The organism is Ruminococcus hominis (assembly GCF_014287355.1).
GTDB lineage: Bacteria > Bacillota > Clostridia > Lachnospirales > Lachnospiraceae > Schaedlerella > Schaedlerella hominis.
The window spans coordinates 1,672,471-1,787,813 of the sequence record NZ_JACOPE010000001.1; the positions used below are offsets into that span (position 1 = coordinate 1,672,471).

General features: G+C 36.4%; 107 protein-coding genes, 1 riboswitch and 1 other annotated feature (2 of these 109 only partly in view). Of the genes, 18 read left to right on the forward strand and 89 right to left on the reverse strand.

What is annotated here, in order from left to right:
• On the forward strand, positions 1-499 hold the end of the coding sequence (locus H8S40_RS07435; RefSeq protein ID WP_118723603.1) for an argininosuccinate synthase. Its footprint begins 728 nt before the window's first position; the window shows 499 of its 1,227 coding nt (coding positions 729-1,227); the start codon falls outside the window, past its left edge; its stop codon occupies positions 497-499.
• A 63-nt stretch (positions 500-562) separates the two neighbouring features.
• On the opposite strand, the gene H8S40_RS07440 is transcribed toward H8S40_RS07435, so the two are convergent.
• Positions 563-1,162, reverse strand: a complete 600-nt coding sequence (locus H8S40_RS07440; RefSeq protein WP_118723602.1) for a gamma-glutamyl-gamma-aminobutyrate hydrolase family protein — start codon at positions 1,160-1,162, stop codon at positions 563-565.
• Between the two features lie 130 nt (positions 1,163-1,292).
• Here H8S40_RS07440 and H8S40_RS07445 point away from each other — a divergent pair, with 130 nt between their 5' ends.
• Positions 1,293-1,475: a hypothetical protein gene (locus tag H8S40_RS07445; protein ID WP_118688000.1), complete on the forward strand. Its 183-nt coding sequence runs from the start codon at positions 1,293-1,295 to the stop codon at positions 1,473-1,475.
• A gap of 19 nt (positions 1,476-1,494) precedes the next feature.
• Positions 1,495-1,755: a spore coat protein gene (locus tag H8S40_RS07450; RefSeq protein ID WP_117989188.1), complete on the forward strand. Its 261-nt coding sequence runs from the start codon at positions 1,495-1,497 to the stop codon at positions 1,753-1,755.
• A 92-nt stretch (positions 1,756-1,847) separates the two neighbouring features.
• Here H8S40_RS07450 and H8S40_RS07455 read toward each other — a convergent pair whose 3' ends face one another.
• A complete protein-coding gene (locus H8S40_RS07455) occupies positions 1,848-3,221 on the reverse strand; it encodes a radical SAM/SPASM domain-containing protein (protein ID WP_186864952.1) in 1,374 nt (457 codons plus the stop codon).
• Positions 3,222-3,279: 58 nt separating this feature from the next.
• Positions 3,280-3,855, reverse strand: a complete 576-nt coding sequence (locus H8S40_RS07460) for a manganese efflux pump MntP (RefSeq protein WP_118723601.1) — start codon at positions 3,853-3,855, stop codon at positions 3,280-3,282.
• A 280-nt stretch (positions 3,856-4,135) separates the two neighbouring features.
• On the opposite strand from H8S40_RS07460, the gene H8S40_RS07465 reads away from it, so the two are divergent.
• Entirely contained in the window at positions 4,136-4,705 is a 570-nt protein-coding gene (locus tag H8S40_RS07465; protein ID WP_118723600.1) for a TetR/AcrR family transcriptional regulator C-terminal domain-containing protein, read from the forward strand.
• Positions 4,706-4,723: 18 nt separating this feature from the next.
• On the opposite strand, the gene H8S40_RS07470 is transcribed toward H8S40_RS07465, so the two are convergent.
• From H8S40_RS07470 to H8S40_RS07495, 5 genes are all read right to left on the reverse strand, one after another.
• The gene (locus tag H8S40_RS07470; protein ID WP_186864953.1) at positions 4,724-6,565 is read right to left on the reverse strand and encodes a DUF975 family protein; all 1,842 of its coding nucleotides are present in this window, start codon (positions 6,563-6,565) and stop codon (positions 4,724-4,726) included.
• Positions 6,566-6,899: 334 nt separating this feature from the next.
• Positions 6,900-8,186 (reverse strand): aspartate aminotransferase type Ic, encoded by a 1,287-nt coding sequence (locus tag H8S40_RS07475; protein ID WP_186864954.1) that lies wholly within the window; start codon positions 8,184-8,186, stop codon positions 6,900-6,902.
• 517 nt (positions 8,187-8,703) lie between these two features.
• Positions 8,704-9,906 carry a site-specific integrase gene (locus tag H8S40_RS07480; RefSeq protein WP_186864955.1) on the reverse strand — a complete coding sequence of 401 codons (1,203 nt, stop codon included), beginning with the start codon at positions 9,904-9,906 and terminating at the stop codon, positions 8,704-8,706.
• A 266-nt stretch (positions 9,907-10,172) separates the two neighbouring features.
• A complete protein-coding gene (locus H8S40_RS07490; protein ID WP_182388439.1) occupies positions 10,173-11,282 on the reverse strand; it encodes a replication initiation factor domain-containing protein in 1,110 nt (369 codons plus the stop codon).
• 58 nt (positions 11,283-11,340) lie between these two features.
• The gene (locus H8S40_RS07495) at positions 11,341-11,670 is read right to left on the reverse strand and encodes a hypothetical protein (protein ID WP_004613680.1); all 330 of its coding nucleotides are present in this window, start codon (positions 11,668-11,670) and stop codon (positions 11,341-11,343) included.
• 252 nt (positions 11,671-11,922) lie between these two features.
• Between H8S40_RS07495 and H8S40_RS07500 the strand changes: the two genes are divergently transcribed.
• Positions 11,923-12,606 (forward strand): helix-turn-helix domain-containing protein, encoded by a 684-nt coding sequence (locus tag H8S40_RS07500; protein ID WP_118358756.1) that lies wholly within the window; start codon positions 11,923-11,925, stop codon positions 12,604-12,606.
• 136 nt (positions 12,607-12,742) lie between these two features.
• Here the strand turns inward: H8S40_RS07500 and H8S40_RS07505 are convergent, their stop codons facing one another.
• From H8S40_RS07505 to H8S40_RS07520, 4 genes are all read right to left on the reverse strand, one after another.
• Positions 12,743-13,330: a zf-HC2 domain-containing protein gene (locus tag H8S40_RS07505; protein WP_117499715.1), complete on the reverse strand. Its 588-nt coding sequence runs from the start codon at positions 13,328-13,330 to the stop codon at positions 12,743-12,745.
• A complete protein-coding gene (locus H8S40_RS07510) occupies positions 13,320-13,805 on the reverse strand; it encodes an RNA polymerase sigma factor (RefSeq protein WP_117499714.1) in 486 nt (161 codons plus the stop codon). The genes H8S40_RS07505 and H8S40_RS07510 overlap by 11 nt, the downstream gene beginning before the upstream one ends.
• Positions 13,806-14,111: 306 nt before the next feature.
• Positions 14,112-16,544, reverse strand: coding sequence for a leucine--tRNA ligase (gene leuS / locus H8S40_RS07515; protein WP_207723254.1), 2,433 nt, complete (start codon positions 16,542-16,544; stop codon positions 14,112-14,114).
• A gap of 48 nt (positions 16,545-16,592) precedes the next feature.
• Positions 16,593-16,828 (reverse strand) — a binding site (T-box leader).
• Positions 16,829-16,879: 51 nt separating this feature from the next.
• Positions 16,880-18,283: an alanine/glycine:cation symporter family protein gene (locus H8S40_RS07520; protein ID WP_118723591.1), complete on the reverse strand. Its 1,404-nt coding sequence runs from the start codon at positions 18,281-18,283 to the stop codon at positions 16,880-16,882.
• A 2-nt stretch (positions 18,284-18,285) separates the two neighbouring features.
• A riboswitch (glycine riboswitch) is annotated at positions 18,286-18,392 on the reverse strand.
• A 167-nt stretch (positions 18,393-18,559) separates the two neighbouring features.
• Between H8S40_RS07520 and H8S40_RS07525 the strand changes: the two genes are divergently transcribed.
• A complete protein-coding gene (locus H8S40_RS07525; protein WP_022075099.1) occupies positions 18,560-18,982 on the forward strand; it encodes a hypothetical protein in 423 nt (140 codons plus the stop codon).
• Positions 18,983-19,079: 97 nt separating this feature from the next.
• On the opposite strand, the gene H8S40_RS07530 is transcribed toward H8S40_RS07525, so the two are convergent.
• From H8S40_RS07530 to H8S40_RS07545, 4 genes are all read right to left on the reverse strand, one after another.
• Positions 19,080-20,678: a CvpA family protein gene (locus tag H8S40_RS07530; RefSeq protein WP_186864956.1), complete on the reverse strand. Its 1,599-nt coding sequence runs from the start codon at positions 20,676-20,678 to the stop codon at positions 19,080-19,082.
• 47 nt (positions 20,679-20,725) lie between these two features.
• Positions 20,726-22,171 (reverse strand): TrkH family potassium uptake protein, encoded by a 1,446-nt coding sequence (locus H8S40_RS07535; RefSeq protein WP_118723589.1) that lies wholly within the window; start codon positions 22,169-22,171, stop codon positions 20,726-20,728.
• Positions 22,172-22,179: 8 nt separating this feature from the next.
• Complete coding sequence (gene trkA, locus H8S40_RS07540; RefSeq protein ID WP_186864957.1) at positions 22,180-23,538, reverse strand: Trk system potassium transporter TrkA; 1,359 nt, start codon at positions 23,536-23,538, stop codon at positions 22,180-22,182.
• Positions 23,539-23,750: 212 nt separating this feature from the next.
• The gene (locus tag H8S40_RS07545) at positions 23,751-25,826 is read right to left on the reverse strand and encodes an elongation factor G (protein ID WP_186864958.1); all 2,076 of its coding nucleotides are present in this window, start codon (positions 25,824-25,826) and stop codon (positions 23,751-23,753) included.
• 229 nt (positions 25,827-26,055) lie between these two features.
• Between H8S40_RS07545 and H8S40_RS07550 the strand changes: the two genes are divergently transcribed.
• Together H8S40_RS07550 and aroA are read left to right on the forward strand one after the other, a co-directional pair.
• The gene (locus tag H8S40_RS07550; RefSeq protein WP_118723586.1) at positions 26,056-27,153 is read left to right on the forward strand and encodes a prephenate dehydrogenase; all 1,098 of its coding nucleotides are present in this window, start codon (positions 26,056-26,058) and stop codon (positions 27,151-27,153) included.
• Between the two features lie 19 nt (positions 27,154-27,172).
• Positions 27,173-28,465, forward strand: a complete 1,293-nt coding sequence (gene aroA, locus H8S40_RS07555) for a 3-phosphoshikimate 1-carboxyvinyltransferase (protein ID WP_118723585.1) — start codon at positions 27,173-27,175, stop codon at positions 28,463-28,465.
• 106 nt (positions 28,466-28,571) lie between these two features.
• On the opposite strand, the gene folK is transcribed toward aroA, so the two are convergent.
• From folK to H8S40_RS07655, 20 genes are all read right to left on the reverse strand, one after another.
• Positions 28,572-29,390 carry a 2-amino-4-hydroxy-6-hydroxymethyldihydropteridine diphosphokinase gene (gene folK / locus H8S40_RS07560; RefSeq protein ID WP_118723798.1) on the reverse strand — a complete coding sequence of 273 codons (819 nt, stop codon included), beginning with the start codon at positions 29,388-29,390 and terminating at the stop codon, positions 28,572-28,574.
• A 45-nt stretch (positions 29,391-29,435) separates the two neighbouring features.
• Positions 29,436-30,254: a dihydropteroate synthase gene (gene folP / locus H8S40_RS07565; RefSeq protein ID WP_186864959.1), complete on the reverse strand. Its 819-nt coding sequence runs from the start codon at positions 30,252-30,254 to the stop codon at positions 29,436-29,438.
• Positions 30,251-30,778, reverse strand: a complete 528-nt coding sequence (locus H8S40_RS07570; protein WP_118723583.1) for an HD domain-containing protein — start codon at positions 30,776-30,778, stop codon at positions 30,251-30,253. The genes folP and H8S40_RS07570 overlap by 4 nt, the downstream gene beginning before the upstream one ends.
• 9 nt (positions 30,779-30,787) lie before the next feature.
• Positions 30,788-31,339 (reverse strand): GTP cyclohydrolase I FolE, encoded by a 552-nt coding sequence (folE, locus tag H8S40_RS07575; protein WP_366482677.1) that lies wholly within the window; start codon positions 31,337-31,339, stop codon positions 30,788-30,790.
• Between the two features lie 13 nt (positions 31,340-31,352).
• Positions 31,353-32,735, reverse strand: coding sequence for a bifunctional folylpolyglutamate synthase/dihydrofolate synthase (locus H8S40_RS07580; RefSeq protein ID WP_118723582.1), 1,383 nt, complete (start codon positions 32,733-32,735; stop codon positions 31,353-31,355).
• Positions 32,736-32,849: 114 nt separating this feature from the next.
• Positions 32,850-33,491 (reverse strand): precorrin-8X methylmutase, encoded by a 642-nt coding sequence (locus H8S40_RS07585; protein ID WP_186865635.1) that lies wholly within the window; start codon positions 33,489-33,491, stop codon positions 32,850-32,852.
• 23 nt (positions 33,492-33,514) lie between these two features.
• Positions 33,515-34,519 (reverse strand): bifunctional adenosylcobinamide kinase/adenosylcobinamide-phosphate guanylyltransferase, encoded by a 1,005-nt coding sequence (locus tag H8S40_RS16140; RefSeq protein WP_243238204.1) that lies wholly within the window; start codon positions 34,517-34,519, stop codon positions 33,515-33,517.
• 37 nt (positions 34,520-34,556) lie between these two features.
• Entirely contained in the window at positions 34,557-36,080 is a 1,524-nt protein-coding gene (locus H8S40_RS07600) for a cobyric acid synthase (protein WP_117989209.1), read from the reverse strand.
• The gene (gene cobD / locus H8S40_RS07605) at positions 36,062-37,132 is read right to left on the reverse strand and encodes a threonine-phosphate decarboxylase CobD (protein WP_186864960.1); all 1,071 of its coding nucleotides are present in this window, start codon (positions 37,130-37,132) and stop codon (positions 36,062-36,064) included. Before cobD ends, H8S40_RS07600 begins: the two co-directional genes overlap by 19 nt.
• 70 nt (positions 37,133-37,202) lie before the next feature.
• Entirely contained in the window at positions 37,203-38,165 is a 963-nt protein-coding gene (gene cbiB, locus H8S40_RS07610) for an adenosylcobinamide-phosphate synthase CbiB (RefSeq protein ID WP_186864961.1), read from the reverse strand.
• Positions 38,162-38,773 (reverse strand): histidine phosphatase family protein, encoded by a 612-nt coding sequence (locus H8S40_RS07615; RefSeq protein ID WP_186864962.1) that lies wholly within the window; start codon positions 38,771-38,773, stop codon positions 38,162-38,164. Before H8S40_RS07615 ends, cbiB begins: the two co-directional genes overlap by 4 nt.
• 11 nt (positions 38,774-38,784) lie before the next feature.
• The gene (locus H8S40_RS07620) at positions 38,785-39,558 is read right to left on the reverse strand and encodes an adenosylcobinamide-GDP ribazoletransferase (protein WP_186864963.1); all 774 of its coding nucleotides are present in this window, start codon (positions 39,556-39,558) and stop codon (positions 38,785-38,787) included.
• 2 nt (positions 39,559-39,560) lie between these two features.
• A complete protein-coding gene (cobT, locus tag H8S40_RS16145; protein WP_121055123.1) occupies positions 39,561-40,628 on the reverse strand; it encodes a nicotinate-nucleotide--dimethylbenzimidazole phosphoribosyltransferase in 1,068 nt (355 codons plus the stop codon).
• A 21-nt stretch (positions 40,629-40,649) separates the two neighbouring features.
• Complete coding sequence (locus H8S40_RS16150) at positions 40,650-42,053, reverse strand: cobyrinic acid a,c-diamide synthase CobB (protein WP_121055121.1); 1,404 nt, start codon at positions 42,051-42,053, stop codon at positions 40,650-40,652.
• Positions 42,054-42,061: 8 nt separating this feature from the next.
• Complete coding sequence (gene cbiT, locus H8S40_RS07630) at positions 42,062-43,297, reverse strand: precorrin-6Y C5,15-methyltransferase (decarboxylating) subunit CbiT (protein WP_186864964.1); 1,236 nt, start codon at positions 43,295-43,297, stop codon at positions 42,062-42,064.
• Positions 43,298-43,308: 11 nt separating this feature from the next.
• On the reverse strand, positions 43,309-44,043 hold the full coding sequence (gene cobJ, locus H8S40_RS07635; protein WP_118688016.1) for a precorrin-3B C(17)-methyltransferase: 735 nt from the start codon (positions 44,041-44,043) through the stop codon (positions 43,309-43,311).
• Positions 44,044-44,046: 3 nt separating this feature from the next.
• Positions 44,047-44,808 carry a precorrin-4 C(11)-methyltransferase gene (gene cobM, locus H8S40_RS07640; RefSeq protein WP_186864965.1) on the reverse strand — a complete coding sequence of 254 codons (762 nt, stop codon included), beginning with the start codon at positions 44,806-44,808 and terminating at the stop codon, positions 44,047-44,049.
• Positions 44,809-44,821: 13 nt separating this feature from the next.
• Positions 44,822-45,571 carry a precorrin-2 C(20)-methyltransferase gene (gene cobI / locus H8S40_RS07645; RefSeq protein WP_186864966.1) on the reverse strand — a complete coding sequence of 250 codons (750 nt, stop codon included), beginning with the start codon at positions 45,569-45,571 and terminating at the stop codon, positions 44,822-44,824.
• Complete coding sequence (gene cbiD, locus H8S40_RS07650) at positions 45,568-46,734, reverse strand: cobalt-precorrin-5B (C(1))-methyltransferase CbiD (protein WP_186864967.1); 1,167 nt, start codon at positions 46,732-46,734, stop codon at positions 45,568-45,570. The genes cobI and cbiD overlap by 4 nt, the downstream gene beginning before the upstream one ends.
• The gene (locus H8S40_RS07655) at positions 46,731-48,020 is read right to left on the reverse strand and encodes an O-antigen ligase family protein (protein ID WP_118737935.1); all 1,290 of its coding nucleotides are present in this window, start codon (positions 48,018-48,020) and stop codon (positions 46,731-46,733) included. Before H8S40_RS07655 ends, cbiD begins: the two co-directional genes overlap by 4 nt.
• Before the next feature lie 165 nt (positions 48,021-48,185).
• Here H8S40_RS07655 and glf point away from each other — a divergent pair, with 165 nt between their 5' ends.
• Positions 48,186-49,292 carry a UDP-galactopyranose mutase gene (glf, locus tag H8S40_RS07660; protein WP_186864968.1) on the forward strand — a complete coding sequence of 369 codons (1,107 nt, stop codon included), beginning with the start codon at positions 48,186-48,188 and terminating at the stop codon, positions 49,290-49,292.
• Positions 49,293-49,352: 60 nt separating this feature from the next.
• On the opposite strand, the gene H8S40_RS07665 is transcribed toward glf, so the two are convergent.
• The 8 genes from H8S40_RS07665 to H8S40_RS07700 form a co-directional block, all read right to left on the reverse strand.
• Entirely contained in the window at positions 49,353-49,946 is a 594-nt protein-coding gene (locus tag H8S40_RS07665; RefSeq protein WP_186864969.1) for a manganese catalase family protein, read from the reverse strand.
• Entirely contained in the window at positions 49,947-50,216 is a 270-nt protein-coding gene (locus H8S40_RS07670) for a spore coat protein CotJB (protein WP_186864970.1), read from the reverse strand.
• Positions 50,213-50,464 carry a spore coat associated protein CotJA gene (locus tag H8S40_RS07675; RefSeq protein WP_243238205.1) on the reverse strand — a complete coding sequence of 84 codons (252 nt, stop codon included), beginning with the start codon at positions 50,462-50,464 and terminating at the stop codon, positions 50,213-50,215. Before H8S40_RS07675 ends, H8S40_RS07670 begins: the two co-directional genes overlap by 4 nt.
• Before the next feature lie 90 nt (positions 50,465-50,554).
• Positions 50,555-51,838 (reverse strand): S1C family serine protease, encoded by a 1,284-nt coding sequence (locus H8S40_RS07680; RefSeq protein ID WP_186864971.1) that lies wholly within the window; start codon positions 51,836-51,838, stop codon positions 50,555-50,557.
• Between the two features lie 182 nt (positions 51,839-52,020).
• Positions 52,021-53,412 (reverse strand): cohesin domain-containing protein, encoded by a 1,392-nt coding sequence (locus tag H8S40_RS07685; RefSeq protein WP_117989223.1) that lies wholly within the window; start codon positions 53,410-53,412, stop codon positions 52,021-52,023.
• 40 nt (positions 53,413-53,452) lie between these two features.
• Positions 53,453-54,778 carry an LCP family protein gene (locus H8S40_RS07690; RefSeq protein WP_243116195.1) on the reverse strand — a complete coding sequence of 442 codons (1,326 nt, stop codon included), beginning with the start codon at positions 54,776-54,778 and terminating at the stop codon, positions 53,453-53,455.
• 79 nt (positions 54,779-54,857) lie between these two features.
• The gene (locus tag H8S40_RS07695) at positions 54,858-55,769 is read right to left on the reverse strand and encodes a glycosyltransferase family 2 protein (protein ID WP_118737932.1); all 912 of its coding nucleotides are present in this window, start codon (positions 55,767-55,769) and stop codon (positions 54,858-54,860) included.
• A gap of 62 nt (positions 55,770-55,831) precedes the next feature.
• Positions 55,832-57,235, reverse strand: a complete 1,404-nt coding sequence (locus H8S40_RS07700) for an undecaprenyl-phosphate glucose phosphotransferase (protein WP_118737931.1) — start codon at positions 57,233-57,235, stop codon at positions 55,832-55,834.
• A gap of 260 nt (positions 57,236-57,495) precedes the next feature.
• Between H8S40_RS07700 and H8S40_RS07705 the strand changes: the two genes are divergently transcribed.
• The gene (locus H8S40_RS07705; RefSeq protein WP_118723793.1) at positions 57,496-58,476 is read left to right on the forward strand and encodes a glycosyltransferase family 2 protein; all 981 of its coding nucleotides are present in this window, start codon (positions 57,496-57,498) and stop codon (positions 58,474-58,476) included.
• An 89-nt stretch (positions 58,477-58,565) separates the two neighbouring features.
• On the opposite strand, the gene H8S40_RS07710 is transcribed toward H8S40_RS07705, so the two are convergent.
• From H8S40_RS07710 to uvrB, 12 genes are all read right to left on the reverse strand, one after another.
• Positions 58,566-59,177 (reverse strand): GerMN domain-containing protein, encoded by a 612-nt coding sequence (locus tag H8S40_RS07710; RefSeq protein WP_118723563.1) that lies wholly within the window; start codon positions 59,175-59,177, stop codon positions 58,566-58,568.
• 23 nt (positions 59,178-59,200) lie between these two features.
• A complete protein-coding gene (locus H8S40_RS07715) occupies positions 59,201-60,109 on the reverse strand; it encodes a nucleotidyltransferase family protein (RefSeq protein ID WP_186864972.1) in 909 nt (302 codons plus the stop codon).
• Positions 60,110-60,158: 49 nt separating this feature from the next.
• Complete coding sequence (locus H8S40_RS07720; RefSeq protein ID WP_118723561.1) at positions 60,159-60,434, reverse strand: HPr family phosphocarrier protein; 276 nt, start codon at positions 60,432-60,434, stop codon at positions 60,159-60,161.
• A 35-nt stretch (positions 60,435-60,469) separates the two neighbouring features.
• A complete protein-coding gene (locus H8S40_RS07725) occupies positions 60,470-61,795 on the reverse strand; it encodes a CdaR family protein (protein ID WP_022075944.1) in 1,326 nt (441 codons plus the stop codon).
• Positions 61,782-62,654, reverse strand: coding sequence for a diadenylate cyclase CdaA (gene cdaA / locus H8S40_RS07730; RefSeq protein WP_118723560.1), 873 nt, complete (start codon positions 62,652-62,654; stop codon positions 61,782-61,784). Before cdaA ends, H8S40_RS07725 begins: the two co-directional genes overlap by 14 nt.
• Before the next feature lie 33 nt (positions 62,655-62,687).
• A complete protein-coding gene (locus tag H8S40_RS07735) occupies positions 62,688-63,767 on the reverse strand; it encodes a hypothetical protein (protein WP_118723559.1) in 1,080 nt (359 codons plus the stop codon).
• On the reverse strand, positions 63,764-64,162 hold the full coding sequence (locus H8S40_RS07740) for a hypothetical protein (RefSeq protein ID WP_118723558.1): 399 nt from the start codon (positions 64,160-64,162) through the stop codon (positions 63,764-63,766). Before H8S40_RS07740 ends, H8S40_RS07735 begins: the two co-directional genes overlap by 4 nt.
• 55 nt (positions 64,163-64,217) lie before the next feature.
• The gene (locus H8S40_RS07745) at positions 64,218-64,982 is read right to left on the reverse strand and encodes a ComF family protein (protein ID WP_366482678.1); all 765 of its coding nucleotides are present in this window, start codon (positions 64,980-64,982) and stop codon (positions 64,218-64,220) included.
• On the reverse strand, positions 64,907-67,117 hold the full coding sequence (recD2, locus tag H8S40_RS07750) for an SF1B family DNA helicase RecD2 (protein ID WP_186865636.1): 2,211 nt from the start codon (positions 67,115-67,117) through the stop codon (positions 64,907-64,909). Before recD2 ends, H8S40_RS07745 begins: the two co-directional genes overlap by 76 nt.
• Before the next feature lie 19 nt (positions 67,118-67,136).
• Complete coding sequence (locus tag H8S40_RS07755) at positions 67,137-68,126, reverse strand: rod shape-determining protein (protein WP_022075950.1); 990 nt, start codon at positions 68,124-68,126, stop codon at positions 67,137-67,139.
• 88 nt (positions 68,127-68,214) lie between these two features.
• Positions 68,215-71,064 carry an excinuclease ABC subunit UvrA gene (gene uvrA, locus H8S40_RS07760; protein ID WP_118723556.1) on the reverse strand — a complete coding sequence of 950 codons (2,850 nt, stop codon included), beginning with the start codon at positions 71,062-71,064 and terminating at the stop codon, positions 68,215-68,217.
• Between the two features lie 19 nt (positions 71,065-71,083).
• Positions 71,084-73,072 (reverse strand): excinuclease ABC subunit UvrB, encoded by a 1,989-nt coding sequence (gene uvrB / locus H8S40_RS07765; protein WP_121055103.1) that lies wholly within the window; start codon positions 73,070-73,072, stop codon positions 71,084-71,086.
• A 225-nt stretch (positions 73,073-73,297) separates the two neighbouring features.
• Between uvrB and H8S40_RS07770 the strand changes: the two genes are divergently transcribed.
• Complete coding sequence (locus H8S40_RS07770) at positions 73,298-73,666, forward strand: BlaI/MecI/CopY family transcriptional regulator (protein WP_005341664.1); 369 nt, start codon at positions 73,298-73,300, stop codon at positions 73,664-73,666.
• Between the two features lie 18 nt (positions 73,667-73,684).
• Positions 73,685-75,484: a BlaR1 family beta-lactam sensor/signal transducer gene (locus tag H8S40_RS07775; protein WP_186864974.1), complete on the forward strand. Its 1,800-nt coding sequence runs from the start codon at positions 73,685-73,687 to the stop codon at positions 75,482-75,484.
• A gap of 64 nt (positions 75,485-75,548) precedes the next feature.
• On the opposite strand, the gene H8S40_RS07780 is transcribed toward H8S40_RS07775, so the two are convergent.
• From H8S40_RS07780 to H8S40_RS07800, 5 genes are all read right to left on the reverse strand, one after another.
• A complete protein-coding gene (locus H8S40_RS07780) occupies positions 75,549-76,781 on the reverse strand; it encodes a DUF6070 family protein (RefSeq protein WP_186864975.1) in 1,233 nt (410 codons plus the stop codon).
• Positions 76,782-76,789: 8 nt separating this feature from the next.
• A complete protein-coding gene (locus H8S40_RS07785; protein WP_243238313.1) occupies positions 76,790-78,028 on the reverse strand; it encodes a DUF6070 family protein in 1,239 nt (412 codons plus the stop codon).
• Positions 77,979-78,344: a hypothetical protein gene (locus tag H8S40_RS16430; RefSeq protein WP_366482355.1), complete on the reverse strand. Its 366-nt coding sequence runs from the start codon at positions 78,342-78,344 to the stop codon at positions 77,979-77,981. The genes H8S40_RS07785 and H8S40_RS16430 overlap by 50 nt, the downstream gene beginning before the upstream one ends.
• 477 nt (positions 78,345-78,821) lie before the next feature.
• The gene (locus H8S40_RS07795; RefSeq protein ID WP_117989245.1) at positions 78,822-79,085 is read right to left on the reverse strand and encodes a type II toxin-antitoxin system prevent-host-death family antitoxin; all 264 of its coding nucleotides are present in this window, start codon (positions 79,083-79,085) and stop codon (positions 78,822-78,824) included.
• A gap of 27 nt (positions 79,086-79,112) precedes the next feature.
• Positions 79,113-79,283, reverse strand: a complete 171-nt coding sequence (locus tag H8S40_RS07800; protein WP_207723255.1) for an alpha-L-rhamnosidase-related protein — start codon at positions 79,281-79,283, stop codon at positions 79,113-79,115.
• Between the two features lie 91 nt (positions 79,284-79,374).
• On the opposite strand from H8S40_RS07800, the gene H8S40_RS16435 reads away from it, so the two are divergent.
• Positions 79,375-79,623 (forward strand): helix-turn-helix domain-containing protein, encoded by a 249-nt coding sequence (locus H8S40_RS16435; RefSeq protein ID WP_186865639.1) that lies wholly within the window; start codon positions 79,375-79,377, stop codon positions 79,621-79,623.
• 63 nt (positions 79,624-79,686) lie between these two features.
• On the opposite strand, the gene H8S40_RS07810 is transcribed toward H8S40_RS16435, so the two are convergent.
• The 19 genes from H8S40_RS07810 to H8S40_RS07900 all read right to left on the reverse strand — a co-directional run bounded on the left by H8S40_RS07810 (position 79,687) and on the right by H8S40_RS07900 (position 99,754).
• Positions 79,687-81,483, reverse strand: coding sequence for an amino acid ABC transporter ATP-binding/permease protein (locus tag H8S40_RS07810; protein WP_186864976.1), 1,797 nt, complete (start codon positions 81,481-81,483; stop codon positions 79,687-79,689).
• Positions 81,483-83,222 carry an ABC transporter ATP-binding protein/permease gene (locus H8S40_RS07815; protein WP_186864977.1) on the reverse strand — a complete coding sequence of 580 codons (1,740 nt, stop codon included), beginning with the start codon at positions 83,220-83,222 and terminating at the stop codon, positions 81,483-81,485. Before H8S40_RS07815 ends, H8S40_RS07810 begins: the two co-directional genes overlap by 1 nt.
• A gap of 47 nt (positions 83,223-83,269) precedes the next feature.
• Positions 83,270-83,611, reverse strand: a complete 342-nt coding sequence (locus H8S40_RS07820) for a nitrous oxide-stimulated promoter family protein (protein WP_186864978.1) — start codon at positions 83,609-83,611, stop codon at positions 83,270-83,272.
• Between the two features lie 11 nt (positions 83,612-83,622).
• On the reverse strand, positions 83,623-84,018 hold the full coding sequence (locus tag H8S40_RS07825) for a YbaN family protein (RefSeq protein WP_186864979.1): 396 nt from the start codon (positions 84,016-84,018) through the stop codon (positions 83,623-83,625).
• A gap of 767 nt (positions 84,019-84,785) precedes the next feature.
• Positions 84,786-85,604 carry a hypothetical protein gene (locus H8S40_RS07830; protein ID WP_186864980.1) on the reverse strand — a complete coding sequence of 273 codons (819 nt, stop codon included), beginning with the start codon at positions 85,602-85,604 and terminating at the stop codon, positions 84,786-84,788.
• Positions 85,605-85,616: 12 nt separating this feature from the next.
• A complete protein-coding gene (locus H8S40_RS07835; protein WP_186864981.1) occupies positions 85,617-86,456 on the reverse strand; it encodes a metal-dependent transcriptional regulator in 840 nt (279 codons plus the stop codon).
• Between the two features lie 85 nt (positions 86,457-86,541).
• A complete protein-coding gene (locus H8S40_RS07840) occupies positions 86,542-88,053 on the reverse strand; it encodes a CoA-transferase (RefSeq protein ID WP_186864982.1) in 1,512 nt (503 codons plus the stop codon).
• A gap of 150 nt (positions 88,054-88,203) precedes the next feature.
• A complete protein-coding gene (locus H8S40_RS07845; RefSeq protein WP_117890074.1) occupies positions 88,204-88,965 on the reverse strand; it encodes an SDR family NAD(P)-dependent oxidoreductase in 762 nt (253 codons plus the stop codon).
• A 222-nt stretch (positions 88,966-89,187) separates the two neighbouring features.
• Complete coding sequence (locus H8S40_RS07850) at positions 89,188-89,880, reverse strand: DNA alkylation repair protein (RefSeq protein ID WP_186864983.1); 693 nt, start codon at positions 89,878-89,880, stop codon at positions 89,188-89,190.
• 82 nt (positions 89,881-89,962) lie between these two features.
• Entirely contained in the window at positions 89,963-90,484 is a 522-nt protein-coding gene (locus H8S40_RS07855) for a EutP/PduV family microcompartment system protein (protein ID WP_022075561.1), read from the reverse strand.
• Between the two features lie 25 nt (positions 90,485-90,509).
• Positions 90,510-90,938 (reverse strand): BMC domain-containing protein, encoded by a 429-nt coding sequence (locus tag H8S40_RS07860; RefSeq protein WP_117989263.1) that lies wholly within the window; start codon positions 90,936-90,938, stop codon positions 90,510-90,512.
• 11 nt (positions 90,939-90,949) lie between these two features.
• Entirely contained in the window at positions 90,950-91,315 is a 366-nt protein-coding gene (locus H8S40_RS07865; protein WP_022075563.1) for a BMC domain-containing protein, read from the reverse strand.
• 72 nt (positions 91,316-91,387) lie between these two features.
• Complete coding sequence (gene ytvI / locus H8S40_RS07870; protein WP_118688482.1) at positions 91,388-92,518, reverse strand: sporulation integral membrane protein YtvI; 1,131 nt, start codon at positions 92,516-92,518, stop codon at positions 91,388-91,390.
• An 80-nt stretch (positions 92,519-92,598) separates the two neighbouring features.
• A complete protein-coding gene (yihA, locus tag H8S40_RS07875; RefSeq protein ID WP_186864984.1) occupies positions 92,599-93,207 on the reverse strand; it encodes a ribosome biogenesis GTP-binding protein YihA/YsxC in 609 nt (202 codons plus the stop codon).
• 27 nt (positions 93,208-93,234) lie between these two features.
• The gene (gene lon / locus H8S40_RS07880; protein ID WP_186864985.1) at positions 93,235-95,547 is read right to left on the reverse strand and encodes an endopeptidase La; all 2,313 of its coding nucleotides are present in this window, start codon (positions 95,545-95,547) and stop codon (positions 93,235-93,237) included.
• 198 nt (positions 95,548-95,745) lie between these two features.
• Entirely contained in the window at positions 95,746-97,017 is a 1,272-nt protein-coding gene (clpX, locus tag H8S40_RS07885; protein ID WP_117989267.1) for an ATP-dependent Clp protease ATP-binding subunit ClpX, read from the reverse strand.
• A 30-nt stretch (positions 97,018-97,047) separates the two neighbouring features.
• The gene (gene clpP, locus H8S40_RS07890; RefSeq protein ID WP_022075568.1) at positions 97,048-97,629 is read right to left on the reverse strand and encodes an ATP-dependent Clp endopeptidase proteolytic subunit ClpP; all 582 of its coding nucleotides are present in this window, start codon (positions 97,627-97,629) and stop codon (positions 97,048-97,050) included.
• 31 nt (positions 97,630-97,660) lie between these two features.
• Entirely contained in the window at positions 97,661-98,947 is a 1,287-nt protein-coding gene (gene tig, locus H8S40_RS07895; protein WP_118737364.1) for a trigger factor, read from the reverse strand.
• Between the two features lie 258 nt (positions 98,948-99,205).
• Entirely contained in the window at positions 99,206-99,754 is a 549-nt protein-coding gene (locus H8S40_RS07900) for a DJ-1 family glyoxalase III (RefSeq protein ID WP_118723539.1), read from the reverse strand.
• Between the two features lie 162 nt (positions 99,755-99,916).
• Here H8S40_RS07900 and H8S40_RS07905 point away from each other — a divergent pair, with 162 nt between their 5' ends.
• Both H8S40_RS07905 and H8S40_RS07910 read left to right on the forward strand, forming a co-directional pair.
• Positions 99,917-100,399, forward strand: a complete 483-nt coding sequence (locus tag H8S40_RS07905; protein ID WP_186864986.1) for a CYTH domain-containing protein — start codon at positions 99,917-99,919, stop codon at positions 100,397-100,399.
• Between the two features lie 106 nt (positions 100,400-100,505).
• A complete protein-coding gene (locus H8S40_RS07910; RefSeq protein ID WP_186864987.1) occupies positions 100,506-100,892 on the forward strand; it encodes a helix-turn-helix domain-containing protein in 387 nt (128 codons plus the stop codon).
• Positions 100,893-100,985: 93 nt separating this feature from the next.
• Here H8S40_RS07910 and H8S40_RS07915 read toward each other — a convergent pair whose 3' ends face one another.
• From H8S40_RS07915 to H8S40_RS07950, 8 genes are all read right to left on the reverse strand, one after another.
• Positions 100,986-102,203 carry a homoserine dehydrogenase gene (locus H8S40_RS07915; RefSeq protein WP_118723537.1) on the reverse strand — a complete coding sequence of 406 codons (1,218 nt, stop codon included), beginning with the start codon at positions 102,201-102,203 and terminating at the stop codon, positions 100,986-100,988.
• 35 nt (positions 102,204-102,238) lie between these two features.
• Positions 102,239-103,337, reverse strand: a protein-coding gene (prfB, locus tag H8S40_RS07920; protein WP_186864988.1) for a peptide chain release factor 2 whose coding sequence is annotated in 2 segments (ribosomal slippage) — positions 102,239-103,273 and positions 103,275-103,337 — 1,098 coding nt in all. Because the reading frame shifts where the segments join, the coding sequence is not laid out codon by codon here.
• Between the two features lie 39 nt (positions 103,338-103,376).
• Positions 103,377-105,953: a preprotein translocase subunit SecA gene (gene secA, locus H8S40_RS07925; protein ID WP_118723535.1), complete on the reverse strand. Its 2,577-nt coding sequence runs from the start codon at positions 105,951-105,953 to the stop codon at positions 103,377-103,379.
• Between the two features lie 70 nt (positions 105,954-106,023).
• The gene (hisA, locus tag H8S40_RS07930) at positions 106,024-106,815 is read right to left on the reverse strand and encodes a phosphoribosylformimino-5-aminoimidazole carboxamide ribotide isomerase (protein WP_118723534.1); all 792 of its coding nucleotides are present in this window, start codon (positions 106,813-106,815) and stop codon (positions 106,024-106,026) included.
• Positions 106,816-106,985: 170 nt separating this feature from the next.
• Positions 106,986-107,249: a hypothetical protein gene (locus H8S40_RS07935; protein ID WP_118723533.1), complete on the reverse strand. Its 264-nt coding sequence runs from the start codon at positions 107,247-107,249 to the stop codon at positions 106,986-106,988.
• A gap of 109 nt (positions 107,250-107,358) precedes the next feature.
• Complete coding sequence (locus H8S40_RS07940) at positions 107,359-109,317, reverse strand: fructose-1,6-bisphosphatase (RefSeq protein WP_186864989.1); 1,959 nt, start codon at positions 109,315-109,317, stop codon at positions 107,359-107,361.
• A gap of 63 nt (positions 109,318-109,380) precedes the next feature.
• A complete protein-coding gene (dapB, locus tag H8S40_RS07945; protein WP_118723531.1) occupies positions 109,381-110,139 on the reverse strand; it encodes a 4-hydroxy-tetrahydrodipicolinate reductase in 759 nt (252 codons plus the stop codon).
• Positions 110,140-110,359: 220 nt separating this feature from the next.
• Positions 110,360-110,986, reverse strand: a complete 627-nt coding sequence (locus H8S40_RS07950) for a single-stranded DNA-binding protein (protein ID WP_022075580.1) — start codon at positions 110,984-110,986, stop codon at positions 110,360-110,362.
• A 228-nt stretch (positions 110,987-111,214) separates the two neighbouring features.
• Here H8S40_RS07950 and typA point away from each other — a divergent pair, with 228 nt between their 5' ends.
• Together typA and hpf are read left to right on the forward strand one after the other, a co-directional pair.
• Entirely contained in the window at positions 111,215-113,041 is a 1,827-nt protein-coding gene (typA, locus tag H8S40_RS07955; RefSeq protein WP_022075581.1) for a translational GTPase TypA, read from the forward strand.
• Between the two features lie 180 nt (positions 113,042-113,221).
• Complete coding sequence (hpf, locus tag H8S40_RS07960) at positions 113,222-113,779, forward strand: ribosome hibernation-promoting factor, HPF/YfiA family (RefSeq protein WP_118723529.1); 558 nt, start codon at positions 113,222-113,224, stop codon at positions 113,777-113,779.
• A 105-nt stretch (positions 113,780-113,884) separates the two neighbouring features.
• Here hpf and H8S40_RS07965 read toward each other — a convergent pair whose 3' ends face one another.
• On the reverse strand, positions 113,885-114,535 hold the full coding sequence (locus H8S40_RS07965; RefSeq protein ID WP_186864990.1) for a YigZ family protein: 651 nt from the start codon (positions 114,533-114,535) through the stop codon (positions 113,885-113,887).
• Between the two features lie 177 nt (positions 114,536-114,712).
• Here H8S40_RS07965 and H8S40_RS07970 point away from each other — a divergent pair, with 177 nt between their 5' ends.
• Positions 114,713-115,343: the beginning of a transglycosylase domain-containing protein gene (locus H8S40_RS07970; RefSeq protein ID WP_186864991.1), read on the forward strand. 1,943 nt of this gene lie beyond the right edge of the window; 631 of the gene's 2,574 nt are visible here — the first part of the coding sequence; its start codon is at positions 114,713-114,715; the stop codon falls past the right edge of the window.

A 115,343-nucleotide genomic window follows, 5' to 3' on the forward strand; every position in this document is an offset into this window, starting at 1 on the left:
TGATATCATCAAAGAACTGAATCGCCTCGGTGGAAAACATGGTATCGGTATCATCGACATCGTAGAGAACCGTGTTGTTGGTATGAAATCTCGTGGTGTATATGAGACACCTGGTGGAACAATTTTAATGGCTGCACATGAACAGCTGGAAGAACTAGTTCTTGATCGTGCTACATATGAAGTAAAGAAAGATCTTGGAAACAAATTTGCACAGATTGTATATGAAGGAAAATGGTTTACTCCACTTCGTGAAGCTATTCAGGCATTTATGGATGTTACACAAGAATATGTAACAGGTGAAGTAAAATTCAAGCTGTATAAAGGTAATATCATCAAAGCCGGTGAGACATCTCCATATTCTCTGTACAGCGAGTCTCTTGCAAGCTTTACAACAGGTGATTTGTATGACCACCATGATGCAGATGGATTCATTACATTGTTCGGACTTCCATTAAAGGTTCGTGCTATGAAAATGCAGGAATTAAAAAAGAATAAATAATTTAGGTTAAAAGGATGACAAATGAGCGTCACATTAGCATATTGTTATAATGTAACGCTCGTTTTATATCATTTCCAGTGCCTCTATCGTTTTGTCTGAAGCTCTTGCACATGCAATCAATCCATTCCCCAAATTTTCAATGGACTGATGGTGATAACTGTTGACATACAATTTCTGTCCGATATAGTTTCTCAATTGGCTGCCTGGCTCTACCATGATCTTATGACTCACTTCACTTCTCTCTTTCGATTGCTGCATATGATCCAAATGTCTTCCCGGCTGCAGAGAGATATCCTGATAAATACTCCCATCGCAAGCTACATTATAGATCTGCATTCCACGACAGATTGCAAGCATGGCTTTCCCTGTTTTCAATATTCGTTTCATTGTACGAATCTGGAATAAATCCAATGTAATATTTGTCTTTCCATTTCCGTTTTTTGGCTCCTGTCCAAATAAAAGTGGTGTGATATCATTGCCACCACAAAATAAAAATCCGTCGCAAAGACTTGCATACTGCTCAATCATGTGGTCGGACCTGACAAGCGGAAGTACAAGCGGAATACCACCGGAATATCGGACAGATTGAATATAATCATTTGAGACAAATTGTTTGTTTCCGTCTGTAAATCCACAAATTACAATTCCTATTTTCGGTTCCATTTCATTCCTCCATGTCTGACATGCTCTAGCATATGTCATTTTCTAATGCAATATACCCTGAAATGTATAAGATCTTTTCAATTGAACATACTACGTTTTTGTAATCACAAGCATAAAGGAGGAGTTATTTATGTCAGAATTATCTATTTTGGATTTACAAAATCTTCGTCATCTGATTGGCGGCTACGAAACAACACATTGTAAAATGACCGACTACGCATCCCAGACAGAAGATGCGAAAGTAAAAAAATTATTTCAGGATGCTGCGGATTCTGCAATGAAGAACAAACAGGATTTGATGAAATTTTTATAAACAAGGAGGGAATGTTTCAATGGACGAAAAAGCAATGGTAAATGATGCCCTTGTTGGGGTAAATGGCGAATTAAAAATGTTTGGGGAGATGATTGCACAGACTGAAAACAAAGAATTAAAACAATGTTTGAAGCAAATTCGCAATCAATGCGAAATGTCACAGGAAAAGCTCTATCAGGTAGCTCGCGAAAAGAGTTACTATGTTCCTGCAGAAAAAGCGACACAGGAAGAAGTAGAACATGTGAAATCAATTTTGACTCAGCCGAAAACGTTCTTCTAAGGAAATAAATGTAGTTTGAAAAGAGCATGAAAATCCGAATCAAATTCATCAGATTTTCATGCTCTTTTTATATTTCATTTTTATTTTTTTAATTACTTTTTGTTATTATTCCAAAGCTCTTCTGCTTTCTCTTTCCACTCTGCTGCATAAGCATCACATTTTGCACATAGATGTTCTACATTTTCAGGAGACTGCATATCTGTCGATTTTGCGCCTGTCTTTTCTACCATTTCTCTTAACTTCTCCGGATTCTCCAGCATTGGACATGGACGAAGATGATTATTATTAAATGGCTGACCCTCGCGATATGCCATAAATAATGGCTGTCTCAATGCATCCAGAAGACTTACTTCTTTAATATTTGCACCTGAATAATGAATAAATACGCATGGTTCAACATCCCCGTTTGGATTGATATGACAGTAGTTACGTCCACCTGCGATACAACCGCCTACAAATTCGCCATCATTTTGGAAATCAAATGCAAATATCTGTTTACCGCCTTCTTTACCTCGAATCTCACGAATCCTATGATACATATATTCTCTCTGTTCTTTTGTTGGAAGCAATTCTACTGCCGCATCATTTCCAACTGGCATATAATGGAAATACCATGCATAACGGCACCCTTTGTCGATAATCATATCAAGAAATTCATCGGATGTAACAGTGTCAATATTTGCTCTTGTATAGCAGATAGAGGTACCAAATATTTGTCCATGTGCTTTCAAAGTATCCATGGCTTTCATAACTTTATCAAACACACCCTGACCACGTCTTCCATCATTTACTTCTTCATATCCTTCCAGACTGATTGATAATGAAAGATTGCCAACTCGGTCCATCTCTTCACAGAATGCATCATCAACTAAGGTACCATTTGTAAATGCATGGAACGCACAATCGTTATGTTTTTCACATAATTTAATAATATCTGCTTTACGTACAAGAGGCTCTCCTCCTGTATACATATAGAGATAAATTCCTAATTCTTTTCCTTGCGTAATAATGCTGTCCAGTTCATCATAAGTTAAAGACATTGTATGACCATATTCAGCTGCCCAACATCCGGTACAATGTAAATTACAAGCACTTGTTGGATCTATTAAAATGAGCCATGGAATATTGCACTGATATTTTTCGCGCATTTCATGCATAATCTTTGTTCCGCTCAACATTGCTTCAAATCCAAGATTCATTGCTGTTTTTTTGATTACATTTGGACTTACTTCGTCAAAAATCCGATTAATATACTGCATCCATTTACTGTCCTTGTCACGAATCATTGCTCTTGCAGCTTCATAAGATTCTGGTTTAAAACGATCTTTTGCAAAATTCTCCGTCAAATCTACAATTTTCAATAAACTCTTTTCACGGTTTTCTGGGTCCTTGTTTAAATATTTTAATGTTACGTCTGCTGCAGCTCCAAATGCAGCTCTTGCTGCCTGATGTTTAATTGTTGCCATTTCTTTCACCTTTCCTTTATCTTTTAGTATAAAACCAATTAAAAATATTACTTTTACATTAATACAGTGTGCGAATAATAAATTCAACAGCACCAAAAAGTAAAATACAGCCCCCGATTGTTACAGCAGTCCTTCTAAACTGACATCCCATCCAATAACCAATATACATACCGATAATGACCATTACTATTGTGGTGATTCCAATAATAAATACCAGTAATAAGAAATCTGTTTCTAGAAAGCCAAACCCAATTCCTGCAATAAAGGCATCTATACTTGTAATACAGGCCCATACAATGATTTGTTTTGCTGAAATTATCTCATCTTTTTTTTCTTCGACTGGTTTTTCTTTAATTGCTTTCACAATCATATAGATTCCAAGACCAAGAAAAATTAAAACGGAAAATGTATTTGAATCATGACCTACATCCATTCCCAATTTTGCTGTGAAAGGAATATTTGTCAACAGATTTCCCAGTATCATACTGATAACCTGCCAAAAAGTAAATATACTGCAGATCTTCAATAAATTCTTTTTTCTGATTTCTGACATCATCGCACCTTTTGATAAAGCATATGCAAAAACATCCATTGTTAATCCATTCGAAATCAGAATAATCTCTAGTAGACTCACAATTTTCGCTCCCTTCTTCTTGATGTGCTTATTGTATCAGAAGATATTATCCACATGTAATATTCAGTCCTTTAAATCTGTAACACAGAAAAGACAATTATCTTAAAACTGTTATAAATCAAGGTACATTTTGAAATATTTGTATCCACATTTTATAATTGATTTTTGAAAAAACAGGATTTTTATTTTAGGAGAGATGTGTTATACTTATGTTTCAGATGAAAACATTAAAGGGCTGAATTATTAGAAATTTGATATTTTTGAAGGAGAGTTATTTGATATGGAAGACAAGAAAGAACTGACTAAAGACCTGCTTACTGCATCCTTCAGAGAGCTGGTTCTTCAGATTCCTTTTGAAAAAATTACAATTAAAATGATCACTGATGGAGCTGGTGTTATCCGTCCTACTTTTTATAAACATTTTCAAGATAAATATGAAGTTTTGGAATGGATATTAAAAACAGAAATTAAAGATAAAATTCAAGTATTGATTGATAATAATATGGAAGCAGATATCTTTCGTTTATTATGCAACTGCCTTGAAAAAGATCATGCCTTTTATCGAAAAGCATACGAAATAACAGGACAGAATTCATTTGAAGAATTAATGAGTGACTATATTTATCATTTATTCTTACTAATTTTATCAAAATATCCATTAAAAGCCCCTGACAAGCTGGCTGTTCTTACTATTGAAGCTATCGCTCGTTTCTATACTTTTGGATTAGCAGATTCTTTGAAATACTGGATTTGTCAGGACACACTTTTTTCAGGTGAAGAGGTTCACGCCGCTTATAATTATATTATTCGTAACTCTGTATTAGATTTATTAGAGTATCCGCTTAGATAAAATGAGCTCAGTCAGTTTTTAACCTCTGACTGAGCTATTCGTTTCTATGTATATTTTACTGATATAATCGGTAATTCCATGACCGGTATTCGGGTTTATAAAAGAATATACTTGATCTATCATAAATAAACTTAAAAGAATAACACATAACGGAACTGCAATTTGTGTTTTCATTTTTCTTAAATAATTATCTAACATTGGAGCTATCAGATATACAAGAATCATTCCCCCTATACCAAAAGTTAAAAGACCCTCTGCACAAATTCTACCATCTAGATTTAAAAAGTATCCTTGATAATCCCACCATTTTTTCCCATTAAACAAGCATTCTGTATAATACGATGTCATATATTCAATTACACCCGAAAGTATTACAATTGCTGTAAACTCCAATATCGGTTTCCTGCGCAAGCGATATAATAATGTAAGGATCAATAAGCTTCCGGCCCCATAGATAGGAATCCATGGTCCGTGCAACATTCCGCGATTTACAAATGTTCCGTCTGCTACCAAATGAAGGCTTACTTCCCACACCCATCCTGTGACACAAAAAACAAAAAATATCAATATCAAAGAGATTGGTGAATATCTTCGCATATAGTTAATATGTCCGGCTTTTACATCTTTTTCCTTTTCAGGAATAGGAAACAATCTTGATGGATATCCTTTTCCTGTCAAAGCGTCCTGCATCAATCGGAATTTTGCATCCTCATATTGCATTTTCTCAAGTTGAAGCTCTTCCTTTCTTGGATAAAGTGTAATTCCAAGATTTCGCGCCATAAATCCCTTAATTCCGTTCAAATGCTCCGTCTTCTTTGGCAAATAATAATCCATAAATAAAACATCTATATACGCCTCATCCAATGTTAATGCATCCGCTTTTTCATATAAATATAAGTCATTAAGTAATTCTATTCCCTTAACACAATTCTTTTTTGCAAAAAGTCTTACTTGGATATAAAACTCTGTATACGTTGCAATCTTATATGCATTTGTATAAAACAAATCCGATATTCCTAATGTCAAAAAACCTACCATATCCCATAATAAGAAAGACATTTCTAATTTAAAGCATTCCCACTTGTATCCACCCATCATTTTTCGAGATAATGTAATTGCTTCTTTCCAACCAATATCTGGATTTTCTGCTACAATATAGGGAACCAGATAATACGAATATCGTTTGATAACGCCTCCGATAATAGTGCATGCCCAAAGAGTCTGAAATAATACTTTCATCGCCAATGTTACCGCTACTTTACACCATTTCTTTACTTTTGCCAGAAATAAAATCCTTTGAAAAGGTACTTTATCGTATAATCTGCATTCCAGAACCATTCTTCTAAGAATTGTCTGAAGTACATTTTTGATAAACATCCATACTAAAAATAGCACAATAGCGGATAATATTATAAAAAGTGCAATTATTATATTTTTTGACAATCCAAGACTTTCTATTGCACTAAGCAATACTACAAGGAAATAACCTGAAGTAATATTATTTACTAAATCAGCCAGTATTCCCCTGCTTCTTCCAAGCACAATTCCTTTTTGAACTGTACTGTTTTGCGTAATTTCTTCTAATTTAAGATTATTTGCCAGTCTATAGGCCTCATCAATATGTCCATCTAATGCATCATTTAATATATCATCTAATGCTAATCTTGAATTATATTGAATAGCGTTTTTAATTTCTTTTGTTTTGCTATCCATTTCTGTTCGTTCTGTTCGAACAAAATTTAATGTAGATGAAAATTCGGTGCCAAACAGTGCCATTCCAAGACAAAGGATAAGTAACAGCCAATAGTGTTTCTTTACAACCTGCTTTGCACGCTTTTTCATTTCTTTTCTCTTAAGCATATTATCGTGCCTCCAATATTCTTATATTATCATATTCTTAACCACTTTTCTTCATTATTTTAAAAGAATATCATAAAATAAAGAAAAAGCAGTTCTGCGACTTAAGAACTGCTTTTCAACAATAAATAAATTTGGCTTACATAATTCAAGTCGAACGTCTGTGAGACTTGGCGCGTGATTCTGGTCAGCGAAGCTGACATATTCCTATCAGAATCACTGCGCATCCTCGCGGAGCGTTTATCTCAGTCGGAGATTGGACTCCCACTGAGACAAATTTGTTATTACTCACCACCTGAAGAGGTGGGAGTCTTCTCGACTGAGATAAAACAATATTTTATAAATTGCCAAGTAATTTATCAACACTGACAATCTTAACACTCAATACAAAGATTTCTGCGGCCACTTTCAAATCTTCAAGTGTTGGGTATGAAGGGGCAATACGGATATTGCTATCTTTTGGATCTTTACCATATGGGAATGTTGCTCCTGCTCCGGTCATAACAAGACCCGCTTCTTTTGCTTTAGCGACAATTGCTTTTGCACATCCCTCCATTGAATCAAAGGAGATAAAATAACCGCCTCGTGGTGCGATCCATGATCCGATTTCTAATCCGCCAAGTTCTCTATCAAGAGTTTCAAGTACTGCATCAAATTTTGGACGAAGTATATCAGCATGTTTTCTCATGTGCTCTACCATCCCATTAATATCTCCGAAGAATCTGGCATGACGAAGCTGATTTACCTTATCGTGACCAATTGTCTGAACCTGCATCTGTTTGCGGATTTCTGCAAGATTTTCATCTGATGAAGCAATTGCAGCAATTCCTGATCCTGGAAAACTGATTTTTGATGTAGATGAGAATTTATATGCAAGGTTTGGATTTCCTGCTTTCTCACACTCTTCCAAAATTTCAATCAGCTGATCCTGTTTATCCTCATATAAATGATGAATACCATACGCATTATCCCAATAAATACGGAAATCCTTTGCTGCTGGTTTTAATCTTGCAAAACGACGTACCGTTTCATCTGAATATGTAATTCCTTGTGGATTAGAATATTTTGGTACACACCAGATTCCCTTGATTGCATCATCTTCTGCAACCAGCTTTTCTACAATGTCCATATCTGGACCAGTAGCAGTCATAGGAACATTAATCATCTCAATTCCGAAATGTTCTGTAATTGCAAAATGTCTGTCATATCCTGGTACAGGGCAAAGGAATTTTACTTTGTCTAATTTTGCCCATGGTGTACTTCCAAGAACTCCGTGAGTCATTGCACGTGCAATCTGATCATACATAACATTCAAGCTAGAATTTCCAAAGATGATAATATTTTGTTTAGGTACTTCCATCATATCAGCAAGAAGCTGTTTAGCTTCTGTGATTCCATCTAATACTCCATAGTTTCTACAATCAACACCTTCCTGACAGATTAAATCGGTATCACTTGTCAGTACATCCATCATTCCCATAGACAGGTTCAACTGTTCTGCAGACGGTTTACCACGAGACATATCCAAATTCAATCCTCTGGCTTTTACCTCTTCAAATTCTGCATCTAACTTTGTTTTTAATTCTTTTAATTCTTCTACGCTTAAATTTTTGTATGCCGCCATCTTTGTATCCTCCAATTTTTCACTAACTAAATAGTAGTGTATACGATTTTTGATTTTTCTTCAACCTTTTCTTGCAAAAAATATTGTTTTTTTTACATTTTTGGTGTATTTGACAAGATTTATGAAGTTTTTAAGATGATTATATTCAATTTTTCGGCTTATGTTACACCTTTGCATTTCTATAGATAAAAACAACTCTCACTTTATACAAGTGAGAGTTGTAGGTATTGTCTGTTTTTATCTCAGTCGAGAAGACTCCCACCTCTTTCAGGTGGTGAGTAACAGCAAATTTGTCTCAGTGGGAGTCCAATCTCGACTGAGATAAACGCTCCGCGAGGATGCGCAGTGATTCTGTAAAGAATGTGTCAGCTTACGCTGACCAGAATCACGCGCCAAGTCTCGCGGCTGCTCGACTTGAATATTTATTTTTTTACAATATTTATATCTACTCGAAAATGTTGATTTTACGCTGTTTTTCGCTATCTATCTTCTGATTTACTCCATTTTTACTCCAATTTTAAGCCAATATTTTCAGTTCGGCTACTTCTTCTTTTTTCTTTTCTTCTGAAACGTGCGTGTATAAATCAGTTGTCATTGCCAATGTGGAATGACCTAAAAGTTTCTGCACTACCTGTTGGTCTACTCCATTTTCATAACACCTTGTAGCGTATGTATGTCGCAAAGTATGGCAGGTAAACAGTTCAAATATCTTCGGCTCTCTCTTTTCTTCCTTTGCTAGTTCAATCTCTATTACATTGATTTTTGCCACATAGTCTTTGATTGCACTATTGACGTTATAATAATAAACTGGCGAACCGTCCGAACAGGTAAATACCAAGTTTTGAAATTCTTTGTGCTGTTTCCATATTGAGCGTTTCCACATCTTCTGTTCTGTCTGCTTTATCTTCTGATTTTGCAAAATCTCATACACTTCATCTGTCATAGGAATTACACGATTACTGGATATGGTTTTTGCAGTCGTATAGAAAAACTTTGAACCCTCTACGGGACTAGAAGCCTTTGAATAATGAATTGTCTTATTGATTGTAATTTCTCTTTTTTCAAAGTCACAATCTTCCCATTTTAGTCCCAGCACTTCTCCAATCCGACAGCCTGTTGTCACAGCAAATTTCAGAACATTGATGTGTATGTAGGAAGAAGCAAATGTAAAAAATTTCTCCTGTTCTTCTCTTGTTAATACACGTCTTTCTTTTTTCACTTCTTTTGGCATTTCCACGCCGATACAGGGATTTTTTCTGATGTATTCACTCAATACTGCTTTATCAAACATATCACTTAACATAAATCTGATATTCGATACTGTTCCATGTGCAAGACCGCTGTCTATCAAGTCATTTAAAAACTTCTGAACGTGATATGTTTTAATGTCCTGCAAATACATCTTTCCGATAGAGTTCTTCACTCTTGAATTGTAGTAACTGTGGTTTTTATATATCGTAGTCATTTTAACTGTTTTCTTCTTATACAACTCTGTCCACGTTACATACCATGCGTTTAAAGTGATACTTTCGCCATTGCCATTCAAACCATGTTCATCTTCATAAACCGCTTCTCGCAACTTCCGTTTTAATTCATTCAGTTTAAAATCATAAAGCGTTTTACGTTTCCCTGTTTTACTTGTAAATCTTGCAATATAGCGTCCGTCTGCTCTCTGTGAAATTCCCTTACCGAGTTCTTTGCCTTTTAAATCTTTACCCATACCAACTTTCCTTTCTTCTACTGAAAGAAATATGGTAAAGTAAATATTTCAATTTTCATTATATCGACACCCCATTTTCTTTTCAAGCCCTTTTGCATTGATATTCTAGCCATTCATCAAGTAATTTCTTATTTGCATACAGCCGATTACCAATGCGTACTGTAAATCTATTTTTCGGATTGTTCAACAGTTCTCTTGCCTTTGTTTTCCCAATCCCCATATACTCACAAAATTCATTTATATTTAGTAATGCTTTATCGATACGATTACCCCCTTTCGCCTAATTTTCTTGCTTTTATGTAATCATCATACAACTGCTTCTGTGTGATATTCATTTCTCCATTTTTTACAAGATTACCGATATAATCTCTCTGCTCTATCTTCCCAACCTCTGCAAACAGTTTCAAAGACGGGGCAACATACTTTTCTAACCACTCCCACACCTTTTGCAAACTTTTCTTCTGTGGCTGTATTGTAAGTTTCACCTTGCCTATATCTTTCATCAGTTCCGCCCATGCTTGATAGGTTGGATAAAGTCTTTTTCGTGTTGTCATGCTGTCCGTCGGCTTTTCTAAAAATCGTATTTTACTGTTCAATACTTCCATTGCCAGTCCTGCCACATCTCTATATCTCAATAATTCCTGTACTACACTTACTGCCATTTCCTGCCGAAATCTCAACTCATATCTATTCCAATTTTCGTCTAATTCTACTCCATATTTTTTATTCTGTTCATATCCCTTTTCATAAAATACCAATCTCAAATTACTGGCTGAACTGCCGAGATAAAGACTTCCACCTTTACTCTGAAACACTTCCTCTTTCAGTTCTCCCGAGTCGTGAAAATCTATCTCCCGTAACTTTGAAGAAAGCAATCCCTCTTTTGTCCGTATAATCAAATCAGGAATACTCAAATACGGTTTTCTGTCGTCTATCGCCAAATCAATCCGAGGAAAATTGATGTGATACTGACAAACTCTGTTTAAGAAATCAAACCATGTTTCCTCATTGAGTTGTAAAAAATTCTCATAGTTGCGACAGCCTTTCCCACTCATCAAAATCTGAAAGCCTTGATACTGTGCATTTCCTGTCGGCTTTAGCACCTTGATATTATCGAAGATTGCCACAACCTCATGCCCTGCAATCCCTTTTTCATAGCCTGTTACCGTCATAAGTTCCAAAGGTATTCTCAGCACATCTTCTATAACTGCTTCTAACGGAACTTCCTTAATGGTTATCTGACACCAGTCTATCAAGGCACTTAATTCTTCTTTCTGCCGTATTACTCCCCTGTTAGTGTAGGGGAGTTCTGGAAGAAAACTTCCGCTTCTTTCTTCCAAATTTATCAAACCTCCAATCTGCAACGGCGTTGCCATTGCCCTGCCCTCAACCTGACGTTTGGTACGTCAGAACGAGGACAGGAACTTTGACTGCCTACATATTTTTATTTGGAACAGGGCGGATACCCTTACAGGTAATCTTCTCTACTAATACAGGGAAGTTTCCTCTCTGCACATAAGGGGCATATACTGGTTCTTCCAGTTCCACCACCGCATAAGGCTCAATCTTCGGAAGTTCCGTTGCTTCCAAGCGAATATCCACGCTGTTCCCAAGTTTCATGCTTCCAAGATGAAGTTTTAAGGCTTCCACTTCCTCTGTTTTCTTCTTACTGTCTTTATCATAGCGGTAACAGTTATCCGCACCCATAAAACGAAGTTCTCCAAAGGCTTCTTTTACCTGTTCTTTTGTCAATGTAATCTGCATACACGTTCCTTTCTCCCCGTTGAACCGATAGGTCAGTTTCTCATATTTTCATTTTCATATTTACGACGTCGATTTTTAGTTCAGTTATTTCTGAACTTTATTGTATATTAGCACAGAGGCATTCGTTTTGCAATACAAAGTTTAGTTTTTTATAAACTTTTTGTTTTCTTTTTTCTGAACTTGTGGTATAGTGTCCTTAGATGATAAGATATGAGCAGTTATAACGAGATATGGAAAGAGAGGTTTTTTCAGATGAATACAGTCGCAGAACGGATTAAATTTGCCATGAAAGCAAAAAATAAAAAACAAGTAGATATAGTCAAAGATACTGGTATCAGCAAAGGGGCGTTCAGTTCCTACCTTTCAGGACAATACAATCCGAAAGCTGATAAACTAGAACTGATTGCTGACTCTTTAGATGTAGATTTGCGTTGGCTTTACGGGGAAAATGTGCCTATGGAAAATACTCAAAGAAATAATACTGCCCTGCAATACGTCTTTTACAACAACTCCTGCTCCGAGTATCTTCTTGATGATTTAGATGATATGTATATCGCAATGAAAACACAGTATTCCGCCCTCATTCCACGCTTTTATGTCCTTGTCAACCGAAGCGAAAATGAAGTACACATACTGCCTTTATTTTTAAGAGAAGATAGTTCCGAGTTCTACGAATGTCCGTCTGATTTTTTCCATGCAGACAGGCACAGCGTTTTTACAAGAGATTTTGACAGTATCAATGTGGAACTTTCAACTGCCACCGTCTATTATTATGGAATTGATACAAAGACTTATGAACCGAAAGTTACCACGCTGTCCTACTCACAAGCTGACGACTGCTTTTATATCGACAATGGAATACAGAGCGGTCACATAAAAGCATTTGAAAAAGAACTGGTAAAAGAAGCACTTTACTTAAAGCATAACGCCCAGTAACAGACAAGAGGACTTGCAAGGTTTCTGACCTTTCAAGTCCTCTGCTGTATCATGGTGCTGTTGGCTGTGTCCGTTCCGTCAAGGACTGCCCTACGGCGTATCGGCTTCGCCTTGATCCTTGACCTCACTACACACCTTATTTTATTTTCTCATCTACCAATTCTCCATTTTCAATCACAATTATTCTGTCTTTAAATTCTAATATCCACTGATGTGGTTCTCCACTTCTATTACTCTCTCCTTCTAAGCGAACCATATTTTTATCATTCCCCCATATATTTCGAGCATACATAACTTTCAAACTAGATTTATTCTCATCCGTTGCCCCCGAAAAATTCAACTCATATCCTGGTTTCCCTTGCAGTGTAAGATAAGCCGTATCCCCTTGCACCCCATAATTTAAAATAACATTTTCATACATTGCTACACCATGTGTCAAGTGGAAACCAACTCCCATAAGAACTCCCGACAAAATAAACGCTCCAACGAATATTCCTAATGCTTTTCTTCTATTTTTTTTCTTGATTTTCTTAATCAAATTTACATCTTCAATTTCTTCATTTGTTATCACTGAAAAATTGTCGATCCCCCCTGTCATTTCCTGATAGTACTTTTGACATTCTTCACAATTTTTCAAGTGTTTTTCAATTTCTTGATTACTTTCTTTGCTTGTCAATCCATCAATATATAGAGGTAACAAATCTCTAATCATTTCACATTTCATGGTTACTCTCCTTTCTTATTCTTTGCTTTCCACGATAAAAAGTCACTCTTGCCCAATTTTCATCTTTACCCATAATTTCTCCAATTTCTTTAAATGTAAAATCGGCATTTAATCTCAAATACATAACTTCTCGCACCGGCTCTTCCAACAAATGAAGCTTTTTATACAACTCTATTACTTCCATTTTCTGTATTGCCGAATTTTCTGTGATTTTCTGACAAGTAGTTTCTTCTACATATTCTGCCACTACTTCTCTATCTTTCTTCTTTAATTCTTTATACCATAAATGCTTTGCAATCGAACATAACCATACATATATCTTACAGTCACCACGAAAACTATCAATAGATTTTAGGGCTTGAAAAAAAGTTTCTTGTGTGAGTTCTTCGCTTAAATGTGCATCATGGCAAAGGCTAAATAAAAATTTATATACTTGTGGCATATATTTTCGATAGATTTCTACCATTTCTTCCATACTCTACCCTCCTTTACCTATATGTACTTTACATATATTTTTCGTTACACAAATTTTTTAATTTTTAAAAATGGCGTAGATAATGTTCCCACTACCTACGCCATTTCTCATTACATCTTTGAAATATTTACTCCATTTTCTTTCAACTTTTACTCCAAATTTACTCCATTTTAAAAATTTGTTACGATATTTTGCGATATGCTACGATACCTTTTCTTTGAAGAAAAATGTCCGTAAACCTTGATTTTAAACGAACTTTTCAATATTTCCAAGCACTTTATTCTGTTGTGAGATTTTCTTCTCAAATTATTTCTTAACAATGTTAATGATTTTCTTAGGAACATAAATTTCTTTTACAATTGTTCCTGTCAATTTATCTGCAACAGCTTCTTTACCAGCTGCAATTGCGTCTTCCTTAGATGCATCTGCCGGAATTGAAATAACCGCTCTTGTTTTTCCATTAATCTGTACAGGAACTTCTATTTCGTCGTCTGCCATTTCTGTTTCATCATATACAGGCCAACCTGCTTTGAAGATTGTTTCTGTATGTCCGAGCTGCTCCCACATTTCTTCTGCAAAATGTGGTGCAAATGGTGAAAGTAATACAGCAATTGTTTCCAATGTTTCTTTGTCAATTCCACCTGTCTTCTTGGCAAGATCGATAAATTTGTTATTATACTCCATAAATCCTGAAATAACAGTATTTAAGCTAAATGTTTCAAGACGAGATGTAATATCATATACAAGTTTGTGACGAAGTTTTACCATCTCTTTTGTAGCTTCAACATTGGCTTCTTTACTATCCATCAATAAATTCCAGAGACGTTTCAAGAAACGGTTTACACCATCGATTCCTCTATCATCCCATTCTGCATCTAACTCAGGTGGTCCTACAAACAGTTCATACATTCTTAATGAGTCACATCCATAATCACGCACAAGATCATCCGGTGATACGACATTACCTTTTGATTTACTCATTTTGATTCCATTCTTACCTGTGATCATTCCCTGGTTAAATAATTTATGGAAAGGTTCATCAAAATCAACGACTCCGATATCATTTAAGAATTTTGTATAGAATCTGGAGTATAACAAGTGTAATACAGCATGCTCTACTCCTCCGATATACATGTCTACCGGAAGCATTTCATCCGCTTTTTCTCTTGAAACCAGTTCTTTATCGTTATGATTATCTACATAACGAAGGAAATACCATGACGAACCTGCCCACTGAGGCATAGTATTTGTTTCACGTTTTGAATCTGCGCCACATACAGGACACTTACAGTTTACCCACTCATCAATTGCTGCCAGTGGTGATTCACCTGTTCCTGTAGGTTCATAAGATTCTACATCAGGCAAACGAAGTGGAAGTTCTTCTTCTGGAACTGGAACGTTACCACATTTTGGACAGTGGATGATCGGAATAGGTTCTCCCCAATAGCGCTGACGTGAGAATACCCAGTCACGTAATTTGAAGTTCACAGTAGCCCGTCCGATACCGCGCTCTTCAATGATATGTGGAGCTTCTTTTTTCAGCACAGCTGATTCCATGCCATTCCATTCTCCAGAGTTGATCATTGTTCCAACAGCCTCTGTATATGCCTCTGTCATATTTTCAATTTCTTGTCCATCTTTTGCAATAACCTGAACAATTGGAATACCAAATTTTGTAGCAAATGCAAAATCACGATCATCATGTGCAGGTACACACATAATTGCACCAGTACCATAATCTGCAAGAACATAATCTGACAACCAAATTGGTGTCTTTGCTCCATTTAATGGATTAATTGCATAGCTTCCTGTAAATACTCCGGTTTTTTCTTTGTCCTGCATACGATCTACATTTGATTTCATAGAAGAGTCATAAATGTATTTCTCTACTGCTTCTTTTGTTTCAGGTGTAGCTAATGATGCAGCTAATTCATGTTCTGGGGCAAGTACCATAAATGTTGCTCCGTGGAGAGTATCTGGTCTTGTTGTATAAACAGTGATTTTCTCGTCTCTTCCATCAATTGGAAAATCAACTTCTGCTCCGTAAGATTTTCCAATCCAGTCAGCCTGCATCTTCTTTACTTTTTCAGGCCAATCGAGTTTATCAAGATCATTCAGAAGACGATCTGCATAAGCTGTAATCTTCAGCATCCACTGACGCAGATTTTTCTTTGTTACCTCTGATCCACAACGCTCACACTTACCATTAACCACTTCTTCATTTGCTAAACCTGTTTTACATGAAGGACACCAGTTGATTGGAAATTCCTTCTCATATGCCAAACCTTTTTTGAACATCTGAACAAAAATCCATTGTGTCCATTTGTAGAAATTAGGATCTGTTGTATTTACTTCCATATCCCAATCATACAATGCAGCAATTTCATTGATCTGACGTTTGATATTTGTAATATTTGCCTCTGTTGATATTGCTGGATGAGTTCCCATTTTAATTGCATAATTTTCTGCCGGGAGACCAAATGCATCCCAACCCATTGGATGAACGATATAATATCCCTGCTGCAGTTTATAACGGCTCCATACATCAGAGATTACATATCCTCTCCAATGTCCTACATGAAGACCATTTCCTGATGGATATGGGAACATATCCAGACAGTAATATTTTTGCTTTTTATTTCCGTTATCATCCATTCTAGGATTTACCGGATTTTCTTCCCATTTTTCACGCCATTTTTTCTCAACGGCTTTGTGATTGTACACAATTTTCTGTGACATTATTATTCCTACCTTTCATATAAAATAAAAGCCTTTTCATCTCCATCATCAAGAGACGAAAAGGCTTACTTCCGTGGTACCACTCTTATTCATCCAACACTCTCTATAATGTCATGTCAGATGCACTCATTATATTCTATAACGGGAATACCCGCTTCTGTCTACTAGGTGATTCAACAGAAGAACTCCAAGATGAGTTCAAAGAATTCCATCTTCTGCCTCGCACCAACCGGCAGTTCTCTGTAAGACTTTCTTCTTCTACTAATTCTTATCTTCGTTTTTGCAATATTCTTCTTTATTATAAGAACTATTTATATAGAAGTCAAGTCATTTATCTAGGCATTCATTCGATTGAAATAGTCTTTTGTTTCCCTCACAACAACTCCACTTAATGTTAAAAGTGCAATTAAGTTTGGAAATGCCATTAATGCATTGAAAATGTCTGCGATATTCCATACCGCTGCAACTGTCATATATGGTCCGAAAAATACACATAAAATATATAACCAGCGATAAGTTTTCACTGCTTTTTGGTTACGGTTAAATAAATACTCCAAACATCTTTCACCGTAATAGTCCCATCCAAGGATTGTTGTAAATGCAAAGAATACAAGACAAAGCATTAATGAAAAGGATGCAAATACAGATGGAAATGGTAAGCCCTGCTGGAATGCAGCCGTTGTAATTTCGACACCTTCAAGACCTGTATTCCAAGTTCCTGTTATTACAATAGAAAGACCTGTCATTGTACAGATTACAATTGTATCAATAAATGTTCCTGTCATGGAAACAAGTCCCTGACGTACAGGTTCTTTTGTTTGTGCTGCAGCTGCTGCGATTGGTGCACTACCAAGACCTGATTCATTTGAAAAGATACCTCTTGCGATTCCTTTCTGCATTGCTACAACCATTGTACCCATTGCTCCACCTGCAAGTGCACTTCCTGTAAATGCTGATTTTACTATTGTCACAAGTGCACCCGGAATAGCTGTAATGTGTGTAACCATAATAATCAAAGCGAGTACCACATATAATACTGCCATAAATGGAACAACAACCTGTGAAACTTTTGAAATACGCTGGATTCCTCCGATTACAACCAAACCTACACAAACTGTAAGCACAAGGCATGAAATAACTGTTGCCCAAGAATATGTTCCACCAAACAAATTGACTGTATGAAGCATATCCGGGTCAAAGAAATTCTTAATTGCGGATGCAATACCATTTACCTGTGTGAAAGTTCCGATTCCGAACAATCCAACACCTGCTCCGAAAAAGGCAAATATCTTACCTAGCCATCTCCACTGTTTTCCCATACCATTTTCGATATAGTAAAATGGCCCCCCCAGGACATGACCATTTTCATCTATCGTACGATATTTAATAGCCAGCAGGCCTTCTGCATACTTTGTAGCCATTCCAAAAAAGGCTGCAACTACCATCCAAAACAATGCTCCGGGTCCTCCGGCTGCAATTGCTGTTGCTACACCGACAATATTACCGGTTCCAATAGTTGCTGACAATGCAGTACACAAAGCTCCAAAACTTGTTACTTCTCCATGTCCGTCTTCTTCATTTTTCACCATGAATTTTAAGGCTTTTCCAAGATGTCGTACTTGCAATAGTCCTAATCGAACTGTTAATAGAAATCCTGTGATCAGGATTAGAATGATTAATGGAAGTCCCCATACGACTCCATCAAACCATGTGATAAAGTTGTTGATTTGCTCAAACATGTTAATATTCCTCCATCCTTTTGCCTGAGAGATTAACAGCAAATTGCTGCGTACACCTTCGGCGCTCTTCCTTTAGATTTTTTTGAAGAGACTCTCCTGAGTTTAGTGCTTTACAACACTGTAGACAAGCATACCACTCGTCGATAAATATTTCAAGATTTTTTTGAACTTTTCTGTTTTTTTGTTGTTCATAATACCCCTTTGGTGTATAATAGTTATAAGAGATTTGAGCAGATTAATACTCAAAAATTTTTCTACATAAAGGAGAGAATTGCCATGGTAAATTTAATCACAGGTCCGAAAGGTAGCGGAAAAACACAGCAGATCATTGAACTTGCAAACGAGAAGGTTAAGACTTCTAACGGTAACGTTGTATTAATCAAAAAAAGTCACAGAGATACATACAGCGTAGACTTTAATGTTCGTGCAATTTGTATGGATGATTACAAAGATATCGAGACACTAGAAGAATTTGTTGGATTCTTATATGGTATGGTTGCAGGTAATCATGATATTGATACGATTTTCATTGATGGAGCATTGAAACAGGCAGATATTACACTTAACAGTCTTCCAGATTTTCTTCAGAAACTGGATAAAATTGCTACTACAAACAACATTGAGTTCTTTGTAAGTGTAAGTGCATCCAAAGAAGACATTCCTAATATTGATGATCCGGCATATAAGGTTTTATGTTAATCCTTTCGGATAAAATGAATTACAATTTATCATGACCAGCTAATCGGTCAAAAAAATCCTGCAAGAATTTTTCCTGCAGGATTTTTCATTGTTATTTTTATTTAATATTGATTACAGTATTTGTTTGCTTTCCTTCTTGATATTCCAATGTAATTTCATCTCCAACGTTATATTTAATCACATCAATATAATCTATAACTGAAATATCAAAAATCTCATCTGATTTTTCCAACATCATATAGTAATGAGAATTTCCATCTACTACGCCTTGTACGATTTTTGTTATTTTCCCAGAAATAACTTCTGTTTCTTTAACGCTTTCATCTTTCACTTTAATACCATTTTCATACATTAATTGAACATATGCTTCTTCACAGGCACTTACTGTATCTCCTATTGCAACAATTTGGTATTTTTGAACATTAACCATCGCATATTTTTTTACAAGTCCGGCGTCATCCTTTAATGCAATAAAATATGTCGGCTCGCTGGAAATGTTTAAAAGCAACGGAAATGTAGCCTTATATTTCAGATTCTGTACCTGCCCTTCAGCAGAAGACATTGCCGAATCTTCTGTTGCGCCTTCCACTTCATAAAATTTTGTTTCCATAGTACGTTGATTCATAAGAACAAAACCAACATTTGATTGATCTCCGCTGACAGATGTTACACCAGTATATACCCAGACATCATCATCAATTGCCAGATAATTATATCCACTTGTTGTCATCAGACAATCTTTCTGTCCTAAAATACTATTAAAATATCCATGCTTTAGAGTTCCATGATAATTATATAATTCCACAAGTAAATCTGCAGAATAAGCACGGTCTATCCATTCTGGTGCATCTTCTATTGCATAATCCTGTGTTTCTCCTGTAATTGCGTTACAAAGCACAACCCTTCCTACTGTTACGCCACCAAACAACCCAATGTTATATTGTTTAACAGGACAGATCCAATATGGAACTCCCTCATCATTTACTTCAAAACTTAATTCATTAAAAATATAAGTCGGATAATTAAAACGCAAATGACGATAAATATTTCTGTTAAAATGGTCACTGGTCGTATACTTCATACCTTCATTTAATTTGACAAGCTCAGTATTTTGTGTTGCCATATCGATACGAATATATGCCGGAATACCTTCTTTTTGATTCGTAAACCATTTAATTAAACTTGCATAACGAAGCGGAGATACTCTAACAGGCTGATCTTTATAGTTAATCTGGCTATAAAGATTATCAACCTCAAACTGTGAAACCATATCCACCATACTTCCCATTTTACGATTTCCAAGAATCGTTGCAGAGTCTTTATCTAACAACGGAATCTGGTCAAATGATAATTCTTCTACATCTGTAGTAAATTTTCCGGTCTCTACGTTCAATAATTTCTGATATTTCTTTGCATTTATAATTGGCGAAGACAACAAACTGCCAATCAAATAAATTGCGATAAGCAAAATCAAAATTCCAGCAATAATCTTAAAGCCTAATAATCTTTTCATTTCAAATTTTGTAGGCTTTTTCTTTGCAAGATAAACTGCTCCTATTAAAACTACTACGATCAGCATGAACATCCATATCTCTGTTGCATGAACATTAATTGCCGGTAATGCTATATAATAATATAATCCTGCCAGAATCAGTACTGCTACTACCGATACCAGCTTCCATTTTCCTTTTTTCATTTCTTCTCTCCTGCCTTTATCCACTTAAGCCTGTCTTTTAATTACTATTAGAATCGTCTTCTCCAAAGTTCTGGCGATAATAACAATAAATATGGGAATATTTCTAATCTTCCCAGTAACATATCCATGCAAAAAACGATTTTAGATAATGCCGAAAACTTGTAGAAATTTTCAACTGGACCGATCTGTGAAATACCCGGACCAACATTATTTAATGTTGTAAGCACAGAACTGAATGTTGTTGCAAAATCAAAATTATTAATAGAGACAAGTAATACTGATACCATCGTTATCATTATATAACATATAAAATAAATATATACACCTTTCATGGTACTTTCATTTATTCTCTTTCCGTTTACTTTTACAATCGTAATTGCTTTTGGATGCAACATGTTTTTTACTTGTTTTTTTATGCTTTTTAACATAATTAATAATCGTGAAACTTTAATTCCACCGCCTGTAGATCCGGCACATGCACCAATAATCATAAGACACAATAATATTGTCTTAGACAGTTCAGGCCACAGATTGTAATTTGCTGTACAAAATCCTGTTGTAGTGATAATTGATGCTACCTGGAATGATGCATATCGGAATGCATGTAAAATATTTCCATACATTCCTACAATATTCAAACTAATAATAGCTATAGAGCCTGCAATAATTCCAAGATATGCATGTAGCTCTTCGTTTTTTAATGCTTCTTTCCAATTTCTTAGGCGAAGGAGAAAATATAAATTAAAATTAACTCCGAATAAAATCATAAACACTGTAATTACACCATCAATATAAGCACTGTCATAATACGCAACACTGCTATTTTTATTGGAAAAACCACCTGTTCCAGCAGTACTAAATGCGTGTAATAATGCATCAAAGAAATTCATTCCTCCGAACATTAAAAATATAACTTCTGCCGCTGTCAATACAAAATACATTGCATATAAAATCCTTGCAGTATATCTTGCCTTTGGCACAAGCTTATCTGCTTCTGGACCTGGAACCTCTGCTCTCATTAAATGCATAGAATCATCATCATCAAGAGATGTCAGTACCATAACAAAGACCAGAACACCCATTCCGCCAATCCAATGTGTCAGACTTCTCCAGAAAGACATTCCCATTGGAAGAACTTCAATATCTGTTAATATCGTAGAACCTGTTGTTGTAAAGCCAGATACTGTTTCAAAAAATGCATCCAGATAATTTGGAATACTTCCGCTTATATAAAATGGAACAGCACCAAAGAGTGACCATAAAATCCATGCCGCACCAACAATTACTAATCCGTCCTTTGCATATATTCTTTTGTTCTTAGGAACTTTTCTTCCCAGTAAAAAATATATCAATATCAACACTGCACTTACTATCAGAAAACAAAAACCACTTTTTTCTCTGTATATTAAAGATACAATTGCTGGGAGCAATAGCACAAGACCTTCTACGCCCACCATTTTTGCTAATATATATATTATCATTTTCTTATTCATATCAACACCTACAACAAAATATCCTCAATATCGCGAATTTGTCTTTCCATTGTAATTACGATTACATTATCTCCCACCTGAATAGAATCATCTCCGTTAGGGATAATAATGTTTCGTTTACGTGCAATACATGCAATTAGGTTATTACTCTTTAATTGTAATTCTTTCAATGGAACATTTGTATAACGAGTTTCTTTCTTAACGATAAACTCCAATGCTTCAACTTTTTCATCAATAAGCCGATACATTGTTTCTACATTCACACTTCCCTGTGAATTCTTTCGTGCCCGAACATAACTTAAAATAACATCTGCAGTCACTGTTTTAGCAGACACAATACTGTCAATTCCATAGTCCTCTACCATCTGTGCACGTTGGTCTTCATTTACTTTTGTAATAATTTTCCCTACATTCTGACTCTTTGCAAATAATGACAAAATGATGTTTTCTTCATCCATACCCGTCAGAGCTACAAATGCGTCTGCATCTTGAACGCCTTCCTCCATAAGCAGATCATGATTTGTTGCATCTCCACAAATAATAGTAGCTTTTGGAAGCATCTCACACAAATCTTCACATCTTTTTTTATTCAATTCAATAATCTTCACCTGCATTCCCAATCCGCATAATTGTAATGCAAGATAATAGCTTACACTTCCGCCGCCACAGATCAGGACTTTTTTAATTTTGGTTCTTCGACTTCCAAACACTTTAAAAAACAGTCCAATTTCCTTATGCGAAGCTGCCACATGAAGACGATCTCCTTCTTGAATTACATATTCTCCGTCTGGAATAAACACATCGTCCCCGCGTTCTACCGCACAGACTAATACTTTAATCTGATACTGATTATTAATCTCTGCAAGAGACATGCCTGCAAGCTTATTTCCTTTACTGATAAGAAATTCAACAAGCTCTACTCTGCCTTTTACAAATGTTTCAACCTTACTGGCATCCGGGAACAAAAGTACACGTGAAACCTCTCCGGCTACTGCAAGTTCTGGATTTACTGCCATACTTAATCGCAAGTCTTCTTTAAGCAAGTCAATTTGTTTATAATAAATTGGATTTCTCACTCGCGCAATCGTATGTTTTGCACCAATCCTTCTTGCAATGAGACAACTAAGCATATTGCACTCATCTGTTGAAGTACAGGCAATCACCAAATCTGCATCCGGCACACCTGCATTTTTTTGCACTTCTGCACTTCCACCTTCACCTGGGATACACATAATATCCAGTCGGTTCATCGCCTCCATTAGTTTTTCTTCATTACTGTCAATCAAAACAACATCATAATCTTCTGCGGAAAGAGCTTTTGCAAGCTTGTATCCAACCTTCCCATCACCAATAATGACAATCTTCATTTTTCTTTTCCTCTACTTTTTTCTTTAGATTTCATCTATTTGAACAGTAGATGAATTATAGCACTTTTATATTGAAAGTACAATGATTTTGTACAGATAAAACGTATTTATAAATGTACAATCTTATTTTATAAATTTTTTTACACTATGGAAGGGAGTGGCTCGCTTCCATAGCGCCACTCCCTTCTACTATTTTATGATTTTCTTTTATATTATGCTTCCTGTGCTCTTGCTGCAATTTCTTTCTCCTGAACATCTGAAGGAGCCTGCTCATATCTAGAAAATGTATATTCGTAATTTCCTCTTCCACCTGTCATGGAACGAAGCACTGTACAATAACCAAACAGCCCTGTCATCGGAATATCTGCTTCGATTACCTGTTTACCTCCTGCAACAGGATTCATACCAAGAACTCTTCCTCTTCGTTTATTCAAATCTCCCATAACATCTCCTGTATAGCTGTCAGGAACTGTTACTTTTAAGGATGCAATTGGCTCAAGAAGAACCGGGCCGGCTTCCATAAATCCTTTCTTAAATGCCTGGATTGTAGCTGTTTTAAAAGCCATCTCTGATGAATCTACAGGATGATAAGATCCATCATATAAAACAGCTTTCACTCCAACTACAGGATATCCTGCCAAAGGTCCTTTTAATACAGATTCCTGCAATCCTTTTTCTACTGCCGGGAAGAAGTTCTTTGGAACAGCTCCTCCTACAACTTCTTCTTCAAATACGAATGGTGTCTCAAGATCTCCAGATGGGCCAAATCTCATCTTTACATGTCCGTATTGACCATGTCCGCCAGATTGTTTTTTGTACTTTGAATCCACATCGGAATTCTTTTTGATTGTCTCTCGGAATGCTACTTTTGGCGTTTCTAATGTAATTTCCACTTTATACCTTGCAGCAATCTTGCTTGCAGCAATTTCCAAATGCTGCTCGCCCATACCATACAACAGAGACTGATGATTTTCACTGTCATTAACAGCTTTTAATGTTACATCCTCTGCCATCATTCTGGATATTGCCTGAGATACTTTGTCTTCATCACCTTTATTTTTTACACGATATCTCATATATGTATAAGGTACAGAATAATCTGTCTTCGGATACAGTACTTGTGTATTTTTTGTAGCAAGTGTATCTCCGGTAGCTGTATTAGAAAGCTTTGCAACCGCTCCTATATCGCCTGCAAACAATTCTGATACTTCAGTTGGTTTATTTCCACACATAACGTAAAGCTTACCAGGTTTTTCTTCTGCGTCTGAATTAGGATTATATAATACATCATCTCCTTTTAATACTCCGGAGCATACTTTAATAAATGAATATTTTCCAATAAATGGATCTACCATAGTTTTAAATACATAAGCTGTTTTTGCTTTTGAAAATTCATAATTAGCCTCAAAAATATCATTCGTTGTACGATTAATACCAACACAAGTTCTTTTATCCGGACTTGGGAAGAAGCGAACAATATCAGACAAAAGATTCGCAACACCCTGAGCCTGTATATTTGATCCCATCGCTACCGGTACAATTGTTCCGTCCATTACTTCTGTACGCATAGCTGCACGAATTTCTTCGATAGAGAACTCTTCTCCATTAAAATAACGATCCATAAATTCTTCACTTGTCTCTGCAACAGCTTCCATCAAGGAATCTCTTAATATCTGAAGGTTTGGCAGACAATAATCTGGAATCTCACATTCCTCTCTCTGACCTATTTCTGTGTAACGTCTTGCTGCATTCTTAATTACATTAATATAACCTACTAATTTTTCATTTTCACGAATCGGCTGGAAATGTGGTGCGATTTTTTTACCATACCGTGATGTAAGATCTTCTACTACTTGTCGAAAACTTGCATCGTCCACATCCATCTCTGTTACATAAATCATTCGTGGAAGATTGTATTTATCGCAAAGTTCCCATGCTTTTTCAGTTCCAACCTGTACGCCCGCTTTACCTGATACAACGATAACTGCTGCGTCTGCTGCACTGACAGCTTCCTCCACTTCACCTACAAAATCAAAATATCCCGGAGTGTCTAAAATATTAATCTTTGCTTTTTCCCACTCGATTGGAATCAAACTTGTTCCGATTGAAAAACCACGCTTCTGTTCTTCTTTATCAAAATCGCTTACTGTATTGGATTCTGAAACCTTTCCCATGCGAGTTGTTGCTCCTGATACATAAAGCATTGCCTCCGCAAGACTTGTCTTTCCACTGCCTCCATGTCCGAGTAATACCACGTTTCTAATCTCGTCTGTTCTGTAAACCTTCATGTTGCTGCCTCCTTGTATGTTTTTATGCATGTCTTTTCTCGTTCTTATTCCGCATACATATGATATGTGAATATTGTACTAAACTTTTTTCAATATTACAACCTTTTTATATATTTTACACAATGTTTTTTCCGTTCTTCTTTTTTTAAGTTCTACTCTTCTTTACTTTTACGCGTTAAAATGATAATATACTTAAATATATGCATACATATAAAGAAGGAGAGCTATTATGAAAGCAAAAAAAATTGGTTTTGTTGGTCTTGGATTGATTGGTGGTTCTATTGCAAAAGCAATTCGCCAATATTATCCTGACTATGAACTTCTTGCCTTTGACAAAAATAAAGAAACACTTGCACTTGCTGTTCAAGAAGAAATTATCCATACTGTTTCTTCTTCTATTGATGATAATTTTAGAGATTGTGATTATATTTTTTTATGTGCACCAATTTCTTTTAACAATGCTTATTTAAGTCAATTAAAGGATTATATCTCACCAAATTGTATTTTAACAGATGTTGGAAGCGTAAAAACATCTATCCACGAAGAAATCATTCGACTTGGATTAGAAGAAAATTTTATCGGAGGACATCCGATGGCAGGTTCTGAAAAAAGTGGTTTTGTAAATTCAAAAGCAATTCTTATTGAGAATGCTTACTATATCCTTACCCCTTCAGCAAATGTTTCAAGAGAAAAAGTGGAAGCCTATAAGACATTTGTCTCTTCATTAAAGGCATTGCCTATTGAACTCGATTATCACCAGCATGATATGCTTACCGGAACTATCAGCCATCTTCCGCATATTATTGCTTCGAATCTTGTAAATTTCGTTAAAAAAACTGACACAGATGATGAGTTAATGAAGATGCTTGCAGCCGGAGGATTTAAAGACATTACAAGAATCGCGTCCTCGTCACCAATTATGTGGCAGCAGATTTGTTTAAAAAACAAAGAACCAATTTCGAAAATCCTCGGTGGTTTTATTGATTCTTTATCTGAAACGAAAAAATTAATTGACCAGTCTTCTGAACGGGAATTATATTGTATGTTTGAAAGTTCCAGAGATTATCGCAATTCGATGCCTAATAGTTCAGCGGGACCTATCAAGCGTCAATTTTTATTGTATTGTGATATTGTGGATGAAGCCGGTGGAATTGCAACAATTGCAACGATTTTAGCGACGAATCACATCAGTATTAAAAATATTGGTATTATTCATAACCGAGAATTTGAAGAAGGTGTTTTATTAATTGAATTTTATGATCAGGATTCTTCTGTGCAAGCTGCGGCACTACTGAAGAAATATCATTATATCGTATATGAAGTTTAGCCAAGGGAGGTATTACAATATGGAGTTAGCTAAAATCACGGGACTTCGAGGAGAAGTAAATATTCCTGGGGATAAATCTATTTCTCACAGATGCATTATGTTTGGTTCTATTGCCAGTGGGACTACAGAAATTTCGAACTTCTTGCAAGGAGCAGATTGTCTTGCAACGATTAATTGTTTTCGTAGAATGGGAATCGAAATTGAAAATCAAGAAGAAAAGATCATTGTACATGGAAAGGGACTTCATGGATTAACTGCACCAACGGAAATTCTGGATGTCGGAAACAGCGGAACTACAACTCGTCTTATCTCTGGAATTTTGGTTGGACAACCTTTTGAATCCAAACTCTCTGGTGATAATTCATTGAATTCCAGACCTATGAAACGTATTATTGAGCCTTTAACAAAAATGGGAGGGCATATTTCAAGCATCTTAAGAAATGGTTGCGCTCCCCTCTATATTGCTCCCGGAAAACTTCACGGAATACATTATGATTCTCCTGTTGCTTCTGCCCAGGTAAAATCAAGCATCTTATTAGCTGGATTGTATGCTGACGGAGAAACTTCTGTCACTGAGCCTTCTCTTTCTCGCAATCATACAGAATTAATGCTTAAAGAATTTGGTGCAGATATTCGTTCTCAATTTGATTTAAACACAAGTAAAGCAACTGCATTTATTCGGCCTTGCAGTGAACTTTATGGACAAAAAATTATGGTCCCGGGAGATATTTCTTCCGCTGCTTACTTTATTGCAGCCGGGCTTCTTGTACCAGATTCAGAAATTCTGATAAAAAACACAGGAATCAATGCAACCCGGGCGGGCATTTTAAAAGTATGTGAAAATATGGGCGCAAATATTACTTTGTTAAATGAGCGTACAGAAGGTGGTGAAGCAATTGCAGATATCCTGGTTCGGACAAGCAAGCTTCATGGTACTACTATTTCAGGGGATATTATCCCAACACTAATTGATGAAATTCCGATTATTGCCATAATGGCAGCTGCTGCAGAAGGTACAACTATAATAAAAGATGCAGCCGAGTTAAAAGTAAAAGAGACAAATCGTATCGAAACTGTTGTTGACAATTTAAAAGCTATGGGATGCGATATTATTGCCACAGATGATGGAATGATCATTCATGGGGGGAAAACACTTCATGGCACAACCATTCATACCTTACTGGATCATCGTATTGCAATGGCATTTAGCATTGCAGCATTAATTGCAGAAGATACCACTCGAATTCTTGACAGCAAATGTGTCGATGTCTCTTATCCTACTTTTTATGATTCATTCGAAAATTTATTATAATTTCTTATTTTATAGCCTTTCGATATAAAATAGCACATAAAAAGAGAATCATTTTTTGCCAGGCAAATTATGATTCTCTTTTTTAGCCGTAGTTTAAATCAAACTATTATTTTAAAGATAGTTTTGATAGCATTTCACTTACTGTCCATCCATATACAGGATGTCTCTTGTACGGAGCAATCTCACATAATGGTTTTAAGACAAAATCTCTGTTTTGCATATCAACATGTGGAACGCAAAAATCAGATTCCTGTATCACGCAATCATCATAAAATAAAATATCCAGATCTAAAGTACGAGGACCCCAATGTATTTTCCGCTCGCGACCGGCATTTTGTTCAATTCGATGCAATTCATCTAATAATTCATGTGGAGTAAGCAAAGTACGCATCTTTAAACAGCCATTTAAAAATTCATCCTGATCTGTGACCCCATATGGTTCTGTAACGAGATACTCTGAAACCCTTGTCACCTTGCAGTTTTCCAGCAGATCTAATGCAGTAACTGCGTCATCAAGAAATTGCCGTTTATTTCCAATATTAGACCCCAACGCAATATATACTGTGTGCCAGCTTCTGTCAATCTCTACAGACACTGTTTCAAGAGGCAGTCCAATCGGTGCCCACGGTTTCTTTATTTCAATTTTTACCCTTTCGAGATGAGTCACTTGAAGAAGTAATTGTTCTGCTAAACTTTCTGCCAATCGTTCTAACAATTGAAATGTATGCTCTTTTACATATTTATCAATAAACTGACTTACTTCGCCATAATGAATAGACGCTGTCAGTTCGTCTGTTTTCCCTGCTTCGCGTGTATCTGTATATAGAACTACTGATACAAGAAATTTCTGTCCTAACTTATTTTCCTCTGGAAACACTCCATGATTTGCAAATATTTCCAAATTTTCAATTTTTATTTTGTCCATTATGTTTAAATAATCTCCGTTAATTTTATAATTAATCTTTTATTTTTAATTAACTTCATGTTTTCTCATGATTGCTTCTGTCATTTTGATTGCACGATAATTTGCCTTTACGTCATGGACTCTTACAAAGGAGCATCCCTTCATCATTCCAATAACGGTTGTCGCAAGAGTGCCCTCTTCTCTTTGATCTGCCGGAAGATCCAGTGTCAGACCAATCATAGACTTTCGAGACGTCCCAAGAAGAACAGGATATCCTAATGTTTGAATGGAATCTACATGCTTCATCATCTCCAGATTCATCTCATATGTTTTTCCAAAGCCGATACCCGGATCTAACATAATCTTATCGTCTTCTATCCCTGCCTGTTTTGCAAGTCGAATGGTTTCTTTCAAATCATCCAGAACATCTTCAATAAAATTGCTATACTCTGTATTATCGCGATTATGCATCAGGCAACAAGCAGTCTGATTTTTAGCAATCACTCCTGCCATTTTCTCGTCGTATTTTAGTCCCCAGATATCATTAACTAAATCTGCTCCTGCCTGAATTGCTGCCTCAGCCACATTGCTTTTATAAGTATCTATTGATATCGGAATATCAAATTCAGTCTTTAATTTTACAATTATCGGTACAACACGTTCGATTTCTTCTTCATCTGATATCTGTATATGTCCCGGTCTTGTAGACTCTCCTCCGATATCAAAAATATCTACACCATTTTCTGCCATTTCCTTGGCATGATATAGTGCCGAATCTAACGAATTATATTTTCCACCATCTGAAAATGAATCTGGTGTTACATTTAAAATTCCCATGATATATGTATGATGCTCTGTATCAAATATTTTTTGACCTATAATCATATTTCAATCTCCATATTCTTTTTTTCTATTGTCCAATTACATTCTTTTTCTGCAAGACAGCTATAACATGCTCTTGATTTTTTATCCGCAGTATATAACAGCCAACTTAATATATCGGATAGATTTGTATTTTTTGCCTGGTCTATACACACGTTTTGTTGAACTCTGTGATTTTGGATTGCTGTGAGAATTCCTTGTTTCTCTTCTTCTGTAAAACTTAATTCTGGAAGATCACGGAATATGATTTTCGCAATTTCTACGGATGCTTTTTCGTGTGGATATCCTTCTTCATACTGTCTGTATTTCCCAATATCATGCAATAAAGCCATTCCATAAATAACCGGTTTACGAATTCTAAAATCTTGCTCTAAATTCAATATCCACGCAATGCGAGCAACATCAATAAAATGTTCCATTGTGTGTCGGCAAAATTTTCTTCCTTCTTCCGCTTTTTGCAGACGTATGTAACACTCTTGGTATAATGAATGCTTTCGAATGTATTCTATTTCTATTAATTTTTTCATTTTCAAAGCCTACCGTAACATTCTAAAAAATGTATCTTCTAATTCTTGGTTATTTTCAAAAATTCCTCTTTTAACAATTGTTACCGTCTGACTTCCCGGTTTTTTAATTCCACGCATTGTCATACACATATGCTCAGCCTCAATCATCACCATAACACCTTTTGGATTCAATTCCTTTTCCAGTGCATCCGCGATTTGCCCTGTCAATTGTTCTTGCAACTGAAGTCTTCTTGCAAAAACTTCCACTGTTCGGGCTAGCTTGCTCAACCCTACAACTTCACCGTTTGGAATATATGCGATGTGTGCTTTTCCATAAAATGGAAGTAAATGGTGCTCACAAGTAGAATAAAATGTAATATCTTTTTCTAATACCATTGCATCATTATCTACATGAAAACGTTTTTTTAAATGTTCTGAAGCATCTTCTTCCATACCACCATATATTTCTTCGTACATTCTTGCAATACGATCTGGTGTTTCCACTAATCCTTCACGAGTCACGTCTTCTCCGATTCCTTCCAGTAATAGACGAACTCCTTCTTTTACCTTTTCGTGATCTATCATTTACTCATCCTCATTTTTCAATCTTTTCTTCTTTTCCAACAAGTCTCATTACATCTCCAAGATACGATAATGATCCAAATGCAACAATAATATCATCTTCTTTTGTCTGACACATGACAGTATCAATTGTATCTTTCAATGACGGCATACTGCAAACTTCATATGATTCGTCTGATTTTTTTAAAGATTCTTCTTTTGTGGCAGTTGCCTCCCAATTTTTTTCAATTACCTGTTTTAATAAGTCTGCATCCAATGTTCTATCCTTATTCGGAAGATTAATTGTATATACCCTTTTTGCTAACGGCAACATAATTTGTACAATTTTTTCATATTCTTTATCTTTGAAAACTCCCATTATAAAGATAAACTGTTTTTGAGGAAAATATCTTTCTAATGTTTTTTTCAATTGCTTTGCAGCATCTTCATTATGTGCCCCATCAACAATAAACACCGGATTTTCATGTATGCAAGTAAATCTACCCTTCCACTTCGTTTTCAGAAAGCCATTTCTAATAGCTTCCATCGAATATACACTTTTTTTCGATGTTTTCTCACATTTATTTTCTGTCTGCTCAATTCTTTGTAATGCCAGTAGAACCTCACATGCAGTTGCAGCATTTTGAATCTGATACAATCCCGCCAGCGGAATATGAATATTTTCAAATTGTTTATAAGAAAATGTCTGTCCATGATAAGATTCATCTAAAACTTGTACTTTATCAGGCTCTGCGAATTGTATCGGTACATGATTTTTATCTGCTGCTTTTTTTAATACTTTTCTTACTGCTTCTTCTTGTGCTGCTGAAACAACAACACATCCAGGCTTTATGATTCCCGCTTTATTTTCTGTGATTTCTTCTAATGTATTTCCCAAAAATCCCATATGATCTCTGCTTATATTGGTAAACACAGCCACTTTTGTATTGGAAATAATATTTGTTGCATCTAAAATGCCGCCCAGACCAGTTTCCAATACTACATAATCACAATGCTCTCTCTGAAAATATAAAAAAGCTATTGCGGTCTCAACTTCAAATACGGTCGGACTAGCCTTTCCGTTTGTCTCCATACGCACAATAGCTCTCTGAACTTCTTCAACTAATTCTGTAAATACTTTTTCCGAGATCCAATTTCCATTTATCTGGATTTTTTCCAGATATCCAATTACTGTTGGTGAAACATATCTGCCAACACGAAATCCGGTCTCACTTAATATTGTAGAAATATATGCAAGCACAGACCCTTTTCCATTGGTTCCCGCAATATGTATGAACCTCAAATCATTCTGTGGATTTCCCAGTTCATACAACAGCTCTCGAATCGTATCCAAGCCAAGTACACTTCCGTATTTCGACACTTCGTCCAAATATACCCTTGCTTCTTCGTAGGTCACGTTTCTTGTTTCCTTTCAATTTATGATTGCTTTCGCTGTTGTTCATCATATCACTTATACCATATTCTAACAAGTAGAATTTTTCAACTAATCTTATCTGTTTTTTGCTTTATCTCACAAATCCTCATCTAACATATAAATAAGTGCATTACAAATACATGCTGCAATATTACTTCCACCTTTTCTTCCTCTGGCAATAATATAAGGCGTATCTTCTAATTTTAAGATTAACTCTTTCGATTGAACTACATTTACAAAACCAACCGGAACACCAATAATCAGTTCGGGATCAACGATTCCTTTTTCGACCTGTTCATACAAATGTATCAGTGCTGTAGGTGCATTCCCAATCGCATATATCAACTTTTTATTAAGCTTTGCTGCCTTTTCCATACTTGCAACAGCTCTCGTAGTACCGTTCGTTTTTGCCTGTATTGCAACGTCTTCATCCGACATAAAGCAAAATACTTCTCCACCATATTTTGCAAGTCGTTTTTTATTGATCCCCGATTTTCCCATCTGTGTATCTGTTACTATGGATGCGCCCTGTCGGATTGCATCTAACGCTTTTTGAACAGCATCCTTTGAAAAAACTAAATTTTTCGCATAATCAAAATCCGCACTTGTGTGAATGCATCGTTTCACGATTGGTTCTGTTCCAGGAATCAATTGTGTATCTCCAAGTTCTTCTGTGATAATCTCAAAACTTCTTCTTTCAATATCTTTTGGTAGTACCTGTTCTAGTTCTATAGCCATTTTTTCACCTGTTTTCTTTCTGATCATTTCAGCTTTTCGCCAATACCACAAACTACTCGCGTTACTTTGTCTGCCTGTTTTGCAAGAGTGGTACAGATTCTTCCAACCTGTTCTCTATAATAACGTTCAAACGAATCCACCGGCACAAGCCCATATCCAACTTCGTCACAAATTATTACTTTTTGTATATCTTTCGCAAAAATTTGTTCTATTATTTCTTTGATATCTAATTTCTCATTCTTTAAAATTCGTTTTATATAAATTTCAAAGTGATAAATTCCAATTGCGTTTTGAATTTTTTCAAAAGAATCTATTTCTCCGTCTGCCCATTGTATTTGAGGATAAAGTTTTCTTGCATATTCTAGTTTTCCTTGATATGCACCACCAATAATTAAATGCAATCCTGCTTTTTTGTTCATACACTTCACCTTTTCATTTTTATATAAAACTGCCTGTCCATATATTACTTCTTCTACTTCTACTGCTGCTTTAGCCAGTTCGCAATTTACTTTTCCTAAAACCTGCTTATACATCAGCATTTCATTTGAATAAACTGTTGATTCCGAAAAGACTTCATTTGTTACAATAACAATATTTTCGTAAATATCGTTTAACTTTTCCACGCCATTTAAAATGTAATCCGTGAGTTTTTCGACTACTTCGTTATTGGATAATGCGGGATACTGTTTTTTTAAAATTGTATTTATACCCGTTTCATCAAACAACTCATTTGCAACAAGATTTGACATACATTCTAATAGTACAATTTCTTTTTTATCCGAGTTTTTTTGAAATTTCATATTCTCAACAAATTCTGACAAATTTGTAAAACATTCTTTCGTCTGAAAATTTTTCTTTGCTCTCATTTGTCTATGTCTGTTTATTTTTTCTTCGGTTTCCCTTCCATATGGAATCATTGTAGCAAGATAAACTTTCGAACTGTTTGTTTTTTTACTTAATTCACAGAGTTTGTTTTCTGCATATTCCGATTTTCCGCTTCCACTTCCTCCTGTTATAAGGTATAACATAACATTTTGCTCCTGATTTATTTGATAATTCTATCTATTAGCACGATTTCACTATTTTCATAATATTTAAAATCTTATATATTGCACTCATATCCAGATTTTCACGAATAATGGCTGCAAGCTTATCATACTGTTCTTCTTTATATGCAGACATATCCACAGCCTCTACTTCATTGATATTTAATCCTTTTTGTTTCAATAATGCAATTATAAGTTGCCTTGCAACTTCTGGTTTGTCAAAAATCCCATGTACATAGCTTCCATATACAGTTCCTTTTGCAGCCCCATCGATTGTTAAAGTATTCTGCACGATATCATTTAATTTCAAAATACCTTGTGTATCATTCAAATAACTCGTTTTTCCCATATGAATTTCATATCCTTCAATTTCAATTCCTTTTAATTCCGAAAGCATTCCGGGAACTTCTTGAAATGTTCCTTTCACACGAGTTCTTTTCTTTTCTTTTTGAAATACTGTTTTTATTGGAAGCAATTCAAGTCCTCGGATTTTTCCTGCTCTCTCAACCCCATTTGGATCTTCTATCTCTGCTCCAAGCATCTGGTAGCCTCCACAAATACCAAATACCAGTTTGTTATGCTTTGCATGTTTCTGGATTTTCATCTCAAGACCATTTTGCCGCATCCACAAAATATCTTCCATTGTATTTTTACTTCCAGGGAGAATTACTGCATCAGGATTTCCAAATTCTTCAGCACTAGTTACATAACGGACAGAAACCATATCCATACATTCTAACGCCATCATATCTGTGAAATTTGATAACCTTGGAAAACGGATTACTGCAATGTCAATTAACGACACCTCTTTTTTATTCTGGATTCTTTCCGACAGACTGTCTTCTTCATCAATGTCTAGATGAAAATACGGAATTACCCCGAGTACCGGTTTATTTGTTCTGTCTTCTAACATTTTTAATCCTGGATCTAATATTTTTTTATCTCCGCGGAATTTATTGATAACAGTCCCTACAATTCGGTCTTGCTCTTCTTTTTCCAAAAGTTCTATAGTTCCAACAATCTGTGCAAAAACGCCTCCACGGTCAATGTCTCCAACTAATATTACCGGTGCATCCGCAAGTTTTGCCATTCCCATATTTACAATATCTTCTTGTTTTAGGTTTATTTCTGCCGGACTTCCTGCCCCCTCAATGACGATAATATCATATTCTTTATTAAGTTGCTCATAGGCCTGCATAATTGCAGGAACATATTCTTTTTTATGGCGATAATATTCCATAGCAGACATATTCCCCATCACTTCTCCATTTATGATAACTTGCGAGCCTGTATCACTGGAAGGTTTCAATAAAATCGGATTCATCAAAACAGAGGGCTTAATCCCTGCCGCTTCAGCCTGCATCACCTGTGCCCTTCCCATTTCAAGACCTTCTTCTGTAATATACGAGTTCAACGCCATATTTTGTGATTTAAACGGAGCCACTTTATATCCATCCTGTGCAAACACTCTGCATAATCCTCCCGCAAGAATACTTTTTCCTGCATTCGACATTGTTCCTTGTATCATAATAGATTTTGCCATTTTCTTACCTCTTCTCTTAAAGCTGTTAGTAATCGATTATTTTCTTCTTCTCTTTTTATTGCTATTCGATAATACCCTTTTTTTAATCCGATATAATTCTGACAGTCACGGATCAAAATATTTTTTTTAAGTAATTTTTCGTACAAAGACACTTTTTCTTCATAATATATTAAAATGTAATTTGCATCCGATTTGATATAGGATATTCCGATGGATTCTAACTCTAATTCCATTCTTTTACGTTCTTTTGTAATATATTGTCTGGTTTTTTCAACACGTTCTTCATCCTCAATTGCTGCAAGTCCTGCCGCTTGAGCTACTGTCGATACACTCCAAGGTTGACGTACCCTCTGCATTCTTTCCAGTAAAGAATTATCACTGCACAATATGTATCCCAGTCTTAATCCGGGTATTGCATGCATTTTAGTAAATGCACGTAAAATAACTAATTGAGAACAATTTTTTACCTCTGTTTGCATAGTTGATTCTTTGGGATTTTCTAAGAATTCATAAAAACATTCATCTAATATCAAACGAATCTGGTATTTTACGCATTTTTCTAATATCTGCATTAGTAAATTTTTAGGGATTTTTTTTCCGGTCGGATTATTGGGAGAGCATAAAAATACAACATCTAAATCTGAAGTCAAATTCAAAAGAATGTTCTCGTTTACTTCAAAATCATCTTTTGTATACAAGTATGCATGCCGCACATCACACTCAACTGTTCGTAGTGCCTGCTCATATTCTGAAAATGTTGGTGCTGTAACTAATGCCTTTTTTGGTTTTTCTGCGAGGACATAGGAAAAGATCAAATCTGCAGCCCCATTTCCACACAGTATATATGGCTCTGGCAATTCCAAATAATCTGCTATCTTTCTAACCAATGCACGGCACTTGTTGTCCGGATAATGATGAATCTCTTTTAAAGCACTTTGTGCAGCTGCGATTACATTTTCACTAGCACCAAATGGATTAATATTCGTTGAAAAATCCAATATTTTATCATATTCTTTATAGTTATAAATGTCTCCTCCATGTACATATTGCATTTTTATTCCCTCTTAGCTCGCCTTTTTCATTTGTATAATTGTATACAATCACCTTGTATGCAATTATACTCTATATTATATAAAATAATAGTTTAAATGTTCCGAATATTATCATTGTAACAATTGCTGTAACATACATCAAACGATTTGTTTGACAAATATCCTCAATACGTATTGAACGAATCGGTTCTCCAATATACGGTTTCTTATATAACTTTCCAAAATACCACGCATCACCGGCCAATTGTATATCCAATGCTCCCGCACATACTGCTTCTGTTTGCGCCGAATTTGGACTACTGTGATTGTAACGATCTCTTAAAAAGATTTTCCAAGCGTTTTTCCAATCTAGTCCACATAAAAATGATGCCAAAACCATCACAATTGCCGAAATTCTAGCCGGAATATAATTTACAAGATCATCCATTTTTGCTGCTATTCTCCCTATATATAAATATTTTTCATCTTTATAGCCCAACATAGAATCCATTGTATTAATTGCTTTATATAACATTCCAAGAGGAGCACCACCTATTAACATATAAAAGAGGGGAGCGATCACGCCATCCGATGTGTTTTCTGCTATTGTTTCAACAGTTGCTTTTGTTATTCCTTCACAATCTAAATTTGCTGTATCTCGTCCAACAATCATTGATACCGCTTTTCTTGCTCCCTCTAAATCACTATCTTTCAATTTCATATATACTTTCATGCTTTCTGTTTTCAACGATTTAGCTGCAAGCAATTGATAACACCAGAACATCTCCAGCAAAAATGCCGCAATTTCATTTTTGCTTTTCAAAATTTCTAACACTCCATATGGGATTCCCGTAAATAAAATTACAACTATTCCCCATAACACTGCCCCACCTATCAATAATCCGGATTTTGAATTTCGGCTTATTTTACGGACAGCTTTTTCTAGTAATGAAATAACATTACCCATAATACGAACCGGATGGTACAACCATACCGGGTCTCCAAACAGAAAATCTAAACAAAACCCTCCAATACAAGCTACCAATGAAATCATAGCTTTTTAATCCCCCTCAACACTTTCTTTTGCCCCTCTTTCCATTCTTTTTCATCCAAATACATCTGATAACCTTCTCCATTTTTTAATAACCAATCGTAAAACTCAGAAGCTTGTTCCGAAAATTGCGAAAGAACAGCCATAATAGAACCTCCATGAATAACAAAACAGACACATTTTTTATGTTGTTCTATCGCCTGAAATATGGATTCTTCAAATCCGTCTCTGCATCGCTTTAAAAAGCTTTCACGACTTTCTCCTTTTGGAAAAGGTAAAGTCCCATTTGATTCCAGCCATGCCTGATATTCCGGAAATGCTTGTAATTCTTCATGATTTTTGTTTTCAAATAACCCAAAATCACTTTCTTTAAGCTTAGGCTGTAATTGTAATGCAATATCCGAAAAATATATTTTTGCGGTTTCTACACATCTTTTTAATGGACTTGAAATAAGCATATCCGGTAACTGACATTTTTTTAATTTATTTTGCATTTGCTCAATTATAACAAGCTGTGTTTCTTTTTTTATCAAAGACTCATCGGTTGTTCCGATATATCTATGCTCTACATTTCCTTTTGTTTTCAAATGACGAATCAAATAAATTTCCATTTTTTCTCCTGTCATACTAAAGCGTACAATCTTGTTCCTAATACAATTACTCCCAACATGAGCAATTCAAAGACTTGTAAAAAATACCCTGCCAGATCTCCCGTAATGCCTCCAAATTGTTTCTTACATAAGATTTTATAATATTGAAAGAAAAGCGTTCCTGCCACGAACAGAGTTATAGCATTTCGGGGATTGTATACTAGCATACAACCAGTACTTATCACTATCCAGCAATACATTATCATTTTAACACGATTTTTTTGTGCAGCATCTTGAAAGGTTTTGGCTAAACCGCTATTTTTTGCAGTTTGAAATGTTACAACAGAATAACCGCTCAATGCTCTAGATAGAACATAACTCCAAGAAATCAATGGCAGCATTTCAACACTTACTTCGCTCCACAATGCAATATTGCACAATAGATAACATCCCATCCCAATAATTGCAAATGCACCTGAATTCGAGTCTTTCAATATTTGTAGTTTCTTTTCTTTATCACCCCAGGAACTGAGTGCATCCATTGTATCCAAAAAGCCATCAAGATGTATTCCTCCGGTTATCATTATTGACAGTAAAGTCATGATTACAGAAAAAAACAAACTGCCAAACGTACTTTTTATAAGTAATGTACCGATTATCTGCACACATACACCAATCACAATTCCAATCACCGGGAAAAAGCACATTGTATATTTCATATTTTTATCATTCCATTCCACCTTCGGCATCGGAATTTTAGAATACATGGAAAATGCAATGATTATTGATTCAAACAAATTTTTCATAACTATTCCAAAACCTCATATTGTTCTACTTTAATATCTGCAAATGTTCCCATTTGTCGATATACCTGCAAACCCATATCTAATAAAGGCATTGCTGCTACTGCACCGCTTCCTTCTCCCAAACACATATTACAATCTAAAAACGCAGATAGTTTTAACTCCTCAAGAAGCATTCGCCCGGCAGGTTCATTTGAAACATGTGACGCAATTATATAGTCTCTGGTTTCTGGAATCATTTTCACTGCACATAAAGCAGCTGTTGTAGAGATAAAGCCATCTAAAACAATTGGTACATGGTACATTGCACCTCCAAGACATACCCCTGTCAATCCGGCGATATCAAGGCCACCTACACAAGCTAATACCTCTATTATGTTTTGTGGATCAGGTTTATATTTATTAATTGCCGTTTCAATCGTAGTAATCTTTCGTTGCAATCCCTCAGATGAAAGACCGGCTCCTTTTCCCGTTACTTCTTCCACTGATTTTTGCAATAATATTGCCGTAACAGCACTGCTTGTAGTTGTATTTCCTATTCCCATTTCGCCAGTTGCCAGAATATCATAGCCTTTTTGCTTACATTCTCTGACTGTATCAATACCAATCTGAATTGCTTTCCATACTTCTTCTCTGTTCATAGCAGGTTCTACTGCAAAGTTTTTGGTCCCATAGCTGACCTTTTTTTCCTGAACAGTTATAGAACTTACATCTGTGATCATTCCGATATCAACCGGTATTAAATCAACGCCCGCTATATCGGCCATAATATTTGTACTTGCCGCATGATGCATAAAATTATCCGCTACAATTGCTGTCACTTCCTGCCCGATCTGGGTTACACCCTCTGCAACCACCCCGTTATCAGCACACATAATGATCAATCCCTTTTTATCCAACTGATACTCTGCTGTCTTTTTCATTCCAGCCATGCGTACCACTACATCTTCCAGTTTACCAAGACTGAACAATGGTTTTGCAACTGACATCCATCTCGCTTTTGCAGCTTCCATACTTACTTTATCTGCTTTATCTATTTGTTTTCTTAATTTTTCTATTGTTAGCGTTGTCATTTTTTATCTTACTTCCTCTATCTAGTTCGTCTGATTCACTGTAATATCCCATTCTTTACAGGCATCTATAAAACGCTCTACAAAGTTTGGATTAGACCGAAAATAAAGGTGTGGAAATCCTGCAAATAAATTATCTCTCATATGAATACAATTCCAACTTCTTTTTTTATCCGGCTTTACCGCAAGACAATCTGTTCCATTCTGTGTACTGTCCCAATAATGAAACTCATGAGCTTTCATTATTTCATCCTTTTTTAAAAATTTTCCGTTTTTCTCTGCCTTTAAAGTAATATATCCAAATCTCCCTAATCTGTCCGTTTTAAATGCTTCGGCTTTTATTACATTCGTCATCTTAATTTTCATTCTCTCTGGATTTTCCAGTGTTTCATGCAAATATAAAAACCCTCCACATTCTGCAATTGTTGGCATACCCGCATCTATTTTGCTTTGAATATCTTTTCTCATAGATATATTTGCTGATAATTTTTCTGCATACAATTCCGGATATCCCCCGCCTATAATCAATCCTTTTATATTTTCAGGCAGTTTTTTTTCTACCAATGGACTAAATTCTACCAATTCGCATCCTTTTTCGCGAAGCATTCGTAAATTTTCTTCATAATAAAAGCAAAATGCCTCATCTCTGGCTATTCCGATTCGAACTCTATTTTTTACAATACTCTTTTCATCCAACGAATTTTTTATTACTGTTTCTATCTGTGGTGCCTGACATGCTATTTGTAAAATCTGTTCCAAATCTACAGTACTTTTAATAAGCTCACCAGCTTCATGTAGCTTTTTCTGAATATGGATTATATGTTCTGGCAGCTTCAATCCTAAATGACGGCTTTCCAATTGAAAAGCTTCATGTTCCGGAACATATCCCACTATGGGTATATCATAACCACATTTCAACAATTCGGTTTCAATGAGTTGCTTCATACGTGGATATATCATTCCTGATATACGATTTAAAATAATTCCCCTTATCTGCTGATCTTTTCGAAACTCTAACATTCCCAGAATAATAGGAACAACGGATAATGCCATTCCCTTACATGGGACAACTAAAATAGCCGGTATAGATAAGCTTCTCGAAACATCATAGGAACTTGCCTGATCGGACTCTAGTGCAAGGCCGTCATAATACCCCATAACCCCTTCCGTTATAACAATGTCTCTATTTTTTCCATGGTTCACAAATAACTCTTGCAGAGAGTCTTTCGTACTGAAAAAAAGATCCAGATTCTCGGAAGGTACTTGAAGTACCTCCCTATGAAACATTGGATCTATGTAATCCGGTCCACATTTACATGCGGCCACATCTATATTTTTCTGCTTCAGTGCGGATAAAATTGCACATGTAATTGCCGTTTTACCACTTCCACTGGAGCTACCGGTTATCATTATTCTCGGTATTTGCATAAGCTATTTTAGCCTTCCTTTCTATCCGTCACAATATAAATCGGATTCTGTCCAAGCATCATATGATATTGTCCGAGTGTCTTCGCTTTTGATACGCAGACCTGTATAATTTCAGGATTTTGTAGTAGCCGTTCTTTTGTTGCCTCCATTATTTCTTTAATTGTTTCTAATGAAATTGCATTCAATACGATGGTTACTTCGGGATTTTTATCTCTCACAGCTTTTAATATAGCTTTTAAATTTCCTGATGTTCCTCCAATAAAGACATGGGTTGGTTTTTCTAATTTGCTCAGTACATCCGGCGCTACTCCCTCAATAGCTGTAACCCAATCTGTACAAAACTTTTTCTTGTTTTCTTCTATTAACGATATTCCTTCCGGATTCTTTTCTATTGCATACACCCGGATTTTTTCTGAACATAACGCTGCCTCAATTGAAACTGAACCTGTTCCTGCCCCAATATCATACAATACAGCTTCCTCAGTCAACCCTAATTTACGAAGACTAATCTCTCGTATCTCCTCTTTCGTCATAGGAACTTTTCCACGTACCCAGTCTTCCTCTGGAATCCCCTTATACTTCCAACTTTGTGGTCTTGTGTTTTTTACCATTACAGTACATAGGCCTGATAAATCTTCTATTGTTAGTTCAGAACCCTTCCGAATTACTATTAATTCATTTTCATAAGACAAATTTTTACCTATATAAAATAGAGTATCGTCCAAATGATATTTTTTTACTTTTTTACAAACTTCTTCTGCAATATCATTTCCACCAAGAAGTAAGAAGGTTTTATTATGATTTGCAATAGTCTGGATGTAATTTTGCTTTTCACCATGCGCACTTATAATTTTGGCATCATCCCATGATGTATGCAACTTTGCTGCCAGATATACAACAGACGAAATACCAGGAATCTGATATACCTGTATACACTGCTCATCATTTCCCAATTTTGTTTTAATTACATTTTCCAGTTTCTTTGCTCCGCTATAAAATCCTGTATCTCCAGATAAAACAATCCCTATATTCTGATATTGTAAATGTGTATCCAGCCACTGACAAATTTCATCTGGTTTATAAGAGCAAAATTGAGGTTTATTATATTCTTGAACGGATTCCAGCATTCTGGATGCTCCTATAATGCAATCACACTGTTCTAAAATGCTCTCTGTTAATAATGTTCGTGTATTTCTCGAACCCATTCCTATCCCAATCAAATAAATCTGTCTTGTTATATTCATTTTTATAATCCTTATCTTGTTACATTATATCCTCTAGGTGTGACCATTTTATGATTTAAACACATTGTTTGGGCATTTCCTATAAACACCGTTGTAAACATATCCGTCTCCGTATGTTCTAACTCTTCCAGTGTAAGAATCTGTCTTGTTTCTTCTTTTCTTCCTATATTGCGGACTAAACCACAAATAGTCTCTGGTTTCTTAAACTCTTTCATAATTTTGCAAGCTTTTTCCAGATAATCGCTACGTTTTTTGCTGGAAGGATTATAAAGGCAAATAACAAAATCAGCCATTGCAGCTGCCCTTAATCGTATTTCAATTTTATCCCATGGGGTCATCAAATCACTCAAGCTGATTACGGCAAAATCATGCATCAGCGGTGCTCCTAAAACCGCTGCCCCTCCAATTGCCGCAGTGATTCCCGGAATAATCTCTACCTCAACTTCTGGAAATTTTGAACTAATCTGAAGCATTAATCCGGCCATTCCGTATACTCCTGCATCACCACTACATACCATGGCTGTTGTTTTTTCTTGCATTGCTTCCATAAATGCCATATGACATCGTTCTACTTCTTGTTTCATTGGAGTACTTTTATATATTTTATCCGGAAATGTGTCCCGAATCAAATCTAAATACACTGGATAGCCAACAATTACTTCACTTTGTTCTAAAGCGGTATACGCTTCCCCTGTCATCTGCTTTCCAGCCCCTGGTCCAAGACCAACCACGTAAATTTTCTTCATATATCAAGGCTCCTTTCTTCCCTTTCTAAATTCAGTTGTAAAATCAGGATGGTATAACTCAGAGCGTTGATATTCACTGTTTAATACACGGCCAACAACGATAAGTGCTATTTTTTTGATGTCATTTTCTTTTGCTGTTCTTGCTAATGAGTCTATTGTACAATGATACACTTTCTCTTCCGGCCATGTTGCTTTATAAACAATTGCCGCAGGAGTATCCGGTGAATAGCCGCCCGCTATTAGTTCTTTTTGCAACTCCAAAAGCATGCCCGTACTTAAAAAGATTGTCATCGTTGCCTGGTGTGATGCAAAGGAACGAATTGATTCTCTTTCCGGAACAGGTGTACGCCCTGCCATTCTTGTAATAATCACAGACTGTGAAATACCGGGCAGTGTATATTCCGCATTTAATGCCGCTGCTGCTCCGCAGAAAGAACTTACTCCGGGACATACTTCGTATTTAATTTGTTCCCTCATAAGCCAATCCATTTGCTCTTTAATCGCACCATAAAGGCATGGATCTCCTGTATGTAAACGCACAATTTCTTTTCCTTCGTGATCTCCATTAACCATAACATCCATAACTTCTTCTAATGTCATTTCTGCACTATTATAGACAATACAATTTTCTTTTTTGTTATTCAACAGCTCTGGATTGACAAGTGAGCCCGCATATACAATAATATCTGCTGTTTGAAGAAGTTTCAATCCTCTAACTGTAATCAAATCTTCCGCTCCCGGACCTGCTCCTACAAATGTTATCACGTATTTTCCTCCTTTATTCTTTCGCTTCTTTTATAATCATCAATGAATAATACCCTGTCGTTTCTGGTATATCGTCTATGGTTCGATATATTTTTTCATTTTTCATACCACAATTTTCTACCATTTCAACCTGATAATTTTCATTCTTTAATAACTGTTTTACTTTTGCTAACTGTTTTCCGGTTTTCATCAATATTTTTGTTCCTGGTAATCGTAGTTCTTGCTCAATTTCATAGGATGCCGGAAGAATATGAAGCTCCTCTCTATTTTCAACCAAGCCTATGTTCAACCTTGCTGCAGCACTGCAAAATGAAGGGACCCCAGGAATTAAATGTGTTTCATAATTTTTATCCTGAAGATGTTTGTGAACATATAAAACCGTTGAATAAACAGTAGGATCTCCTAATGTAATAAAAGCGACAGATTTTCCTTTTTTTAGATTTTCTATAACTTTTATTGCATCTGCTTCATGTATCAATTTTAATTTCTGCATATCTTTAATCATCGGCATCGGAAGCAACAATAATTCTTTTTCTTTTAACTCAGGTATGGCTTCCAAAGCTATTTGGTAGGCTACACAATCTTGTAAAGCCGCCTCATATTCCGCTTGTTCATCGAAATTAATGATTATAGGTTTTTCTATATATTCCTTTGACGAAGCAATCGCAATTACTTCGCATTCTTTCATTACACGAAGTGCTTTTATTGTCAATAATTCTGGATCACCTGAACCAACACCTACTCCATAAAATTTTCCTTTCATTCTAGTTTATACCCCTGTCGTTTCTGATCTTGTATATGTTTAAGAAGTTCTGACACCTGTGTTGTCTCTCCTAAAACCCCCTCTTCCTTAGAAAAGAGGATTGCACCAATTTTCAACTCTTCTCCGGCTCGATTTTGCAAATAAAATTCAACCCGTTTCATAACCGATTCCATAACTGTCTCTAATAAGTTTTCTCTTTTTAATATCTCAATCGCTTCCGTTGTTGTAATACAATTCATTAATTCCTGTATAACCGCTCTATCGGCACCACATAATGCTGCATGTACAGATAAAACTTCCATTCTGCAATCAGCCTGTCTAGAATGGGTGTTCATTACTCCTGCTGCAACTTTTATCAATTTACCGATATGTCCGACAAACAACAGTCCTTTCATATCCAAATTTACTGCATCATCAATAACATCTCCTACATAATTACTGTATTTCACTGCTATATCCGCATCAAATCCTAATGAATCATTTAAAAAGTCAATTCCATAATTCCCTGGTACTGCATAACACCAATCGAAACCATTTTCCTTTAACATTTTCATTTCAAGGAAAATCGTATCTGTTAATGCCTTTTCGCTCATAGGCTGCACAATTCCCGTTGTCCCTAATATGGAAATTCCTCCTTCTATCCCCAATCTTGGATTAAATGTTTTTTTTGCAAGTTCAACACCCTCTGGTACAGAAATAACGATGGACAAGCCTTGATGATAATCGTATTTTGCGCATTGTTCTTTTGCTTCTTTAATTATCATTTCACGAGGAACTTTATTAATTGCTGCCTGACCAATACTTTGTTCCAGACCTTTCCTTGTCACACGCCCTACACCTATACCACCATCAATGATAATTTCTGTTCCGAATCGTTTTTCAACTCTTGCATACACACAAATGCCATTCGTCACATCCGGATCATCACCACTATCTTTTTGTATACCACAACTCACCCAGTCTCTCGCTATTGAAATATCTTTTACTTCTAAATAGAGCTCTATTTGATTTGGTGTGAGCAAAGAAATATTTTGTATTTCATTTCCGGACAATAACATTTCCAAAGCTGCCTTCGTAGCTGCTGCTGCACAACTTCCAGTTGTATATCCAGTTTTTAATTTTTTTTGTTCATACCATATTTCTGTGCTATTTTGTCCTGTCATCTAATTTGTGCTCCTAGATTATCCTGAACCTGTACCATTTTGGAATTATTATTCTCTATATTAAAGTAAGCATTTATTAAAAGTAATCCTATTACATAGAAACCATTTTGTATACCATAAAAAGACGGATTAAATATCGGTCTTGCCAACATCCACGCTAAGCACAATAAAGTAAATAATTTTATTTGAATATTATTATATTTTACATACTGCCAAATCTCCTTGATATACACGCTAATAATCCCTAAAATTATCATAACAAATCCAATTAAGCCGAACTGATAAAGAAAAGAAAGGTATTCTGCTTCATAGGAAAAAGGAGCTGTCGTACTTCTAATCAAATTTGGAAGATAACTTCCCATACCATGACCAAAAAGAGGGGCTTCTGAAATTCCTTTGGTCAATTCTTGTATTTGAATCTGCCGAACCGAATCTGACTCAACTACTTTTGCAGAGAAAAAACGATATTGCACTATTTTAAATATAGGTTTAAACCAAATAAAAGAAGTTAAAACTGCTCCCCCTATTCCAATATATCGCACTTTTTTGGAAATATATTTCCATTCGAAAAGCAATAATAACACCATAAAGCTGGCAAATTCTACCATATACAATCTTGAATATACAATCATTGTATAGATTGCTAATAATACCGTAAGCCAAAACTTTTTACTTCGTCTTATTTCTGGAAGTAATAAAAAAAATGGCAATAATCCAATAACAAGAATATCTGAAGTACTTTGAACTCTAACAAATGTCAGACTTCCTAACTTCATTGTCATCATAATTGCTTCTACATTAAAAATTTGTATATATAACTGATACAAAACTTCATATTGAATTAACTTGCATAAAAAGATAACTTCTAATATTATTTTTGCAATTATTTTTGCCAGCATCATCCAAAATAAGCATCTCATTATCTTGTGTAAATCCAGTAAATTTTCTTTTATTAAATGCAAGATGATCAAAAACATAATAAAAGAAAGATATAAAAGCGAAGCACACTCCACACTATATTCACAACCTTGCAACCAACTAACCACACACCATAATGCCCCGCTTATTAAAACCACAATCTCCAATTTTGAAGTCCTAATTATGCTTTTCCAATCATTCAATTTAATAAATATATAGCCACTTACAGCCAAAAATAAACAGATACATATTTTTTGAACCGGAATGTTAAAAATTTTACCTATCGGTAATACATAACTCAATATATAAAGGCAAAATATTGTATTTAGCCAGTTCTTTTCTATTGTATTTATATTTTTATTATCCATATTACATCCTTCAACATTTCTATTTTATATAATCAACATGAGTTTATCATGATTTTTATTAAGTTTCAACTTATATTCCTTGACATTTTTTCTCCCACACTATGCAGTTTCCTAATTACATGATACAATATTATAGTATTACTCAAGAAAGACGAGGATTTAAAATTGAATCAGACAACATATGACTATTTAATTGTTGGAGCCGGTTTATATGGTTCTGTTGCAGCTAATGAATTGAAGAAAAAAGGCAAAAAATGTCTAGTTATAGATAAACGTGAGCATATTGCCGGAAATATATATACCGAGAATATCGAGGCAATAAACGTACATAAATATGGCGCTCATATTTTTCATACCTCAGACAAAAAAATATGGAATTATATAAACCAATTTGCTGAATTTAATAACTATATTAATTCACCTGTTGCTATTTATAAGGATGAACTGTATAATCTTCCTTTCAATATGAATACTTTCAGTAAAATGTGGGGAATACGTACTCCTCAAGAGGCAAAAGAAATGATTGCCAAACAAGTTTCTGAATCAGGTATTAAAGAGCCTAAAAATTTAGAAGAACAAGGATTATCTCTTGTTGGTCGTGATGTATTTGAAAAGCTTGTAAAAGGTTACACTGAAAAACAGTGGGGTCGCGATTGTAAAGATCTTCCATCATTTATTATAAAACGCCTCCCAGTTCGTTTCACATATGATAATAATTATTTTAATGACAGATATCAAGGTATTCCTATTGGTGGTTATACAGCAATTATTGAAAAAATGTTAGAAGGTATAGATGTACAACTCAATACTGATTTTTTTGAATTTCATAAATCTCATCCCGATATCGCTACTACCATCATTTATACCGGCATGATTGATGAATATTATAATTATCAATTTGGCGCACTTGAATACCGCTCTGTTAGATTTGAAACAGAAACTTTAGATTGTGATAATTATCAAGGAAATGCTGTTGTAAATTATACAGATCGAGAAGTCCCTTATACAAGAATCATTGAACACAAACATTTTGAATTTGGAACGCAGGAGAAAACTGTAATTTCCAAAGAATATTCTTCCGAATGGACTGTTGGCATGGAACCTTATTATCCGGTAAACGATGAAAGAAACAGTGCTCTTTACCAAAAATATAAAGAACTGGCAGATAAAGAAGAACACATTATATTTGGCGGTCGCTTAGGACATTACAAATATTATGATATGGATAAAGTAATAGCTGCTGCGCTGGATGATGTGAGTAAATTGATATAATTTTAAGTAGCACTTACTTATACTACAAGAATAAGTGAGTGCTACTTTTTTGTTTATAATTTAATCAAATTCAGGATTAATTGCATAGAAATTTTTACTATCTAAATTATCCTGCACAATTCTTAAGCTTTCACCAAAACGTTGATAATGAACAATTTCTCGCTCTCTTAAGAAGCGTATAGGGTCACATACTTCAGGGTCTTTCACAAGGCGTAAAATATTATCATAAGTAGTACGGGCTTTTTGCTCAGCTGCCATATCTTCGTGCAAATCGGTTATCGGATCTCCTTTAGATTGAAAATAGGTAGCGGTCCAAGGAGCTCCGCTGGCAGCTTGAGGCCAAAGAGCTAATGTGTGATCAACATAATACTTATCAAATCCCGATTCTTTTAACTGTTCTGGAGTTAAATCTCTGGTTAATTGATACACTATAGCACACACGATTTCCATATGGGCCAGTTCTTCCGTTCCAATATCAGTTAATGTGCCTGTTACTTCCTTATACGGCATTGTATATCTTTGAGACAAATATCTCATAGATGCAGCCAGCTCTCCATCTGGACCACCAAATTGCGATATAATGACTTGTGCAATCTTTGGGTTAGTTTGAGTGATTTTAACAGGATACTGCAATCTTTTTTCATAATTCCACATTTAGCATCCTCCTTCTTGCCATGGCCAAGGTTCATTTATCCAATTCCATTTTTCACAATCAGATTGTACGGCAGTATCAATTGTTAGTGGGCCATAATATCTGGCATACTCTTTTAAAGCTTCGTTACGCATATGACTATATTCTCTGAAATAAGACAAAGCTTCTTCATCCCAGGGATGTGTATCTAAATATAACTTTACATCATCAACTGCAAAACTGACTTCATAAATTTTATTTAACAAATCTCTTCTACATGGACAGGTTGTCATCTATTACATCCCCCTTTTCCATGAAATGGTTTGTCTAATTTTTCAAATATTGTTCCTCGTTGAAATCCTTTTTGGATATCATATATTTTTTCCCATTTTTGCCAAGGGACATACGCCATCGCAATTGGTAAATCAAATAAAACATCTTGTTCTCTTTGACAAGGACACGCCTGATTTACACAAGAAGTGTAATTTGAATTAAAATATCCTTGACGTTGATAACGCATATTATTGGAAGTATTTATCAATTTAATTCTCCCTTCAACATTTTCCAATATTAAGATATGAGAATAATGAAAAAAGGTTACGAAAGCAAACTACTTTCGTAACCCTATCCTTTATTTAGAAGATTTTCCAAGTTTTACATCTACTGTCTTTTCAGTCCATTCTCCATTGTTTTCAGGAACTTGAATAGTTACAGATACCGTTTTACCACTCTCATAGTATCCCAACTCTTTCTCTAGTTCCTCCATACTATTAACTGTTGTTCCGTTCAGTGCTGTAATAACATTGCCTTTTGTAATACCAGCTTCTTCTGCCCCGCCGCCTTTGACTATTTCAGCGACATAAACACCTGTAGGCATATTATATTTTTCAGCACTTTCTTCTGTTACATCATATCCTTTTACACCAAGGTATCCTTTTTTCTCTTCAGAAACCTTGTGTTTTGTTTCTTGATTCATCAGATTATCAATAATGTCAGAAACATCACTAATTGGTATTGCATACCCCATTCCTTCAACTGTTGTACTTGCTAACTTAGAAGAATTAATACCAATCACTTCGCCATTTGCATTTACAAGAGGACCGCCACTATTTCCTGGATTGATTGCAGCATCTGTCTGAATTAATTTTACGCCGGTTTCTTCAGTTTCACCTGTTTGCTCATCAGTTGTAGTACTTTCTCTATTTACTGCACTGATAACACCTGTTGTAACTGACTGGCCATATCCCATAGCATTTCCAATTGCAATAGCTGGCTCACCAACCTGGAGAGCTGTCGAATCTCCTAATGTTGCAACCGCAATTTTTTCCATTGTTTTCGAAGAAATCTGATCCAATGGAACAGCAATTACAGCAAGATCATGTTCTGAATCAGTTCCTTTTACATCTGCATCCACACTTGTATCATCATCAAATGTAACCGTTAAAGATTCATTATCTGCAATTACATGATTGTTTGTTACCATAAGAAGCTCATTATCTGTTTTCGCAATAATGATTCCAGTTCCGCAACTTTCACTCTGGTATTGGGATGTTTGACCCCAAAAATTCTGTACTTCCTGAACGCTCATATTCGTAATTGCAACGACTGATGGCATTACATCATTGACAATTGAAGAAACATCTGAAGTTACAACACTGGACGATTTTGTAACAGCTGTTGTCGTTGCTTTTACATCACTATTCGAGTTCTTATTTAATCCTAATATATTTGTTCCAATATAACTTGTTGATAAGAATACACCTGAAGAAACAATTCCAAAGATAATTGCTAATCCAATCACTGCTATAACTTTTGTTATTTTTTTCGGATTTTTTTGGTGATTAGGTTCTCCCTGTGAATAATTATTTTGAAACTGGTTATCATCCGGATTATAATAATTATATTGATTTTCCATATCAGTTCCCTCTTTCTCTTGTATTTTATAATGATATAATAATCATTCTTTGTGATGATTTTGTGTTCAATGTATAAAAAAACTTTGTTTAACTAAATGACTCCTTTTCCAACAACAAGAAACAACCCTATATTGTACTCTTGTTATTAGAAAAGGAGTTTTTATATACTTTCTTATTTTTTCTACAAGTCAATAAACTCTATATCATATTTTTTCTTAGAAGATTTTTTACTAGCTGATTTTTTATTTTTCGTTTGTGGTAATGGTTTTGTTTCATATGATTCATCATCATAATCATCGAATTCATCATAATCGTCATACTCATCATCCATAAAAGCATCATGGTCTTCTTCCATGTAATCATCATATTCTATTTCATAGTCGTCGTCTTTGCGTATAAATTGTTCGCGCGTTTTCTTCTTTGGCAAATCATTTTTTTCATCGTAATCATCATATAATTGATTAAGTTCGTCCGTTACATTTCTTAATTTGGATGCTATAACAATAATTATGATCAACATAATTATAATAATTGCCACAATTATAATTGCAATTTTTAATAGATTGTCTGACACTTCATTCTTAATCTGGTCTAGTAGCTGTCCTTTTTCTTTTGTCTCCCCTACTTTCTCAGAAGTACGCTCTACATACCTTTGGTATGTTTTATCAGTTGTATCGTATTGATAAAAAGCAATCTGTCCAGAAGGTCCTAATGCATTTACTAGATAAAATTCTTTATTTTCGCTATCCTGCCAAACTGGAAAAACAAGTCCGTTCATATCTAATGTTGTTTCTCCAAATGTTTTAGGCAATTTATCTGTATTAGAAGCTTCTCCTAAAACATAAATATACTGATCATTTATTAACTGTACCTGTTTAGCCAGTACAAAATGATTATCTGATTCATTATACATTGCATAAATCGGATCACTGTCACCAGATTTCACAAAGACAAATTTAACTCCTGATGCATCCTGCACAACTGCATTATAATCTGCGCCATTATAATTCACAGTCGTTCTAGAAAATCCTACAGGGATTAAAGCATCTGTAAAATCATTATAAATTGTATACTGCACTCCTGAGATTTCAAGTAGTCCATCTCCACCGCTTGCCAGTACTTGTTCCGATGTTCCTGCAGCTGCAATTGTAATATTAGTTGAAACATCCGGTAAATATAACGTCTCATCTGAAAATAGATATGCCGTAGATCCAGTACTTTGAAGCACGGTATTTCCTTCACCTATACATTTAAATACTATTGTGTAATTTAAACTTGTTTCTGTACCTGTTCCTGATGCGTTTAAAGAAACCACTCCATCTCCACCGCTTGCATTATCGCCACCGACAAACTCTAACATAGCACTATCATAATTCAATGTCAGACTTCCATCTCCTATCGGTTCTCCCGCTGTGCTAATAGAAACCGGAATTGTAATTTCCTCTCCAACCTTACCAGTAGTATCTGTAATTTGTACTTTTCCTTCAGCAGCAAAACTTATAATCCCATATGCAAGAAATACAACAAGTGCTGTCACTAAAGCCATGTACCCTCGGCTAATACATTTTTTCATTAACTTTTCATCCTCTCATTAAGTATTTTAAACAGTTTATTTAATATCCTGCACCTGTATCACTTTGACTTGAATCAGAACCATAATTATAGTCACCACTATAGTCGTTTGAATCATTATAATCTGTTTGCCCCGGATCATATGTTGTACTATCATCATAATTAATTCCATCATCATAACCTTGGTTACTATAATCAGTATATCCGTCATTATAATAAGAATCCGAACTGTCTGTCGTACCCGTACTGCCATTTTGACTTATACTTTCAAGTTCACTGTTAATAGCCGATAACGTAGATGACGGTGTATATCCATCTTCACCAAATAAATATTGATGCAAAGTTCTAACATTACTTTCTAATGTTAGAGGAACGACAACATTTCCTGCATCTTCATAATCCATAGTATCTTTTACTTCCGGAAAACCAGTAGTATCTGCCAGCTGATACTTCATGGCATCTTTTGCATAAGCCAAAATCTCTTTTAAAGTGAAGTTTGTTTCTATTTTAGGAAATACTTTATCAATAATCTTATTTATTGTTGCTAAATCTGCATGCTGAGCTTTTTCTGCTATTTTAGCCAATACTAATCTTTGACGCTCTGCACGCTTAAAGTCATCCCCTGCTGTATAACGGATTCTAGCATACGCTGTAGCCTGTACTCCACTTAAAGTCTGAAGACCTGAATGTTCTACTGCAACTGTATTAACACCAGTATTCTCAATTATTTCCATTATATAACCATTTAAATATTCAACTTCTTCATCTGTTACATCAATATCAATTCCACCCAGCGCATCAATCACATCCACCAATGCAGCAAAATCAACTGTAACATAATGTTGTATATCTAAATCCAAATTTTTATTCAACATAGCGATAGCCTGTTCTGCCCCACCAAATGAATATGCTGAATTTGCCTTATTGTATGTTCCATCTTTTTGTTGTAGTAAAGTGTCTCGATATACAGATGAAATCTTTACTTCTTTTGTTTCTCTATTTAAACTGGCAACCATGATCGTATCACTTCGTTCACCCATCTCGTCATTATTTGCTCTTTTATCCAGACCAAACAGTGCAACATTTAAATATCCGGATTCATCATAAGACAATTCATCTGAAATACTAAGGGCATCAACATCTAATTTTCCAACATTAAGTTTTCCCATTTTGCTTCCAACATAAGCCACACCAACAATTGCAGCAATAACAAAAATTAAAAGCACAATGCAAATCCCAACCAAAACTTTTTTACCCGTTGTCATGCCTCTTCTCTTTTGAGCTCTTTTTACATTTTGAGATTTTTTTCTATTCGCTTGTTTTCTCATTTTCTGATTTGACACAGAACGATTATTTCGCTTTGACATACTATTTCCTTTCCTCTTACCGTTTGTACTCCGCTGATTGATATCATACATGATTTTATTTAAAACATCAATCCATTTTCTACCAATATCTCTGATTCATTGTACATTTTTTAATCAACCACATCGGTAACTGACTATATTTTCTTCCAAGACAGTAACCCATATATTTAAATCCGCTCTGCGAAATCAATTTAATAATAAGCCACGGCTTTTTAATTTTAATTAAATAAATCATTGTATTTTTAACCAGACGCATTCCTTCTGACTCGGATTTAATGTTTTGAAATACTTCCGGATGTTCAACCTGCGAAACAGCAAGATCGAAATTTCTCTGGAATTGTTGTTTACAATTATAATTATGTGAATGAATCACTTTCGCTTCTGCAACATATTTTACTAGTCCACCGGATTGAATAATTTTTGCAGCCATAATCATATCTTCATTGAATATTGTTTTTTCTTCAAAGCCTCCCAATGACTCATAAACCGATTTCCTGTATGCTGCGCATACATCTGAACAAAAATATGTCTTAATCCCTAATGTTTCTAAATCTTCCATTGATTTTATTCTACTCTGTTCTGGATAGTTAAATGCTCTTGTATATCGCTCAATCACATTACATTTACTATTCGGTAATTGTCTCGCATAAGCAGCTGCAATCTTTTCATTATCAAATGCTTTTACTAATTCTTCAATTAAATATTCATTTACCGGCATAGCATCCTGGGTCATATAAACAATAATATCTGCATGGGATTGCATTGCACCTTCATGTCTGGTTCCCCCATGATCAAACTGTTCCGGCTTTATTTTTGAAATTCGGATTTTATCACTTAAATTTTTTAATTCTTTAGGAAATATACCTGTTTCTGTATCAATAATATGAATTTCATGAATCGGATAAGTTTGCTTTAATAATTTTTTTATCAAATAGACAACTGTTTCGTCTGGTCGATATGTCGGAATAATTATATCTACACTTTTATTCATTTTGCACCTTTTCACAATATCTTACATTATAATATTACTTATGTGTAATTGATTTTTGTTTATCAATATGCATTCTTATTAATAAATCCTTTAAGAAACGTTAACAGAATAATCTTTATATCAAATCCTAATGTCCAATTTTCAATATAATATAAATCATGTTCTATACGTTTACGGATAGATGTATCTCCACGATATCCATTCACCTGTGCCCAGCCTGTCAATCCTGGTCTGACTTGATGTTTTATCATGTATCGTGGAATCTCTTCTTTAAATTTTTCTACAAATAGTGGTCTTTCCGGACGAGGTCCGACAAGACTCATATCACCTTTTAATATATTGAACAATTGTGGTAGTTCATCAATACTTGTTTTTCGAATAAATTTTCCTATAGGTGTCACACGCGGATCATTTTTAACAGTCCATCCTTTTTTCTCATCTTTTTCTTTTTGTACAACCATAGAACGGAATTTATACATATAAAACGGTTTATTCTTCAATCCAATACGTTCTTGTTTAAATATCAACGGACCCGGATCGGTTACTTTAATTATAATTGATACAACTAACATAATCGGAGAGAACAAAATAATTGCAACTAACGCTCCGAATATATCCATCGACCGTTTCATAAAACGATTGATCCAGTTATTTAAAGGCACATGTCTTATATTAATAACCGGAAGTCCTTGAATATCTTCTGTATAAGGTTTTGTAGGAATAATATTATTATAATCGGGAATAAACTTTGTATGAACTCCCGATTTTTCACACATATTGACAATTTTTCTTAATTTGTTATACTCGTCCAACCCTAATGTAATTACAATCTCATCAAGTTTATTTTCAGGAAGGATAATTTGTAAATCGTCTGTGCAGCCAATTACATTAATCCCTTTATATTCTGAACCTATTTCAATGCTGTCATCCAAAATTCCTCTTATTTGATATCCCCATTCAGGATTTGCTTTGATTCGATCTATATATTCTTCTGCTGCATTACTATATCCAACTAAGATAATGTGCTTTAGATTATATCCGTTTTTTCGTATCTTACGCAATATCATACGTACTAGATTTCTTTCCAGAACTTCTCCAAACACATCAACTACACCGAACACAAAAAGCATTGTTCGAGATATATTAGGCTGTTTTATAACGTATAATACAACAATCAATGCCATAACACCGATTATATTTGCTTGTAAAATTCTCCACGCTTCTAGTCTTCTACCAAGAACCCGCTTAGGAACATACAGTTTAAAAATATAATATAGCATCAAAAATCCAGGAACAATCCCCCATAACCATTTCATATATTCCTGCAAAGACAGATACCATTCATCTAATTCAAATATACCACTCCGAAAACGGATATACCATGACAACGCATAAGCTAATATGATTACAATTCCATCTAGTACAACCTGAATTTGATTCAGCAATTTTTGATTTTCTTTAATCATTTTATTTTAACCTCTTGTTTTTTACATAATATGTAATCCAATAAAACATTCACCCAATTTTCTAATTACACTATCTGTTATATAATACAACATTTTACTCTATTGAACAAGTAAAAACACTAATTTTACACATATTTCTTCATTATTTTGTAACATTTATGTAAAAAATATAGTTTTTATAAATAATTTTGCTTTTTTATAGATTCTAAAAAAGAGATTTGTTATAATGCAATAAGATTATGCTTAAAAGTGAGGATATTATGAAAGTCACAATAATTATTCCAAATTATAACGGAAAACATTTTATGGAGCCCTGTTTAAAATCTTTAGAAGTACAAACATGTAAAGATTTTAAAATTCTTGTTGTTGATAATCATTCAACAGATGGCAGTCTTGAATACATGGCACAATATTATCCTGATATTGAAGTGATTGCTTTAAAGGAAAACTATGGATTCAGTACTGCTGTCAATACAGGTATACGTCATGCACAAACGCCTTACGTGATTCTTTTAAATAACGACACTACTGTTGACACCCATTATGTAGAAGCTATGATTCAGGCCATAGAAGAATCTCCTTCTATTTTTTCTGTTAGTAGTAAGATGATTCAAATGTATCATCCTGATCTTATTGACAGTGCAGGCGATTTGTATACCGTTCTTGGTTGGGGCGTATGTAGAGGTGCAGGTCGTTCTGTTCAGAATTACCAGAATACAGACAAGATTTTTTCAGCTTGCGCCGGAGCTGCCATTTACCGCAAGAAAATTTTTGAAAAGATTGGTTATTTTGATGAGTCACATTTCGCTTACTTAGAAGATATTGATGTGGGATATCGTGCGAAAATATATGGCTATCAAAACACTTATTGCCCTACAGCTCTTGTATATCATGTTGGAAGCGGAACAAGCGGTTCTAAATACAATACATTTAAAGTGAAGTTATCTGCAAGAAATAGTATTTGGCTAAATTATAAAAATATGCCATTCTTTCAACTCTTACTAAATTTTATACCTCTTGTTGTCGGTTATTTCGTTAAATATTTATTTTTCTGCAAAATCAATTTCGGCAACGACTATAAAGAAGGATTAAAAGAAGGTTGGGAAAAACGTAAATCTTGCAATAAAGTTCCTTTCCGCATGAGACATCTTGGCAATTATATAAGAATCGAACTGGAGCTTATAAAAAATACTTTTTCTTATATTTCTGACTGGATTCAAAGGAAACTATTAAAAAACTAACTAACGCAAATTTGTTTTTATATATTCCCTCCAGGCAAAACAAAAATCAGTACACGAATCAAATATCTCCGTGTACTGATTTTTATTTATTAATTAAATTTTCCCATAAATCCCGGATATTCCGCATGTCCGGTTGTAAAGACATCTCCATTTACTGTAATATGAATTTTATCACTTCCATATGCATCCAAAAATGTATTACAAATACTTCCTACAATATAGTATTCTGCTGAAGTACCTAACGTTTTAATATAAGTATTAAATTTATCAGAAAAATCTAACTCTAATAATTTTTCATTATCTTTTTCAAATTCTTTAAAGCTTAAAAGCGAAACATCTACAGGAAGCACTCCCTTATCGACCAATGCTTTTAACACTTCATTTGACGATAATGATTCTACTGCCACCTCTTCACTTTCAAATCCAGAAGCATCAGCATTACTATAATATACTTTTATATTGTCACCTGTTTGAACAGAAACATTTTGCTCATCTGGAATTTGCTGTTCCTCTCCCTTTTGTTTATCAGCATTTTCTTCCGTCTGCACGTCTTTATTTTGTTCTGTTTCATTAGCTGTTTCGATATCTTTTGTCTGTTCTGTTGAATTGGCTTTATTTTCTTTTGAATCTGCTGTTTTTCCACATCCTGAAATTAATGCCATCACAACAAGACCTATAATTATAAGTTTCCCTTTTTTCACTATTTATCGCCCCTTAACTATGATTAAAATAATTTATTAGGATATACTCCTGTTTCAATTAAATTATTAATTGCATTAACTACATCCACTTTATCTTCTTTGTATGTCACTCCAAACCACTTATCTTTAGATTGCAGCACACGAACCGATAACTTCTTTTCTTCCAAAAGCCCCCCTATAATTGTTGGAAGTAAGTATTCCGCTTTCAAATCTGTTGCATCTACATTTTCTAAAAATTCTACAAATCCATTTTCTAAAATAGTAAAGAAATCTGGACGTAATCCCCACATATTCATAGAAACCGGAGAGTCTACATCTATTTTTTTATCTCCGCTTTCACATTTAACAACAGCTCCATCTTCTGTCTTCTCTATATCGTGCGTTTCATTAATTTCTACCAACATATTAGATTCATTAACTTTGCACACTCCTCTTGTTACACTTCCATTGTCACTCAATGTATTTTTCAGTACAAAACCCACCATGCAGATTTCATCTTTCACGCTCTCTTTTGTTAAATAATCGTATGCTTCTTTAAATGCCTGTTTTCCATAATAATCATCTGCATTGATTACCAAAAACGGTGAATCCACAACATCTTTACAACACAAAATCGCCTGTCCTGTTCCCCATGGTTTTGTTCTTTCTGCAAATGTTTCTTGATATTTCTCCGGAATATCGTCTAATTCTTGATATGCATAGTCAACATCAATGACTTTTTCAATACGATTTCCAATAACTTCTTTAAAATCTTTTTCAAGATTTTTTCTAATTACAAATACAACCTTATCAAAGCCGGCTTCCATTGCATCATAGATAGAATAATCCATAATAATTTCACCATTTGGTCCCACCGGCTCTAACTGTTTAATTCCTCCGCCAAATCTGCTCCCGATTCCTGCAGCCATAATTACTAATGTTGCTTTACACATTTGTCTTCTTCCTCCTACTTCCTTTATGATTTTTAATTTGACAAGCTTATCATTCTCCCAAGCCAGCCTGCACAATTGCTATCATTTCATCTAATGCTTTTTCTTCATCTTCTCCATCACAAACAATTGTAATTTCATCTCCACTTTTAATACAGGCTCCTAATATGCTCAATACACTTTTTGCATTTGCTGTCAGTTCACCAGTCCTAGTCGTTTTTTCAATTGTAATTTTTGCGCCAAATTGCATGGCTGTTTTGCAAAATAAACCAGCGGGGCGTAAATGCAATCCTGTTGGATTTTTAATTATCACTTTTCCGCTTACCATTTTTTGCCTCCCTATTTTCCTCGTTTGTCTTATTATCAATCTTTTTTTGAACTATCTGTCGTCTTATTATCTATGCTGCTTGATTTCTCAACTCCACTTTGCTCAGATACATCCGTCTTTTCTTTTAACATAATTCTTACACTTGGCTGCTCTGTCAGAGTTACTCCCGTAGCGGTTTCTATTGTTACTGGGACATCATACTCTCCTTCAGCTGTATAATTTTTCAAATCAATTGATGCTGCATTTTTTATATCTAATGTTGCAAGTTCCTGCTCTAAACCAGTAAATGTAAGTATCAAATCTTTCTCTGCCTCAAAAGAGACCTTAAATTCATCAGATAAATTCTTGACTTGTATTGATTCTACCGGTAATTCTATGGTTTTTGTTCCTTCTTGTTCAATTAGAATTGTTACAACTACATTATTAGCTGTTTCATCAACCAAAGATACTTCTTTTGGAAGAAATGGTGTAATGTCAATTGTATATTCTTTTTTACCATGTTCATTTGTTATATCTATCTGATCTGCCGGAATATTAATACTATCTATCTCAGCCAAAACATCTTCTGTCCCACAAATCTGTACACTTTCCGGTTCTACAGTCATTCCGGTATAAATATAACCTGCTTTCGGTTCCCCTGACACTGCAAAGTTCAATCCGACATTTTTGGTATTCAGCATCTGAACATTTACGCTGATTCCTTTATCTCCAAGATTATTACTTAGTTTTGTCTGATCTACAACATTTCCATTTGAATCATAACATATCAATTCTGCATCTACAACACCGCTGTCTGACATCCCTGATATATCTATCTTGGCAACTACTTTTTCAATACTATCAATTAAAGTTTCAGATCCTCGCAAGGTTACCTCTTTCGGATTTGTTGTCATTTCTCCAACTACATATCCATCCCTAGGCGTTCCACTTGTACTAACAGATATAGGGAATTTTTTTCCGGTAACATCTTGAATGTTAACTTCTATATTTCTCGGATTTGTATCTACAGATTGTATATTTGCTTCATACTCTTTTACTGTTGCCGTTATCGGAACCATATAAGTATTCACATCCATCTGACTTAAATCAGCAGTCGCTGAAATCGACTCTCCACTAATTTTTGAAATCAAAGAACGTTTTGCATATACTGTTACATTTACTTTTTGAACATCATCTACAATTTGATATACTTTTCCTTTATTTGTAACAACATCATCATTTATTACAGTAATTGGAATATCTCTGTATACAGCACTCACAACTGGGTCATCTACATTGACAACGATAACCCACAACAAGACTGCAAATAAAAACGCCATAATTTTCAAGCCTATATTTTTGGTCATATTATGCATCTTCATCTTTACGCCGTCCTTTCCGCAGAGAGAACTTTTTAGAATCACCATTTCTGTACTGAATTTGACACAATCGAGTACCTAAGTAATCCGGAGTGACTCCGCGTACTAATTGTCCTCCCATTGCAACTGATACCTGTCCTGTTTCTTCTGAAACTACAATCACAAGAGCATCACACACTTCACTCATACCGAGTGCAGCTCGATGTCTTGTTCCAAAATCTTTACTTATTTGCATATTATCAGAAAGTGGCAAATAACATGTTGCTGATGTAATGCGATTTCCTCTGATAATCACTGCCCCATCATGAAGCGGTGTATTATGTTCAAAAATATTAATTAAAACTTGCGGTGAAACCTTACAATCTAACTCTATTCCTGTTTTTTCATATTCTGTCAAATGAATTGCCTGCTCTACTACGATTAATGCACCTGTTTTAACGCGTCCCATATCAAAACAAGCTTTTACAATACCATTCACGGTTTCATCAGAAAAACGTTGATTTTCTTTATTCTTATCAAATAAATTAATATTACTTAGAAGATTTTTCTCACCAAGCTTTTCTAACGCTCTTCTTAACTCTGGTTGAAACACTACCACAGCTGCAATAGCAAGTACATTGATTGACTCTTTTGCCAGGAATAGAATTGTATGCATCTGAAAAATAGCTGCGAACAGAATAAAAAATCCTAACATAAGCATTCCACGTAACAGCATCCATGCCTTTGTATTTTTTATCCACAGCATAATCTCGTAAACAACAACTGCTATAATTAAAATTTCCACAATATCTGTGATGCCAACGGAAGGGAAATAAGATTCATGTATATATTTGTCAAAAAAAAGGGTTACCCAACGCTGCACAACATCACCTCCCAGAATTATCTTGACTAGCTACTACTTTTTGGCAGTATCGTCAATTCCCAATTCTTTGTTTAAACTTCTTGTTAAAAGCAAATCCTCTGCTCGTTCATTTCTACCATAATTATTTGTTGTTTCCTGTTTATCATTCTGCTCTATGGACTTCATCTCATCATTTTTTGCATCATTTGTCTGTCCTGTAATTTGTTTTACGTTTTTTTCTGGTGCGGTAACTGCTACTTTTGGAACTGCTTTTACATAATAATGATACTCATCATCCTCAAATTCCAAGTATTCTGTTCTGCTATAATCCACGGACAAAAATAGAACTTCAAACAACAACCCTACTATTATTGCAAGTATCCCATCAATCAGCATAGATGGGTATGCGATATGGATATTAAACACGACATTTCCAATTACACTGAGTGCTACTGCTGTAAGTACTCCTGCTACAGTTGCGATTTTCCATGCATGATCAATCGAACGAGTTCTCAGCCCATATACAAGGAGTCCACAGACTATAACTATTACCATCATTAATATCATTTCTTTGTTAGAAAAAAACTGTTTAACAAATTTCATCACCATTACTAACAGATTATGTGCCGCTTCCCCTTTAAAAGAAGTTGAACTGATCTTAACAATATGAACCATGTAAAATGTAAAAGTTCCACATACTGCTGAAATTAAATACAATGGTGTCCCTAACAATCCAATCCCGATTACTATTGCAAATGGAATTTTACATGCAAATCCAACTGCAGTTAACAAAATTAACCAAGCCTGGTCTGGCACAAACCGCAAATAAAATATGTACATCAAAAGAAAAAACACACCTGTTATTAACATGAGTCCTAATGACAAAGTATACATATGTGCTAAAATAAGTATTGTAGCTATCAGAGTCATCACTCCCAATGGCAAAAATGCACATATAAGTGCCAACCCAATTGTACAAATTGAAGTAGAAGCTATTTTCAAGAACCCTATATTTGAATTAATCATCCCAAATACTGCTATTCCCAAAGCGAATTGTAATATTCTGATAATATAAAAAGAATATTTTGCATATAATTTTTGAAATTGTTCTCTCCATACCAAAACTGTACTCATGACCTACGCTCCTTTTTTCCATAGTTTTCTAATTTGGACATATCTCTGTAATATCTTTTCACTCGTTGTTTTGCACGATTATGTTTCGATTTATAATAACTACTTGCACATACACCATAAATCACAAGAACTATGATATATCCCACAATAACAAGACCGACTAAAATAAGCATTCTGACAATAGTAAGATTTTCAAAAAGAATATCCATTCCACATACAGCAGCCAAACCAACAATAATTGCATATCCTATCGTTATCCACAAAATCGTAATCAATGTATTTAAACTGATATAGTCTTTTTTATAATAACTGCTGATTTTCTGATCTTGTTTCGCATTTGTCTTTTCATACGAAGCCATACGAACCATTAATCGTATTCTTTTCTTATCCAGCATTTTACACCCTCCGATATAAACTATTCCAAAACATCATTTTAAGTATAGCATATACTCAGAGTCCTTGTCCAATGCTTATCGTTAAAAAGTAAACTTTTTGAGTTCCGGCCTTTTTCAATACCTTTGCAACCCTATCCATCGTACTTCCGGTTGTATATATATCGTCAATTAATAGTACTTTATTTTTTACTTCCCATGTTTTTTTAACCCCAAATGCACCTTTGAGATTTCTACTTCGCTCCATTGGATTTAATATTTTTTGCGGTTTTGTATTGCGAATGCGAAATACAGCATTTTCATTTACTGGAATTCCTGATAAAATGCTGAGTTCTTTTGCAATCAATAAGGCTTGGTTAAATCCTCTTTTTCTTTGTTTTGCTTTATATAGTGGAATTGGGATTATTTCTTCAATTTCATTTCTATATATCCATTCCTCGTATCTTTTCATCATCTCTTCTGCAAAGACACTTGCATAATATCTCTTATTATGAAATTTAAATTGATAAATTCCTCTTGAAACAGGTTGTTTCTGAATCCACAATCCTCTTCCCTGGTCAAATATATGCTTTTGTTTTGCACAATCTTGACAATATTCTTGCTCCATTGTTTCAACAGGCTTGCCACATTTCATGCATCTTGGTTCTTTAATATAGTGGATTTTCATTTTACAAAGATCACAAATTTTTTGATTGGTAATATTACCACAGAAAGGACATCTAGGCGGATAGACGATATCCAGAAATTTTAAAATTCCTGGATATGCTCTGCCAGACTTGTATAGCGATTCTGCTCGCTTTTGTTTTGTATCATATATTGAAATACGTCTTCACTCCCAACAATCGTCAAACATTTTTTTGCTCTGGTTACTGCAGTGTATAATAGATTTCGATTATATAGCAATTTTGGTCCTTGCAATAATGGGATAATTACTGCCGGATATTCACTTCCTTGTGATTTATGAACTGTGATTGCATATGCAAGTTCTAATTCTTCTGTTAACTCAAATGGATAATTTATCCTTCGATGTTCATCATATTCAACTTCCACTGTTCTGTTAAAAGTGTTGATTTCTGTTACAATTCCCATATCTCCATTAAATACGCCTTGCCCTTTATCAACTGCAATTCCATATTTTGTTCGTACTTCCCATTCTAGTTGGTAATTGTTCTTTATCTGCATCACCTTGTCTCCCACACGGAAAATACGTCCATTAATCTCTTCTTCTGCTTTCCCCGGCTCAGATGGATTTAAATATTTCTGCAAAATAATATTCAATCTTTCAACCCCAAGAAGTCCTTTTCTGGTTGGTGTCATTACCTGTATATCATTTTGTGATGCATTCACATATTTGGGTAATTTTTTCTGAATCAATGTCAAGATTACACGGATTATCGTATCTGCGTCCTGGCGTTTCAAAAAGAAGAAATCGCGACTTTTATTATCAAGAACAACTGGCTGTCCTGCGTTTATTTTATGTGCATTAACTACAATATCACTTTCTCCGGCCTGGCGGAAAATTTTAGTCAATGTAACTACACGAAAGCGTTCAGATAAAATAATATCTTTTAGCACACTTCCTGCTCCAACCGATGGCAACTGATTCACATCTCCCACTAATACCAAACGCGTTCCCACAACAATTGCTGATAGCAACGCATTCATCAATGGTAAATCTACCATTGACATCTCATCAATGATAATCACATCCGCCTCTAAAGGATTCTCACGATTTCTCATAAAGCCATTAATATTACCTTCTTCTTCCGGATTTCCGCTCACCTCTAACAAGCGATGAATCGTTTGTGCCTCATATCCAGTTGCTTCTGTCATACGTTTTGCCGCACGACCTGTTGGAGCCGCAAGTAAAATCTGCATGCCTTCACTTTCAAAAAACTGTATCATGGTATTGATTGTAGTTGTCTTTCCAGTTCCAGGACCACCTGTTAATACAATCAGACCATGCTTGATTGATTCAATCACTGCTTGATGCTGCATTGTATCTAATACAAGATTCTCTCGTTCTTCCACCTTCTTAAGTCTTTTTTCTATCATACTTTCCGGCATAGGACAGTCAATTGCTAACTCATTCAGCATCCTTGCAACATTTAATTCCAAATAGTAATAATGTGCCGGGTAAACTCTGATCTCGCCATTTTTTTCTTTCATGACAGTCTTATGTTCTATACATAAATCCATAATATATTTCTCAATACTGTCGATTTCAATTCCAAGAATTTGAATTGCTTTTCTTGTCAATACTTCTTTCGGCAGATAAATATGTCCTTCGGCTGTTGCTTGCTGCAAAACATAATAAAGACCGCTTCTTATACGAAAATCTGAATTTGCCGAAATACCTACTCTTGTTGCGATTTCGTCTGCAGTTTTAAATCCTACTCCTTCAATATTGTCTGCTAATTGATATGGGTTTTCTTCCAAAACCTGGTAGAGTTTTGTCCCATAAAATTTAAATATCTTCACCGCAAGCGTAGTAGAAATCCCATATTTTTGCAAATATATCATTGCTTTTCGCATATCTTTCTTTTCTTCTACTTGTATTGCAATTTCTCGTGCTTTACGCTCACTGATTCCTTTGATTTCGGCCAATCGCTCCGGTTCTTCCTCTATAATCCGAAATGTATCCTCTTTAAATTTTCGAACAATCCTGCCTGCCAGTGCAACCCCCAGACCTTTTATTGCTCCTGAACCAAGATATCTTTCGATTGACATCAAATCCTCTGGTTCTTTTACTTTATAACTGCTGACCTTCAATTGTGTGCCATACACATTATGCGTCACAAACTCACCTTCAATTTCCAGCAGCTCGCCTTCATTAATAAAGTTAAAAGTGCCAACGCATGTCACTTCTCCATCTGTTCCTTCTAAATTAAATACCGTATATCCATTTTCATTATTGCGAAATACAATATGCTCCACATACCCGGTTACTATTTCCATTTCTTTCGTTACTCTCTTCTTATAATTCTCTGCTTCCACCAATATATTCAGCATACTGACCCGTTCCTACCGCAACTACCTTCAACGGATCTTCAGCTGTTATTGTATGAATCCCTGTTTTTTCTTCAATCAACTCTTCCAATCCTCTTAACATAGAGCCACCTCCGGTAAGAAGTATCCCTCTGTCCAGAACATCTGCGGATAGTTCCGGTGGCGTCTGTTCCAATACAGAAATAACAGCTTCTACAATCTGACCGCTTATCTCTTTTAAGGCTTCTTCTGTTTCGGAAGATGTTACTAAAACTGTTTTTGGCAATCCCGTCACTAGATTTCTTCCCTTTACTTCCAATTTTTCAATTTCTGCCAGAGGATACGTTGTACCAATTTTGATTTTTATTTCTTCTGCTGTACGATCTCCTATCAGTAAATTATGCTTTTTCCTCATATAACGCACAATAGCTTCATCAAAATCATCCCCTGCAATTTTTATAGAAGTATTAACTACAGTTCCACCTAAAGAAATAACAGCAATATCAGATGTTCCGCCTCCGACATCAACAATCATATTTCCACATGCCTTGGAAATATCAATTCCTGCTCCAATCGCTGCTGCGACTGGTTCTTCTATCAAGTGAACTTCTCTTGCTCCGGCTGCAAATGTAGCTTCTTCCACTGCTTTCTTCTCTACTTCAGTAACTCCACTTGGAACACATATACAAATTCGTGGCTTTTTAAAAGTTCTTCGTCCTAGTGCTTTTAATATAAAATATTTAATCATCTTTTCTGTTATTGTATAATCAGAAATCACACCATGCCGAAGCGGACGAACAGCTATAATATTCCCCGGTGTACGGCCAAGCATCAATCTTGCTTCTTCTCCAATTGCTTTTACTTCATTTGTCTCTCTGTCATAGGCTACAACAGAAGGTTCTTTTAATACAACCCCTTTTCCTTTTACATAAACCAGAACACTTGCTGTTCCTAAATCAATTCCAATATCTACAGCCATGCAATAACTCCCTTTCGAACATTTATTATTTATATTCTTTCGTATCTTTCTATAATAACGTAATTAGCTGTAGAAGAACAGCTCTTTCTTATTTATTTTTCTTAAGTATTGCATCTATATATTTTCCTGTGTATGATTTCTCATTCAATGCTATTTCTTCCGGAGTTCCACAGGCAACTACTGTACCACCTTTATCTCCACCTTCCGGTCCGATATCAATAATATAATCTGCTGTTTTAATCACATCTAAATTATGTTCTATAACAATAACTGTATTCCCTTCCGCAGTCAATCTCTGTAATATTTCTGTTAATTTATGAACATCTGCAAAATGAAGCCCTGTCGTTGGTTCATCCAAAATGTATACTGTCTTTCCAGTACTTCTCTTACTTAGTTCCGTTGCAAGCTTAATTCTCTGTGCTTCTCCTCCGGATAATTCCGTAGAAGGCTGTCCTAATCTGATATAAGACAGACCAACATCGTTCAAAGTTTCCATTTTCCTACGGATACTAGGAATATTTTCAAAAAATGTTACTGCTTCTTCTACTGTCATATTTAACACATCATAAATATTTTTTCCTTTATATTTCACATCCAACGTCTCTCTATTGTAACGCTTTCCTCCGCATACTTCACATGGAACATATACATCCGGCAGAAAATGCATTTCAATCTTTAAGATTCCATCTCCGGAACAAGCTTCACATCGGCCTCCTTTTACATTGAAACTAAATCGACCTTTTTTATATCCTCTTGCTTTTGCATCCGGGGTGGCCGCAAACAAATCCCGGATCAAATCAAATACTCCGGTATAAGTTGCAGGATTAGAACGCGGCGTTCTTCCAATTGGAGACTGATCAATGTTAATTACTTTATCAACCTGCTCCAATCCTTCAATTCTTTTGTGTTTTCCTGGAATTGTTCTCGCACGATTGAGTTCTTTTGCAAGTTTTTTATACAAAATTTCATTTACAAGAGAACTTTTGCCCGATCCAGATACTCCGGTTACACATGTCATAACTCCTAATGGAAATTTGACATCAATATTTTTTAAATTATTTTCCTGTGCACCAATAACCTTCAAATATCCTGTTGGCTTTCTTCTTTCTGTTGGAACAGGGATTCTCTTTCTCCCACTCAGATAATCTCCCGTGATAGAATTTTTACATTTCATTAATTCTTTCGCCGTCCCTATTGCAACAACCTGACCGCCATGTTCCCCTGCTCCTGGTCCGATATCCACAATACAATCTGCTGCAAGCATTGTATCCTCATCATGTTCTACAACAATAAGAGAATTACCCAGATCACGCAATCGTTTTAACGTTGCCAGCAATTTATCATTATCTCTTTGATGCAGACCGATACTTGGTTCATCCAAAATATATGCAACTCCTACAAGGCCCGAGCCAATTTGAGTTGCAAGACGGATTCTCTGTGCCTCACCTCCTGAAAGTGTTCCTGTTGCTCTTGACAATGTTAAATACTCTAATCCGACATCCATTAAAAATTGTATGCGAGCTTTGATTTCTTTTAATATTTGATCCCCGATTATATGTTGTGTCTTGCTTAAGACTAAATTATTCAAAAATTCCTGCAGACAATCAATAGATAACGATGTTACTTCTGCAATATTTTTATCGCCTACAGTTACTGCCAATGCACTTTTTTTCAAACGTTGCCCTTTACATTCTGAACACGGAGTAATATTCATAAATGTTTCATATTCTGCTTTACTGTTTTCAGAATGTGTTTCACGGTATCTTCTCTCAACACTCTTTATTAAACCTTCAAATGCAACATCATAAATTCCCTCTCCTCGCTGACCTTTATAGTATACTTTTATAGTTTTTCCATTGGTGCCGTAGATTAGAATATCATGAATCTTCTTTGGATATTTGTCGAATGGTGTATCTAAATCAAAATCATATTCTTTACATAATGCGACAAGAATTGCATTCGTAAAACTATTCTTATCTGCGCATGACTGCCATCCCATTACTGTAATCGCCCCTTCATTAATACTAAGTGAAGGGTCAGGAATCATCAATTCTTCCGAAAACTCCATCTTATATCCAAGTCCAAAGCAAGCCGGACATGCCCCAAATGGATTATTAAAAGAAAAACTTCTTGGCTCGATTTCTTCTATACTTATCCCACAATCCGGACACGAAAAACTCTGACTAAAATTCATTGTTTCACCGTCAATGATATCTACAACCAATAAACCTTCTGCCAAGTTTAACACATTTTCAATCGAATCTGTCAGCCGCTTTTCAATACCCGGTTTTACAACAAGACGGTCTACTATAATTTCAATATTGTGTTTTATATTTTTATCTAAGACTATATCTTCTGATAATTCATACATATTACCATCAACACGGACACGGACATATCCGCTTTTTTTTGCACGTTCAAATAATTTTGTATGTGTCCCTTTACGTCCTCTTACAACCGGTGCTAATAACTGAATTTTCGTTTTCTCTGGCAACGCCATAATCTGATCTGCCATCTCGTCTACTGACTGCTTTTTTATTTCCTTCCCACATTTTGGACAATGTGGAATCCCGATTCTTGCATACAAAAGTCGAAAATAATCATAAATTTCTGTCACTGTTCCAACTGTAGAACGTGGATTATGGTTTGTAGATTTCTGATCAATTGAAATAGCAGGGGATAAGCCTTCTATACTTTCTACATCCGGTTTTTCCATCTGTCCTAAGAACTGACGTGCGTAAGATGACAAAGACTCCATGTATCTACGTTGTCCCTCTGCATAAATCGTATCAAATGCAAGAGAAGATTTACCCGATCCACTCAAACCAGTCAATACAACAAGCTCATTTCTCGGAATATCTACATCAATATTTTTTAAATTATTCTCATTTGCGCCTCGAATTTTAATATACTGTCTGGCGTCCATCTTTTTACCCATATTCTGTCTCCTACCATCATTAATCATCTATCTCATTGAATGCTTTTTTTAACTCTATAAGTTTATCTCGCAACTCTGCTGCAAGTTCAAAATTCAATTCTGCTGCTGCTTTTTTCATCTTCTTTGTAATACTTCCGATTAATTTCTCCAGTTCCTCTTTGCTCATAGATTCTGGATCTTTCTCCATCTGTAATTCCGAAGTATCCACTTTCTTAGAAATGCTGATCAAATCTCGAACTGCTTTTTTAATTGTCTGAGGTGTGATTCCATTTTCCTCATTATATTTCATCTGAATTTCTCGACGTCTTTTTGTTTCTTCTATTGCCATTCTCATAGAATCGGTCACCGTATCAGCATACATAATAACATGACCTTCTGCATTTCTCGCCGCACGTCCTATCGTCTGTATCAACGAAGTCTCTGATCTCAAAAAGCCTTCCTTATCTGCATCTAAAATTGCAACAAGTGTAATCTCCGGAATATCTAATCCTTCTCTCAGCAAATTAATCCCGACCAGTACGTCAAAAACATCCATACGCATATCACGTATAATCTCTGTTCGTTCTAATGTATCAATATCGGAATGTAAATATTTTACACGTACACCGACTTCTCTTAAATAGTCTGTTAAGTCTTCTGCCATTCTTTTCGTCAATGTTGTGATTAATATTTTGTTCTTTTTCGCAACTTCTTTGTTAATCTCACCTAGCAAATCATCTATCTGTCCCTCAACCGGCCGCACTTCAACCTCAGGATCAAGAAGACCTGTTGGACGGATCACCTGCTGAGCACGCAATAATTCATGTTCTTCCTCATACACGCCAGGCGTAGCTGAGACAAACAACACTTGATTCACCTTGCTTTCAAACTCCTCAAAATTGAGAGGTCTGTTATCTTTAGCAGAAGGCAGACGGAATCCATAATCAACCAACGTTGTCTTTCTTGACTGATCTCCATGATACATCCCCGCTATTTGTGGAACTGTCTTATGTGATTCGTCAATCATCATAATAAAATCATCCGGGAAATAATCAATCAATGTATATGGAGGTTGTCCCGGTTGCAATCCGGATAAATGTCTGGAATAATTTTCAATACCGGAACAAAAACCTGTTTCTTTTAACATTTCAACATCAAAATTTGTACGCTCTGCTATACGCTGTGCCTCCAATAATTTATCTTGGCGTTTGAATTCCTTCACACGTTCTTCCAATTCATCTTCAATCGCACCTACAGCACGTTTTATGTTTTCCTTATCAACAACATAATGTGAAGCCGGGAAAATTGCAGCATGTTTTAATTCGCCCTTAATTTCACCGGTTAAAACATCAACTTCAACAATTCTATCAATTTCATCTCCAAAAAATTCCACTCTGATAGCAGTGCTTTCAGCATTAGCCGGTATCACTTCCACAACATCTCCTCTGACACGAAATGTACCTCTATGAAAATCCATATCATTACGATTGTACTGAATTTCTATTAATTTTGAAATCAATTCATCTCTGTCCTTCTCCATGCCCGGACGCAATGAAATAACCATATTCTGATAATCTAATGGACTACCAAGACCATAAATACAAGAAACACTGGCTACTATAATAACATCTCTTCGTTCTGTCAGTGCCATTGTTGCGGATAAACGCAATTTATCTATCTCATCATTAATTGCTGAATCTTTAGCAATATAAGTATCTGAAGACGGAACATAAGCTTCTGGTTGATAGTAGTCATAATAAGAGACAAAATATTCCACTGCGTTATCCGGAAAGAACTCTTTAAATTCCCCATATAACTGCGCTGCCAGTGTCTTATTGTGTGCTATGATCAGCGTTGGTTTATTCAATTGTTGGATGACATTCGCCATCGTAAATGTCTTACCAGATCCGGTGACGCCAAGCAATGTCTGACACTGATTGCCTTCTTTAAAACCTTCGACTAGTTCTTTGATTGCCTGTGGCTGGTCTCCTGTTGGTTTATATTCTGATACTAATTCAAAATGATCCATATGATTTCTCCTGATTGAATCTAATTTATTTTGGAATGTAGTAATATTATTTCTAGTATTGTTACTTGTCTAGTATATCATTCAATATAAAAAAAGTACAGAACAAAACCGAATGTTTGTTCTGTACTTTTGTATTTGTGTTGCTGTTCACTCTCGCGTTGACAGAATAACCTTTTAAGATATATAATATTTTTATTACATTTGTAAGATTTGGAGGAATATCACATGAGCAATCTGCCTCAAATTTCAGAAGCTGAATTTGAAGTTATGAAAATCGTTTGGAAATACGCACCAATCAGCACCAATGAAATTACTGAAAAATTAACACAAATTTCCAGTTGGAGTCCTAAAACAATTCAGACATTGATTAAACGTCTCGTTTCTAAAAAAGCACTAACCTATGAAAAACAAAGCCGGGTTTTTGTCTATACTCCATTGGTCAAGGAAGACGAATATATTCGGCAGGAAAGTAATTCTTTTTTAAAGCGTTATTATAATGGTAATATCACTTCTATGCTTGCCTCTTACATTGAGGATGATAAATTGTCTGAAGAAGACATTGCCAGCTTACGGAATCTTCTTTCCAATCATTAACCATGGGAGGAGCATATTTTGATATATTTTAGTTTTCGATTTTTACTCTGTAATGCCATCATTTGTATTTTTTTAGGTAGTTTACTGGGATTAAAAAATTTATTGCAAAGGCAATTATCCGCACGTATGCAATATAATCTTTCGATTATATTTCTTGCCGTTCTAATTGTTCCCTTTTTACCGATAAGCTCTGCCCCATCTTCTATATCGTGGAGCCATTTGCTGACAGCCAGTTCAAATACCAATGGTGATATTCAAACCACTTTTCTTTCTGGTAATGGTTATAATTTGGATAAAATAAATGATTTTGCTGTCTCTGTCAGCACCCAAATACCAACTTTTATTCACACATTACTTGTATTTTTCTGGAGTATCGGTATATTCATAATGTTTTTTCTTCTCTACCGCTCAGTAAAACAAGTAAAAGCCTTACATAGTTCTGCTTTACCTCTTCAAAATGAAGAACTAAACGCTCTTTATATAGAATGTTTAAACGAAGTGAACAGCAAGCATACCATTCCGATTTATAGTACAGCATTTTTGAAATCTCCTGTTTTGGTTGGTTTCCTGCATCCTCGCATTTATCTTCCAATTCACTTGATTTCAGATTTTAACGCTGGAACTATAAGTGCAACTGATATTCGATATATGCTTCTTCATGAACTGCAGCACTACAAGCATAAAGATATTCTAATTGGATATTTGATAAATACAGTAAATGTTTTCTACTGGTTCAATCCCCTAATCTGGTATTTTCTAAAAAGAATACGTCAGGAACGGGAACTTGCCTGCGACAGTGCTGTATTACAATTATTGAAAGAAACAGAATACAAGTCATATGGAAATACACTGATTAACTTTGCCGAAACAATAGCTCTGTCTCCATTCCCTCTTACTATGGGAATTAGTGGAAATATAAAACAGTTAAAAGGACGCATTTTAAATATTGCATCATTCCACCAACCTACTTTTAAACAAAAAATTCGTGGATATCTTATATGCATATTCGTCTCTACTATCATCATTGGATGCATTCCCATACTTTCTGTTTATGCTTCTGATCAGACTGGGTATCATTTTGACACAACCGAAAAGAATATTACTCAGCTAAATCTTTCTTCCAATTTTGGGGACTACACCGGAAGTTTTGTTTTATATGATCAGTCTGCTGATAGATGGAATATTTATAATATGGATCATGCTTCCACACGTGTATCACCGAATTCGACTTATAAAATATATGATGCATTACTTGGCTTGGAATCTGGAATTATTACACCAGAACATTCCACTTTCACATGGAATGGAGAACCATATCCTTTTAATTCATGGGAAGCCGATCAAGATTTAACCTCGGCTATGCATAATTCCGTAAACTGGTATTTTCAAGCAATTGATTCACAGGCAGGTTTTGAATCCGTAAGAACATTTTTACAGACAATAAACTATGGGAATCAGAATACTGGAACAAATCTAAATCTCTATTGGACAGATTTCTCTCTGAAGATATCACCCATAGAGCAGGTGGAATTGTTACAGGATTTCTATCAAAATAATTTTCATTTTGACAGTAAAAATATCCAGGCAGTAAAAAAAGCCCTGCTGCTTTCCACTACTTCTTCCGGTTCTCTTTACGGGAAAACAGGAACCGGGCGTGTCAATGGTAAAGATGTCAATGGCTGGTTTATCGGATACATTGAAACAGCGAATAATACTTACTACTTTGCAACAAATATTCAAGCTCCTTCCAACGCAACCGGAAGTCAAGCTACTGAAATAACAGAATCTGTACTTTCTAATCTTGGTATCTGGAAATAAATAAAGAGAACTGATAGCATAATTTCCCGTTATCAGTTCTCTTTATTTCATTCTTCTCTACTAATCAATTCTGCAAATTACCTAACCGGTACTGATACCTCGGTATATTATCAATACCATTATCTAAAATACTGTTTCCAACATACTGAATCGTTCCATCATCCTGAATTTTCATCGTAAGTTCGTGTGTAATAACAGCATCATTACATACAACAGAATCACATACTGCATGAATTGTCAAAACAATGTTTCCATCTTCATTGTGCCTGACTTCTGTTACTTCCGGTAAAGACAAGCCAAAATGTGTTGGTGAATAATTACCACATCCCAATCGTTCCCAGATAAACATATTACTTTGTTCATCGTAGACCGCCCATTCTTTCAATTCTTCTTTTGTAACAGGAAGATATGTCATAATTACATTTTCGAACTCTTCTGCTGGAATTCCCACAACCTCTTTTTCTGCAGTAAATTTTTCTCCATATTTCATTTGATAAAAATATTCATAAAGTCCATTATAATCCAACTCCTGCATATCCTCCGCATTCCAGTTTGAACATAACAGATTGTTTCCCTGATAGCCGAACGTACTCACATATTTTTTTGAATATTCCCGACACTCCTCACTCAAAGGCTTTACCCGGATAATACAACTTCCATCTACAATCTCTGTCACTTCCGGTGGTTCAGGTACGCATAATTCATAACAGAAATTCCCATTTTCAGTATATGCCCATTCTTTTATTTTTGATAGCGATATGTATGTAAGTACAGGCTCTGTATCCTCACTCCATATCATTTTTGCGGACATCACACTCATTTCTTTTCCATCATAACTATATTCTTTTCTAGTAATTCCACCATCTGTATCTGCTTCATATAAAATTACACTTCCTTTTTCTTCTTGTTCTGCAGATTTTAAAAATTGTTCCATCTTCTGGTAATTATCCATAACAGAATAATGATCGGAACCAATGACCGGATTCCCATTTTGTTTGATAATTTCTTCCATCCGATTCATCATTTGCTCAGCAGTGTTCTGATCTGCTTCTTGTATTCCATTATATTCAGAATAAATGTCTCGGATAATGCCCATAATTTCTTCACAATCGTTCGCAACTTCCTTTTTCTTGTCTTCATCGATTGGTAGATTATATCCCTTATCCGGATTTTCCATGGTAGTGTTTTTCTGATTCTTCTCATTTTTTACATCTGTGCTGTTTAATGATATCTTACTTTCACAGGAAGTCAGAATCATTCCTATACAAAGTACTAACAAAATACTTTTTCTTTTCATATTGCCCCCTAATTATTACTGTAATTCTCTTCCCACTCTTCTTCTGTTAACCTTGGCATATACCACCCTGCATTTGCATTTTGATCTGACCTGATTACCTTATTTGATAAATACTGGAAACTTCCGTCTTCCATAGGTTTTATCATCAATTCACTGGTGATTGCCTGATCTAACATTCTGATTTCCCATACTGCTTCTATCGTAAGTTTTAATGTTCCATCTTGTAATTTTTCATATGCGATAACTTCCGGATATGGCTCATATGGGAATTCACAATCATATAACCCTCGCGGTCTGTATCTAAAAGTTCTATTATCAGAGTTATAAAAAGTTCCCTTTTCAATCTCGGTATTACTAAATGGTAAATAGGTCTTTATAACCTCTTCAAACTCATCTTCTGGAACTTCATATTCTGCTCTACCATAATTTGCTTCATATGGAACTTGCTTTCCATATTTCATATAATACATTTTTTCATAAAGATCATAAAAATCAAGTTCCGTATAATTCTGGTTATCCCAATTTGTAATCAACAGATTATTAAGTGCATACCCCAACGGCATAACATATTTTCGATTCAATTCCCGGCATGTTTTATCTAATGGCTGCACTCTGAATCCAGTTTCACCCGGTGCTCCATCAAATCCCGGTGGGTGATATTTCTCCAGAAACAAGTATCCTTTTTCTGTATATTTCCACGCATATGCTTCATATTCATCATAATAATTAGCCTGTGGGCTATTATCCTTCCATTTAACCTGACATAATCGAACATTTATCTTTCCATTCATTGACTCTAAATGATATTGTATAATTTCCCCTTCATCAAATACAACAACAATATCAACTGCTGCCTGTTCTTCTTTCTCCGATGCCTTGCAAAATTCTTCTACTTTTTCACGATTGACCATATCAATCTGATTATCACAATCTACTGCCGCATATCCTTGCATTTTCAGACAATTGATAATTTTTCTTTTCGTTTTTAATATATTTGACTCTGACTTCTCCTGTATATAGATATTCTGAAAAGTTTGTGCTGTTTCTTTCGCTTCAGCATACATTGCAGATTCTACAGTTTCTTTCTTTTGTACTTTTTCTGTGATTCTTTCTTGTCTGCATCCTGTAAAAACCATAAGAATTATCAATATCACCATCAAAATCTTACGTTTGTAATAATTTCTTGTAAAAATTTTTTTATTCTTTAAAATACTCATCCAATACTGTTGCATCTTTTCTAACAACATAACCACTTTCACCGATTCCTTTCACATTCTCAACCATACTGATGAGAAGAATTGGTTTGTCCACGCTTTTATCTGCAGTAAACGCCGAAAACCACCCGACTTCTTTACCAGAAGTACCTTCTTTCGTTGCCTTCAACTCTGCTATTTTTTCAAGAGATACATTCCTGTCTTTCAGCTTTCCCGGTATAATACTAACCGATGTCGCTACACCTTTTCCTGCAAGCATTTTACCATTCCGGTCTAATATTTCTCCTCGCTCCGCTTTTGAGGTAGTAACGCTTATTTTATCATCACTCTCTAAATCTGGAAAAATCAAACTATCCTGCCATACTAATTTATAGCCCTGTTTTGTTTTTTCCGTCTTTTTTCATAGATACCCCTTTCTTTCAACGCTTTTATTTTCTTAAATCTTACACTTGTAATATTTAAAAGTCAAGTATTTTCTTAGACATTATATATAGCAGATTTAGGATCAGAAAATCCTGCCTTTTAATATGCCGGAACGCCATATCCATAAATACTACTGCTTCCAATGCTATAACTCCGTCTTGCTACTTTACCTCCACCTGAATCTTTATCTTTCATGGACAATTTCTTTATTACTCACCTGTGGTAGTTCCCGGCAATACTCTGAGTACTTCATGCGGATTGCTTCATAATTTTACGGTTACCACCGCAACAACCTTTTCATTTTCGAACACTTCATAAATAATAATATAATTTTCTACAATTAGCTGTCGATATCCTTTAAACGCATAAAAACCATGCTTGTGGAAACATTTTTATAACATATTTATCCAAAGTGTTTCCTCCTGAGTTCTCCCAATGCTTCTCGTGCATCTATTAACGCTGCACCTTCAGCAACTTCCCGTTCCGCTTCAAATATTGCTTTATCAATATGGTTCGTGCTAAGCAATTCGTCATAAGTTTCCATACTCATAACTACCAAATCTCCATAACCATTTTTTGTAATGAAAACTGGCTGCTGCTGTTTATGACATAATTCAGATATTTCATTTGTATTACGTAAATCTGTAATTGGTTTGATTACTGGCATTGTAGCGCCTCCTTTCTTTGTACATTATTATAACAGAATATTGTACAGCTTTGCGTTGCATCGTTCCACCGCTTCACGGATTGCATCCCAGTTTTCCCACATCGTTGTCGATCCGCGTTCAATCTCATACAGCCAAGACGGGCACTTCTTTTGCCACAGAATTTTCCATGCGGTTTCTTCATATCCATAATCGCGCAAAACATCCCCTGTCCATCCGGCTTTTTCTCTCGTGGGACAATCCGTAGGGATTGTAATAGTGCTATCTGGGCTTCTAGGACACCTTTAGGAACTGGCAAAAGAGCTCTACATCAGCCGTCCCTATCTGTCAACAAAATTCAAGAAAGATACTGGAACAACTCTGACAGATTTTATCTTGCATGAAAAAACAGAGGAAGCAAAACGCCTCCTCCACTATACTGACAAAACAGCAACTATGTTTGGAGCTTACCTCGGATTCTCATCCCAGAGCCACTTTTCACGGGTGTTCAAAAAACACATCGGACTGACTCCCGCCGAATATCGAAAGAAATACTCGTAAATGAGAATTTAGGTTCTCCTTCTCGATTCTTACAAACCCAGTTTTTCTTCTGTATTGCTGTTGTTAAGAAATTCTGCCGTTCTCCATTTCATATACCACATCTGCCACATTCATTGTGGATACTCTGTGGGATACCAGGACAACCGTTTTTTTCTCAGCTGATTCTTTCAATGATTTTAAGATAATACCCTCGTTCAACGAATCCAGATTCGAAGTTGGTTCATCCAGCAGGATCATCTCTGCATCATGCAAAAATGCTCTTGCGATTCCGATTCTCTGCCTCTCACCGCCAGATAACGTATCTCCCAGTTCTCCGACTTCCGTGTCGTAGCCTTTCGGAAGTGTCATGATAAAGTCATGAATAGAAGCTTTCTTTGCCGCTTCCATAATCTCTTCCCTCGTTGCTCCCGGTTTGGCAATGGCGATATTATTGGCAATACTGTCATGGAACAGATGTGTTTCCTGCGTTACATAAGACTCCATATCCCTTAGATGCTTTGTCGGAATCTCCCTAACATCCGCACCATCTACCGACACACTTCCTTCCTGCACATCCCAGAAACGCATCAGCAGTTTCAGAAGTGTAGACTTACCAGAACCACTTGCCCCATGAATACCGGTGATCTGTCCCGGCTGTAAGGTAAGGGAATAATGATCCAGAATCGTATCTGTCTTTGTTTCACTCACCTTGCGGTCCAGACCATTCTCTCTGTCTCCTTCGGGGCCTTCCACCTTATAGGCAAAAGTTACATTCTCTGCTTTTGCCCCTGTAAAGGTATGATCTGTACTTTCTTCTGTATCCACATCCCCCGGTATCTCTTCCACAAGTGGTGTCTCTTCTAATAAAGAAAGAACACGCTCACCACTTGCCAGTGTCTGGTTCAGGTTGTTGGAAAGGCTTGACAATGCTACTACCGGGCCGAAAGAACCCATTATTGCGATTGTACAGGTTAAGATTCCTTCAAATCCCATCTCGCCCTTTGCATAGAGCCAGATCGTCAGTGCCAGCATTCCAAAGGATGCAAGCAGGATGACCATGTTCGTAAATGAACGCTGTGAGCCTTCCATTTTGCTTAATGATTCCTGCATTCCGGCAAGTTTTTTGGATTGCCCTGTCATCTGCTCTTTTCTCTTTTCACCCTGTCCGTACTGGATGGTTTCATCTAATCCACGTAAGGAATCCAGAACAAAACTGTTCAGTTCTCCGAAGCTTGTTCTAAACTCCATTCCCTTCTGGCTGCCACGTTTTCCATTCCACATCGGGATGGCTACACCGACAATCAGATAAGCTGCCAGTGCAAGCAATCCTGCTAACCAGTGATACCTTCCGATAAAGATTACCATAATAATCGAGGTCAGTGTTGCAATCGCAATCGGGGAAATGGTATGTGCATAGAACACTTCCAGAAGCTCGATATCTGTTGTGATGATCGAGATCAGATTTCCCTTGTCTCTGCCTTCCAGTTTCGCCGGGCAGAGCTTTCTTAAGGAAGCAAACACTTTATGACGAATAATCGCCAACAGTTTAAAAGCGATAAAATGGTTACAATACTGTTCCACATAATGCAGGATTCCCCGGAGCACTGCGATCACGATCATGACTGTGATAATCGTCTTTACCGGGGTAAATACTAACCACATCTTCTCTACCGGAACGATCATTCCGGCTACCCCTGTCAGAAGTCCATGCACGATGACCTGTCCTGCCAGTATTGTCAGGAAGATTGCACACAAGTAACCCAATGTTCCAAGAATGATCGCTGCCAGCATGATATGTAGCAGGGGTTTGACCAGTCCGATCAGACTTCCCATGATGGAGATGGCACTTCTGCGTTTTGTTGTATTTGTATGTTCACTCATTATGCCACTCCCCCTTTTCCATAGTTTTCCAGAGCCATCTGGCTTTCATATAGATGTCTGTATGCACCATTCTGGCTCATCAGTTCGTCATGCTTTCCGCTTTCCCTGATTTCCCCGTCTTTTAAGAAATAAATCTTGTCGGACTTCACAACATTTGCCAGTCTGTGAGAAATCAGAAGCACCGTCTTTGTCTTTGCCAGTTCATGAACCACATTCATGATCAGTTCTTCACTTTCCACATCGATATTGGATGCCGCTTCATCGAAAATATAAACTGCACTGTCTGTCCGAAGCAATGCTCTGGCAATCACCAGTCTCTGGCACTGACCGCCGGACAGGTTACTTGCTTTTTCTAATAACCGTGTCTGCAATCCATCCTGCGTCTGTAAGAATCCTAAGAGATTTACTTTCTGAAGAACTGCTTCCATCTCTTCTTTCGTCGCATCCGGTTTTGCCATCTTCAGGTTTTCTTCTACCGTACCTTTGAACAGATAGCTGTTATGGCGAACCAAAACAACCCTCTGCATCAGATTGGTTTCATTCACTTCATTCAGCGGTACACCACCGATGGTGATCTCTCCGCTGTATTCCCGGTTCTTTGCTGCAAGGATTCCTGCAATCGTACTCTTACCACATCCGGATTCACCAACCAGTGATACAAAACTTCCTGCCGGGAGATTTAAGTTGATGCCTTTTAAAATCTCCCGGTCCGCTTCGTAAGAAAAATGAACATCCTTCAAAGACACATCCAATGCGCCATCCGGCAGACATTTTTCTCCCGCCTGTGGTTCCGGCAGATCCAAGATCTTAAAGATCTTGTCACTTGCTGCCATTCCATTCATTGCGATATGGAAAAAGGAACCGAGCAGACGAAGCGGCAGGAAAAACTCGCTGGCAAGCAGGACGATGCAAAGCGTTCCGCTTACTGAAATATTTCCTTTTAAAAACTCAGATACCGCTACTGCCATACCAATCGCCGCACCACCATACGCCACAATATCCATCACACTTGTGGAATTGAGCTGCATGGTCAGTACCTTCATGGTGATCCTGCGGAAGTTCTGGGATTCCACATCCATCTCGTCCGCTTTCTGCTGATCTGCCTGATAGATCTTCAGTGTCGTCAGTCCCTGCAGATTCTCAAGGAACGAATCTCCCAGTCCGGTATAGATACTCCAATAGTTATTTAATAATCTCTTTGCAATCTTCTGTACCACAACGATCGAGATCGGGATCAGTGGCACACAGATCAACAGGATCACACTTGCCTTTACACTCACTCTGCAAAGAATGAGAAATAAGGTCAGTGGTGCGATCAGGCTGTAGAACAACTGCGGAAGGTATTTTCCAAAATACGTTTCCAACTGCTCAACACCCTCTGTCGAAACCTGTACCACCTCAGAAGAAGACACCTGCTCACTGTAGGAAGCTCCCAGTTTCAACATCTTGTCATAAATCTTTTCTCTTAAAATTCTCTTTACATCTACACATGCAAGATACGAAGACCTTGCTCCCATCCGTTCACATACAAATCGTATGATCACCACCAGAACGAGGATCAGGATTGTCCTCTCAATCACCGGCACTGTCACCGCACGATAGACCACGCGCTCCAACAGTTCAGCAATCGTAAATACTGCCAGTACCTGCGAGAGCAATGCCGCCCACTGCCACAGGATGGTGTAGACAATGTACTTTTTTGCGTGGGATAAAAGTCCCACCAGTCTTGTTTTAATCATTTGCTTTTACCAACTCACTTTATTTTATATGGTTTTCGTTTTTTTCATTATTTTTCTTTCACACTACAGACCAGATGCCACACTGCCAGCACCGGATGATAGAAAAGCATCCTCGGTCCGGAAAACCGCATGACCACTCGAATCTTCTCCCTCATCTCCGGCTTGTAGCAATGCACCTTACAGTTCGCACAGAATGTTTTCTCTTCCATAAATGGACATTTCTGGCTTCTGAGTCTGGCATAATCTGAAAGTTCCTGACAGGAAGGACACATCTTTCCTGTCTTTTTGTCATATTCCTTATGATTCTTCCGGCAGTACAGCCGGATCATCTCTTCCACGACATACTGTTCTTTCTGCCGCTTTTTTTCTACTTTATTCTTTTTATTCATATCAAAACTGTCTATTCCACTTCCATTTCTCCCGTTTTTACTGTCTTTACCCTCAAGAAGAAATACAGGATGTGGCACACCCACACCACTGCGATACAGATTCTTCCAACCGGCACATTCTTCATACAGATAAATCCGATTACCATGACTACTGTTACCATTCCGATAATCTTGCACTTTGTTACTATCGTCATGGCTCTTTTCTGGACGAAGCTGTCCAGATATTTCTTATATAAATTCGTTCCTATGAACCAATCATGCAGTTTCTTTGAACTCTTGGCAAAGCAGAACAGCGTTGCCATGTAAAACGGAACGGTTGGCAGGATAGGAAGTACAATTCCTATCGTACCAAGTCCCAGACAAAGAAATCCAAGCACGATCCAGACTATTTTTAATGGATTTTTCATTTTCCTACACCTCCAGCACAAACTTCTGTCCATCCACTCTTGTTACACCAAGTTCGATACCATACAGCTCCCTGATACTTTCTTCCGTGATTACTTCCTCCTCTTTTCTTTTGTTTTTGTTGCGCCCTGTATAGCAACAAGATATGGCTACTCACTGTTAGTTGTATCTATCCTATTTAAGCATAATTCACTCTGCTTTCTTATGTCAATCTTTTTCACTTTTTCGGTGCGCCCATGCACCGTTTTATCCACATAAATTATCTAGTTTTTTCAAGGCATTTCAGAGTTTTTAATATTTTTTATCATTTACTTTCTTCATTTTTACTTTAATTAGCATTATTCCTATAACATATATTTTTTCAATTGTCTGCTCCAATTTTCCTGTTGCAATCACCAAAATACCTGTGACAAACTATCTACATAGGCATATTTCTATATGAATTCTATAAGGGGCTGTCGCACCATCTATTTTCTAATTACAATTCAGAAATCTATGCTTTGATACCCAATAACAGATGTATAAAGCAGACGAGGACTGAAAGATATTAGAAACTTGCCAAAGGAAAATCTCTTGAAGTAATCGCAAATGAATTGGAAGAAGATGTATTGACAATCCAGCCAATTATTAATGAAATTCAGACAGGTAAAGAATAGCTCTACGAATGTTTTGCTAACTATAAAAGCAAGCCTCCTCTGACTGTGTGATTGCACAATCGGAGGAGGCTTTTATCATTCATATAATGATTCATTTCCTTCACATCATCATTTTATAATTTAAACACCACCCTGGCCGTACTTTCCGGCATATGTGCATTTCCTACCGAGCAGGTCACGGTGATCATTACATTTCCTCTTAGGACACCATTGCCAAAGTTCTGATAATAGCAGGCGTCCAGTGGAATCCTTACCTTTCTGTTTTTTATATCTGCATATCTGAATATCCCCTGGTGAAGATATTTTAATGTAGCCAGATATCCGGACATATCCTCTCCATTTACTCTCGACACTGCATCCATCTCTCGGATCGTAAGTTCGAGATAAGCACCTCTTTTGTTATACCGGATCAGGGCAACCGGCTCAAAGCCTCTGTCTGCCATCGACCTTTTAGCACCGTCATGCTGTAAGATTGTAACTGCCACTTCATGATTCCCATATTCCAGAATGTCTCTTATATCCGTGATGACATCCTCACGTTTCCGCATCTTTGTCTCCGGGTTCGTTCTCCGATCACTCTTCACCAGTTTTTCTAACTGAACGTAATCTATATTTTCAATCATCCCTTTTAGGACTTCTTCTGTTCCTTCTGTGATGCCGCTTCGTTCCAGATAGTCACGAACATCCCGGATCATCTTGCAGCGCCAGTCTAATTTTCTTTTCCCATTTTCCGTGAAATCCAGACTCTCTGTCAGTTCTCCTTCTTCGATACATTTTTTGAAGAAACGGCTGACCTGGGAATGATTTACTCCGCACTTTGCCGCGATCATCCGGACTGCACCTTTCTTTTTTTCAAGCTTATTAAGCTCTATCAGGTACTGTATCTGCAGCATTGTAAGATTTTCAATCTTATTTTCCTCTTTTCTGTCCATACGCCACTCCTCTTACCAGATTTCTACTTCCAGTTGCTCGCACCCCCATCTATCTGGTTCTCCATCTTTCTCATTCATAAATGTAATCAGAATGGTTCCTTCCATCACACGGTCGTTTGGTTTGATGACAAATTCAAACATACTCGCCGGGATCCGTTCTCCGTATTCCCCACGCTCTGCCTGAACCCATTCATTTCTGGTATTCTGATACCACAATGGTTTTTTAGGAAATGCTTTTGTTCTTTTCAATTCAAAAAAGCCTCTGCTCTCATTGATTTCGAGAAAGATGTCTCTGGAATAGCTTTTATATTCTTTTGCAAGTCTTCTTGGGTGGCACAGTTCCATGCTGTACATCTGCATAACGAATGTATAGACTCCCGGCAGGTAACGGTCTGTCAACTCGGAATTACGAATCCTGCGCTCATAATACATATTTTCATAGTTGGCAAACTGGCAGACTGCCCGTACCGACTCTTCGGACATGACATGTTCGATTCTGCACGCATCCTGCTCAGCGATCGTCTCATTTACACCAATAAACTGTAGATGCTGACTGATTGAAGTGTGACGGTATATGTAATCATTTCCAACAGATCTTCCATATGGCGTCAGCACCACTTCCCGGTTTGCTCTCGGCTTCTCTATATATCGATACTCGTACATCCGTTTCAGACAGATCAGGATGTCTTTTTTCTCTATTTCAAAATGTTCACTTATGTTCGTAACATCCAATTGGATTTTCTGGTTCTCCCACTGACACAGTAATTCCAGTATATCTTCTTCCCGCTCCAGCTTAGAATACGGAATTAACTCTTGTTCATTCTCTGTCATCTGCTTCTCTTTGGTTTCCATGATCATTCCTCACTTATTTTCTGTGTATCTATACATACCGCATGAACTGCGAACCGTTTGCTGCTATCGTCATTATGGAATGCACCTATACTTCCACCTCAAATGGCAGAAGTTCCAGAATATCTTTCTGTACATCAATCCCCGGATAAACCTCTATCAGTTTCAGTCCCTTCGGTGTCAGGCGAAATACACAGCGTTCTGTCACGTAAAGCACCTTCTGACCATTTGCAATTGCACGTCCGGCTGAAAAACTGATACTCTTGACTTGATCCACGAATTTAGGAATTGTCCCTTCCTTCTCAACCGTTACAATTCCTTTTGTCTGTGAAACCTCAAGACCTTTTGCAGTAAAACTAAAACAGAAAACAACTGTCGGTGTCTTAGATGTGATATTCGCAAAGCCTCCGATTCCTGCAAATGCTCCCGGTCCACGATGTGCATTAACATTTCCTTCTTTATCTACTTCAAGAGCACCCATAAAGCAGACATCCAATCCGCCATTGTCATAAAGATCGAACTGGTTTGCCATATCATAGACAGATGCCGCACCGATCATTGCTCCAAATGCCTCACCAGAAACTGGAAAACCGCCGATTCCTCCTGACTCAACCGTCAATGTCACCATGTCAAGCATTCCACTCTTTCTTGCAAAACGTGAAACCATCTCCGGAATACCGATTCCAATATTTACAATATCATCCACTCGCAATTCCTTTGATGCACGTTTTCCGATTATATTCGCTACTGTATTATTCTTTGACTGCTTCACTGAAACTAAATCCAAACGTTCACTCCATGTATTCCATTCTTCATATGGAATCTCAAAGCTTCCGGTTAATGCTGTATAGGCTTCATTTCTTGTTTCTGGTTCTACTACAACAATTGCATCTACCAGACATCCCGGAATAATTGCATTTCTCGGTCGTGACGGAGTATCAACCAAACGGTCTACCTGAACAATCACCTTTCCACGATTTGCCTTAACTGCCTGACAAATAGACAACGCATCACCCGACATAAACATATCATCAAAAGTGATATTTCCCTTTCTGTCTGCCGCTGTTCCTTTAATCAATGCAATATTAATCTTTGGCAATTTATAATAAAGGAATTCCTCCCCATCCACTTCCACATGCTTAACCAACGAATCATCAATTGAGATTCTATTAATTCCGGGTCCTTCTTTTCTTGGATCCACAAAAATGTCCAGACCAACCTTTGAGAGTGCGCCAGGAAGCCCGCCTGCCTGAGCACGAATAGCGTGTGAAATACATCCAAGTGGCAAGTTATATGCTTCAAACCGGTCTTCTAAAACAAGTTTTTTTGTACTTAACATTGCCCCAAAATGCCCGCAAATAAGCTTGTCTACGGCTCCTTCTCTGATATACCCTTCCGCATTATGTTCATCATCCCAGACACCAAATCCGGCACTGGAAATCATTGTCAGATGTGTTGGTGACTGCATCTTCTGATATCTTCTATAAATTGCCTCGTGAAGTTCAATTGGATTCTCTATTCCAACAAATGAATTCACGCAGATACAGTCTCCGTCCCGAATCAGCCGGATTGCCTCATCGGCAGTCATTATTTCATACATGATGTAATTTCTCCTTATCCCAAATATTCTTACCGTTCATTATACACTATCTCAGGAAATCAATCATCATAAATTTACAAGAAAGGCTCCCAGCTGATTGCCTTCAACCAGCTGGGAGCCTTTCTTATAATATTCTTTTACGTAATTTAATTATGGCATAATTGAATTTGCACCATCCACAATTACGCTCTGACCTGAATAATAGCATGAATCTGGTCCTGCAAGGAATGCGATGACTGGAGCAATATCAATTTCAGGGTCTCCAAAACGTTTCATAGGATTTAAGTTTACCTGTTTTGCATATTCCTCCGGGAATTTCTCAGCCCATGCTTTTGCTGCAGGTGATTCTGCTCCTGGGAGTACGATATTTACACAGATTCCATACTGTCCCCATTCTTTTGCTGCAATCTTAGTCATACCTCGTAATGCTTCTTTATTAGAGCCATACGCTAACTGTCCTGCTATACCAAACATACCTGTTGCCGAAGCAAAGTTGATCACTCTTCCTTCGTGCTGTTCTTTCATATAAGGAAATGCTGCCTGCATATAGTTAAGAGAACCAATCACACCACTTTCCCAAGCTTTAAGCATATTGTCATATGTAGTATCCTCAACTGAAGCCGATGGAACGATTGCCTGTGCATTGTTTACAATAACATCTACTGTTCCGTATGTATCAGCTGCTGCTTTAACAACTTCTTCTACTCTTGCTCTGTCTGCTGAGTCGCAAGACATAGCGAAGCCTTCTCCACCAAGCTCTTTAATCTCAGCGATTGTCTGCTCGATTGGTTCAAGACGTCGTCCTGTTGCAACAATCTTTACTCCCCTCTTTGCAAGACAAAGTGCAATTCCTTTTCCAATTCCCTGTCCGGCTCCTGTTACGATGGCCACTTTTTCATTTAACTGTTTCATCTCAAAACCCTCCTATATGTACAATACTCAATAGGACAATTATAACATTTTTTGTTGATTATGCAATAGACTTTTTATAAAAGCAATATTTCTTTTATAAATTTTTACCAACTTTATAAGATTCTATCGTTCTCCATTTCATATAGCATATCTGCAACATTTATTGTGGATACTCTGTGGGATACCAGGACAGCCATTTTCATCCATTTTTTATTTCTTTTATCATTTCAACGTTTTTATATATTCTTTCTGCTTAGGAGCTATCCGATAACTCTCTACGCACTTTTGTATTGTTTTGTTATGCGTCCATACGTCCAGTTGTCTTTCCTCTAGAAACGGAATCACCTGTTCATACTGCTTTGCCAATGCTGTAGCAAAATACCATGCACGCATCATATTTACGTAATATTCTTCTGAACGGATTTCTGCAACTTTCCTGGCATATTCTATCCGGAATGTATCCTCAAGATAATATCTCATCAACATACCGATAGCAAATCGAATTGTATATGTATGTTCTGATTCAAGCCACTGATAGATTTTCTTTATAAATATGTCCAAATGTTTCCTGACAATTTTCATTGCAAGCATATCGCAAGTTGCCCAATTATCTATATATGGCAGAAAATATTCTAATTCATCCAGAGCACTATCATATTCTTTGATTTGCTCTATCAATAATCCATGCAAATTATTCTCTTCATAATATTGATGTGGAAGCACTGTTAAAAAAATTCTTGCTTTCTCTGTTTTTCCATATTCTTTTGCAAATGTCCGTAACTGCGGAGTTCTCACTCCTATGATTTTGTTCTTATCAATATTCGGCATCAGTCCTGCATGGAAATCCCTGTATTTTAAATCCTGCATCTCAAAAAGTTGCTCTTCCACTTCTTTAATTACCCATTCCTGTTCCAAATTTTTTACCTTCTTTTCACATTTTTCAAAGAAAAATAATCTATTAAAAAGTGTTATTACTTTCTAATAGATTATCTTTTTACTATTCTGGATACTCTACACCCTCCGGCAGTTCATCCCATTCATTTAATCCAAGATGCTGCTTAAACTTTGCCTGCTCCAAAGTCAGTTTTGGTAAATCATCTTCCAGATATTCCATCAATTCTCTGATTCCCTCACGAGTTACGTTATTTACTTCAAAAATCCGCTCGCATCCGGCATTTTCCATCCATTGTCTTACCATAGGAATGTTTGCATACGGCGAGTCAACTTTTGTAATAATTCCGATTAATGGACGTTGGATAAAAGAGCGACCTCCCGGTCCAAACAAATTAAACGGCTCATCCGCAGCTTGTACCATTGCGATTACATCTGCTTCAAATGAAAAACATGCCAATCCTACACTAAAATGCTTAGACTCTGCATACTCTCCCGGAGAATCAATCGTGTCATCTTCTGTGTTCGTATATTGTGTTTTAATATAGTGAAGTTCTTCCCCCTTCAATGCCTGTGTCAAAGAGGTTTTTCCTGCTTCACTTCTACCCATTAAAAATATTTTTTTCATCTTTTCACCTGATTCTCTTACTTTTTTAGCTTCGGTATACTTCGCAAGTTGCAAAGCCTAACTCTTCTTTAAAAAAGCGGACGACTTCCCCTACCGCAGTCTCTACTTCTGATAAACGACCAAGCAAGATTAATGTTCCACAAAATCGATCCATAAACCCGATTTCAACATGTGCACTCTTCATCGCCACATCAGCAGCCACTACAACAGCTTCCCACGGTGTAAATCGAAGAAGTCCTATTGTCTCTCCATTATGATCTTCACCTTGATGCACCCCGATATGTAAGCCAAGATTCTGATAAATGCATGGATCTGCCGGATTTAAGACATGTGCCATACAAACTTCTCTTCCCGGAACACGAACACGTGTCATGCGAAGCCGTTTTCCTTTCAAATCTTGATAATCATCATGGAACAGTTTTTCTAACAGTTCCTCTTTTGTCATTCGAGCCATTGCTGCACTTCCTATCTCTTTGTAATATTGCAGACTACATATCCAAGAGAATCTCTAAAATAATCTACAATTTCTGTCAATGCTGATGTCACATCAGAAATTTCTCCGGTAATGATCAAAGTCCCGGTAAAACGATCTGCAAATCCCAAATATACATTTCCACTTTTTACTGCGATATCTGATGCAATAACTGCAGACTCCGGTGGTGTCATATTCATAATTCCAATTGCAGATGAACGATAATCCACCTGTGGATTCAATCCTAATTTCTGATAAATAATTGGTGACGGACCTCCCATCACGTGTGCAAATGTAATTTCCTTTCCACATACAGTTTCCTGTACGATACGAATCTGTTCTTCATGCTCATTTGCCATCTCTTTGTACCTCTCCTTCTTAATTCTTTCATACACATTTTCTATCTAATTGCTGTTTTACAAAGTGAATGTTTATTTATTTGATTCTTCTCGAAGCCCCAATATACCTTCTACCAGAATCTTTACATCATCAAAAATATAATCAAATGCACCTGCCTGACACATATTGATTATAACCATTCCGATTGGCACTGCAACGATCATTCCAATCACGCTGCTCACACGATATCCGATATACAATAAAATCAATGTGACCAGAGGATTAAGCCCGACACTATCTGCTACCAATTTAGGCTGTAATAATTGTCTGGATACCTGGGTGATCGCATAAATTACGATTAACATAATAGCCATTGTATAATTACCCATAAAGAATTTATATACTGCCCATGGAATCATTGCTGTTCCTGTTCCGAAGAATGGAAGAAAATCCAAAAATGCTATTAAAAACGCAACAAGAACAAAATAGTTAATCCTAAGCATTGCAAAACCAACAGCTAATATTAAGAATACAATCCCCATTATTTTAAACTGGGCTTTAAAATATCCTCCTACTGCATATCGCAGATTATCCATAACCAGTTTCATCCTCTTCTCTACCGATGGCGGTGCAATCTTACATAACCATTGTATCACATCTTCACGCTGTACGGTAAAAAAATATGAAGACATCAATGCCATAATTAAGTATATCACATATGAAGGTAGTTTTTTAGCGAAATTGCCTGCTGCTTCCATTGTTGGTTCGCTTGCTTTTTTCACTAAATCCCCCATCATCTGATCCAGATTCACTATCGCTGTATTCCAACCATCCTGCACGCTTTCCGGAAGGCGTGAGAATAAACCTGATAATGTTCCTCCTATCTGGCGCAATCCGCTTTCTAACTGACTATACAGATCAGGTACGTTTTGTATCAAATCTCCAATTTCAAGTATTAATCTGCTGATTGCAAAATAAAATATGGCTACAATAATCGCAATAACCACGATTACAACTAATGCGGATCCCAATTTTTTTACTATATTAAATTTCTTTTCCAGCCAATTTACTACCGGCACCGCAATTGATGCAATGCACCATCCAACTACAAATGGCATAAAAAACAAAACGGCTTTTACTCCAATAAATATAAATGCAACCGTCGCTAATATGCTAAATAATAAGCTTACTGCCACTTGCCAATACGGGCGTTTCTTTTCCATACAGACACGTCACCTCGTTTTCATAATCTGCTATTATCTGCCCCTTGTTGCTCTATCACACTTGTTTTCATTAATTTATCTTATTCTTCTGCCTCTTCCTCATTGCCAAGATATTCTGTCTCCACAAGTTCCCAAATTTCATCCCGGCCTTGTTTTGTTACAGAAGAAAATGGAATAATCTTTGTTCCCGGAACTAAATTCAATCCCGTCTTTACCATTTTCACATGTTTCTGAACCTGACTTCTTTTCAATTTATCTAACTTTGTGGCAATAATAATCGGTTCAAAGCCCTGTTCAACAATCCAATCATACATCATCTTATCATTTGCAGATGGGTCATGACGGATATCTATCAACAAAAATACTGCTCTTAACTGTTTTGAACCATGAAGATATCTTTCAATTAATTTTCCCCATTCGATTTTGTCCTTCTCGGAAACCTTCGCATAGCCATATCCCGGAAGGTCCACAAGATACATTTCTTCATTGATATTATAAAAATTAATCGTCTGCGTTTTTCCTGGCGTTGCAGAAATTCTTGCATAAGATTTTCTGTTCATCAACGCATTGATCAAGGAAGATTTACCAACATTTGATTTACCTGCAAATGCAATCTCTGGCAGTTCATTTTCCGGGAGTTTACTTGTAATACCACATACTGTTTCCAGGTTAATATTTTTAATTACCATAACGTTCTCCTATATCATTTTTCTGTTTTACACCAATGCTTCTTTCAATACTTCATCCATAGATTCTACCGGAATAATTTCTAAGCCTTTTGTTATTTCAGAACTTAGTTCCTCCACGTCCACTTGATTTTCTTTTGGAACAAGCACAGTCTTAATTCCGGCATTCTTTGCAGCAAGTAATTTTTCTTTCAGTCCACCAATTGGAAGTACTCTTCCCCTTAAGGTGATTTCTCCTGTCATTGCCAGGTCTGCACGTACCTTTCTTGCTGTAATTGCAGATAAAATAGCTGTTGCCATTGTAATTCCCGCTGAAGGACCATCTTTTGGCACTGCGCCTTCCGGAATATGTACATGAATGTCGTGTTTTTCAAAGAAATCTGCAGCAATCTCGTATTTTTCACTAACTGAACGAATATAACTGATTCCTGCCCCAGCCGATTCTTTCATTACATCTCCAAGCTGTCCTGTCAAGGCAATCTCCCCTTTTCCTGGCATTACATTTACTTCTATTTGAAGTGTATCTCCACCGACACTGGTCCATGCAAGCCCTCGCACAATACCAACTTCATCCACTGGATTTGCCATCTGATATTTATACTTCTCTTTGCCAAGATATTTATGCAGATTCTTCTCTGTCACTGATATTTTCTTTTTATCCGTCGTAAGGATTTCTTTTGCTGTCTTTCTGCAAATATTGCCGATTTCACGCTCCATCTGTCTGACTCCGGCTTCCTTTGTATAATTTTCAGCAATCTTCCAGATCGCTCGTTTGCTGATTGATAATGTATCTGAAGTCAATCCATGTTTCTCTAACTGTTTTGGAATCAAATGTTCTTCCGCAATATGAAGTTTTTCGTTCTCTGTATAGCTACTGATTTCAATAATTTCCATTCTGTCTAACAATGGACGTGGTATCGTCTGAAGTGAGTTTGCCGTAGCAATAAACAGTACTTCTGACAAATCTAATGGCACTTCCATGTAATGATCCTGAAATTTACTATTCTGCTCGCTATCTAATACTTCAAGTAATGCAGAAAATGTATCTCCTTTATAGTCTGAACTGACTTTATCAATTTCATCCAGCAACATAACCGGATTTTTGACACCTGCAGTTTTTAAACCGTTCGCAATTCTACCAGGCATTGCTCCAACATAAGTTCTTCGATGACCACGGATTTCTGCCTCATCACGAACACCCCCAAGTGAAATCCTCACATAAGGTTTCTGAAGTGCTCTTGCAAGTGATCTTGCAATGGAAGTCTTTCCTGTTCCCGGAGGTCCAACCAAACAAAGTATCGGGCTTTCACCTTTTTTTGTCAATGTCCGCACCGCCAGAAACTCTAATACTCTTTCCTTTACTTGTTCAAGTCCATAATGATCTGTATCTAATATTTTTTCCGCATAAGCCAAATCAGTATTTTCTTTCACTGTCTTATTCCACGGCATTTCCAACAGTGTTTCAATATATGTGCGTATAACACCAATTTCTGCCGGAGAATTCATAGAGCTTTTGAATCTTTTGATTTCTTTAAATAATTTTTCTTTCACTTCTTTCGGTGCATTCAATTTCTTCGTTGCTGATTCAAATTCTTCTGCATCTGAAATTGTGGAATCTTCGCCAAGCTCTTCTCTGATTAACTTTAATTGTTCTCTTAAAATATACTCTCGCTGATGCTTATCTACACGTTCTTTTACTTTTGCACGTATCTCATCTTTAATCGCAATAATCTGTATTTCGTTTACAAGCTTAAAACAAAGTGTCTCATAACGTTGCTCAAATTCTGTTTGATTTAAAATATCCTGAAGTTCCATATATGGCAATGGAACATTTGCAGCAATCTCATCCACCAGTTTTTTTACATCTTGAATCTCTAAAATCCCTCCGATGGATTCTTTTGAAAATTTACCATTCTTTGCAGCGTATTCTACAAAAATGTCTTTCAATCCTCGTAACATGGCCTGATCGTCCAAAGTTTCAGGCATAGCTTCGTCATCTTCTATTATTTCTACTTCCGCCTGTAAATAAGGTGCATCATCACTCATATTTATCAAACGGCCCCGCACCTCACCTTCTACAAGTACACGCATTATTTGCTTTGGTAATTTCATAATTTGTTTTACTGTTGCAATTGTACCTATTTCAAATACGTCTTCTTGTGTCGGTTTCTCTGTCTCTATACTTTTTTGTGAAACCAGAAAAATTTTCTGTTCCTCTGCCATTGCCTCCTGTACAGCTGCGATAGAGCTTTCTCTGCTCACATCAAAGTGTACTATCATTTCCGGCATAATGGTAAGCCCTCGAAGGGGTACCATAGGAAGATTTAATCTTTGTTCTGCCATCTTAATATCTCCTTATGTATCTCTATTTATAAACCAGTATCTGGTTAATTTTCGTATTTATTATAACTCTCATCTATATAAAAAGGAAGCGGATACCCAGTATTCACCTAGTTACCCGCCTCTCGTTATCTTTTTGCAGTCAAGCTGCTAAATTCTGATTCATCTGTTGTTGCCAGAATCACCTTACAAGCAACAATATTATGCACTTTCAGATGTCAAAAATGACTGACGCTCTTCTCCGTCACGTTGATACAACGGCTTGCTTTTCCCATTAACAACATCTTTTGTGATTCTGCATTCTTTAATGGTTTCATCTGATGGAACTTTAAACATTGTATCCATCATAATGTCTTCCATAATTGCACGCAGACCTCTGGCTCCTGTTTTTCTAGCCATTGATGTTTCCGCAATTGCATTCAGAGCCTCACGATCAAATTCCAAATTCACGCCATCCAGCTCCAGTAATTTCTGATACTGTTTAACAATAGAATTCTTCGGTTCTGTCATAATACGAACCAATGCTTTCTGATCAAGCATATCTAATGAAACTGTAATTGGTAATCTACCTACCAATTCTGGAATTAAACCAAACTTTGTTAAATCCTGCGGTAAAATCTGCTTCAGCAAGACATCTACATCGTATTCGTGCTGTAATGCAATCTCTGCATTAAATCCAATAGATTTTTTATCCAGACGAGTCTCAATGATCTTCTCAATTCCTTCAAATGCTCCGCCACAAATAAAAAGTATATTTGTAGTATCAATCTGAATCAATTCCTGATGAGGATGTTTTCTTCCTCCCTGTGGTGGTACAGAAGCAACTGTTCCTTCAATAATCTTTAAGAGTGCCTGCTGTACTCCCTCTCCCGATACATCTCGGGTAATTGACGGATTTTCAGATTTTCTTGTAATCTTATCAATCTCATCAATATAAATAATTCCATGCTCTGCACGCTCAATATCTCCATCCGCTGCCTGAATGACTTTGAGAAGAATATTCTCAACATCTTCTCCAACATATCCGGCCTCTGTCAATGCAGTTGCGTCTGCTATTGCAAATGGAACATTTAATATTTTTGCAAGGGTCTGTGCAAGAAGTGTCTTTCCACACCCAGTTGGTCCAAGCATTAAAATGTTACTCTTTTGAAGTTCTACTCCTAAATCCTGACCTGCCATAATCCTCTTATAATGATTATAAACAGATACTGCCAGCACTTTTTTCGCCTCATCCTGACCAATTACATAATCATCCAAAAACGCCTTAATTTCTTCCGGTGTTAAAAGATTAATATCAGAGAATCTGTTTCTCTCTTCATATTCAAATTCTTCTTCGATAATCTCAGAACAAACTTCAACACACTCATCACAGATGTAGGAGCCATTTGGACCTGCAATTAACTTGCGTACCTGGTTCTGTGTTTTATTACAGAAAGAACATCTGACTGTATCATCACCGATTTTTCCTGCCATACTACTCTCACCTCATATTGCACTCACTTCTTAGTGATTTGCAATTACTTCATCAATTAATCCATATTCTTTCGCTGCCTGTGCAGACATAAAGTTATCTCTTTCTGTATCCTTCTGGATAACTTCTAAAGGCTGTCCTGTATTGGCTGCCAAAATCTCATTTAATTTCTGACGTGTGCGCAAAATATGTTCTGCGGCAATCTGAATCTCTGTTGCCTGTCCCTGCGCTCCGCCTGATGGCTGATGGATCATAATCTCTGCATTTGGAAGTGCAAAACGTTTTCCTTTTGTACCTCCTGAAAGAAGAAATGAACCCATACTTGCAGCCATGCCGATACATACTGTAGATACATCACATTTGATATACTGCATTGTATCATAAATTGCCATCCCGGCTGTCACAGATCCACCTGGACTGTTGATATACAGCTGTATGTCTTTATTTGGATCATCTGCTTCCAGGAAAAGAAGCTGTGCCACAATAATATTTGCAGACACATCTGTTACTTCTTCTCCCAAAAAGATAATTCTATCTTTTAACAGTCTAGAATAGATGTCGTAGGAGCGTTCTCCTCGGCTTGTCTGTTCAATGACATATGGTACTAAACTCATAAGACTGTCAGCTCCCTTCTATATTCGCATCTTAGCCTTCTACTGATGCATCTGTAATCAATGTTACAGCTTCCTGAACTGCGATATCCTCTTTCATCTGAGCAGCTTCTGCTTCTCCCATGTACTCTTTGAGTTTATCAAATTCCATCTGATATGCATCTGCCATCTTCTGGATTTCTTCATCTAAACGTTCGTCAGATACTTCGATGTTCTCAGCTTTTACAATTGCTTCGAGAACAAGTCTTGTTTTGATTCTCTTAACAGCCTGTGGCTCGAACTCTTCCATCATCTTTTCCTGTGTCAGTCCTGTGAACTGGAAGTACTGCTCTACTGTCAGTCCCTGCTGCTGGATACGACGTGCAAAATCATCTGCCATCTGTCTTACCTGAAGATCGATCATTGGCTGTGGAATATCCATCTCTGCATTCTCGATTGCCTGCTCTACTGCCTGATCTTCTTTCTTTGCTTTTCCTTCAGATTCTTTTCTGTCTTTGATTTTCTGTTTTACTTCTGCTCTGTATGCTTCCATTGTTTCGCACTCAGATACTTCTGATGCAAATTCATCGTCAGCTTCTGGAAGCTCTTTTGCTTTGATAGCATGTACTGTACATTTGAATACAGCATCTTTACCAGCAAGTTCAGCTGCCTGATACTCTTCTGGGAATGTTACTTTTACTTCAACTTCTTTATTGATCTCAGCTCCGATCAGCTGCTCTTCAAATCCTGGGATAAATGAACCGGAACCGATTGTCAATGGATAGTCTGTTCCTTTTCCACCCTCAAATGCAACACCGTCTACGAATCCTTCAAAGTCAAGTGTTACGATATCTTTATCTTCAACTGCACGATCTGTTACTTCAACAGTTCTTGCATTACGCTCACGCTCTTTTTCGATTTCCTCGTCTACTTCTTTCTGTGTAACTCTTGTAGAATATTTGTCTACTTTAAGTCCTTTATACTCACCAAGTTTTACTTCTGGTTTTGTAGCTACTTCTGCTGTGAAAATGAAATCTTTTCCTTTTTCTAACTGTACGATATCGATAGATGGCTGTGAAACGATATCTAATTCACACTCATCATATGCTTTTCCATATGCTTCAGAGATCATCTTGTTTGCTGCTTCATCATAGAAGATTTCAGCTCCATACATTTTTTCAATCATCTGGCGTGGCACTTTACCTTTACGGAATCCTGGGATATTGATTTTCCCACGCTGTTTTAAATAAGCAGCCTGTAAAGCTTTCTCTACCTCTTCTGCTGCAACTTCGATAGTAAGTTTTGCCATGTTATGTTCTAACTTTTCTACCTGTAAACTCATCTTTACTTCCTCCTTGATTTGTATCTTCTCAGCAGACTATGCATGCTGATTGATATTCTTTTATATTCGAAGACCCTATAGATCTCAACGCATGTTGTGCCTGCTGACATTCTATTGCACAACCCTGTTTATGCGTTTTTACACGAAATGTTTATCAGCCAGTTACTAATATACATTCGCAGTCATTGAAACAGTATAGCACAAACATCCCCTTATTTCCAGTGTTTTTTGCTGTTTTCTTAGCTTTTTGAATAATTTTTATACAAATAAAATAGATTCTTTTACTTCATTTGCTGCTTTTGCTCCGCATAAAACTTCTGTCAGCTTTAATGCGAATGGAATTGCTGTTCCCATTCCCCTGCTTGTAACAATGTGTCCGTCTTGTACAACCGGTTCAAACACAACTTCGGCACCTGTAAGCTGAGCCTCAAATGATGGATAACAGCAAGCTCTTCTTCCTTCCAAAATTCCATACTTCCCAAGCACACTCGGAGCCGCGCATATAGCAGCGATGTTCTTCTTCTCATTATGAAAATCTTTCAAAATGTTCTGCACCCCTTTATGCTCACCCAAATGTAACGTTCCCGGCATTCCACCCGGAAGAACCAGCATATCTGCTACGCTAAAATCAGCCTCATCAAACATTTGATCTGCTTTTATGTTAATCCCATGTGCTCCATGAATATCAAGAGTATCCATAATTGAAACTGTCGAAACTTCTACCTTTGCTCTTCTCAAAATATCAACAACCGTCAAACCTTCTATTTCTTCAAATCCGTCTGCTAAAAATACACATACTTTTTTCATTGTACCATTCCTCCTCCGCAATTTAATTTAACAGTAATATTTTAATATACTCTTTCCGAACTAACAAGAATCTTTGGCTTTTTTATTGAAATTAATCCCATTAAACCTTAAAATCATGTATATACTATAACTACACTTACTTATAAACATTAGGAGATTACCATGGAAATTGAACGAAAATATTTAATTGATGCCACAAAACTGCCTTTTTCACCTGAAGATTATCCTGTTCATCACATCGAACAAGGATATTTGTGCACGGAGCCTGTTGTACGCATCCGCAAAGACAATGAAGATTATTTTCTTACCTACAAATCAAAAGGGCTGATGAGCCGGGAAGAATATAATCTCCCACTCACTAAAGATGCTTACAACCACTTAAAATCTAAAGTTGATGGTCGAATTATTTCAAAAAAACGCTATGTGATTCCTTTGTCACGTTTTATTACGCGAGGTACCTACTCCGATTTAAAAATCGAATTAGATATTTTTTCTGAAGATTTACAAGGGCTGGTTCTTGCAGAAGTAGAATTCCAAGACGAAGAAAGCGCACTTTCTTTTATACCTCCTGTATGGTTCGGCGAAGATGTAACATTTTCTTCTGAATACCATAACAGTAATTTAAGTCAGCGCACCGTTTTGTAATCATTTGTTTACATTTTACGTTTTTGCTCATTTTTGTTGCGTATGATTCTTTCCTTATTGGAAATTGATATAATAATCATATTAATTTTCAACAAGGAGGAGCATCGTGGCGAACTTACAGCTTGCAAAAAATTTACGAAAATACCGCAAAGCACGTGGTTATACACAGGACAAACTGAGCAAGTATCTTAACATCTCACGCCAAGCTTACTCTAATTATGAAAGAGCTAATCGTGATCCGGATATTGGATTGTTAATCAGACTATGTGAGCTTTATAACGTTTCAATGGAAGAACTCATCATTAAACCTTTTAACCAAACCTATATCATCCATGAATCAGGAGATTATCATTTTGCTATCGAAGGAAAATCTAATGATTCCATTATTTTGATGCAAGATGAGATTGATTTGATTTTAAAATATCGTGATTCTTCTTCTGACACACGTGCCATGATTCATACGTTATTAGATTCAGCAAATGCATCGCACTAGGCAAAAGAACCATAAGACTTACTTTTTCCAAGTAAATCTCATGGTTCTTTTATATCTTTAAACTATCTTTTGTATCTCATAAATCCATTGTTCTTATTCTTCTATACGGATCATATGGATGATTCCCGGAAACTCTGCTGATTTTTCTTTATAACTTCCTTCTGTCATCTCTTCCGTAACAAAGCCGAACTCACCATTCAATCCATCTACTTTCACAATTGAAATCGGACCAAATGAGCTCTCCAAATGTGCCTTCATAGCTTCGGCATCACCTTTGATTCGAACAAAAAATTTCTTACTCGTATTATCAAGTGGAAGAAGCTCTAACTTCTCATTTTTCCACATTGTCATGATATTACGATTCAAATGTTTTGCCTCATCAACAACATCTGCGACAACTGCACTCGCTGTTGGAAGTTTACCCGCTCCACTTCCGTAGAACATTGCATCTCCAAGAACATTTCCATGAACAAAAATCGCATTGAACACATCATTTACATTGTAAAGAGGATGCTCTTTATGCAGTAATGCCGGAGCTACAATTGCATGCAAATGATCGTTGTCTCTTTTACTTGACGCAAGTAATTTAATCGTCATTCCCATTTCTTTTGCATACATCATGTCTTCTTTTGTGATATTTGTGATACCTTCTGTATAAATATCTTCAAAATCAACCTGCTGTCCTGAAATTAAAGAAGATAAAATCGCGATTTTACGACACGCATCATAGCCTTCTACATCTGCTTCCGGATTTCGCTCTGCGTATCCTTTATCCTGCGCTTCTTTTAAAACTTCTGCATAATCTGCACCTTCATAGAACATTTTGGAAAGCATATAATTTGTTGTTCCATTCAAAATACCTGTTATTTCTTCAATTTCATCTGCTGTCAATGAAGAGTTCAAAGGACGGATGATCGGAATTCCGCCTCCAACGCTTGCTTCAAACAAGAAGTTAATATTCTTATCGCGGGCAATAGACAATAATTCTGCTCCATGCTTAGCTACCAATGCTTTATTTGATGTTGCAACACTCTTTCCAGCCTGAAGGGAACGTTTTACGAAAGTATATGCAGGCTCAATTCCGCCCATTACCTCGACTACGATTTGTACATCCGGATCTTCTACGATCACGTTGAAATCATGTACCAATTTTTCCTGTATCGGATCTCCCGGAAAATCTCTCAGATCCAGAACATACTTCACATTCAACTCATCCCCGATTCTTTGGTTAATCCGTTCATGATTGGTATGAATGACTTCAACTACTCCTGATCCTACTGTGCCATAACCTAATACTGCTATATTTACCATTTCATTCTCCCTTTCTTGCTATACACATCTATCATCTAATTCGCACTCAAATATGCATTAATAAACGGATCCAGATAGCCATCCATAACTGCATTCACGTTACTGATTTCTTCGTTCGTTCTGTGATCTTTTACCATTGTATATGGCTGCATAACATATGAACGAATCTGATTGCCAAATCCAATATCCTTTACTTCACCGCGGATACCTGACATCTTGTCCGCCTGCTCCTGCTGTTTCAGCAAATATAATTTTGCTTTCAACATCTGCATTGCTTTATCTTTGTTCATATGCTGTGAACGCTCATTTTGACACTGTACTACAATTCCCGTTGGCAAATGCGTAATTCGAATTGCAGAAGATGTTTTATTAATGTGCTGTCCACCGGCTCCGCTGGAACGATACGTGTCAATTCGAAGATCATCATCGTTAATCTCAACTTCAATATCCTCTTGAATATCCGGAATCACGTCGCAAGATGCAAACGAAGTCTGTCGTTTACCTGCTGCATTAAATGGTGAAATACGCACAAGACGATGCACACCCTTTTCGGAGCGCAGATATCCATATGCATTTTCTCCCTGAATTTCAATTGTTACACCTTTTATTCCTGCCACATCGCCTTCCAGATAGTCAAGCACTTCTACTGAATATCCTTTTTTCTCGGCCCAACGTGTATACATACGATACAGCATACTGGCCCAGTCACAGGATTCCGTTCCGCCTGCTCCTGCATGAATCGTCAGGATTGCACTGCACTTATCGTATTCTCCTGTAAGAAGCGTCTGTATTCTCAACTCTTCAAACTCTTCTTTAAACCGCTCCAGATCCTCTTGTATCTCTTGTATCGTATCGTCATCAGGTTCTTCTTCACTCATCTCTATCAGAAGACCGATATCCTCATAATCTGTAAACATTTGTTCAATCTGTTTTACAGAATCCTGGAGTCCTCTCAAATATTTCATTGTCTGCTGAGATTCCTCCGGATTATCCCAAAATCCAGGTTCTTCAATTCTTCTTTCTAATTCTTCGATTCGTTCTTTCTTTGACGCTAAGTCAAAGTGAATCCCTCAAATCTTTCAGCGGTTCTTCATATGCTGTCAACGTCTGTTTCAACTCATCTAACAAAACCACCTTATTCACCTCTTTCATTTTTTATAATTGCTTTAAAAATTATACGATTTTTCTTCCACAGCACTGTTTGTATTTCTTTCCACTTCCGCATGGACATGGATCATTTGGATATATTTTCTTCTCTTCACGTTTTTTCGGAGCTCGTACAGCGGTTTCATCTTTATTCGTTCCTGTCACTTTCGCAACCTGCTCACGCTCTACTTTCTGCTCAACACGGATATTAAACAACGTCTTGATCGTCATCTCTGCGATAGCATTCGTCATTTCGCCGAACATATCATATCCCATCATTTTATATTCTACCAGCGGATCTCTCTGACCATATGCCTGAAGACCGATTCCCTGACGCAGCTGATCCATATCATCAATGTGATCCATCCATTTTGCATCGATTACTTTTAACAATACAACCCGTTCCATCTCTCGGATCTGTTCCGGTTCCGGGAATTCTGCTTCTTTACCTTCATATGCCTTAACAGCTTTTTCTTTCAATAAATGCTTCAGTTCCTTCTGCTGCATGTCTTCAATTTCTTTTGCTGTAGGGAATTTTAATTGTGGAATAACATCATGAAGTGAAACTTCAAGTCCTGTCAAATCCCATTCTTCCGGATCTACATCCGGTGACACACAGCGGTCGACCAGATTTTCCACATATTCCGTGATCATATTATAAACTGTATCGCGCATACTCTCGCCATCCAGAACGCGGCGTCTCTCTTCGTAAATGATTTCACGCTGTTCATTCATAACCTGGTCGTATTCCAATAAATTCTTACGAATTCCATAGTTATTGCTCTCAATTTTCTTCTGCGCCTTTTCTATTGCATTAGAAAGCATCTTATGTTCAATCTGCTCTCCGTCTTCTACACCCAAAGTGTTAAATACGGACATCAATTTTTCGGAACCGAATAATCTCATCAGATCATCTTCCAAAGAAATATAAAAGCGAGACTCTCCCGGATCACCCTGACGACCTGCACGACCACGCAGCTGATTATCAATACGACGAGATTCATGACGTTCTGTACCAATAATCTTCAATCCACCTGCTGCCTTTGATTCATCATCCAGCTTAATATCCGTACCACGGCCAGCCATGTTTGTAGCAATTGTAACAGCTCCATGTATTCCGGCATCTGCTACAATCTCAGCTTCCTGTTCATGGTATTTTGCATTCAAAACATTGTGAGGGATTCCCTCTTTTTTCAACATCTTGCTAAGTAACTCTGATACATCAATTGTAATTGTACCTACCAGAACAGGCTGGCCTGTTGCATGCGCTTCTTTTACTGCCTCTACAACAGCCTTATACTTTTCCTCTTTTGTCTTATAAACAGCGTCATCTAAATCCTTTCTCTGAACCGGAAGGTTTGTTGGAATTTCGATAACGTCCATTCCATAAATATCTCTAAATTCTTTTTCCTCTGTCAAGGCAGTACCTGTCATACCGCTCTTTTTCTCATATTTATTAAACAAATTCTGGAATGTAATCGTTGCAAGAGTTTTGCTTTCTCTCATCACTTTTACATGTTCTTTAGCCTCGATTGCCTGATGAAGACCATCTGAATAACGACGTCCAGGCATAATACGTCCTGTAAACTCATCGACAATAACAACCTCTCCCTCTGGTGTCACCACATAATCCTGATCACGGAACATAAGATTATGTGCACGCAATGCAAGAATGATATTATGCTGAATCTCAAGATTTTCCGGATCGGCAAGGTTTTCAATATGGAAGAATTTCTCTACCTTCTTCACACCATCTTCAGTCAGGTTTACTGACTTCTCTTTCTCATTTACAATATAGTCACCTGTTTCCTCGATATCTTCTCCCATGATGGCATTAATCTTAGAGAATTCACCACTTGCCTCTCCACGTTCCAACTGACGCGCAAGAATATCACAGGCTTCATATAATTTTGTTGATTTACTGCTCTGTCCGGAAATAATCAATGGTGTTCTTGCCTCATCGATCAATACTGAATCGACCTCATCAATAACTGCAAAATTCAATCCGCGTTGTACAAGCTGCTCTTTATAAATAACCATATTATCTCTCAGATAATCAAATCCAAGCTCGTTATTGGTTACATAAGTGATATCACAATCGTAAGCTGCACGTCTCTCTTCACTTTCCATGCTATTGAGAACCACTCCGACTGTCAGTCCTAAAAATTGATGTACTTTTCCCATCCACTCCGCATCACGTCTTGCGAGATAATCATTGACTGTTACAATGTGAACGCCTTTTCCGCTCAATGCGTTCAAATAAGCAGGTAATGTAGAAACCAGTGTCTTACCTTCACCTGTTCTCATCTCTGCAATTCGTCCCTGATGTAAAATAATACCACCAATCAACTGTACACGATAATGTTTCATACCAAGACTTCTATAAGCCGCTTCACGTACTGTTGCATATGCTTCCGGTAAAATATCGTCTAATGTTTCCCCCTCATTCAGACGTTGTTTAAATTCTTTTGTTTTTCCTCTCAGTTCCTCATCAGAAAGTGCCTGCATCTGTGAATCCAATGCTTCAATCTGATCAACTATTGGATATATTCGTTTTAATTCGTTTTCACTATGTGTACCAAATATTTTCTGTATTAAACCCATAATCAGTAGTGTACTCCTTGTCTAATTTTACTCTGTTCTCCATTTTATCACTAATTGAGCTTAAATTCAATTACTGTTTCGTACAGTTTTGTATACTGCTTTTAACAATTTCGCGATATGATATTGATCCGCCAAATAAATCCAATGCACTTCCTATCGTATAATCCAATTTTCCGCCACAGGCTTCTTCAAATTTCTTCAAATCATCTATACTTCCAATACCCCCGGCATATGTAATCTTTGTACCATTCCACTTTCCGAGCATTTCGACGAGTTCCAGCTCCACTCCTGATGATTTTCCCTCTACATCCACACCATGGATTAGAAATTCATCACAATATTCTGCCAATTCATCTAGTGTTTTTTCATTCAATTTCACTTCCGTAAATGTCTGCCAACGATTTGTCACAACATAATAATCATTGTTTTTTTTGCGACAGCTCAAATCCAATACTAACTTTTCTTTTCCTGCTTCCTGCAATAACTTCTGTAAATTATCTTGATGAAATTTCCCATCTTGAAATACATAAGAAGTTACAATCACATGACTTGCACCTGCCTGCAAATATTCCTGTGCATTTTCCGCTGTTATCCCGCCACCGATCTGCATGCCTTTCGGATATGCCTGTAATGCTGATAGTGCTTGCTTTTTTGTCTCTTTATAATATTCTGAAGTCGGAGGATTCAGTAAAATAATATGTCCTCCTGACAATCCGTCTTTCTGATACATCTTTGCGTAATATGCAGCATCCAACTCTGAAGAGAAATTCGTTTTTGCTGTATCCCCTTTATCGCAAAGTGAACCGCCAACAATCTGTTTTACTTTTCCGTTATGTATATCAATACAAGGTCTGAATTTCATGGTATAATCCGCCTTTCTGCCTTTTAAATACTATTTCACATCATTTTGTGTCTCAACCACTTCACCATTTTATCATAGTAAAGTCAAAAAAGGAAGAGAAAACCAAATATCAGTTTCTCTCCCTCTATGTTACATGTTATTACTTTTAACGCATTTGCAAACGACTTTTTCTATCGTACTGTACCCTTATCCGTTGCTCCATTATCAGTCATATCATCTACTGCATCATCAATTCCCTCGGTCACATCATTTACTGCATCATCGATAATACCATCTCCATCCTTATCAGCCTTTGTATCAGCTCCTTGATCCGTAGTATTATTATTTCCCTGATCCGCAGCATTCATTCCGGTGTTTGTTGTTCCACATGCAGTCATACTTCCCATCAACAATACACTGACAACTAATAATATCGCCGTTTTCATTTTCTTCATTTTGATTCTTCCTTTCCATAAAAAATCTTGTACACTTACTATGTACTTTTTTATCGTTTTTATGTTTGGAAAAATCTTCCAAAAGAAAAATTTCTATAGATATACAACTTTATAGTTTTTCTTTCAATTCACCACTGCGATAAGCCGCCAACAGTACTTCCAAATCTGCTATCTGTTCTTTTAATTCTTTTCCGACATCGGTATTTTCAACAAGACTTCTTTGTACAACACGGCGGATCACCATACTTTCTGAATGAATATCACTTTCTTTTTCAATCGCAGATTCTGTTGATTCAAATGGTTCGTGCGCAACAAGCAACAATCCATAAGAATTGTAGATTAATGTATATCCGGCAATTCCTGTTTCTCGTTGATAAGCTTTTGAGAATCCACCATCAATTACCATGACTTTACCATTACATTTCACAGGACTTTCCCCGTTTTTTCTTTTAACCGGAACATGTCCATTAATAATATGCGTATCATCTGATTCAAAATCCAACCCAAACTCTTTCATAATAGATGCAATTACTTTTTCATTTTCTATATATTGATAGTATGGATTTTTCACCTCTGTATGAGTTTCTTTCTCCGCAAGAAAATATCGTTCGAAGGTTGCCATTTTATCCTTTCCAAACAATGGTGAATTCGGATTCAGCCAGATATACCACATGATATCTTTTCCGTTTTCACAATCCTCTCTGTTAACTGCGAAAAATCCTTTTCTTACATAACGCTCTAATGCATCATACAAAGACTTGCCTTTGAATTTTTTACTAAACAATGTTACTTCTTTCAAAGTTCCATCTTCATTTAATGGTACACACCCATGATACAACAAGTTATTGTTGTAGACCTTATACAAACTTCCTTTCGAAAGTAGAAAATGCATATGTTCCTGCAGTTTTTCGCATCCGGTAAACGCACGTTCCAATCGTTCCATTACATCTTCCTCGTCTGCCGATAACTGATATGGGTTCTTTGGATCGATCGTTGGGAAGTTTGTATCCAGCAATTTATACTCTTTTCCATCTAACGTAATAGTCCCTTTTTCATAATCAATCCGATGTAAAAGGGCGCGCTCTTCCAACCCAAATCCCGGCTGACGTCTGATTGTCTGTCCTTCAATTTTAAACTGAATAATTGAAATTGCTTTATGCATTCTCATATTCAGCTCCATCTCTGCCCTATTTGGATTGTCCGAACCTTTCAGCTTAAAGCAATCACACGGATCATCTCCATATACCTGAAGTGCAAATGTCGCTAATGGAAGGAGATTAATTCCATATCCATCTTCAAGAATATCCAAATTGCCATAACGTGCACAAATTCGGATTACATTCGCAATACATGCTAATTGTCCTGCCGCAGCTCCCATCCATACAACATCATGGTTGCCCCACTGAATATCCAGTGAATGATAACTCATCAGCTTATCCATAATAATATGTGGTCCCGGTCCTCTGTCATAAATATCTCCTACAATATGCAAATGATCTACAACCAGGCGCTGGATCAATGATGAAATCGCAATAATAAATTCTTCCGCCCGTCCAATTCGAATGATCGTCATTATAATCTCATTATAATAAGATTCTTTATCATTTATTTCTGAACGTTCTGTAATCAATTCTTCTATAACATAAGCAAAATCTTTTGGCAGTGCTTTCCTTACTTTGGAACGAGTATATTTGCTTGCTGCCCTCTTACTCACTTCAATCAAACGATACAGATTAATCTTGTACCAATCCTCCATATTTGATTCTGTCTTCTTTACTTGAGCTATCTTATCTTTCGGATAATAAATCAATGTTGCGAGGGATTGCTTATCCCTGCTGCTCAATGTATTTCCAAAAACATCATTAATTTTTCTCCTCACAGATCCCGAGCCATTCTTTAGTACGTGAGAAAACGCCTCATACTCTCCATGAACATCTGTAATAAAATGTTCTGTACCCTTTGGCAAATTCAAAATTGCCTGTAAATTGATAATCTCTGTAGATGCTGCTGCTATCGTTGGATATAGATCAGACAAACGATCCAGATACCTTTCTTCCAAATTTCTCATAAACGATTCCTTTTCCCCTGAGTTCATCTAACCTCAAGAACCTGTTTTTTATTTTTTATTCTATTAAAATGCAATTACGTCACTCATATCGTACATTCCAGCCGGTTTGCCTGCCAGATATTTTGCAGCTTCAACAGCCCCTTTTCCAAATACACTTCTGGAATATGCTGTGTGTTTAAACTCAATCACTTCATCTGTTCCGGCAAAAATCACTTCATGCTCTCCGACAATTGTTCCGGCACGAACTGCTGAAATACCAATTTCTTTTGAGTCGCGTTTCTGACGCACCTGGCTTCTGTCATAAACATAGTTGTATTCATTATTCAATGCATCATTAATAGAGTCTGCAAGTGCAAGTGCTGTTCCACTTGGCGCATCCAGTTTTTGATTGTGATGTTTTTCTACTAATTCAATATCATATCCTGCCGGTGCCAGCACCTTAGCGGCATCCTTCAAGAGCTTTAACAAAAGATTAATTCCCATAGACATATTCGCAGATTTTAAAATTGCAACTTTTTCAGAAGCTTCTTTAATTTTCTGCAGCTGTTCCTCTGAATAACCCGTCGAACAAATTACCGCCGGCACTTGCTTACTTATACAATAAGCCAACAATCCTTCCAATGCTGCAGCATTCGAAAAATCAATCACCACATCAACTTCTACATCACAATCTGCAAAACTTTTGAATACCGGATATGTATTCGAAATTCCAGTATAAGTATCTATTCCTGCCACGATTTCAACCTGCTCATCCTCTTTTACAAGACCTGTTATCATCTGTCCCATCTTTCCATTGCATCCACTCATCAAAACTCTTATCATGTTTCTATCCTCCTGTATTTCACTGCGTTCTAGTCTTTTTAACCCATATTCTGTCACTAAGTATGGCTGATAGCTTTTTATGTATTTAATCACTACTAACAAAAAGGATATCATATTTGAAGCAATTCCTCAAGAAATGATATCCTTTTAACGATCCCTTTTACCTAAAACAGATTACTGACCAATTTATATTATATAATATCAGCTTACTTTTTGTTTCTTATTCTATACATTCTAATTTGCTTACGGAAACTTCATATGCTGTTCTTGTTTCAGTTTCTGCCTCGGATAATTTTTTCACATAATTTCTGCTTTGAATTCTTCCAAGCAATTGTACGTGTTCTCCAACCTCAAATCCCGAAGCATATCTTGCATTTCTTCCCCAGCATATACAAGGAATATAATCTGATTTTCCATAAGGTCTGTTTACAGCCAGAAGCAAATCTGCAATTTCTCTTCCCAACGGAGTTTTTCTGTAAATTGGTTTTTTACAAATGTATCCTTCTAATAGGATATGATTTGTCTTCGCTCCATCCAGTTCTTCATCTACAAATTCCAGTTCACGGACAAACACAGACAATACCAATCGATTTTTTTGTTCTTCATGCCGGTTATACGAACGGAACTGCCCGGATACTTTAATAAATTCCCCGGTATAGTCCTGATTTACATCAATCAAACGTTCCGATATTGTGAGCGGAATCCGATCTTCCGAATTGCTCAATCGCTTCACCATAACATCCATTACATAAAATCCTTCTCCAAACACCTCATGGCTATATGTAAGAGGTGAAGCAACCTCTCCCATAATTGTTACCTGATTATTTTCAATAATCTTATCTGACATAATTTGTAATTCTCCCTTCCTCTTCGCGGTATTTTTAAGTCATTACTAAATCTATGTTCTTTAACACCTTTTTTAGAACAAATTTATCCCAAAATCGCTCGACAGCCGAAAACGACTTTTTTCGCAGACATATTTTTTACATATATAGGTATTGTAAATTTGAAATTTTGTGATAGAATAAAAAAGTTGTAACTTTATCATGATGTATTTAGGAAAGTGTGTGAAGCTATGAAAACAAAACGAGAAGATGTTAGAAATATTGCAATTATCGCTCACGTAGACCACGGCAAGACAACTCTGGTCGATGAGCTTTTAAAACAAAGCGGTGTATTCCGCGAGAATCAGGAAGTTGCTGAACGTGTCATGGACTCTAATGATATTGAGCGTGAACGTGGAATTACAATCCTGTCTAAAAATACTGCTGTATATTATAAAGGAACAAAAATCAATATCATCGATACACCGGGACATGCTGATTTCGGTGGTGAAGTAGAACGTGTATTAAAAATGGTAAATGGTGTTATTCTTGTTGTAGACGCATTTGAAGGTGCAATGCCACAGACAAAATTTGTACTGCGTAAAGCATTGGAATTAAATCTTCCGGTTATCGTATGTATCAATAAGATTGATAGACCTGAAGCCAGACCTGATGAAGTTATTGATGAGGTTCTGGAACTTTTTATGGATTTGGATGCATCTGAGGAGCAGTTAGATTGTCCATTTGTTTATGCATCTGCAAAAGCAGGTATTGCTGTGCTTGATCTTTCTGACGAAGAAAAAGATATGCAGCCTTTATTTGAAACAATCATTGATTATATTCCTGCTCCTGAGGGAGATCCAGAGGCTTCAACTCAGGTTTTGATCAGTACTATTGATTATAATGAATATGTAGGTCGTATCGGAGTCGGTAAGGTAGATAATGGAACAATTTCTGTAAATCAGGATGTTGTTGTTGTAAACCATCATGATCCGGATAAACAGCAGAAGGTTAAAATCAGCAAATTATATGAATTTGATGGATTGAATAAAGTAGAAGTAAAAGAAGCTACTATTGGTTCCATCGTTGCTATTTCCGGAATTTCAGATATTTCTATTGGTGATACAATTTGTTCTCCTGATAACCCGGTTGCTATCCCATTCCAGAAGATTTCTGAGCCTACAATTTCTATGCAGTTTATCGTAAACGACAGCCCTTTTGCAGGACAGGAAGGTAAATTTGTAACTTCCCGTCACCTCCGTGATCGTTTACTTCGCGAATTAAACACAGATGTAAGTCTTCGTGTAGAAGAAACAGAAAACGCCGACAGTTTTAAGGTTTCTGGACGTGGAGAATTACATTTATCTGTTTTAATCGAAAACATGCGCCGTGAAGGTTATGAATTTGCAGTCAGCAAAGCAGAGGTATTATATAAAACAGATGAAAACGGAAAGAAACTCGAGCCTATGGAGCTTGCTTACGTTGATGTACCGGATGAGTTTACCGGAACAGTTATTGATAAATTAAGCCAGAGAAAAGGTGAACTCCGCAGTATGGGAATGTCCAATGGAGGATATACTCGTCTTGAGTTCTCTATCCCAGCTCGTGGACTGATTGGATATCGTGGAGAATTTATGACAGATACAAAGGGAAATGGTATCTTAAATACAAGTTTCGAAGGTTATGCTCCATATAAGGGCGATATTCAGTATAGAAAACAGGGTTCCCTCATCGCTTTTGAGACAGGTGAATCTGTAACTTATGGTCTCTATAGTGCTCAGGAACGCGGAACATTATTTATCGGTGCCGGAGAAAAAGTATATTCTGGTATGGTTATCGGACAAAATGGTAAGACTGATGATATCGAATTAAATGTATGTAAGACCAAACATCTTACAAACACTCGTTCATCAAGTGCAGATGAAGCACTTCGACTGACACCTCCTCGTATTTTAAGTCTTGAAGAAGCATTGGACTTCATCGATACAGATGAACTTCTGGAAGTAACACCAAGCTCACTTCGTATCCGCAAGAAGATTCTTGATGCAAGAATGCGTAAAAGAAGTAATATAAAATAATATTTTAAGGCGGACGGTAACTATTCTGTCCGCTTTTATTTTTTTGAGTTTTTTGATTTTTTCACTCTTTTTTCAGACAATTTCTCTGTACAATCATTCAATCATATGTTATAATCCCTATATAAATACAGATGATTTCATTATTTTTCTGTATAATATGAACAAAAGGAGTTGATTGGCATGAAATTTATTATCAGCGGAAAGAACATCGAGGTAACACCTGGATTAAAAGACACAGTCGAACAAAAATTAGGAAAACTTGAGAGGTATTTCACTCCTGAAACCGAAATCATTGTAACACTTAGCGTAGAAAAAGATCGTCAGAAGATTGAAGTAACAATTCCTGTAAAAGGAAACATTATTCGTTCAGAACAGACAAGCAGCGATATGTATGTATCCATCGACCTTGTAGAAGAAGTGATTGAACGTCAGCTTCGAAAATACAAAAACAAACTGGTAGCGAGAAGTCAGGGTCATCCTACCGCTTCTTCATCAGGCAATAATTTCAAAAAAGAATTTTTTGAATCCGATGACGATTCTTCTGAAACAGATGAAGTTAAGATTGTACGTACAAAACGTTTTGGAATTAAACCAATGTATCCGGAAGATGCTTGCATCCAGATGGATCTTCTCGGACATAACTTCTTCGTATTTTCTAATGCAGAAACAGATGAAGTTAATGTTGTATATAAAAGAAAAGATGGTTCTTTCGGTTTGATCGAACCAGAATTTGATTAATTTTTAAATTCGTAAGTTTTAAACTTACATAAATAAGTTCAGAGCAGGGACAATTATTTAAACTAATTTGTTCCTGCTCTGTTTCGTTATAACGCTTTTTATTTATCAATTATCAAACTGGATCACTTGTCCCTCCACATTAGCAAAACTGCACTCTTCTATTCTCTCGGCTACAGTTTGTCCATTTGTCACTTCCGTAATATCATGTTGAAGTACAGTTTCCTCCTCTTTTGATATGTAAACAAAAATCTCCACATTATCCTGATATACTGAGTCTATAATCTGAATTCCTTTTTGTCCCAATAAATATTGGATTTTACCAAGAGTGGTATAATCCGTCTGAATTTTCACTTTATACCCTTGTGTTTTTGTAACAATCGTGCTGACTGCGATTCCTTCCTGTGCTGCTTGTGTATAAGCACGTACCAGACCGCCTGTTCCAAGCAATGTTCCTCCAAAATAACGTGTCACAACAATTAGAACATTATGAATTTCATTTCCTCGTATCACTTCCAGAATAGGTTTTCCTGCTGTGCCACTAGGCTCTCCATCATCGCTGCAACGCTCCTGAACTTGTTCGTCTCCGATTGCATATGCCCAACAATGATGTCTCGCATCCCAATATTTCTTCTTAACTTTTTCTAAAATTTGAAGTGCTTCTTCCTCTGAAGAAACTGAAAATATATCTGCAATAAATCTTGATTTCTTTTCAACGATTTCGGCACTGTTCCCCTGATAGACTATTTTTATATTCATTTACCTATAATTGCTCCTTTTTTACCATTTCTCACGGTTTCCATTATACTAAAGCAGAAGAAAACTACAAGAATTTATTAAAAATTTTTATCTATATATAAACTTTTTATTTTCTACTTTATTTAGAATACTAATTTTGATATAATAGAAACTAATGAATAAAGGAGGAAATTATTCATGAATTACGGAAAAAACAATCTTACACGGAGGAAAAAGTCGATCTCCTCGAAAAAAAAGATGAAGAAAAAGCGGGTTTGGGTACGTTTTTTTAAAGCTCTCCTTATCTGTATTCTTCTTCTCGCAGTAATTGGTGTTGCAGGCGTCGGCATATTTACCAAGAAGATTATCGATAACACTCCAACAGTAACTCCTGCAGATGTAAAGCCAAGCGCTTTTGTAACCACTGTTGTTGCCGAATCAGATGGTTCTGTTTTGGAAGAATTCAAACAGTCTGGTTCTAACCGAATTTATAAAAATATCGATGAAATTCCGGTTAATCTCGCACATGCTTTTGTAGCAATTGAGGACGAGCGTTTTTATCAGCATAATGGTATTGACTTACGTGGTATCGCACGTGCAGCAGTTGTCGGTATCACATCCGGAGACTTTTCGGAAGGTGCCAGTACACTTACACAGCAGTTGATCAAAAACAATGTATTTCCAAACTTCATAGATGAAAAAACATTTTATGATCGTTTAGAGCGAAAGATACAGGAGCAATATCTTGCAATTGCCATCGAAAAGCAAATGTCAAAGGATGAAATTTTGGAAGCGTATATGAATACGATCAATCTTGGACAAGGTTGTC

Bases quoted from the DNA above. Each gene is read 5' to 3' on its own strand.
- H8S40_RS07440 (WP_118723602.1), bottom strand. From the start codon at position 1,162: ATGGAACCGAAAATAGGAATTGTAATTTGTGGATTTACAGACGGAAAC.
- H8S40_RS07445 (WP_118688000.1), top strand. From the start codon at position 1,293: ATGTCAGAATTATCTATTTTGGATTTACAAAATCTTCGTCATCTGATT.
- H8S40_RS07450 (WP_117989188.1), top strand. From the start codon at position 1,495: ATGGACGAAAAAGCAATGGTAAATGATGCCCTTGTTGGGGTAAATGGC.
- H8S40_RS07455 (WP_186864952.1), bottom strand. From the start codon at position 3,221: ATGGCAACAATTAAACATCAGGCAGCAAGAGCTGCATTTGGAGCTGCA.
- H8S40_RS07465 (WP_118723600.1), top strand. From the start codon at position 4,136: ATGGAAGACAAGAAAGAACTGACTAAAGACCTGCTTACTGCATCCTTC.
- H8S40_RS07470 (WP_186864953.1), bottom strand. From the start codon at position 6,565: ATGCTTAAGAGAAAAGAAATGAAAAAGCGTGCAAAGCAGGTTGTAAAG.
- H8S40_RS07475 (WP_186864954.1), bottom strand. From the start codon at position 8,186: ATGGCGGCATACAAAAATTTAAGCGTAGAAGAATTAAAAGAATTAAAA.
- H8S40_RS07480 (WP_186864955.1), bottom strand. From the start codon at position 9,906: ATGGGTAAAGATTTAAAAGGCAAAGAACTCGGTAAGGGAATTTCACAG.
- H8S40_RS07490 (WP_182388439.1), bottom strand. From the start codon at position 11,282: ATGGCAACGCCGTTGCAGATTGGAGGTTTGATAAATTTGGAAGAAAGA.
- H8S40_RS07495 (WP_004613680.1), bottom strand. From the start codon at position 11,670: ATGCAGATTACATTGACAAAAGAACAGGTAAAAGAAGCCTTTGGAGAA.
- H8S40_RS07500 (WP_118358756.1), top strand. From the start codon at position 11,923: ATGAATACAGTCGCAGAACGGATTAAATTTGCCATGAAAGCAAAAAAT.
- H8S40_RS07505 (WP_117499715.1), bottom strand. From the start codon at position 13,330: ATGAAATGTGAAATGATTAGAGATTTGTTACCTCTATATATTGATGGA.
- H8S40_RS07510 (WP_117499714.1), bottom strand. From the start codon at position 13,805: ATGGAAGAAATGGTAGAAATCTATCGAAAATATATGCCACAAGTATAT.
- leuS (WP_207723254.1), bottom strand. From the start codon at position 16,544: ATGTCACAGAAAATTGTGTACAATCACAAAGCCGTTGAGAAAAAATGG.
- H8S40_RS07520 (WP_118723591.1), bottom strand. From the start codon at position 18,283: ATGTTTGAGCAAATCAACAACTTTATCACATGGTTTGATGGAGTCGTA.
- H8S40_RS07525 (WP_022075099.1), top strand. From the start codon at position 18,560: ATGGTAAATTTAATCACAGGTCCGAAAGGTAGCGGAAAAACACAGCAG.
- H8S40_RS07530 (WP_186864956.1), bottom strand. From the start codon at position 20,678: ATGAAAAAAGGAAAATGGAAGCTGGTATCGGTAGTAGCAGTACTGATT.
- H8S40_RS07535 (WP_118723589.1), bottom strand. From the start codon at position 22,171: ATGAATAAGAAAATGATAATATATATATTAGCAAAAATGGTGGGCGTA.
- trkA (WP_186864957.1), bottom strand. From the start codon at position 23,538: ATGAAGATTGTCATTATTGGTGATGGGAAGGTTGGATACAAGCTTGCA.
- H8S40_RS07545 (WP_186864958.1), bottom strand. From the start codon at position 25,826: ATGAAGGTTTACAGAACAGACGAGATTAGAAACGTGGTATTACTCGGA.
- H8S40_RS07550 (WP_118723586.1), top strand. From the start codon at position 26,056: ATGAAAGCAAAAAAAATTGGTTTTGTTGGTCTTGGATTGATTGGTGGT.
- aroA (WP_118723585.1), top strand. From the start codon at position 27,173: ATGGAGTTAGCTAAAATCACGGGACTTCGAGGAGAAGTAAATATTCCT.
- folK (WP_118723798.1), bottom strand. From the start codon at position 29,390: ATGGACAAAATAAAAATTGAAAATTTGGAAATATTTGCAAATCATGGA.
- folP (WP_186864959.1), bottom strand. From the start codon at position 30,254: ATGATTATAGGTCAAAAAATATTTGATACAGAGCATCATACATATATC.
- H8S40_RS07570 (WP_118723583.1), bottom strand. From the start codon at position 30,778: ATGAAAAAATTAATAGAAATAGAATACATTCGAAAGCATTCATTATAC.
- H8S40_RS07585 (WP_186865635.1), bottom strand. From the start codon at position 33,491: ATGGCTATAGAACTAGAACAGGTACTACCAAAAGATATTGAAAGAAGA.
- H8S40_RS16140 (WP_243238204.1), bottom strand. From the start codon at position 34,519: ATGTTATACCTTATAACAGGAGGAAGTGGAAGCGGAAAATCGGAATAT.
- H8S40_RS07600 (WP_117989209.1), bottom strand. From the start codon at position 36,080: ATGGCAAAATCTATTATGATACAAGGAACAATGTCGAATGCAGGAAAA.
- cobD (WP_186864960.1), bottom strand. From the start codon at position 37,132: ATGCAATATGTACATGGAGGAGACATTTATAACTATAAAGAATATGAT.
- cbiB (WP_186864961.1), bottom strand. From the start codon at position 38,165: ATGATTTCATTGGTAGCTTGTATTGGAGGGTTTTGTTTAGATTTTCTG.
- H8S40_RS07615 (WP_186864962.1), bottom strand. From the start codon at position 38,773: ATGGAAATTTATTTGATTCGTCATTTGAAAACAAAAGGAAATGTAGAG.
- H8S40_RS07620 (WP_186864963.1), bottom strand. From the start codon at position 39,558: ATGAAAAATTTGTTTGAATCAATAATCATTGCATTTTCCATGTATTCT.
- cobT (WP_121055123.1), bottom strand. From the start codon at position 40,628: ATGACAACGCTAACAATAGAAAAATTAAGAAAACAAATAGATAAAGCA.
- H8S40_RS16150 (WP_121055121.1), bottom strand. From the start codon at position 42,053: ATGCAAATACCGAGAATAATGATAACCGGTAGCTCCAGTGGAAGTGGT.
- cbiT (WP_186864964.1), bottom strand. From the start codon at position 43,297: ATGAATATAACAAGACAGATTTATTTGATTGGGATAGGAATGGGTTCG.
- cobJ (WP_118688016.1), bottom strand. From the start codon at position 44,043: ATGAAGAAAATTTACGTGGTTGGTCTTGGACCAGGGGCTGGAAAGCAG.
- cobI (WP_186864966.1), bottom strand. From the start codon at position 45,571: ATGAAAGGAAAATTTTATGGAGTAGGTGTTGGTTCAGGTGATCCAGAA.
- cbiD (WP_186864967.1), bottom strand. From the start codon at position 46,734: ATGACAGGACAAAATAGCACAGAAATATGGTATGAACAAAAAAAATTA.
- H8S40_RS07655 (WP_118737935.1), bottom strand. From the start codon at position 48,020: ATGGATAATAAAAATATAAATACAATAGAAAAGAACTGGCTAAATACA.
- H8S40_RS07665 (WP_186864969.1), bottom strand. From the start codon at position 49,946: ATGTGGAATTATGAAAAAAGATTGCAGTATCCTGTTAAAATCACTCAA.
- H8S40_RS07670 (WP_186864970.1), bottom strand. From the start codon at position 50,216: ATGACAACCTGTCCATGTAGAAGAGATTTGTTAAATAAAATTTATGAA.
- H8S40_RS07680 (WP_186864971.1), bottom strand. From the start codon at position 51,838: ATGGAAAATCAATATAATTATTATAATCCGGATGATAACCAGTTTCAA.
- H8S40_RS07685 (WP_117989223.1), bottom strand. From the start codon at position 53,412: ATGAAAAAATGTATTAGCCGAGGGTACATGGCTTTAGTGACAGCACTT.
- H8S40_RS07690 (WP_243116195.1), bottom strand. From the start codon at position 54,778: ATGTCAAAGCGAAATAATCGTTCTGTGTCAAATCAGAAAATGAGAAAA.
- H8S40_RS07695 (WP_118737932.1), bottom strand. From the start codon at position 55,769: ATGAATAAAAGTGTAGATATAATTATTCCGACATATCGACCAGACGAA.
- H8S40_RS07700 (WP_118737931.1), bottom strand. From the start codon at position 57,235: ATGATTAAAGAAAATCAAAAATTGCTGAATCAAATTCAGGTTGTACTA.
- H8S40_RS07705 (WP_118723793.1), top strand. From the start codon at position 57,496: ATGAAAGTCACAATAATTATTCCAAATTATAACGGAAAACATTTTATG.
- H8S40_RS07715 (WP_186864972.1), bottom strand. From the start codon at position 60,109: ATGTGTAAAGCAACATTAGTAATTATGGCTGCAGGAATCGGGAGCAGA.
- H8S40_RS07720 (WP_118723561.1), bottom strand. From the start codon at position 60,434: ATGGTAAGCGGAAAAGTGATAATTAAAAATCCAACAGGATTGCATTTA.
- H8S40_RS07725 (WP_022075944.1), bottom strand. From the start codon at position 61,795: ATGAAGATGCATAATATGACCAAAAATATAGGCTTGAAAATTATGGCG.
- H8S40_RS07735 (WP_118723559.1), bottom strand. From the start codon at position 63,767: ATGAGTACAGTTTTGGTATGGAGAGAACAATTTCAAAAATTATATGCA.
- H8S40_RS07740 (WP_118723558.1), bottom strand. From the start codon at position 64,162: ATGCTGGATAAGAAAAGAATACGATTAATGGTTCGTATGGCTTCGTAT.
- recD2 (WP_186865636.1), bottom strand. From the start codon at position 67,117: ATGGAAATAGTAACCGGGTATGTGGAGCATATTGTATTTCGCAATAAT.
- H8S40_RS07755 (WP_022075950.1), bottom strand. From the start codon at position 68,126: ATGGCTGTAGATATTGGAATTGATTTAGGAACAGCAAGTGTTCTGGTT.
- uvrA (WP_118723556.1), bottom strand. From the start codon at position 71,064: ATGGGTAAAAAGATGGACGCCAGACAGTATATTAAAATTCGAGGCGCA.
- uvrB (WP_121055103.1), bottom strand. From the start codon at position 73,072: ATGGATCATTTTGAATTAGTATCAGAATATAAACCAACAGGAGACCAG.
- H8S40_RS07770 (WP_005341664.1), top strand. From the start codon at position 73,298: ATGAGCAATCTGCCTCAAATTTCAGAAGCTGAATTTGAAGTTATGAAA.
- H8S40_RS07780 (WP_186864975.1), bottom strand. From the start codon at position 76,781: ATGAAAAGAAAAAGTATTTTGTTAGTACTTTGTATAGGAATGATTCTG.
- H8S40_RS07785 (WP_243238313.1), bottom strand. From the start codon at position 78,028: ATGTTGTTAGAAAAGATGCAACAGTATTGGATGAGTATTTTAAAGAAT.
- H8S40_RS07795 (WP_117989245.1), bottom strand. From the start codon at position 79,085: ATGCCAGTAATCAAACCAATTACAGATTTACGTAATACAAATGAAATA.
- H8S40_RS07810 (WP_186864976.1), bottom strand. From the start codon at position 81,483: ATGAGTGAACATACAAATACAACAAAACGCAGAAGTGCCATCTCCATC.
- H8S40_RS07815 (WP_186864977.1), bottom strand. From the start codon at position 83,222: ATGATTAAAACAAGACTGGTGGGACTTTTATCCCACGCAAAAAAGTAC.
- H8S40_RS07820 (WP_186864978.1), bottom strand. From the start codon at position 83,611: ATGAATAAAAAGAATAAAGTAGAAAAAAAGCGGCAGAAAGAACAGTAT.
- H8S40_RS07825 (WP_186864979.1), bottom strand. From the start codon at position 84,018: ATGAAAAATCCATTAAAAATAGTCTGGATCGTGCTTGGATTTCTTTGT.
- H8S40_RS07830 (WP_186864980.1), bottom strand. From the start codon at position 85,604: ATGGACAGAAAAGAGGAAAATAAGATTGAAAATCTTACAATGCTGCAG.
- H8S40_RS07835 (WP_186864981.1), bottom strand. From the start codon at position 86,456: ATGGAAACCAAAGAGAAGCAGATGACAGAGAATGAACAAGAGTTAATT.
- H8S40_RS07840 (WP_186864982.1), bottom strand. From the start codon at position 88,053: ATGTATGAAATAATGACTGCCGATGAGGCAATCCGGCTGATTCGGGAC.
- H8S40_RS07845 (WP_117890074.1), bottom strand. From the start codon at position 88,965: ATGAAACAGTTAAATGAAAAAGTGGCCATCGTAACAGGAGCCGGACAG.
- H8S40_RS07855 (WP_022075561.1), bottom strand. From the start codon at position 90,484: ATGAAAAAAATATTTTTAATGGGTAGAAGTGAAGCAGGAAAAACCTCT.
- H8S40_RS07860 (WP_117989263.1), bottom strand. From the start codon at position 90,938: ATGGCTCGAATGACAAAAGAGGAACTGTTAGAAAAACTGTTCCATGAT.
- H8S40_RS07865 (WP_022075563.1), bottom strand. From the start codon at position 91,315: ATGGCAAATGAGCATGAAGAACAGATTCGTATCGTACAGGAAACTGTA.
- ytvI (WP_118688482.1), bottom strand. From the start codon at position 92,518: ATGGAAAAGAAACGCCCGTATTGGCAAGTGGCAGTAAGCTTATTATTT.
- yihA (WP_186864984.1), bottom strand. From the start codon at position 93,207: ATGGTAATTAAAAATATTAACCTGGAAACAGTATGTGGTATTACAAGT.
- lon (WP_186864985.1), bottom strand. From the start codon at position 95,547: ATGGCAGAACAAAGATTAAATCTTCCTATGGTACCCCTTCGAGGGCTT.
- clpX (WP_117989267.1), bottom strand. From the start codon at position 97,017: ATGGCAGGAAAAATCGGTGATGATACAGTCAGATGTTCTTTCTGTAAT.
- clpP (WP_022075568.1), bottom strand. From the start codon at position 97,629: ATGAGTTTAGTACCATATGTCATTGAACAGACAAGCCGAGGAGAACGC.
- tig (WP_118737364.1), bottom strand. From the start codon at position 98,947: ATGAGTTTACAGGTAGAAAAGTTAGAACATAACATGGCAAAACTTACT.
- H8S40_RS07900 (WP_118723539.1), bottom strand. From the start codon at position 99,754: ATGAAAAAAGTATGTGTATTTTTAGCAGACGGATTTGAAGAAATAGAA.
- H8S40_RS07905 (WP_186864986.1), top strand. From the start codon at position 99,917: ATGGAAATTGAACGAAAATATTTAATTGATGCCACAAAACTGCCTTTT.
- H8S40_RS07915 (WP_118723537.1), bottom strand. From the start codon at position 102,203: ATGGTAAATATAGCAGTATTAGGTTATGGCACAGTAGGATCAGGAGTA.
- secA (WP_118723535.1), bottom strand. From the start codon at position 105,953: ATGGGTTTAATACAGAAAATATTTGGTACACATAGTGAAAACGAATTA.
- hisA (WP_118723534.1), bottom strand. From the start codon at position 106,815: ATGAAATTCAGACCTTGTATTGATATACATAACGGAAAAGTAAAACAG.
- H8S40_RS07935 (WP_118723533.1), bottom strand. From the start codon at position 107,249: ATGAAGAAAATGAAAACGGCGATATTATTAGTTGTCAGTGTATTGTTG.
- H8S40_RS07940 (WP_186864989.1), bottom strand. From the start codon at position 109,317: ATGAGAAATTTGGAAGAAAGGTATCTGGATCGTTTGTCTGATCTATAT.
- dapB (WP_118723531.1), bottom strand. From the start codon at position 110,139: ATGATAAGAGTTTTGATGAGTGGATGCAATGGAAAGATGGGACAGATG.
- H8S40_RS07950 (WP_022075580.1), bottom strand. From the start codon at position 110,986: ATGTCAGATAAGATTATTGAAAATAATCAGGTAACAATTATGGGAGAG.
- typA (WP_022075581.1), top strand. From the start codon at position 111,215: ATGAAAACAAAACGAGAAGATGTTAGAAATATTGCAATTATCGCTCAC.
- hpf (WP_118723529.1), top strand. From the start codon at position 113,222: ATGAAATTTATTATCAGCGGAAAGAACATCGAGGTAACACCTGGATTA.
- H8S40_RS07965 (WP_186864990.1), bottom strand. From the start codon at position 114,535: ATGAATATAAAAATAGTCTATCAGGGGAACAGTGCCGAAATCGTTGAA.